Source organism: Sorangium sp. So ce176 (assembly GCF_051519835.1).
Taxonomy (GTDB): Bacteria; Myxococcota_A; Polyangia; order Polyangiales; family Polyangiaceae; genus Sorangium; species Sorangium cellulosum_G.
In genome coordinates, this window is the sequence record NZ_CP150371.1 from 5,862,810 (window position 1) to 5,978,152 (window position 115,343).

Consider the following 115,343-nt stretch of genomic DNA (forward strand, 5'->3'; position numbering starts at 1 on the left):
GCCGATCGGCAGCCCCGCGACGACGGGGACGCCCAGCGGGAGCAGCCTGTCGCGGAGGACCTCGTCCACCGTGACGCCGTCGGGGCCCGGGTCGCATTGCTCGAAATCGCCGAGGACCACGGCCGCGGCCGGGGCGAGGTGGCCGCCGACCTCGAGCGTCGAGAGCATGCGATCGATGCGGTAGGGCCGCTCGGTGACGTCCTCGAGCAGGAGGACGCACCCCTCCGGCACCCGGAGGCGGCCGGCCGCGGCGCAGGCGTGGAGCAGGGCCAGGTTGCCGCCGAAGAGCGGCCCCTGGGCGGCGCCGGCGCGCAGCGTCGTCAGGCCGCCGAAGCTGCGCTCGCCGAGCGGATCCTCGAGGGCGCGGATCAGCGCGGCGCGGGCGCGAGTGTCGCCGCGGCCGAGCGCGGTGACGTGGGCGCCGTGGAGCGACGCGACGCCGGCGCGCGCGGCCTCGACGTGGAGGGCGGTGATGTCGGAGAAGCCGACGATCCAGCGGGGGTGCCTGGCGAGGACTGTCCAGTCCAGCCGGTGGACGAACCGGTTTGCGCCGTAGCCGCCGCGGGCCGCAAAGATGGCGCGCACGTCGGGATGCGAGAGCGCGTGGACGAGCTCGTCCCTCCTGCGCGCGTCGTTGCCGGCCAGATAGCCCGTCCGCGCGAACAGCCCACGGCTGGAAGGCGCCGACAGCGACGGCGCCCCGCCGCCGCGGGAGTCGCCGGCGAGCGGAGGACCGCCGCCCGTGTCGAAGAGCACGCGGTAGCGCTGGGCGAGCCAGCCGAGCCCGACCCACGCCAGGACAGGCTCGAACGGGCTGGAAGGCGCGATGACGGCGATGGTGTCGCCCGGGCGGAGCGCCGGGGGGAGGATCAGAGAGGGCATGTCTCCTCCGTGCCTCCGCGACCCACGATCTCCCCGGCGCGCGGCGTCTCCGCCGGGTCGATGCGACTAGGGAGCACCGGGTTCGTCGTCGAGGAACTCCACCTCTTCCGCGTCGACGTCGACCTCGTCGGAGAGAGGCAGCGGCGGCACCTCAGGCGGGTTGGCCGTCGGCGAAAGCGCGAAGTCCCCGGCAACTGCCTGCTGCGGCGCGTGGCCATCGAGGTCCGACGGCTGCGCGGGGGCGTCCTCCTCACCGGCGAGCTCGGCCGGCGCGACGAGCCCGGCGCCGTCGGGAGCGAGCTCCTGCCCGGATTCCAGCGCCACGCCGACAGCGCCGACGCTCGCGTCGATCCCGCTCGCGTCGACCCCGCTCGCGTCGACCCCGCTCGCGTCGACCCCGGCGGCCTCGTACGACGCATCGCCGTGGGTTGCCTCGGCCTGCTGCGGATCGAGCTGCGGAGCCTGCGCCTCGGTGAGCCCGGCGGGCTCCTCCGGCAGCGCCTCGGCGGCGTGGATCCCGGGGTCCACGTGGCCGTTCGCCGCCACGGCGACAGCGGCCCCAGCGGCCGCCGTCACGGCGGCCTCGGCGCCGATCGACTCGAGGTTGGGCACCCGGGGCGCGAGCGGCGGCTCGGTCAGCGACGGGCCCGGCGGCCTGGTCGGCAGCACCGGCGGCGGCGGGGTGCGCTTGAGGTTGCCGGACTTCGCCCGCTCGAGCCCCGCGGTCGCGTCCGGATCCCCCGCCTTCACGCGGAGGACGCGGCGCCAGGCGTCCGCCGCCTCGCGCGCCTCGCCGAGCTCCTCCTCCCAGATGCGCGCCACCTTGCGCGCGAGCTCCGCCCGCTGCGCCGGATCGCGGCCGCGCAGGATCTGGTCCTCGTAGAGCTGGATCATGCCGCGGTGATCGCCGAGCTCCAGCAGGAGGCTGGAGAGCTCGTTCATCACGTCCTGGTCCGACGGCGACAGATCGTGGAGCTTCTTCAGATCCACCGCGGCGCCCTGCCGGTCGCCGAGCACGTCGCGCCGCAGCCTGGACCGTCGCTGGAGGAGCTTGCGCACGAGCGGGCCGTCGAACACCTCGTCCAGCGCGCGGTTCAACGTCGCGCCCACGCGGTGCGGATCGCCCACCTCGCGCCCGAGGGCCTCGAGCGCGTCGAGCGACGCGTCGTCCACGTGCGCGAGCACGGCGTCCCCGAGCCAGCTGAAGGCGCGGTCGACGTCGCCGAGATCCTGGTGGACGATCGTGGCCGCGCGGCGGAGCAGCGCCGCCCGGGTGCGGCCGCCGTCGCGCGAGCCGTGGCCGCCGGCCGCGAGCGCCTCGGCGAGGATCGAGCGCAGCGCGGTCGACCGGGATCGCTCGTCGCCGTCCCTCGCCACCCGCTCGAGGATGGCGATCGTGTCCTCCTGGACGCCGCCGCCGAGCGCCTGCTCGAAGAAGCTCCGCGCCCTGTCGATGGCGCCGCGCTCGCAGGCGATCTCGGCGGCGCGGGCGAGCGCCGCGAGGCGATCGGCCGGGGTGCGGCACCGGCCCACCTGGCGCTCGAACAGGTCGATGATGAGGCTCGGGGCGTCGGCCAGCGCCGCGAGGCGCACGAGCAGCGGCTCGACCTCGGCGGTCGGCACGCTCGCCAGCGCGCCCTCGCCGTGGTGGACGGCCTCCAGGGCATCGGCGCCCATGGAGACCCGAACCTCGGCCTGCCGCACGAGCTCGACAGCGCGCGCCGGGCCCGTGAGATCCCGCGCGAGGAGGTCGTGCGCGACGGAGAGGGCCTCGCGGTCCTGGAGCTCCACCGCGATCGCCTCGAGCTTCTCCCCGAGGGCGGCGTCGGCGGTGCGCGAGCGCGCGAGCTCCATCGCGACGCGCGCCGCGTCGCGGTGGTGGCCGACCTCCACGAAGCGCTCGAACGCGCCGCGCAGGGCGACGTCGCGCCCGGCGCGCGCGATCGACTCGTTCCAGGCGACCAGCTTGGTCGCGACGACGCCCTTCCAGCCGAGCCGGTCGCCGAGCGCGACGTACGCTTCCCGGCACGCCTCGTCGCCCTGATCGGCGAGCTTCTCCAGGAGGGCCATCGCCTCGTCGCTCCTGCCGAGCGCCTGGTCCAGGATCTCGGCGAGGCGGCGGGTCATCGTCGACGCCTCGTCCTCGTCGCCCTCCACCTCGATCAGGAGCGCCATGAGGCGCGCGACCTTCGGCCAGTCGTTCAGGCGCTCGGCGAGCCGCTCGAGCCGGGCGACCGCGTCGAGATCGTCGGGCTCGGCGGCGTGGACGACCTCGAGCGCCCTGACGGCGCCGTGCGGGTCGTCGAGCGGCCCCTCGTAGAGCCCCGCGAGCCGCTGCGCGATGTCGAGCTGCTCGGGGCCTTCCACGAGCGCGAGCTCGCGCTCGAGCGCGCCGGCGGCGCCCCTCAGGTTGCCGCGCTGCTCCTCGAGCGCGGCGATCGCCCGGAGCGCGTTCCGGTTCTGCGGATCGAGGTCGGCCACGATCGCCTCGTAGCGGGCGATCGCCGCGTCGATGTCGCCGGAGCCCTCCGCGAGCATGCGCGCCTCGCGCATGGCGATCGAGATCTTGCCGGGGTTGCTGTCCGTGAGCGCGCTGAGCCGCCGCAGGAGCTCCGCGCCCAGCTGGTGATCGCCGCGCTCGCTGGCGTCCTCGGCGAGCCGCGTGAGCGCCTCGGCGTCGTCGCCGTCGGAGAGCAGGAGCGAGAGCGTCGCGCGCTCGCCGTCGCGATCGCCGAGCTCGCGCTGCACCGCGGCCGCCGCCCGCCGCGCCGCGACGCGCTCCGCGCGGTCGCCGAGCAGCTCGGCGCGGGCCAGCAGGAACCGCGCGAGCTCGGGCAGCCGGTGGGTGCGCCGGTAGAGCTCCTCGATCGCGGGGGCGGCGGCGTCGCCCGCCGGATCGAGCTCGATCGCGCGCGCGACCCGGTCGAGCGCGCCCTCGACGTCGCCCGTGCTGAGGAGCAGCTCCGCGGCCTGGACGAAGAGCGCAGGGCGCGCCTTGCGGTCCACGAGCAGCGCCCGCTCGCAGAGCGCCCTCGCCGCCTCGACGAGCCGCCCCGCGGCGACGTAGGCGTTTTCCGCGAGCTCCCACAGCTTCGGCTGCCGCACGAGCTCTGCCACCTGGCTGAACGCGTCGCCCGCGGCGCCCGGCTCGCCGAGCCGCATCCGGAGCTCGCCGAGCTTCTGGAGGAGCGGCGCACGGGTGAGATTGTCCTGGAAGCGAGAGGCCGCGTCGGCGAGGACCTGCGCCGCGAGATCGAACCGCTCGCCCCGCTCGAAGAGCTTGACGGCGGCCTGGATCGCCGTGCCGTCCTCGGGCGACAGGCCCGCGACGCGGACCCACGCCTCCGCGGCCGCGATCGGATCGCGGCGCTGCTGCTCGTGGAGCGAGACGAGCTTCTTCTCGATCTCGATCTTCTGCGCGACGTCGGGCGTGGCCACGGCCTCCTGCTCGAGCAGCGCGGCGAGATCGTCCCAGCGCGCGCTCCGCTCGAGCAGCCGCCGCAGCTCGGCCTGGGCCTGCGCGTCGGCGGGATCGAGCTCGGAGAGCAGCCTCCAGGCCTGCACCGCCGTGTCGACGTCGCGGAGCTGCGACTCGCACAGCCCGGCGACGTCGCGGAGCTGCGCCATCCTGCGCTCGACGGGCGCCGTGGGGACGCGCGCGGCCGCGAGCAGGACGTCCCGCAGCTCGGCGAAGCTGCGCTTCTGGCGGAGCTGCTCCTCGACCTGCGCGAGCGCGTCCGGGTTGGCCGGATCGGCCTTGAGCATCTCGCGGAGCCTCGCGAGCGGCTGCGGACGGCGGAGCTCGGCCTGCTGCTCCTCGTTCAGGGGCTGGGGAGCGTCTGCCAGGGCCGAGCCGCCGAGGGCCCCGGGGGCCGGCGTGGAGCCGGGCGCGCCCGGCGCCGGGCGGGAGCTCGGCGCTGCGGCGCTGGAGAGCGGCGCGGGCGCGGCCGGCGTGGAGGCGAGCGGCGCGACCGGCGTGGGGGCGAGCGGCGCGGCCGGCGCGAATGCGGCGATCGCCGGCTCCGCGGCGATCGCGGCGGCCACCGGCGCGGGGTCGCCGGAGGGCGGCGACGGCGGGTAAGAAGGCGCCGCGGCCGCGGCGGGCGGCGCCGACGGCGCGCGCGACGACCCGGCGTTCGCGCTGACGGGCGGCGGCACCGACGGTAGCCGCGGCGGCGGCGGCAGCACGGACGCCCGCTTGCGCGCCTCGACGGCCATGAACCCGTTCGGGTTGACCTGGAGGTAGGCGACGTAGCGCGGGCGGAGCTCGGCGGTGCGGCCGAGCTGCTTCGCGTAGTGGTCGGCGAGCTGCATCGCGCGATCGTGCCCGGGCGCAGCGCGGAGCGCGTACACCGAGTACGAGTAGCCGTACTCCCCGTCGTACGTCTCCGCGAGCGCGACGAAGAGCTCCGCGGCCTCGTCGCGCTCCGGCTGCGGCACCGGCTCGCCGGCCTCGATGCGATCGACGATGGCGACGCCGAGCGCCTGGATCAGCCCGACGTCGTGCGGCAGGAACGCGCGCGCGTTCCGCAGCGCCACCGTGGAGCCCGCGAGATCGCCGGCGCGGCGCCGGATGTCGGCCTCGTCGCGCAGCAGGGCGAGCCGCCGCTCCGGGTCGTCGACGAGCGCCTGCTCCATCGCGAAGTAAGGGATCGCCTCGGCGTACTGCTGCTGCGCCTTCAGCATCTCGCGCGCGGCGTAGATGGCGTAGACGTTGTGCGGATCGAGCTCCGCGAGGCGGCGCCAGTTCTCGAGGGAGCGCTCCGGCCGAGAGAGCGGCGGCTCGCTCCACAGCCTGCCGAGCTCCTCGTGCAGGGTCGTGAGCTGCGCGCGCACCTCGGGCCTCTCGAAGAGCAGCGGCGTGAGCGCCTTCACGAGCCGCTCCAGCAGCGCGGCGAGCGCCTTTTGATCGCCCTTGTCGCGGTAGAGCTGCGCCAGCCGCTCCGCGGCCGTCCGCTGCGTCGGGTCCTTGTCGATGGCGATCATGAGCGTGCGCGCGGCGTGGTGCGCGTCGCCGATCGTGGTCGACCACACGTTGGCGGCCTCGCTGAGCCAGTGCGCCGCGTACGACGGATCTGCGGTGGAGCTGCCGACGCGCTCGAGCAGCATCGCGTACGATCGTGGGTCCTGCTCCCCGGCTCGATGCGCATAGGCCAGGGCTTCCCCGTCATGCGGATTCGTGACGAGGCGCTGGATGAGCGATTCCATCTCCCGGGGATCCATCGGTGCGCGGCGAAGTTACACGTTCGTCTCTGCTTCGTACAGCGACTCTCGGCGCAATTCGCGATCGGTCGCCGCCGTTCTTTTCGCGGCGAGCGTCGCGGGAGAGCGGGCCTCCGGCGCTCGCGTGCGGCGCGCAGCGAGGCTGCGCGCGTGCGCCATCAGTCGAATTTCACGTAGGGCTTGCGCGACTGCGGCGGCTTTCGCTTCGGCGTCGGCGCGGAGGCGGCGCCCGTCGGCTCGGCGGCGCTGGTCGCGATCGCGGGGCTCGGCGATACGGGCGGCGGCGTTACCGCCGCGGGCGGCGGCGGGAACGCCGCGGGCGGCGGCGCCGGCGCCGCGGGCTCCACGGCGCGCGGCGGGGCGTCGCTCGCGACCGCGACCGCGAGCGCCCGCGCCTCGTGCGCCACGCCCTTCTCGAGCCTGCGCACGCCGTCGCCGGCAGGGCGGCGGAGCTCGCGCACGGCGAACGCCGTCACGATCAGGGACAGCGCGACCGTCCCGACGACCACGCGCGAGGTGCGCCGCCGCGGCGCGGGGCGCAGCGTGCTCGGCGTGTGCGAGGCGTCCGCGCCGTCGCCCACGACCGCGAGCAGCTCGCTCGTCCCGCCGACCTCGGCCGGCGGAGGGCGGCTCGATCGCTCGCGGCTCAGGCTCGGCCTCGCCTCATCCATCGCGCGATCGAGCTCCGCGATGAACTCCTGCGCGCTCCGCGGCCGGTCCTCGGGTCGCTTGGCGAGCGCGCGCTGGAGGAGCAGCGACAGCGACGGCGGGATCCCGGCTTCCGGCGCCGCCTCGATCGCCGGCACGGGCGCCGTCTTGATGTGCCTCGCCATCACGACGACGGCGTCGTCGTCGATGAACGGCGGCCGCCCGGAGAGCATCTGATAGAGCAGCACGCCGAGCGAGTAGAGATCGCTCCGCGCGTCGAGCGGCCTGCCCTGCGCCTGCTCAGGCGACATGTACCGCGGCGTACCGAACACGGTGCCGGCCTGGGTCTCGAGGGCGTCGACAGGCCGCTCTGCGCCGGTCATCACCTTCGCGATGCCGAAGTCGAGCACCTTGCAGATCTCCTCGTGCTCGCCCGCCGGCGGCCTGGCCAGGAACAGGTTGTCCGGCTTCAGGTCCCGGTGGATGATCCCCTTGTCGTGCGCCTCCGCCAGCGACAGGAGCGCGTGGCGCGCGAAGCGGACGGCGTCGCCGACGCGCAGCCGCCGCAGCCGCTTGATCCGCTGCCCGAGCGACTCGCCCTCGAGGAGCTCCATCGCGAGGTAGAGCGAGCCGCTGCTCCACGTCGCCCCGTCGGGCGAGCTCTGCTCCGCGGAGCGACCGCGGCCGAAGGTCGGGTCCGACGAGTCGTCCACGATCTCGCCGAAGTCGAAGACGGTGACCGTGTGCGGCGAGCGGAGGAGGCTCATCGCGCGCGCCTCGCGCGTGAACCGCGCCTTGGCCTGCGCGTCGAAGGCCCGGTCCGATCGCAGGATCTTGATGGCGACGTCGCGGCCCATCGCCTCCTGTCGCGCGCGGTAGACCGTGCCCATCGAGCCGGCGCCGAGCTTGCCGACGATCACGAACCGGTCCGCGATCGTGAGCCCGAGGAACGGATCTCCCTCGGTCTCGGCGAGCACCTCGCGGCTCACGAGGGCCAGCCCGTCGTGAGGGCAGCGCGGCAGCCTCGCGCCCGCGCCGGCCCGGGAGCCGCCCTCGCTGGCGGGGGGCGGCGGCAGGCCGGACGAGCTCCTCGCGCCCAGGGCGACCGACGCAAGGTGGTGACATCGCGGGCAAATCAGCGCCATGGCCCGGCTGGGCTCGCCCGGCGACCCGGGTGCGCTGGCTGGGAACTGGCCGTCCGCTGTAGGAGCTACCACCGCGATGGGGGAGATCGTCCGTCACTTGGGCTCACACCGCAAGGCCCACGACGAATCGGTCCGGTGAGGGCGACATCCGAAGCGCGCGATGTCGCCGCACGACGCCCCCCCGCAGCAGACATCGCTACAGAATCCCTGACTTTCTCCAGGGTCCTTGACGCAAATGCCGCCACGACACGCATCATCCGTGGCGCACGGAACGCCGACGGCCGAGATGCTGTGTTCGTCGAGCAGCTTGGTGCAGGCCCGGACGGTCGAGCCTTCGCGGATCTCGACCTCGGCGCAGCCGACGATCTGCGTCACGTTGCCGGGCGACGCCGGGCACATGTCCGATGCGCAGCACGGGATCGTGCACCGGTCGCCGATGCCCTCCATCGCGGCGCAGAGCCCAGAGGAGCAGTCTGCGTGCGCCTCGCACTCCTCGAAGTAGCCCAGGCTGCCCGGATCGCGCAGCCGGCACGCCCAGGCCGGTCCGGCCGAGACGAGGCCTGTCGTCAGGCGGCATACAGCTGGCGCCGCGCAGTTGGTGTCCGAGCAGCAGGTGTCGACGCAGATGCTGTCGATGCACATGCCTGAACGGCAGTCACCAGGCGCGGCGCACGCGTCGCCGGTGCGCCCCGTGCCCACCTCGGGCCGGTCGACGTCCCGGCCGACGCGGCAGAGACCGCCGCCGCCCTGGTCGGGGACCCAGCAGACTGCGTCGCGGACGGGATCGCAGTCGCTGGCGTTGCAGCACGCGCGCGCGCAGACGCTCGGCCCGTCGTCGCCGAACCTGGTGGGATCGAGGCAGAAATCGAGCGCTCCGCACTCGCTGTGCGCGGTGCAGGGCGCGCCCAGCGCGCGCTCGGGGAGCATCTCGACGCAGGCGCCGTCCCGGCAGAGGGCGCGCTCGGGGCACGCCGGGGGCCCGATGGCGCCCTCCGCGGAGCAGCGCACCGCGTCCAGCTCGCCGTCGACGAGGATCTCGCACCCGACGCCGAGCGCGGCGAGCGCGGCGAGCACCGCGAGCATCCGGTGAAGCCGCCGCCCCGCGGCGCCGGGGCGCATCAGAACTGCACCAGGAGCCGGGCTCCGTCGGCGCCCAGCGACAAGCTGACCTCCGGCGCCGCCTCCCCTGGGCGCGCGCCGCGCGACGGCGGGACCTCGCCGCGGCCCGGGACGGGGGAGAGCGCACGAGCGGCCGAGGCCGGGCGAGAGGCGCCCGGGCGCGCCGCGGGGGCGCGCGTCGAGAGGTACAGGTAGAGCGCCGCGGCCCCGGAGAGCCCGGCGGCCAGCAGGGCCACGTCCGCGACGACGGCGAAGCGGTGGGCGGCGCTCGCGTCGGCCTGCAGATCGGCGACGGAGAGGCCGTCGCCCGTGCGCTCGCGGGGGCTGGGATCGCGCGCCACGGCGAGCGCGGCGAACACGCCGCCGACGACGAGCGACCCGGCGGCGATGCCGCCGCTGACGAAGAGCCAGGGCGTGGGAGGCCTCGGGTTCGCCGCCACGACGGAGCGCCGCGGCAGCAGCGGCAGGAGCGACACGCGCGGCAGCAGCGGCAGCGGCGCGGCGGTCCCGGCGGCGGACGGGGGCGCAGCGGGCGACGGCTTCGCGCTGGAGAGCTCCCGCTTCGCCCCCTTCAGCCGCTTGAGGACCGCCATGACCTGCTCGCGCTCCTTCGGGAGCGTCTCCATCGCGAGGTAGCGAACGTAATAGTGCTCGGCCCTGTCGATCTCGCCCAACCTCTCATGGATCACCGCCAGGTTGTAGATGAGCTCTTTCCCCTCGGGATCGAGCTCCACCGCGGCCTGGAGCTTCGCGATCGCCGCGCGGTACTCGCCGTGCTGGTAGAGCCCCTGCGCCTGGTCGTGCAGCGCGGTGGCGCGCTCGATGCGGCTCCGCTTCTCCTCCGCCTCGGGCGACAGGGCGGGGTTCGGCGCTTTGCCCTGCGATGCCGGCGCGGCGCCGGGCGACGCGGGCGCGTCGAGCGGCGCCTGCGCGGCCGACGCCGGCGATGTCCAGAGCGCGGCCGCCGCGAGCACGCACGCGGCGCGCGCGGCGGCGCGCCGGGCGTCGGGGCCGCTCGAGCGAGGCAGGCGCGCTTCCGGGTTCGTCACGGCCGCCCACCATAGCGTAACTTCCGCGCGGAAAGGCCCTGCCACGTCGCGCGATCCTGCGCGCGATCCGCGCGGCAGCGGCAGCGGTGTGCCTCGATCCGGTCGCCATCTGCCGGGGGCCGATCGCCGTCCACCTCGGCCGGCGGCGCGGCGCGCCGCGCCCGGCGGCCCTCGGCGGCGGGGCGCCCCGCCCTCGCCGATCACCGGAGCTTGCAGCGGTACTCGCCGGCGAGCACGAACGCCCGCTCGCACCTGACGTCCACCGTGCGCTTCGCCGTGGTGAACTCGAACGTCTGTCCGAACGGCGTCCGCTCCAGGCGGGTCATCTGCGCTCTGCAGCCGTCGCTCGCGCGGCGCCCTTCCGGCGCGCCCGCGGCGGCGTCCTCGCCGCACGCCACGAGCGCGGCCGTGCGCTCGACGGCGGCGTTGTCGGAGAAGACGTTGTAGGCCGCCGAGGCGCTGAACGCGACACAGAGGGCGAAGAGGGCGAGCTGGACGAAGCGCTTCACAGGCCGAGCTTACCCTGTTCAGCGCGCGGAGGGCCGGGCGGCGCGCGCGAGGCCGGTCAGAGCCGCATGCCCGAGCCGGGCAGCGGCTGCCACGGCTGGCGGCGGGTCGTGTACTGGCCTCGCACGAACGCCCCGAGCACGGGCGCGATGTTGCGCGCGATGTCGTCGTCCCACTCGCCGCCGTTGATCCCGTCCTGCGGCGTGAGATCGGGCGAGAGCAGGAAGAAGCCGGGGTAGAGCCGCCGCGGCATCTTGATCTGATCGAGGTCCTCCTTGAAGACATCGATGTCCACGCGCACGAGCCGCACGCTCCGGAGCGCGGTCTGCATCAGCGGGTCGCTGAGCGAACGATCGACCCCGCGGCACGGCTCGCAAGGATCGCTCGTCGTCATCACGAGGACCTTCTCGCCGCGGGCGTGCGCCTCCGCGCGCTGCTTGGCGAGCTCCTCGCTGAGCGTGGAGACGTCGACGCCGATGTCGACGATGGAGAGCCCTCCGACGCGCCGCTGGATCGTGTGCTGGGGGACGCTGCCGCCGGGCTGCGCCGCCGCCGGAGGAGGCACGTCCGGCAGCGGCGCCGCCGGGGACGCGGCGCTCGCCGGCTCCGGCGAGGTCTCCCCCTCGCCGACCGCCGAGGCGATCTCGCCGCCGCTGTACGTCGTCCACATCCACACGCCGAAGCCGATCGCGGAGCTCCAGCACAGCGTGAGGAGCACGCCGAGCGAGAGCCCCACGCTGGCGAGCGCATATCCCCTGCGGGCGTCGGGGGCGCGCTCGATCTCGCGGCGGGCCGCCCAGCCGAAGACGATCGCGGCGACGGCCCCGAGCGGGCCGAAGAGCGCCGCCACGACCGAGCTCACCGCCAGCGTCGAGAGCTGCCGCCGCTCCGGCGGGAGCGGCGGGGCGAGGTAGGGGTCCTGGATGAACGGGAGCTGCGCGGGAGCGCCGCCCGACGACGGCTGCGCGGGAGCGCCGCCCCACGGCGCCGCAGCGGGCGCGACAGCAGCGGGCGCCGCCTGGTCGCAGGAGGGTGCGCCGACAGGCAGCTCGCCTTCGCAGGGCAGGAAGTCCGCCCGCGCATCTCGGAGCGCCTCTGCCGGCTCGTTCGCATCGCGGTTCGGCGGTGACTGACTCGGGCCGAAAGCGTGGCTCACGTCCCTCATCCTAGCGCTGGAGCCCGCGTTACGCCCGCCATACGCGGGCCTGCCGTCGCGCCGAGCTCAGGGGATACAGGCGCGCTCGATCACCCGCAGAACTGCGCGCTTCGTGCTCACACCGGGGCTCATCACCTCCGTCCATGCGACGCCCACGCGCTCGCCGGCGATGGCCACGCTAGGAGGATCCTTGACGGGATTCACCCCATCCGACACCCGGATCCCCCGGGCAGAAGGCGCTCCGTCGGCGCCCAGCTTGACGAGGAGCGTCTGCCCCTCGGCCTTGCCGTCGTGGCCGACCCACGCGACGAGCGCCCCCTCCCTGCCCGGCGCGAGCGCGCGCCACTTGCCCTTGCCGAGCACCCAGGGCGCCCCGCGCGGCCGCGCCTCGGCGTCCAGCGCGCGGGCGATCAGCGTGGGGCCCTCGTTCCAGACCAGAATCGCCCCGGCGCCGCCGGTGGCCACGAGCCCGAGCCGCTGATCCCTGTCCGGCGTCTCCTGAGTCGCCACGGCCGAGCGGTCGCTGCCCTGGGGCTTCGCCACGAAGTGAGCGCTCCCTTCCCTCCCGGACGCGTCGAACCGCGAAGCCCGGATACTCCCGTCGTCCTCGTCGTGCCACGCGACGAGGTAGCTGCCGGACGCATCGACGGCGACCGCCGGCCAGCGCGGCTTCCTTGTGTGGCGCGTGACCCCGACCGCCTTGAGCTGCGGCTGCGCAGGATCGACAGGCGCGAACTGGAACACCCCGAGCTTGTTGCGATCGGCCCCGAAGGGCGCCGCCGCCACCAGGGCGCCGCCCGGAGCGGGCGCGAGGGCGACATGATCGCTGACGTCCCTCCCGATGGCGCCGACGCGCAGGATCTCCGCGGGCGGGTTCGTCTCCCATCGGGGCCGGGCGTACGCGAGCCCCTCGGCGTCGAACCACGTGACCGTCCACGCCTCCCCTGCGGAGAAGAGACGGAGCCCCGGCTCGCGCGTGATCGAGATCGCCCTCGCCCGGGCGATCTGCCGGGCGTCGCTGTCGAAGCCGGCAAACGCGATCTGCGCGTCCCCGCCCTTGAGGTCGACGAGCCACACGGCGCCGAACGTGCCGTCCGCGCGTCCGGCGATGCCCATCCCCTCACGCAGGATGTACGTCGCGATGTCCCCCGTCTTGACCTTACAGTCCGCGAGGGTAGCGAGGGGGACGAACTCCTGCACGCCCGTCCCGCGCGGGGGCTCGAGCTCGGCCGGCGCGGTCGCCGCCGCGGGCTCGACCGAGGCGCTCGATGCAGGGGTCGCGGCCTGGGACGTCGGTTCGCTCGAACCGGGAGCCGCCGTCGCGGCGCCCCCCGAACGGGAGGCGCTGCGATCACAGGAGACGCCGACAAAGGCAAGCAGAGAAAGAGCCACTACAGTGGCTAAAGAAGAGCAAGGCGATCGCTTGGTGCGAAGCAGAGGACTTGAACCTCCACGGGAGTTACCCCACTGGAACCTGAATCCAGCGCGTCTGCCAATTCCGCCAGCTTCGCGAGCGGGAGCGCATCACTACCTCGCTCCCTCGCGGTTCGTCAAGCTCCGCATCACGCCCCGAGCGTTTTTCTTCCCTCGCCGGCGCCCCGTCGTCCCCCTCTGTCTTCCTCTGTTCCTCGTTCCCCTCCGCTGCCGTCCTCGTCCCCGTCTTCGCCCGCCGACCCCGCAGCGTTCTCCCCGTCGCCGGCTCCCGTTGAGCCCGCAGCGGCCTCCTGGCCATCATTCTCCCTCCTGCTCGCCCTGCTGACCCGCGGCGGTGCACGGCGTGAAGCGCATGTGCTAGGGGAGCGCGCTCCCATGGCGGCAATCGGCTCCCCTCCCCCTCTCCTTCTCCTTGTCGGCGTGCGCGCCGTCGATCCGGCCCAGCAGCTCGACGAAGTGGTCGACGTCGTCATCGAGGATGGCGTCATCACCCGGGTCGGTCGCGGCGCGGCGACCGACGACCTGCGGCGCGCCGCCCGGGCCGAGCTCATCCAGGGCGACGGGCTCCTGCTCCTCCCCGCCTTCGTCGATCTCCACGCCCACCTCCGCGAGCCCGGGCAGGAGTACAAGGAGGACATCGCCTCCGGGCTTGCCGCCGCGGCCGCCGGCGGGTTCGCGCACGTGTGCGCGATGCCGAACACGCGGCCGGTCAACGACACCCGGTCCATCACCGAGGCCATGGTCGCGCGGGCCCGCGCGATCGGGGGCCCCGCGCTCCACCCGATCGGCGCGATCACGATCGGCCAGAAGGGCGCGGAGCTCACCGAGATGGCCGACCTCAAGGAGGCCGGCGCTGTCGCGGTGTCCGACGACGGGCGCTGCGTGACGTCGAGCGCGGTGATGCGCCGCGCGCTCGAGTACGCGAAGACGTTCGACCTGCCGGTCATCCAGCACGCCGAGGATCACGCGCTCACCGAGGGGGCGCAGATGCACGAGGGCGCGATCGCGACGCGGCTCGGCCTGCGGGGCTGGCCCCGCGTGGCGGAGGACATCATCGTCGCGCGCGACGTGCTGCTCGCCGAGGCCACCGGGGCGCGCTACCACGTGGCGCACATCTCGTCGCTCGGCGCGGTCCGCATCCTCCGCGAGGCGAAGTCCCGCGGCATCGCCGTCACGGCCGAGGTGACGCCGCACCACCTGACGCTCACCGACGCCGCCGTGATCGGCTACGACACGGCGTGCAAGGTCAACCCGCCCCTGCGCGAGCAGGCGGACGTCGACGCGCTCCGCGAGGCGCTCGCGGACGGCACCATCGACGCGATCGCCACCGACCACGCGCCCCACTCCACGCTCGAGAAGGACTGCGAGTTCGCCGAGGCGTCGCCCGGCCTCATCGGCCTCGAGCTCGTCGTCCCGGTCCTGCTCGACCTCGTGCGCCAGGGCGCCCTCCCCCTCGGGCGGCTCGTCGACGCGCTCACCCGCGCCCCCGCCCGCGTCGCGCGGCTCGAGGCGCCCACGATCAAGGCCGGCGCCCGCGCCGAGCTCTGCCTCGTGGACCCGAACCTGAGCTTCGTGCTCGACCCGGCGCGCCTGCGCTCGAAGAGCAAGAACACGCCGCTCCTGGGCCGACAGCTCACGGGCCGCGTCAAGATGACGCTGGCAGCGGGCCGGGTCGTCTTCGTCGACAGCGAGGAAGCAGCAACTCAATGAGCTCGCGCAAGGTCCATTTCGTCAGCCTCGGGTGCCCCAAGAACCGCGTCGACTCCGAGGTGATGCTCGGCGTCGCCCGCGCCGCAGGCTACGCGCACGTCGACGACGCGGCCGACGCCGAGGTGATCGTCGTCAACACCTGCGGCTTCATCGGCGAGGCGAAGAAGGAGTCGATCGACGCCATCTTCGAGATGGCGCACCACAAGGAGCACGGCAGCTGCAAGCGGCTGGTGGTCGCCGGCTGCCTCTCGCAGCGCCACCCCGAGGAGCTCGCCCGCGAGATGCCCGAGGTCGATCACTTCCTCGGCTCGAGCGACATGCTCAAGCTCGGACAGGTGCTCGCGGGCGACGCGGAGCGGATGCTCGTCGGCAACCCCGCGGAGTGGCTGATCCGCTCGGCCGATCCGCGCACCCTCTCGACCCCCGGCGGCAGCGCGTACGTCAAGATCGCCGAGGGCTGCAACCGCACCTGCTCGTTCTGCGTGATCCCGGATCTGCGCGGCGCGCAGCGCTCGCGGCCGATCGCGGACGTGGTGCGCGAGGTGGAGCAGCTCGCCGCGGCGGGCGTCCGCGAGATCAACCTCATCTCGCAGGACACGATCGCCTACGGCCGCGACGCCGCGGGCCGCGGGCCCGGCGAGGCGCGCTCGACGCTCGCGGAGCTCGTCCAGCGCGTCGCCGACGTGCCGGGCGTGCGCTGGGCGCGGATCTTCTACCTGTACCCCGAGACGATGACCGACGACCTCGTCGAGCTGCTCGCCGGCCACCCGCGGGTCGTGCCGTACGTGGACATGCCGCTCCAGCACGCCGCCGACGCGATGCTGCGCCGGATGCGGCGCGGCCACGGCGGCGAACGCCTCCGGCGGGTCGTCTCCACGCTGCGCGAGCGCGTGCCCGACCTCACGTTCCGCACCGCGTTCATCGTCGGCCACCCGGGCGAGACCGACGCCGAGTTCGAGGAGCTCTGCGACTTCGTGCGCTGGGCCGAGTTCGAGCGGGTCGGCGTCTTCCGCTACTCCGACGAGGAGACGAGCCGCAGCCACGCGCTCGAGGGCAAGGTCCCCGCGCGCACGGCCGAGAGCCGCTACCGCCGCCTCATGGCGCTGCAGCGGCGCATCTCCCACAAGAAGAGCGCCGCGATGATCGGCCGCGAGCTCGAGGTGCTCGTCGAGGGGACGAGCGACGAGCACGAGTACGTGCTCATGGGCCGCCACGCGGGCCAGGCGCCCGAGATCGACGGGCAGGTCTACCTCTCCGGCGGTGAGGTCCGTCCGGGAGAGATGTGTCGGGTCCGCATCACGCAGGCGAGCGACTACGATCTGGTGGGCGAGGTGCTCGACGAGGACGAGCGCGGCGCCGCGCCCCAGCCGGCGGGCGACCTCGGCGCGGTGGCGGCGAAGCGGCGCGTCGCCCTGCGCGTGCTGCAAACCGACGGGCGCGAGCGCCAACAGAATTGACGGTCGGGCCGCCGGGTGGCGCGGCCCGACGGCGAGGAACTCCGGCGCTTCGCGGCGCTCGCGGGCGGAGAGAGCGCGGCACACGGTGTGCTATCACCTCGTGCCGTGCCGACTATCCGCCGCGCTGCGCTTCACTTCGCTTTCGCCCTCGCGACCTCGCTGCTCGCCGGTGCAGCGTGCCTGAGCCCGACGTTGCCGCTGCCCCCGCCCGAGCCGGCCGACACGATGCGGCCCTCCGCGGACGTGGAGGGGGTGTGGCAGATCTCGGGCAACTGCACCCCCGGGGCGCGCGTCAGCGTCTTCAACGAGCGGACGCAGCGGGGCGTGATCGAGGACGACAGCGACGGGAACGGCCGGTACCATGTCGAGATCGAGGCCGAGCTCTGCGACACGCTCCTCGTCTGGCAGGAGCTGCAGGAAGAGGGCAGCAGCGACAAGGACAGCGAGGCGCAGCGCTTCGTCGTCGAGGAGCGCACGCCGCTCGGCGTCGTGAACGACGCCTGCCCCTGAAGGGCGCGGCGCCCGACGGCACAGCGCGCTGCGCGCGGCGGCCGCCGTGACGCGCGCGCGGGGGGTCGTGATAGTGTGCTGGCGTGATGGCGTCGATCTCGCCGAGCATCCCGCCGAACGCCACCCGGGTGCTGGTCGTCGATGACGAGCCGGGCCTGCGTCAGGTGCTCACCATCGCCTTCCGCCGCCAGGGCTACGAGGTCGCGATCGCGCCCGGCGCGCGCGCCGCCCTCGAGGCGATCCGGCAGAACCCGCAGCCATTCCCGCTGATCCTCACCGACCTCGTGATGCCCGACGGATCGGGCATCGACGTGCTGCGGGCCGCGAAGGCGCGGAGCGGCGCGACCGAGGTGATCGTGATGACCGCGCACTCCACCGTGGAGAGCGCGCTCGACGCCATGCGCCACGGCGCCTACGACTTCGTGACGAAGCCGTTCTCGCCGGCGGAGCTCACCGCGCTCGCCGCGAAGGCGCTCGAGAAGAGCTCGATCGTCGCCGAGAACCAGCGGCTGCGCGCGCAGCTCGAGCGGCTCGACCTGCCGTCGCGCGAGCCGCTCGGGACGAGCCCCGCGATGCAGCGGATCTCGGAGCTCATCGCCAAGATCGCGCCGACGCGCACGACCGTCCTGATCACGGGCGAGAGCGGGACCGGCAAGGAGCGCGTCGCCCGCGCGATCCACGACCAGAGCGACCGCGCGGCGAAGCCGTTCCTTGTCGTCAACTGCGGGGCGCTGCCCGAGGCGCTCATGGAGAGCGAGCTGTTCGGCCACGAGAAGGGCTCGTTCACGGGCGCCGGCGCGCGCTCGATCGGGTTGTTCCGGGAGGCCGACGGCGGGACGCTGCTGCTCGACGAGATCGGGGAGCTCCCGGCCGCGCTGCAGGTGAAGCTGCTCCGCGTGCTCCAGGAGCGGAAGGTGCGCCCGGTCGGCGGCGCCGCGGAGATCGCGGTCGACGTCCGGCTCCTCGCCGCGACCAACCGGAACGTCGAGGCCGAGGTCCGCGAGGGCCGGTTCCGGCAGGACCTCTACTACCGGCTCAACGTCATCCGGATCGAGCTGCCGCCGCTGCGCGAGCGCCCCGAGGACATCTCGCGGCTCGCCGAGCGCTTCCTGCGCCGCTTCGCGGCGGAGCTCGGCAAGGACGTGCGCGGCCTCACCACGGACGCCGTGCGCGCGCTCGACGCCTACGCGTTCCCGGGCAACGTGCGCGAGCTCGAGAACATGATGGAGCGCGCGGTGGCGCTCGCCGGCGGGCCCTCGATCGGCCTCGGCGACCTCCCGAGCGCCGTCGCCGGGCTCAGCGCGAGCCCGGCCCCGCTGCTCGCGGAGCTGCCGCCCGGCGGGTGCATGCTCGACGAGGTGCTCGGCGAGGTCGAGCGCCGGCTGATCCTCCAGGCGCTCGAGCGCACAGGCGGCGTCCGCAAGGCGGCCGCGAAGCTGCTCGGCGTCACGTTCCGGTCCCTGCGCTACCGCCTCGCCAAGCACGCCCTCGCCTCGGACGGCGAGAGCGACGACGAGTCGGAGGGATCCTGACGAGAATCGTCACCGCCCGATGCCCCGCAGTGACGGTTTTCGTCACCGCCGGAAACGAACACAACCACCCACCTCCATCATCTCGAGCGCCTGTCTCGAGGAAAACCGAGGCAACTCATGGGCTTTCCGCGCAAGTCGAAGAAGACTCCGGGCCGCGCTCTCCCTGGCACGTCGCCTGCTGAGAGGTCCTGGAGAATGCGGAGCGGGCAACGACAACGGCGCGCTGCGCGACGAGGGTTCACCCTGGTCGAGCTCCTCGTCGTCGTCGGGATGGTGGGTGTCCTCGCGGCGCTCGCGCTCGTCGGGTACCGCAGGTACATGGCCTCGGCGGGCACCGCCGAGCCGAAGGCGGTGATTCAGGGGATCCGCGGTGGGCAAGAGTCCTACCGGGCGGAGATGCTCGAGTACCTGAACGTCTCTCAGGGGTCGCTCGATCAGAGCCACTGGTATCCCGGCGGGACGCTCGGCGATATGAAGCGCGCCTGGGACGACACGGGCCACCCCGATTACACGAACTGGCGGATGCTCAACGTGACCACCGACGGCGCGGTCCGCTTCGGTTACGCGTCGGTGGCCGGCATCGGCAATGGCTTCACGGTGACCCCGAACAGCGGCTTCACGTGGGGCGGGCTGTCGCAGGCCCCGCTGAGCGATCCGCAGTTTTTGCCCAGAGGGCCCTGGTACGTCATCCAGGCGGTGGGCGATCGCGACATGGATGGGACGTACGCCTTGCTCCTGACGACATCGACGATGTCCGGGATCTATTGGGAGAACGACACGGAGTGACGGAGCAGGATGGTTTGCCGCGTCGCGGGCGCCGGGCGCGCCTGCTCCGCGGGAGAGGTTTTCGCACTGCGGGCAGGCCGGGCCCCGCACTGGCGTCGTGACGGTCAGTCTCGGCAACGCATCCAATTAAAGACAGCATCACGGAGGATCGACACTCATGCGTGCACTGAAGCGATACGACAGAAGAGGCTTCACGCTCGTCGAGCTCATGATCGTGGTCGCCATCATCGGCGTCCTCGCCGCGCTCGCGATCTTCGGCGTCCGCCGCTACCTCGCGAGCGCGAAGACCTCGGAGGCCAAGAACTCCGTGGGCGCGATCACCCGCGGCGCCGCCGCCGCCTTCGAGCGCGAGACGGCAGCGTCCGAGATCCTCGCGGGCGGTGTTAACTCGGACACCGCGAGCCATAGCCTGTGCGACAGCGCCAACGCGGTGCCTAACGGCGGCCCGCCGATGGGCGTCAAGTATCAGCCCAGGACGGAAGAGGGCCAGGACTTCGAGAATGGCACCTCGACGGAGGGCTGGAAGTGCCTGAGGTTCTCGATGACCCAGCCGATCTACTACCAGTACCACTACGTCCGCGGAGGTCGCGTCCCGGGCGTCACCACCGGACCCACGCCCGGCACCGGTGTTAACGGCTTCGAGGCAGGCGCGGTCGGCAACCTCGATGCGGACGCGGTCAACAGCTACTTCACCCGCGGCGGCACGGTGGACACCGCGACGGGGCAGCTCGCCCTGGCCACGCAGATCAACATCGAGAACGAGTACGAGTGACGTGTTCCCTGGTTGCCCGGCTCGCCTTGGGTCGGGCAACCAGGCTTCGTGGACCACTTCCAGCATGAGGGCACATCCGCTTCGCCCCGGATCGGGCGAGCGGGCTTCCTAGACCACATCAGCATGAGGGCGTACCGTGCGGCAGAAGGAAGCATCTCGCAGTCGCGGATTCACGCTCATCGAGCTCATGATCGTGGTCGCCATCATCGGCGTCCTCGCCGCCCTGGCCATCGTCGGGGTACGCAGCTACATCGCCACGGCGAAGACGGCTGAAGCCAAGCAGATCGTCGGCGCCATCACCCGCAGCGCCATCACCCAGTACGAGCGGGATCGCGACATCTCGCAACTCCTGCCTGCCACCGGCGTCGCCGCGGCGAACACCCATGTCCTCTGCGCCTCGGCCGCGCCGGTCCCCTTCAACTTCGCCGACGTCCAGGGGAGGAAATACCAGCCGAGCGGGGCGCTGGGCGCCGACTTCATGTCGGGCTCGAACCTCGCCGGCTGGCAGTGCCTCGGCTTCGCGACGGCCGCGCCCATCTATTTCCAGTACTCGTACCAGGTCGGCAGCGGCTACCTCAGCCAGGGCCTGCCCGGCGCCCCCATCCCCAGCGGCCCGGAGGGGTTCGAGGCGGGGGCGCGCGGGGACCTGGACGGCGACGGCCTGACGTGCACGCTGGTCCGCACCGGCGAGGTGCGCGCCGGCGAGATCGTGACCAGCGCCGTGATCTTCACGAACAACGACCCAGACTGACGCGGGCGGCGCGCCGCGCTGGCGCTTGTTCCATCACCCGAGGGTGAGTAGAGAGGAGCCATGAACTGGCGCTCCTGGAGCGCGCTGGAGCTCAGCGCGGCCTTCGCGGTCGGCGGCAGCGTCCTCGCCGTCGCCGTTCCGGCGTTCTTCCGGAATCTCAGCGCGTCCAAGCTGAGCGAGCCGATCGAGGGGCTCGACCGGCTGGTGACCAGCGCGGTCGCCTACGCCGAGTCGAGACCGCAGGAGATCAGCTTCCCGCCGTCGGCCCCGCTGACCCCGGCCCAGGTGCCGCGCGGCGTGCGAGCCGTCGATCCGCCGCACTCGTGGGAGCACCTCACGTGGAAGTCGCTCGACTTCGGCTTCGAGGGGCCGCACGCGTTCGCCTTCCAGTTCACGAGCGAGCTCGACGCGTCGAAGACCATGCGCTTCGTCGCGACGGCGCACGGGGACCTCGACGGCGACGGCGCGCTGTCCACGTTCGAGGTGCGCGGCGAGCGGATCCCCGGGGAGCCGGCCCGCGTGCTCCCGGGCATGTTCGTGGACCGCGAGGTGGAATGATGGGGGCTCCCCCGGCGCCCGGGACAGCGGACCGTCCGGCAGCCCGCCCTCTCCTCTCCCGCGCCGGGCGCGCGCGCGACGCGCTCGTCACGGCCGCCCTCGCGGCCGTCGCCGCCGTCGCGATCGGGAGCGTGCGCGCGCCGGCCACGGACCTGGAGAAGCGCGTCGCCGAGACCTCCGACGTGTACGTCCTGCCGCCGCCGGACGAGGTGGTCACCTTGTCGCTCGGCTACCGCTCCGCGCTGGCCGATCTGCTCTGGTCGCACGTGCTCGTGTCCCAGGGGCTGCACACGTTCGAGCGCCGCCGGTTCGAGAACCTCACCCTGCTGCTCGACGCGATCAACGCGCTCGATCCGACCTTTCGCGACCCCTACCTGTTCGCGGACGCGCTCATCACGTTCCAGACGAGCACGACTCCTCGCGAGGAGGTCCTCAAGGCGCGCGAGATCATGGAGCGCGGGGTGCAGCACCGCCCGCTCGACGGCGAGCTGTGGCTCGCGCTCGGCCAGTTCGTCGCCTTCATCGCGCCGGCCTCGTACCTGACCGACCCCGCGGAGAAGACGCAGTGGCGCCTGGAGGGCGCCCGGATGCTCGCGCGCGCCGCGGAGCTGGGCGGTGGCGACGCGAGCATCAGCTGGCAGGCCCTCGGCGGCGCGGGCATCCTGGGGCGCGCGGGCGAGCGCGAGGCGCAGATCCGGTTCCTCCAGCGCACCCTCGCCGTCACGGACGACGAGGAGCTCCGGCAGCAGGTCCGCGCGCAGCTCGACAAGCTCCTCGGCGAGCGCGCCGCGGAGGGGTACCGCCGGCGACTCGACGGCTTCAGCGAGATCTGGCGGCGCGATCTGCCGTTCGTCAGCAAGACGACGATGCTCGTGCTGGGCCCCCCGCGCGACCCCGCGTACTGCGCGGGGGGCGCGCACGCCGACGAGCCGCGCTGCGCGACGACGTGGCGCGCGTGGGCGGAGCGGGTCGAGCAGGACAGGTGAGCAGCGTCCGGCGCTCGATCTCGTTGGTGAGGATCATCAGTCAGATGGAAGTCGTCGAGCGGCGTCTGCTCCTTCTCGGCAAATGCGATGCGCTCCGGCAATGCGTCGATGAGGCAGCCGAGGCGCAAGCGCTTGAGCGCGCTCGTGAGCTCGGGGCTGATGACCTTCGTCGCCATCACGCCTCTCGCTTCTGCGCGCCGCGGCGGTTAATGGTAACGAACCCGGAGGATCGCGAGCGAACCGGCCCGCCGGCAGCCGCCCCCCGGGTCGTCTTCGACCTGCTGCGCCTCTTTGAGCGTGCGCTCGCTCCGAGGAACATCGATGGCGTCGAAGCCGAGCCCGCGAGCGCACGGGGCCTCAGCACGTGCCGCACCGTAGCATTCGCACAGTCGAAGCAGGCCCCAGGCTCGACGCATCCTGGTCCACGGCAGCGCGCCCGCGAACATGCGCTCGGCGTAGACGCTTGCACGAAGGTCGGCCATACGAAGGTGTAGCGGATCATCGTCAACACGACGACGAGCACGAGTAGCCGGTGCCGGTGCCCCTCGTTGTCGCTCACGTAGCTGACCTGTCCGAAGTCGACCTGCGCCTCCTCACCACGCGGCGGCTCGTCCACGCGCACGCTGCCCACCCGCTCGCGCCAGCCGAGCTCCTGGTGCGCGTAGCGGCGCAGCGTCGTGTAACCGACCTTGACGCCTTCCGCCCTCGCGCTCGACGATCTCATGGACGCGAACGAGCAGCAGCGGATCATCTGCGCCGTGAGCCACGCCTCGACGCGGCCACGATTCGCCTCCAAGCTGCGCCACTCCGCCGACAGCTGCGGCGGCTGCCGGCTCTGTATCCGCCTCGACACCTCCGCGACGAGCTCGTCACTCAGGTCCGTCGCCCTCGCGACGCCGCGTTCCTCCGCGGTCGCGATGCATCGCTCTGCCGTCTTGCGATCGGCCGCGCCGTCGCGCTTCATCTGCCGCGCGCTCTACCCCGCCTGCCAGCGGCGAAGCAGCTCATTGACTTCGATCATGCTCAACTCCCGAGAGCTCATCGGCGCCTCCCGACGGCGACCCGCTCCGTCGTCGGGAGGCCCCCCACCTTGCGCTGGCGGTTGTCAAGCCCAGAGTAACCGTGCCGGATCAACGTGGCCCCATGACGCTGACGATGCAAGGTCGTGCCACCGGGCGGGCGGCTTCATGACCTTGGCGATGAGGTGGACCCAATGAAGGTGGCGTTAGCACCACAATGTGGCCCCATGAGCCTGGCGATTGCCAGCCTGTACCGCGGGTGCCCCATCGCGTTGCTGCTCGACGAGAACCGGAGCCACAAGGCACATTTCTCGCAACGCCTGACCGCCATCCTGGACCTCACGCTGTTCTGGCTTCCGATGCGATGCACAGAACTGAGTCCCATGGATCACCTGTGGCGTGCCGTGAAGGAGGAGCTCTGCGCGAGCCATCAGGACGTGAAGATCGACGTGTAGACCACGCGCGCCCTTCGCTACCCGCGCCGCCTACCTTGACGCGCCGTCCTGCAAGGCCGGCGTACTCTCGCGGCGCGTCTGACTTCACGATGTACTGCAAAAATTCTTGCACAAGACCAATTTGTTGGGCCCGCCGTCGGATGGCAGGCGCCTACCTGCTCAAGAAGCAGAACGAACGTGTCGCTGTCATACCCGCGTGCCCCACGCACGCCCCACGTATGCAGTACGACCAGGAGATGGCGTGTACGTGACGCGAACATATGTTGCCCAGATCACTTGCTTCATATAAGCATGAACCGCCGTCTCGTCGCTTCTTATTCAACCAAAGAGAGGTTCATGTGAACAAGGTATTGGGATCGATGTCTCTGCTGTGCACCACCGTGGCGCTCGTGGCATGTGGAGGAGAGCAAGACGCGGAGCCCTCTGAACAGATCGCGTCGAGCCAGGAGCTTCTGAGCGTCGCCACGTCGCTCGCGGCCTACAGCGCTCATGCCTGTGCTGCGCTGGCCGACGGAACGGCGTACTGCTGGGGCCACAATTCAAACGGCGAGCTCGGAGACGGGACGACCACGAACCGAAGCAGCCCGGTGCAGGTGTCGGGGCTGTCGGGCGTCGTCGACGTGGCGACAGGGTACGCCCACTCCTGCGCCGTGGATACCGGCGGGTCCGCCTACTGCTGGGGGCTCAACGGCTATGGGAGGCTCGGCGACGGGACCCGTACAGCCCGTCAGGTGCCAACGGCAGTTTCGAGCCTATCGGGAGCTGTCGACGTCGCTGCGGCATACGACCATAGCTGCGCGTTGCTCTCCGGGGGCTCCGTCAAGTGCTGGGGAGGGGACGGGCACGAGCAGCTCGGGGATGCGGCCAGCGCCACCGATCGGCTCACGCCCGTGACGGTCGCCGGTATCACGGATGCAGTGGCCATCGACGCTGAGGGGTACTTCACCTGTGCCCTCCACAGCACGGGAGCCGTCTCGTGCTGGGGGGACAACTACCTCGGAAAACTCGGCGACGGCACCCAGACGACCAGGAATACGCCTGTGAGCGTGACCGGCATCTCGACAGCCGTCGCCGTGGTTACCGGCGGCCATCACGCCTGCGCCCTCCTGTCCGATGGGACCGTGAAGTGCTGGGGGAGTAACGGCTCAGGTCAGCTCGGGATAGGCTCGATGTCGCCCGTATACAGCACCACCCCCGTGACGGTCACCGGGATCAGCGATGCTGTGGCGATCGACGCCGGTGGTAGCGATACCTGCGTGGTTCACGCCGGCGGGGGCGCATCCTGCTGGGGCTTGAACGGCAACCGCCAGCTGGGGGACAACACCACGACGAACAGGTCGTCGCCGGTCTCCGTCGGGAGCCTCAGCAATGCGGTGCTGATCTCTGCCGGGAACATCTCGACGTGCGCGGCCATCTCGGGCGGCGGCGTCAAGTGCTGGGGCAGCGACGTCACGGGGCAGCTCGGCGACGGCGGCTCCTTCTACGGCCCCGGGAGCGGCACGCCCGTCGACGCCTTGCTGCCGTGAGCGCTTTGCCCGGTTGAGCACGGACTGTTGGGAGAGCGCGCGCGACGCGCCGCGCTCATGTTGTCGAGCACGAGCCGATGCACCACACCGCCGAAGAACTGCGACGCCGCTTCCAGCCCTCGCACCATACCGCGAGCGCCTGCGCGAAGCGCGACCACACGAACATGTAGCGGCTTATCGTCAACCCGACGACCAGCACGATCCTGCTCAACTCCCGGTAGCGCATCGGCACCTCCCGACGGCGATCCGCGCCGTCGTCGGTCGGCACCCTGGGTTTGCTGCCGGTTGTCAAGCGCAGATCATCGGCGCCGCATCAGGGTGGATCCATGGCCCTGGCGACGGGGTGGACTCATGACCCTGGCGACGCCGGGTGACACCAACTGGCGGGGACCCATGACCCTAGCGATCGGGTGGACCCAAGACGATGACGGTAACACCGAAATGCGGCCCCATGAGCATGGCGATTGGCACTGCCGGGTGGCGCCGGAACGGGCGTACCGAGACAGCTGGGGGCAGGAGGAGCTTCGCCCGTGAGCTGAGCGCTGCGGACGACGGTGTCGGGTCAGTCGAACTTGACGGCCGCCGTCTTGGTCTCTCCGGCCTTCACCGAGACGGTGACCGACTTCTTGCCAAGCTCCGGATGGATGAACATCACCGTGTGGGACCCCGCGGGGACGCTGACGCCGACCTTGGGCGTGCTCCCCAGCGGCCGGCCGTCGAGGACCACCTTCGAGACAGGGATCGAGTTGATGTTGAGCGTCGCCGCGCCTGCGGCAGCCGCGGGCGCGGCGGCCTGGGCCTCGGCCTTCGGCGCCGCGGCGGGAGCCTCGGGCCTCGGCGCGGCCGCGACCGCCTCCGCCTTCGGCGCCGGAGCGGGCGCCGCGGAGGCCGGCTCGGGCTTGCTCACCTCGGCGAGCGCGATCTGGATCGTCTTCTCGGCTTGCCCGTCCTCGAACGAGATCGGCTGAGAGAAGTCCTCGTATCCCCTCTTCGTCGCGACGACCTTCCACCCCTCCGACGGATTGACATCCACCTTGACCGGCGGCTTCTTCCAGGCCGAATCCGGCAGCTTCTTCTCCGTGCCCTTCGCGTTCACGAGCTTGACCGACGCCCCCGACGTGGCGAGATCGAGCGTGAGCTGCCCCTTCACCACCTTGAGCGCGACCGTCCCGAGGTCCTTCGCCTCGCCCTGGCCGACCTCCACCGTCTTCTCCAGCGGCTCGTAGCGCTCACCGCCGTCGAAGCGGATCTTGTGCTCCCCCGGCGGCACGCTGACCTCGACGGGCAGCGTGCCCTTCTCCACGCCGTCGACGAGCACCTTCACGCCGGGCGTGCCCGCGATCTTGAGGCCGGTCGCGGCGGACCGCGTCGGGCCAGCGCTGTCGAGCGTGATCACGACGACCTTCTCCTTGCCGCCCTCGACGACCTCGACCGCGTCGCGCGGCGGGAAATCGGGGGCGAGGATCTTCACCGCCTTCGAGCCGGGATCGAGATCGCGCACGATGCACGGCACCGTGTCGCAGCGCTTCTGGCCGTCGATGAAGATCTCGGCCCTGGCGACCGACGCGCCGCCCAGCGTCTTCAGGTCGATGGAGAGCGCGCCCTTCTTCGGCACCAGCAGGACCACGGCCAGGATGAGCACCGCCACGAGCGCGAGCCCGCCGAGGATGACGCCCGCCTTGCCGGCCCCCTGCTGCGTCGCCGGGCGCGGGCGGATCGCCGTGGGCTCGTCGTTGCGCGACAGCGCGCGGTGGCCCATCTCCGGGATCGGCGGCGCGCTCGGGATCGGCGGCGGCGTCGGGATCGGCGTGCGCGCCCGCGCGGCCGGCGCCGCGCCGCCGGAGCTCGCGAGCAGCGCCGCGGCCGCCTTCGGGATCGTGGGCGAGCCCGCGTTCGGCAGCGGGGTCGTCCGCCCCGGCATCTTGTCGTTACCCTCCCTGTCGTAGACGTGGGTCGACTCCTCGTCGTCGTCCCAGTCCATGTCGACCGCAGCGCCCTTCGCGCGGCGAGGCTTCGCCTCGTCAGCCGCCTTCTGCGGCGGCTTGATCGACGGCAACCGCACCGGAGGAGGGATCGCCGGCGGCAGCGAGCCGGGCGCGGCGCTGGTCGGCGCCGGGGGCAGCGGGCTCGCCGACGGGATCGGCGGGGCGGAGATCGCGGGCAGAGACGGCTGTCGCGAGGGGGGCGGCACCACGGACGGCAGCGTGCCCGGCTTGCCCGAAGGGGGCATCGGCGGCGGCAGCGAGCCGGGACTGGTCCCCTTCGTCGTCGCCGGCGGCGGCAGCGAGCCGGGCGGCAACGAGCCAGGGCTGGTCCCCTTCGTCGTCAACGGCGGCGGCAGCGAGCCAGGGCTGGTCCCCTTCGTCGTCAACGGCGGCGGCAGCGACGCGGGCGGCAGCGACGCGGGCGGCAGCGAGCCGGGACTGGTCCCCTTCGTCGGCACCGGCGGCGGCAGCGACCCAGGACTCGTCCCCTTCGTCGTCAACGGCGGCGGCAGCGGAGAGGCGATTCCCCCGGGGAGCTTCGTCCCTTGGTTCGGCGCCGGCGGCAGCGAGCTGACGCCTCCGGTCAGGGTGCGCTGCCGGGTCGGCGGCGAGGGAGGCACGAGCGCGGGGTTCGCTGTGCGCGACGACTTCTTCGCGAGCCCCTCGAAGACATCTAGATCGCTGCCGCCCTTGGTATCGGCCATGTTCGGGAACTCCTCAGGACATGCGGCGCCGTTCGCCGCGGCTTCCGAGAAACGATCGCGCCTGCTCCGCGCGACGAGGATGATGTGCGTGATGTGGACGAGCAGGCCCCCGTCGCGGGCTAGCTCGGAGCGCGCTGCGTGAACCCGATCCACTGCAGCGTACCGCTGCTCCGGTAACGGCGCGAGCGCCAACAGGACGAGCGCGGCGACGCCACGGCCGCACGCGCGGCGCGATCTCGCGCGGATCCAGCGCGCCGCCCGCGACCCTCCGTCGCGTCCGTCGCGAGACGCCCGCGATGCGCGCGCCCCCGGACAGGCGCTCGCGCGCCGTCATCTCCGGCAAACCTCCGCTCGGCGCGACGCCGCCAGATCGCGCGTCGACCGCGCCCCGCTCACCCAGCGAGCCAGCGCCGCCCCGCGCCGAGATGTCGCAAGCTCCAGAGGACTGCAAACGGTGCACCGGCCGCCTTTTTCTAATCCCTCGGGCCGCCGACGCACAAGCGCCTACTGCACCCCAGGCGGGATTCCAGGCGCCCCCAGGCTCAATGATCGCCGTCCGCGCTTTCCTCTTTCTTCGGCTTTTTGAAGTACCGAACGCGCTTCTGCTGCAGCGGATACCAGACGCTGTGCGGGACGATCGGTGTGGATTCGAACATCCGGCCTGCGCCGGCCGCCTCGGCGCGCGTGAGCCGGACGGCGCGCGGGCCGGACGGCGGGTGAACCGCCGCGCCGGAAAGGTCCGTATCGCCGCCGAGGGCCACCGCGAGCGGCCGGTGGAGGTAGATCCGCGAGGAGCAGCCGAGCCCCGCGAGGAAATCCTGGAACAGCTTCGCGTCCCTCGGATCCACGGGCGCGGCGGGCGGCGCCGAGGCGTCCGGCGACAGCGCGGCGTCCGGGGCGCCGGACGGCCCGGCCGCCGCCCGCTCGACGTAGATCAGCATCCCGTCCTCGTCGTTGACGCCCAGCGCGGCCACGGCCCGCGCGCTGCTGGCGTGGCCTGTCGCGATCCGGACCGCGCCGCGCACCGGGGAGGTCGGCGAGGCGGAGAACGCCCCCGCCGAGTGCCAGATGCTCGCGAGCTCGCCCTGGCCGGCGCCGGGCGCCGCGGCGCCGTCGGCGAGCACCGCCACGGTCGCGCCCGTCCCGGCCGGCGGTGCCGACGCGGGCTCGCTCAGCGGCGCGGCCAGGACGGTCCTCGGGTCCACCTTGAGCACCCGCAGCCGCACGTCGGGTCGCGCCCGATCGGGGCGGATCTCGGTCGTCGCGAGCGCGTACGGGAAGCCGTGCTGCGGGAGCCCCTGGGTGCGCCAGACGCCCTCCCCCGCCTCGGCCGGCGCCGCGCGCGTCGCGAGCGCCGGCCCCGGCAGCAGGTGCCGCAGCGTCATGTAGAAGAAGTCGCGCGCCTCCCGCCGGATGTAGCGGGGGAAGTTCATGAGGCCCATCCCGCGGATGAGCCGGCGACCGCGGAAGCGGTAGCCCGAGAGCCCCGAGACCTCGCCCTCGGCCTCCCACTCCCCCTGGAGCGGGCGCCCCAGCGGCGGCAGCGCGCCGCTGGGCGCCACCTGGTAGAACTCCAGCCCGCTGTGGCCCGCGTTCATGTCGAGCGCGATGCCGAAGGCGCAGCGGGCCTGGATCATCGCCTGGGCCAGGGCCTCGGGGCTGACGTCGGCGCCGTAGAAGTACGCGACGAAGCGCTCCCGGGTCAGGCAGATGCCGGTCCTGACCGTGTGCGTCTTGTCGGCCCAGCCGGGCGGCGTGCCCCCCCACCACGTGCGCCCGAAGGGATTCCACTTCTCGTCCTGGACCATGACGGTCATGTTCTGGCGGAACGAGAGCATCCAGTCAGGGATGGTCTCGTCCTCCGACCAGGTCCCGAAGACGGTGCTGCCGTCGCGCCGGACGGCCACGGTCGCGGCGTAGGGCTTCGGCGGCAGGTACACGACCCCGTCGGCCATCATGCCGAACTCGCCGTGCATCGCCTGGAACCCCGCGTTCGACGCGGCGACCACGCGCTTCATCACCTCGGGCGTGCGCGGGATGAGCCCCGGCCCCGCCTCGCCCGTCGCGCCCTTCGGCTCCACCGTGCCCGCCATCATGTGGAGCTCCACCTGGCGCGGATCCCACAGCGCGATGTAGACGCGCGTCGCCTTGCGCGAGCGATCCGCCCGGATGAACGTGGTCATGAACGCCGGCGGGAGCCCCTCGAGCTTGCGCACGAAGGCGTCGCCGCCCTGCGGGTTCCACTGCCCCTCTCCGGGCAGCGCCGGCGTCACCCACGGCTCGATCGGCGACGGCGGCCAGCCGATCTCGGGGTCGATCGGGGCCTGACGGACGGGCGGATCCAGCGTGCTCTTGCCGAGATCCGAGGCGATGTCCTCGGCGCCCGTGTCGCCCGTCACCGCCTCCTTGTTGCGGAGGACGAAGTCGAGCGCCGTGAACGCGACGGCCTTGACCGTCTGCATCGCGGCGTCGCCGATCACGAGCCGCACCCGGTCGACCGCCCACGTGACGAGGTTCCCCGGCCGCGCGACCTCGAACGACTCGGCGCGGATCCACGGGGGCAGCGGCGCGTCCACGCCGTGCAGCGGCAGGCGCGCTTCGCGGCCGCTCGCGCGCACGACCACCGCGGTGTCGTCCTCGAGGGCGATCGCGACGTCGCCCGCGTTCGCGGGGGGGCGGCTCCCGCCGTCGGGCTCACCTTCCGCGGGCTCGCCCTCGCCAGGCTCGCCGTGGCCGGTCTCGTCGATCGGGGCGGGGTCGATCGCGAACGTCCGCCGGCCGATTCCGCGCAGCCGGCCGGTCGCCTGCCAGTTCGTGAGGGCGTGCTGCATCCGCTCGATCGCGGTCCAGCCGTCGCTGGCCGGCACGCGCTGCCCGTCGAGGTCGAGCACGTGCACGGTGGGCGACGCGGCCTCGATCAGCGGGCGCGTGATGTACGCCAGCGCGTCGCCGCGGAGCACGGGCCTCGACTCGTCCGCGCCGCTCGTCTCCGTGAGGTTGTGGACGCCCGAGACGTCGAGCAGGACGCCCTCCGGCGAGAGCCTCGTGTCGACGAGGTACAGGTCGGTGGGCTCGCCCCGGACGGCGCCGCGGGCGACCGCGCGCGAGCGCACGCCGAGCGGGCTGAACGCGCCGCGCGGCGGGTCCACCCACACCACGTCGCCCGGCGCCGCGGTGATGCCCCGCGCCGCGAGCTCCGCGGCGAGCGCGGCCGAGCGGCCGCGGGCGCCTCCCCCCACGGCGGGCGACATCGCCACGGCCGCGGAAGCGCAGAGGACGATGATGCCGATGCGCTCGCGGCGCAGAGAGGGCGGTTTCGAGGGCTGCATTCGCCAGCAACGCGCAGGGGGTCGGGGCTTCTGCCCGAGGAGCCGAGGGCGGCCAGGCGCGCGGGAGTCCGGCGTTATCACCGTTTGCGCACCGCGGCCAGATTCGGGGGCGCGCGGCGGGCCGCGGCAGGCCGCGCCAGGCCCACCAAGCGCTGGCGTCCGCGGAACGGGCGGTGCTACATCCGGCGCTCGCCATGTCGAACGCTGACTCGCCCCCTCTCCGCCGCGACGAGGCGCTGACGATAGCGCGCCTCGCCCACCTCGACCTCTCCGCTGAGGAAATGGAGCGCCTCACCGGTGATCTCGGCAACATCCTCAGCTACGTCCGGCAGCTCGAGGAGCTCGACGTCTCGGCGGTGCCGCCGACGGCGCACGTGCAGATCGAGCGGCTGCCGCTCCGCGCCGACGACGAGGCGCCGAGCCTGCCGCGCGAGGCGGCGCTGCGCGAGGCGCCGCGGGTCGAGGACGACGGGTTCGCCGTGCCGGCGTTCGTGGACGAGGGGTGACGCCGATGGACACAGCGATCCTCGATCGATCCATCCCGGATCTCGCCGCGCTCGTGCACCGCGGCGAGGTCAGCGCCGAGGAGGTCGCCAGGGCGGCGCTCGCGCGCATCGAGCAGCGCGACGGCGCGCTCGGCGCCTTCCTCACGGTGCAAGGAGAGCAGTCCATCGATGCGGCGCGCGCGCTCGACGCGCGGCGCGCGCGGGGCGAGGCGCTCGGCCCGCTCGCCGGCGTCCCGATCGGGCTCAAGGACGCGCTCTGCACCGAGGGCGCCCCGACGACCGCCGGCTCGAAGATCCTCACGCGCGCGGCCGCGGGCGGCTCATGCGGTTCGTCGAACGCGCCCGATCCGGCGCGCGGGTATCGCCCGCCGTACGACGCCACGGTCGTCGCGCGCCTGCGCGCCGCCGGCGCGATCCTGCCGGGCAAGTGCAACATGGACGAGTTCGCGATGGGCTCGTCGAACGAGAACAGCGCGTTCGGCCCGGTGAAGAACCCGTGGGACCTGACGCGCATCCCCGGCGGATCGTCCGGCGGCAGCGCTGTCGCTGTCGCGGCGGGGATGACGCCCGGCTCGCTCGGCTCGGACACGGGGGGCTCCATCCGGCAGCCGGCGAGCCTCACCGGCGTCGTCGGCGTCAAGCCGACGTACGGCCGCGTCTCCCGCTACGGCCTCATCGCGTTCGCCTCGAGCCTCGACCAGATCGGCCCGTTCGCGCAGGACGTGAGGGGCGCGGCGCGCCTGCTCGAGGTGATCTCGGGCCGCGATCCGCGCGACGCGACGAGCCTCGACGCGCCGGTGGGCGAGTACGAGGCCGCGTGCGGCCGCGACGTCGCGGGGCTGCGCATCGGCGTGCCCGAGGAGTACTTCGCGAAGGGGATCGACAGGCAGGTCGAGGCGAAGGTGCGGGAGGCCATCGAGGGCCTGCGCGGGCTCGGCTGCGAGATCCGGCCCGTGCACCTGCCGCACACGCGGTACGCCGTCGCGGCCTACTACATCGTCGCGACAGCGGAGGCGTCGTCCAACCTGGCGCGCTTCGACGGCGTGCGCTTCGGGCTGCGCGTGGAGGGCGAGCGCGGCGGGAAGGCGGATCTCCAGGGCCTCTACGGGGCCACGCGCGGCGAGGGGTTCGGCCGCGAGGTGAAGCGCCGCATCCTGCTCGGCACGTACGTGCTCTCGGCGGGCTACTACGACGCGTACTACCTGCGCGCGCAGAAGGTCAGGACGCTGATCCGGCGCGACTTCGACGAGGCGTTCCGCGAGGTCGACGTCATCGCGGCGCCTGTCTCGCCGACGGTCGCGTTCCGGCTCGGAGAGCGGGTGGACGACCCGCTGTCGATGTACCTGGCCGACGTCTACACGCTGCCCGCCAGCATGGCCGGGCTGCCCGCGATCAGCGTCCCGTGCGCGACAGCGCCGGCGCCGGACGGCGGGCCGCCGCTGCCCGTCGGCCTGCAGCTCATCGGCCCCGCGCTGGAGGAGGCGCGGCTCTTCAGGGCAGCCCACGCCTGGGAGCAGATCTCGCCGGTCCGCGGGCTGCGGGCGCCGGTCGCGTGAAGGCGGCGGGAGGAGCGCCCCGATGAGCGAATCGATCACGGTGGCGGCGGCCGGCCCGGAGCACCTGGCCGGGCTCGAGGCGCTCTTCGAGGCCGCCGGCACGCCCTGTTACTGCCGGTACTACCACTTCGGGGGCACCAACAACGAGTGGCTCGCGCGGTGCTCGGACGGCCAGGGGGAGAACCGCCGGGAGTTCGCCGAGGCGCTCGCCGCGGGCAGCGACGAGGCGCGCGGCCTCGTGGCGCTCGCGCCGGACGCGGCGCACGTTGTCGGGTGGCTCAAGGTCGCGCCCGCCGCCGCCGTGACGAAGGCCTACGAGCGCCGGCTGTACAAGGGGCTGCCGTGCTTCGCGGGCGATCGCGCCGGCGTCTTCTTGATCGGCTGCGCCGTCGTGCACCCGGCGCACCGCCGGCGGGGCGTCGCGACGGCGCTCGTCGCGGGCGCGGTGGAGCTCGCGCCCGCCTGGGGCGCGCGCGCCCTCGAGGCCCTGCCGCGCCGCCCGAGGGAGCCGGTGAGCGACGAGGAGCTGTGGACCGGCCCGGCCTCGGCGTTCACGAAGAACGGATTCGTCGAGGTGCACGCGTTCGAGCCGTACCCTGTCCTTCGCCGGGCGCTGTGACGCCGCCGCCGCGCGCCGGCCGGCCCTGAGCCCACGCCGGCCGCGCGGCGATCGCGCTGCGCTTGCGCGCGCCGGCCGACCAGCTAGTGTCGCGCCCGCGCGCATGGCTTCCCTGTCCGGGCCCCCCGACGCTCCGACCCACGACGCTGCCGAGCAGCGCCCCGCCGCCGGCGTGGGCCGCGCTGCGCTTGCCCTCGAGGCGGGCGCGGCGACCAGCAGCCCGGGCGACCCTGCGGCGCCCGCGGCGGAGGCCTCGCCGGGGAGCCGGCGCGCCTCGTCCAGCCCGAGGGGCCGGGTCGTCGCGCTCACGGGCGCCGCTTCGTTCCTCGGGCGCAACCTCATCGGCATCCTCGAGGAGGACCCCCGCATCGCCCGCGTGGTGGCGATCGACATCAAGCCGCCGGACACGGGCGGCTCCAAGCTGCAGCTCCACGCGATCGACCTCACGGCGCCCGCGTCCGAGGAGCGCATCGCCGAGGTGCTCGCGGCCGAGCAGGTGGACACGCTCGTCCACCTCTGCTTCCTCTCGTCGCCGACCCCGGCCACCGCCTGGGCCCACGAGCTCGAGTCGGTCGGCACGATGCACCTGCTCCACGGCGCGCGCCAGGCGGGCCTGCGCAAGCTGATCCTCTGGAGCCAGACGATCCTCTACGGCGCGCACCCGACCAACCCCAACTTCCTCACGGAGAAGCATCCGCTGCGCGCCGATCCGGAGGAGCGCTTCTTCGCGGACAAGATGGCCGCCGAGCGGGAGTTCAACGCGTTCGGCGCGCGGACCAAGGGCACGACCGTCACCATCCTCCGGACCGCGCCGATCCTCGGCCCCACCGTCCAGAACTACATCACCCGGTTCCTGGCGCGGCGGCTGGTCATGACCATGCTCGGCTTCGACCCGCTCTGGCAGTTCATCCACGAGGTCGACGCGATCGCCGCCTTCAAGCTCGCGATCGACAGCGATTTCCCGGGCACGTTCAACATCGTGGGCGACGGCGTGCTCCCGCTCTCCACGATCGTGCGCCTCGCGGGCCGGACGCCGTTCCCGGTGCTGCACAGCGCCGCTGGCCCGCTCGTCTCGGCCCTCTGGGCTGCGCACGCGGCGATCGCGCCGCCCAGCTTTCTCCAGTACCTGCGCTATGTCTGCGTGGCGGACGGCGAGAAGGCGGCGCGGGTCATGGGGTTCCGGCCGGTCTACACCACGCGAGAGGCGCTGCTCGATTACATGAACGCGCAGCGGCTGCGGGACGTACGGCTCCTGCAGGAGACACCCGCGTGAGGCGAGTCGGGGGGTAGAGGGATGGGCACTGAACACGATCGAGAGCGCAAGGGAGCAGTGAACGGGCCGCCCGCGTCGACGCGCGGGAGGTCCGATCGGCCGGGGTCCACGCTGGTCGTGCCGAGCATCGACGTCGAGGACGAGGAGACCCGGTACCTCGCGCCGATCGGCCCGACGGAGCCCTCGGACGGGCGGAAGACGCAGTCCTCCGAGGCGCACGCGCCGGTCGTGCCGGTGACGACCGAGGAGCTGCAGCGCCAGATCCGGGAGCTCGAGGCGCGGCTCAAGAGCATGCTCGCCGGGGCCTCGCCGAAGGCCGCGGGCGGCGCGGCGCCGGGCGGGCCCGAGACGGAGCGGAGCCCCCGCGAGGGCGACGCGACCGCCGCGGCCGACGAGCCGCCGCTGTCCGAGCCCGGGACGGCGCGGGACGTCCTGTCGACGGACTTCTACCTGCGGCAGTGGGGTCGCGCCGGCCTGCGCAGCCGCACGGAGGAGGTCGACGAGTTCGGCTTCGATCCCAAGTCCGAGGCGCGGTACAGGCCGCTCTTCGACTTCCTGTACAGGCATTACTTCCGGATCGATCTCGAGGGCGTCGAGCACATCCCGAGCGAGGGGCGGTGCCTCGTTGTGTCCAACCACTCGGGCGGGCCCATCCCGTATGACGGGCTGATGCTGCGGGCCGCGGTGCGGCGGGAGCACCCGGCGCAGCGCGAGCTCCGCTGGCTGGCGGACGACTTCGTGTACTACCTGCCGTTCGCCGGCACGCTCATGAACCGGCTCGGGGCCGTGCGGGCCTGCCAGGAGAACGCCGAGCGGCTGCTCGCGGGCGAGCGGCTCATCGCCGTGTTCCCGGAGGGCGCCAAGGGCAGCGGGAAGCTCTTCAAGGACCGGTACCGGCTCCAGCGGTTCGGCCGCGGCGGGTTCATCCGGCTCTGCCTGCGCACGCGCACGCCGCTCATCCCCTGCGCCATCGTGGGCGCCGAGGAGACGAACCCGCTCCTCTACCGGGTCGAGCACGTCACGCGCGCGCTCGGCATCCCCTACCTGCCGATCACGCCGACGTTCCCCGCGCTCGGGCCCCTCGGCCTCGTGCCCGCGCCAACGAAGTGGAAGATCCGCCTGGCCGAGCCGGTGCGGTTCGACGCCTACGGCCCCGAGGCGGCGGACGACGAGATCCTGGTGCGGCGCCTCGCCGAGCGGGTGCGCGCGACGATCCAGGGGCTCATCGACGACACGCTGGCCACCCGGAAATCGGTCTGGTTCGGATGAAGCGGGCTGCGCAGGCGGATCCTCCACCCATGCCCGAGCCCACTGCAGAAGCGGAATCGGCGCCGCGACCCGGGCCCGAGCGGACGGCCGGCGGGCGGCCTCGGCCGGAAGGCGTGCTGGTCATCGACAAGCCGCGGGGCCCGACGAGCCACGACGTCGTGGCCAGGCTGCGGCGCGCCCTCGGCGTGAAGCGCATCGGGCACGCCGGGACGCTCGACCCGATGGCGTCCGGCGTCCTCGTTGTGCTCGTCGGCGAGGCCACGAAGCTCGCCCCCTACCTGACCGCGCAGGACAAGCGCTACACGGCGCGCGTCGTCCTCGGCGTCGGGACCGACACCCTCGACGCGGACGGGGACGTCACGGCGACGCAGCCCCTGCCCGCGTGGCTCGACGGGGAGCTCGGCGCGCTCGCGGCGGCCGGCGTCCCGGCCGGGGCCGAGGCCCTCGCCGCCGCGGCGCCGCGCATCGCCGCGGCGCTCGACGCGGAGCGGGCGCGCCGGGCCCAGACGCCGCCGGCGTACTCGGCCATCAAGGTCGCCGGGCAGCGCAGCTACGCCCTCGCGCGCGCCGGCCAGGCCGTGGACCTGTCGGCCCGGCCCGTCGAGGTCCGGTCGCTCGCGCTCGCCGGCGCCAGGCGCGGCGAGCCCGGCCCGCTCGGAGGCGTGCCGGCCGCGGACGCTGCGCCGGCCGCGGACGCTGTGCCGGCCCCGGACGCTGCGCCGGCCGCGGACGCTGTGCCGGCCGCGGACGCTGCGCTCGATCTCGAGCTCGACGTGAGCAAGGGCTACTACGTGCGTTCGCTGGCGCGCGACGTCGGCGCGCACCTCGACGTCCCCGCGCACCTGTCGGCGCTCCGCCGCACCGCGAGCGGCGCCTTCACGTTGGAGCAGGCGGTGCCCCTCGACGCCGGCGCCGAGGCGCTGCGCGCCGCGATCCGCCCGCTCGCCGAGGCGGCCGCGTCCAGCCTGCCCGTCGCTCGCCTGACCGATCACGGCGTCCGGCGCGCGCGCCTCGGGCAGACGCTCACCGAATCCGACTTTTCCGCAGCTCCTGCGCAATCCGGGGCCGCCGTATGGCTGGATCCGGAGGGACACGTCGTCGCGCTGGGCGCCCCCGAGGTCGCCGACGACGCCGGCGCCCACAGCTCATCCACGCCGCCTGAGGCTCGTTTTTCCGTCCTGCGTGGCTTTTCCGGGTCGGCAGACGTCCGTGAAAAGCCTGCTGTGTGATAGAAAACCACACGATTCAGCAAAATCCTGGACTTCAGTAAACCCACGGATCATTTCACTGGCCGCACTCGATCGCACCGGTCGAGCCTGGGAGTCCGTCTTGCAAAGAGTCCGGGGAGCTCGCGTGGATCCAGCATCTCCTGAGATTTCGCGCCCCGGTCCGGTTGCGCTCCCCTCGCCTGTTCCGTTACGATTCGTCCGTTAGGAGCCTCGGTTTGAGTCCCGATCTCGTTCCATTGCCAGCGCTTGCCGCTGCCGTTCTCTCCGCTGTACTTGGCTCGCTGTTCGTCGGCGCCGACACCGCACTGACGACGCTGAGCGCCACCCGGCTCGGCGCGCTGATCGAGCAGTCGACGGGCCCCACGAAGGCCGCTTACGAGCGGATTCGTCAAGAAGACGCCAAGCTTCGCTCTCGTTACCTGCTCGGCTGGGTCGTGTCGACCAGCCTGACCGCCGCCTGCTTCGACCTGTTCTTCCGGCGGAGCGTCCCCGGCGCTGCGCTGTATCTCGGGCTGGCGACCACCATCGTCGTGAGCGGTGCCCTCTACGAGGTCAGCTCCACGCTGGGCCGCAAGCACGCCGATCGGGCAGCCTCGATGGCGGTCCGCTTCTTGCGCCCCCTCGAGATCGCGATGCTTCCGCTCGCGGTGCCGCTCGGCTGGATCGGCTCCCGGCTGGGGACCAAGAACGGCGAGCAGCCGTCCGACCCGCGGGTGGCGGAGGCCGAGGTCGAGATCCTCGTCGATGAGGTCGAGCGCTCTGGCCTGTTCGGGCGAGAACCAGCGGAGATGATCCGGAATGTGCTCGAGTTCGCCGACCTCACGGCGCGGGACGTGATGGTGCCGCGGTCCAAGGTCGAGGCGATCGAGATCTCCACGCCGCTCGAGAAGGTGCTGGAGATCGTCACGGAGAGCGGGCACTCCAGGTATCCGGTCTACAAGGATCAAATCGACAACATCGCTGGTCTCCTCTACGCGAAGGACATGTTCAAGGTCCTCGAGGAGCGCCGGCTCAAGAACACGACGCTCCGGGAGATCACGCGGAGCCCTGCCAATTTCGTGGCGGAGTCGCAGCCGCTCTCGTCGCTGCTCCGGGAGATGAAGAGCCGGAGACAGCACCTCGCGATCGTTGTCGACGAGTTTGGTGGGATGTCGGGGATCGTCACCCTGGAAGACGTGCTCGAGGAGATCGTCGGCGACATCCGGGACGAGCACGACGAGACGGACGAGGGGGCGGCCATCCAGGACCTCGGCGACGGCCGGCTGGTCGCCGATGCGGCCGTATCGATGAGCGATCTCTCGGCCTACCTGGGCGCGGAGCTCGACCGGGAGGGGAAGTACGACTCGCTCGGTGGGATGCTCACGCAGCATGTCGGCAAGGTGCCCGAGGTGGGCACGGCCGTGAGCAAGTTCGGGCTGCGGTTCATCGTGCGGGACAGCGACGAGCGGCAGATCGGCAAGGTGGAGATCGTCCGGCCCCGCGCCATGGGCGCCGGCGGCGCTGCCTGAAGCGGCGGCGCGGCTCCCTTCCCTGAGGTCGCGCCGAGCTGCCCGGCCCGAGGCGACCGGGCCCGGCCGTGCGACGCGCCTCGATCAAATGCCATGACGGCCGTCCGGCACGCGGACGGCCAAGAAGCGCCGTTCCCCCGCACAGGAGACGGGCCCAGATCGGCGTTTTCGGCGCGCAGGCGCACTCCTGTGCGCCGAGCACCGAAAACGTCGAGGTGGGCCCGTATCCGAAGCGGGTGAGCGCCGCTCAGCGGGCGAGGGAGATCTTGTGGAGCTCGTTCGCGAGATCGTCGCCTTCCTTGATGAGGCCGGCTGTCTCGGCGGCGGGATTCTCTTTGTTGCCGGCGAGGAGCTGGCGGACATCGATCATCGCGCTGCGGAGCTTGAAGACGATCTGCTCGCTCGTGAAGGCGGCCACGGACTGGGGGTCCACCGGAAGCGCCTGCAGGTCGCCGCCCGCGATGTCGCCCTTGGTCCAGCGGGCGGCCTCCTTCTCGGCCGGCTTCAGGCCCTGCTGCGTGCGCTCGAGGCGGGTCACCGTGTACTTGGCCGGCCAGTCCTTGCCGAACGGGAACGGAGCCTTGTTGGGGACCAGCTCGGCCAGCGTCTTGTCGCCGTCGCGGCGGAAGACGACCGAGAAGTTCACCACCGGCTCGTCCTGCTCCTTCCACGACTTCTCGACGGTGCCCTGCGCCGCGGCGAGCAGGTTCTTGAGGCTGTCCTTGGTCTTGTTGAGGTCCTGGACCGAGGTGGTGTAGCTGAGGAGCTGGCGCATCACCCTGCCCGGAAGACTGCCGATCTGCTTGTTCTCCAGGTTGGTGGCATCGAACGGGACGTTGATGGCGCCGAGCTCGGTCGTGAACTGCGTGGGGAAGCTCTTCTTCGAGAGCTGCTCCGCGGCGGCGCCGAGCTTGTCGTTCAGCTCCTGCATCTTCTCGTTCGCGGCCCGCACGTCCTTCTCGAGCGCCGCGGCGCCCTCGACGGCGAGCTTGCCGCGATCGCCGCGCTCCTTCTGAGCGCCCGCGGCGAAGCCGAGGCCGATGCCGAGGAGCGCGGTGAGGCCCGCGTACAGCGCCGTCCGCTTCGAGGCCTTCCGGCGCTCCTGCTCGACCTCCTCGCCGACCTCGACCTTGATGGTCTGCGCGGCCGCCGTGGGCTTGGGCGGCGGCGTATGGATCACGGGACGCGGCTGCGGCGCGAACGGAGGCATCGGGATGCCTGGCGAGATGCCCGGCGGGGGCGCGATGCCGCCCACGGAGGGCATGGGGGGACGCGCGCTCGGATGCGGCGAGGGCATGCCGCCCGGGATCGGGCTCCCGTCGGGAGGCGGCCCCGATCCAGGCTGCGAGCCGGGCACGGGGAGGGGGACGGCCGCTCCCGGTGCCCCGCCTACCGCCGTTTTGCCCAGCCGAGCCTTCAGATCGATCTTGCTCTTCTTCTTTTCTTCAGCCATCGGCTCCTCGGGGACGGGATCGCTGCACCACTTCGCCCAGAAACTCCACGCCCGCCCGAGGCGATCGGTCCACCACGGCCCGAACCGGAGCTGCCCCTGCGCGAGCGGCAACAGGAGACGACATGGGCCGGCGTCCAGCGGACCGAGACGAGGGCGGGGACGAAAAGATCAGCAACACAACGGGAGCGTCGGGCGAGCGGACGACCCGCCGGGCACGTTAGCGGCGCGCCGCGTGGAATGTCAACGCGATGGCGATCGCAGCGCAGGATGTGTTTCGGCACGCGATCGCGACGCCGCGCGGCCACCCCGTCCAGCCGCCGCGACATCGCCGGAGGGTGAGGCCGCCCCCGACCCGCACGCAGGCCGCCGCCGGCAGCATGGCCGTCGATGGAGGGACCGGGTAGGAAGCAGGGGCACATGGCGTGGTTCAAGTTCGGCGGGGGTCGACCTCCGCCGCCGTCTTCATCCGGCGAGGGTCGGCCTCCGCCGCCGTCTTCATCCGGCGAGGGTCGGCCTCCGCCACCCTCTTCTTCGTCCGGCGGGGGTCGGTCTCCGCCCTCGCGGCGTTCGTCGCTCCGGATGGAAACGCGTCGGGTTGCGAGCTTTGATGGAACCGACATCGCGTACCGCGTGACGCCGCCGCCGTTCGACGGGGCAAAGACGGTGGTCCTGGTCAACGGCCTCGGCGGGTCGTACCTCGCGTGGCGGGCGCAGCTCGAGTACCTGTCCGACCAGTACCGCTTCATCACCTGGGACTACCGCGGGACGTACGCGTCGAAGCGCCCGTCGCAGGACGTCCCGGGCGCCTATGCGGTCGCGAACCATGTCCGCGATCTGGAGGCGATCCTCGCTGTCGAGGGGGTCCGGCACGGCTCGCTCATGGCCTGGAGCATGGGCGTCCAGGTCGCGCTGGAGGCGTTCCGCCAGCTCCCGGGGTTCGCCGCGAACCTGGTCCTGCTGAACGGCACCTACCGCCGGCCGCTCGAGACGATGGGGCCGCTGCCAGGGCTCGGGCGGCTATTCCCGCCCCTCGTGAACCTCGCGGCGCGCGCTCACACGGCCGCCACCCGGGTGACGCGTCGCTCCGTCGGCCAGCCCGACGCGGTGATCTGGCTGCAGCGGATGGGGCTGCTCGGGAGGGCGCTCGACCGCGGGGCGTTCGCCGAGCTCCTGGAGCCGCTCGGCCAGCTCGACATGGAGGCGTTCCTCAGGAACCTCCGCGCGCTGGGCACGCACGACGCCGAGGACGTCCTCGAGCAGATCGACGTCCCGACGCTGCTCATCGCGGGCGACAGCGACACGTTCACCCCCCGGGCGCTGACGCAATCGATGGCGCGCCGGATCGCGATGTCCGAGATCCTCGTGGTCCGCGGCGGGACTCACACAACCGCGCTCGAGTTCCCCGAGCTCGTGTCGCTCAGGATCGAGCGCTTCTTCGCAGACCACGACTTCTAGGCCGTGCCCCGGGGCGCTGGACCACGCGCCCCGGGGCGGCGCTCACGTCACTTGCGCAGCAGGTCCGCGAACGGGTTGTTGCGGAAGCCGCCCCCCGAGCTGCCCTGCCCCTTCCCTTGCCCCTGGGCCGGTCGGCCGCCGCTGCGATCGTTGCGCGGGCGCCCGTCGCCGCCCGCGGGCGGGCCGCCGGCCTGGGGACGCGCGCCGGCGGGAGCGCCGCCCTTCTTCGCCGTGAGCGCGATGCGCTTGCGCACGAGGTCGACCTCCAGCACGCGCACCTTGATCTTCTCGCCGACCTTCGCGACCTCGTTCGGATCCTTCACGAAGCGGTCCGCGAGCTGCGAGACGTGCACGAGGCCGTCCTGGTGGACGCCGATGTCCACGAAGGCGCCGAACGCCGTCACGTTGGTCACCACGCCCTCGAGCTCCATGCCCGGCTTGAGATCCTCCATCGTCCGCACGTCGTCGCGGAACTTCGGCGGCTCGAAGGTGGCGCGCGGGTCGCGGCCGGGCTTCTTCAGCTCGCTGAGGATGTCGTTCAGCGTGAACGAGCCGACGTCGCCGGCCTCGTACTTCTTCGCGTCGATCCGCGCGATCGCGGCCGTGTCGCCGATGAGCGACCCGACCGGAACGCCGAGATCCGTCGCGATGCGCTCGACAAGGCCGTAGCGCTCCGGGTGCACGGCGCTCGCGTCGAGCGGGTGCTCGCCCCCCCGGACCCGCAAGAAGCCCGCCGCTTGCTCGAACGTCCGCGGGCCGACGCCGGGCACGTCGAGCAGCCCCTTGCGGCTCTTGAACGCGCCGTTCAGGTCGCGGTGGGCGACGATCTTCTTCGCGAGGCTCGGGCCGATGCCGGCGACGCGCGCGAGCAGCGGGGCGCTCGCCGTGTTGAGCTCGACGCCGACCAGGTTCACGCAGCTCTCGACCACCTCGTCGAGCTTCCGCGCGAGCAGGCCCTGGTAGACGTCGTGCTGGTACTGCCCGACGCCGATGCTCTTCGGGTCGACCTTCACGAGCTCCGCGAGCGGGTCCTGCAGGCGCCGGGCGATGCTGATCGCGCCGCGCACCGTGAGGTCGAGGTCGGGGAACTCCTCGCGCGCGACATCGCTCGCCGAGTAGACGCTCGCGCCCGCCTCGCTCACCGGGACGCAGTACATCGTCTCTGACGTGGGTCGGGGCTCGGCGCTCGCCGTCTCCTTCAGCCCCTCCGACGCGAGCACGTCCTTCACGAACGCCTCGGTCTCGCGGCCGTGCGTGCCGTTGCCCACGGCGACCGCGCGGAGCGGGTACTTGCGGCAGATGCGGCGCAGGTCCTGCCGCGCGCGCTCGAGCGCGTCGCTGCTGCCGACCAGGTAGATCGTCGTGTGCTCGAGCAGCTTGCCCGTCTCGTCGACGACGGCGCACTTGCAGCCGGTGCGCTGGCCCGGGTCGATGCCGAGCACCGCCTTCGTGCCGAACGGCGCGGCGAGGAGCAGCTCGCGGAGGTTCTGGGCGAAGACCTCGACCGCGGCGCGATCGGCCTGCATCTTGAGGTCGACGCGCACGTCGCTCTGCACCGCCGGGAGCAAGAGCCGCTTCACGGCGTCCTCCGCGGCCTTCGTGAGCTCGCCGGCCCACGGCGACCTCGGCTTCAGCCCGATCGCGGCGTGGATGGGCGGGACGAGCGGCTCGGGCGCGAGCTCGATCGCGGCGCGGAGCACGCCCTCGGCCTCGCCGCGGCGGATCGCGAGGTAGCGGTGCGACGGGATGTTCGCGACGGGCTCCTCGAAGCTCGCGTACATGTCGAACTTCGTCTGCTTGCCCTCGTGCTCCTCGTTCTTCTGGACCTTGATGACGCCTTCCTTGACGTAGGCCTCGCGGACGAGCTTGCGCACGTCGGCGTGCTCGGCGATGCGCTCGGCGCAGATGTCGCGGGCGCCGGCGAGGGCGGCGGACGTGTCCGGGACCTCCTTCTCGGCGCTGACGAAGGCGCGGGCCTCCTCCTCGGGGTTGCCGTCCTCCGGCTGCGACCAGAGGCGATCCGCGAGCGGCTCGAGGCCGCGCTCCTTCGCGATGATCGCCCGCGTGCGGCGCTTCGGCTTGAAGGGGAGGTAGAGGTCCTCGAGCTCGGCCTTGGTGCGGCAGGCGCGGATCTTCGAGGAGAGCGCGTCGGTCAGCTTGCCCTGCTTCTGGATCTCGCCGAGCACCGTGGCGCGGCGCTCCTCGAGCTCGAGGATGTAGGCGCGGCGCTCCTCGATCGCGCGGATCTGCACCTCGTCGAGCCCGCCGGTCGCCTCCTTGCGGTAACGGGCGATGAACGGCACCGTCGCCCCCTCGGCGAGCAGCTTGGCCACCGCCGACACCCCCTGACGCGGGAGGTTCAGCTCCTCGGCGAGCAGCGGGACCGGATCAAACGAGCTGTCCGTGCGGCCAGGGACAGCGACAGGGCTCTGCGTGTCACTCATGCGCGCGGCATACGCGCAGGGTGTACGCGCGTCCAGGCTTGACTTGCTGGCCGCCTCAGCCGCCAGCGGCGATGACCTGGCCGTCGCGCAGCACGGCCTGCGCGCGCGGCGCGCCCCAGGGCTGCACGATCGCGTTCTCGTGCGGCAGGTCCCAGACGACGAGGTCGGCGCGGAGCCCCGGCCGCACCGCGCCGCACACCTCGCCGAGGCCGAGCGCGCGCGCCGCCTCGCGCGTCGCGCCCAGGATCGCCTCGGCGACGGTGAGCCCGTAGAGCCGCACCGCGAGCGCGAGCGCGAGCGGCAGGCTCTCGGTGGGCGCCGTCCCGGGGTTCGCGTCGCTGCCCACGACGAGCGGGACGCCGGCGGCCCGGAGCGCGGCGACGGGCGGCGGCTCCTGCCGGAGCGTGAAGCTCGCGACCGGCAGGAGCGCTGCCGCGACGCCGGCCCGGGCGAGCGCGGCGATGCCCTCGGGCGCGACGCGCTCGAGGTGGTCGGCCGACGCGGCCCCGAGCGCGGCCGCGAGCTCGGCGCCGCCCACGTCGGCGAACTGCCCGACGTGGACGCGCACGCCGAGCCCCAGCGCGCGCGCCCGCTCGAGCGCCGGCCGCGCCTCATCCACCGAGAACGCGCTCCTGTCGATGTACGCGTCGACGTAGCGCGCGAGGCCGGCCGCGGCGATCGCGGGCAGCCAGGAGCGCGCGACGGTCGCGGCGTAGGCCGCGCGGTCGCCCCCGGCCTCCGGCGGGAGCGCATGCAGCGCGAGGTACGTCGGCACGACGCGGGGCAGGCGCGCGTCCCTCCCCGCCTCGGCGACCGCCTCGAGCTGCTTGCGCTCCGAGGCCTCGTCGAGCCCGTAGCCGCTCTTCGCCTCCACGGCGGTCACGCCGAGCGCGGCCATCCGGCGGAGGCGCGCGCGGAGCGCGCCCGCGAGCTCGTCGGCTGTCGCGGCGCGCACCGCGCGCATGCTGGCGACGATGCCGCCGCCGGCCGCGGCGATCGCCTCGTAGTCGCCGCCCGCCATGCGGACAGCGTACTCCGCGTCCCGCGAGCCGACCCAGGGCGCGTGCGTGTGGCAGTCGACGAGCCCCGGCGTCACGACCCCCGCGGCCTCCACCTCGACCGCGAGGCCCGACCCGGGGCGCAGGATCTCCTGCCGGCGCCCGACCGCCTCGATCGCGCCGCCCCGCACGACGATCGCGGCGTCCTCGATCACGCCGAGCGGATCGCCGGCCGAGGCGCGCGACGGGTCGCACGTGACGAGCCGGCGCGCGGCCAGGACGAACGGGCGGTCGGGGTGCGCCGCGGGCTCCGCTCGCCCGGCCCCCGGCGGCGCGATCACGTCACCGCCCCCGCGGCGAGCGCGGCGCGCGCCCGCTCGATGTCCTCGAGCACGGCCCGAGACGCCGGCCCGCCGACGACCTCGGCGAGCTCCGCCGGCGACGCGGCCGGCCGCGGCGGGCGCAGGCGGCGCTGCTCCAGGCCGCGCGCGGCCGCCTCGACGCAGCGCTCGCGGAAGCGCGGATCGCGCTCGGCCCTGCGCACGAGCGCCTCGTGCGCGCGGTCCTGCAGGTCCTCGTCCTTGCAGATGAGCAGCGCGTCGCAGCCCGCCCAGATCGCCGCGGTGGCGGCCTCCTCGACGGGGTAGTGCGCCGCGATCGCGGCCATCTCGAGGTCGTCCGAGAAGAGCACCCCCTCGAAGCCGATCTCGTCGCGCAGGAGGCCCGTGCAGATGGCGCGGGAGAGCGTCGCCGGGACGCCCGGGTCGAGCGCCTCGACGACGATGTGCGCCGTCATCAGCGACGCGACGCCCGCCCGGGAGGCCGCGCGGAACGGCGGCAGCTCGATCTCGTCGAGGCGGCCGCGGCCGTGGGCGATGGTCGGCAGCGCGAGGTGGCTGTCGAGCGCGGTGTCGCCGTGCCCCGGGAAATGCTTGCCGCAGGCGAGCACGCCCTCCTCCTGGAGCCCCTCGAGGAAGGCGACGGCGGCCCTCGTGACCGTGCGCGGATCGCGGCCGAACGCGCGATCGCCGATGATCGGGTTCTCGGGGTTCGAGTCGACGTCGAGCACCGGGGCGAAGTTCAGGTTGATGCCGACGGCCCGCAGCTCGGACGCGACGGCGCGGGCCGCGCGGCGCAGCAGCGGGATGTCCATGAGCTCGCCGAGCGAGCGCATCGGGGGCAGCGCCAGGAACGGCGCGCGCAGGCGCGTGACGCGGCCGCCCTCCTGATCGATCCCGATGAACGGGGGCCGTTCGGGGCCGCCCGCCGCGGCGAGCGCCTGACAGAGCCGCGCCGTGGCGTCGAGGTCAGGGACGTTGCGCCGGAACAGGATCGCGCCGCCCCGCCGCCCCTCGGCGAGCGCCCGGAGATACCGGGCGGGCGGCTCCGCGCCGTCGAATCCGCCCACGATGAGCTGGCCACACAGGACCTCTGTCTCCAGATCGCGCTGCATCGTCCACCACCTCTCGCGCGGCGCAGGCGAGCGCGCCGGCCGCGGAATCCATGCGTCACGACTCGTAGACGACCTGGGCCGGCGAGGCCACTTCCGAGCGGACCGCGCCGGAGCGCCGGGCGGACGCCGCGCCCGGCCCGGTCCGTCTCAGAACCGGAGCGCGATCTTCCCGAAGTGCCCGCCGCTCGCCATGTGGTCGAGCGCCTGGCGCACCTCGCCGAAGGGGAACACGCGGTCGACGACCGGCCGCAGGCCGCCCGCCGCGATCGCGCGGTTCATGTCCTCGAACATCGCCCGTGAGCCCACGAAGACGCCCTGCGCGACGATCTGCTTCATCAGGAACGGGAACAGGCTGAGCTCGGGCGCGCCGCCCGAGAGCACGCCGATGACGCTCACGCGCCCGCCGGTCCGCACCGCGCGGAGCGAACGGGCGAGCGTGCCCGCGCCGCCGACCTCGACGACGTGATCCACGCCCGCGCCGCGGGTGAGCGAGAGCGCCTGCGTGTCCCAGTCGGGCGTCGCGCGGTAGTTGATCGTCTCCGACGCGCCGAGCGACCGCGCGCGCTCGAGCTTCTCGTCGCTGCTCGACGTGACGATGACGCGCGCGCCCGCGAGCCGGGCGAGCTGCAGCGCGAAGATCGAGACGCCGCCCGTGCCCTGCACGAGCACCGTGTCGCCCGCCTTGAGGTGGCTCGCCGCGAACAGCGCGTTCCAGGCCGTCACCGCGGCGCACGGCAGCGACGCGGCCTCCTCGTCCGTGAGGTGCGCCGGGGCCGCGACCACCCCCTCCTCGCTGACGAGCACCTGCTCGGAGAGCACGCCGGGCAGCTCGCCGCCGAGCGCTCCCCTCGCCTTCGACGCGGTGAGCTCCCCGTCGATCCAGCGCTGGTTGAAGATCGGGCACACGCGATCGCCGACCTTCACCCGCGTCACCCCCTCCCCGACGACGATCACCTCCCCGACGCCATCGGAGAACGGGACGAGCGGCAGCCGGAACTTCGGATTGTAAAGACCTTTTACGACGAGCACGTCGCGGTAGTTCAGCGACGCCGCCTTCATCCTGAGGACGACCTGCCCGGGCCCCGGCGTCGGCTCGGGGAGATCGACCAGGCGGAGCGCGTCGAGTCCGAACGAACCCTGGATAGCGAACGCTTTCATGCAGATCCTCCTTGAGCGGAGGTGCGCTATCTCATGTGAGGTGGACCCGGTCAACGCGTCGATCGACGCGCCGGCCGCCGCGCGTCGCGCAGCGCCTGGGAGGCGAGCCAGAGGCCGGCCGCCATCACCAGCGTCGCCCCGAGGACCTGGCGCGCCGAGGGGACGTCGCCGAGCCAGGCGGCGGCGAGCACGTGCGACAGGGCGACCCCGACATAACCGATCGCGCCGATGCGCGCCGCGTTGTCGAGCGCGTAGGCGCGCGTCATCGCGAGCTGCGCGAGGCCGCCGGCGAGGCCCGTCCCGATCAGCAGCGCGACGCCGACGGCGTCGGGCGTCCGCCAGACCGGGATCGACAGCGCGATCATCGCGGCGCTCGCCACGAGCGAGAAGTGCAGCGCGACCGACTCGGGGCTCGCGCGCGTCCCGCTGGCGCCGATCCGGCGCAGCCAGATCATGGCGAACGCCGAGAAGACGGCGCCCAGCGTGGCGACGAGCGCCGTCTCGCCCGCGATCGCGAGCCGCGGCGCGGCGATCAGCGCGACGCCCGCGAAGGCGAGCAAGATCGCGACCCAGAGGCCGCGGCTGCTCCGCTCGCCGAGCATCCGCGGCGCGAGGATCGCGACGAAGATCGGGCTCGTCGCGCCGAGCGTGACAGCGTCGCCGAGCGCGATCTGCGGCGAGCCCAGCGTGTAGAAGACGCAGAGCATCGCGCCGGTGCCGCAGAGCGAGCGCGCCCACGTGAGGCGCCGATCGCTGCGCTCCATGGAGAGCGGCGCGCGGCGGACGAGCGCGACGCCGAGGGCGGTGGCCGCGCCCACCAGCGCGCGCGACGCGGCGACCTCGGGCCACGGGGCGCTCTCCGACGACAGCCGCGAGAGGACGTTCATCACGGCGAACAGCGCCTGGGCGAGGACCATCCACAGGACGCCCGCGGTCGGCCGCGCCGCGCGCCCCTCGCGCTCCGCGGCGAGGACGATCGCGGAGGCCCCGGGCGGGTGCGCGGCGACCGCGCCCTGTGACGACGAGGAGGTGCTCACGTGGCGCATCGCTTACCACCTCGGCGCCGCGCACGCCGCCGCGCGGCGTGCGCGGCGCCGGCGCTGCCCGGGTGCGCGCGCGACACCGAGGCGCTACCGTCGCGCCGATGCGCGGGATCACGAGAGGCACACGAGGGAGGACAGGAGCGATGGACGACCGGCGGAGGCGCTGGCCCGGGGCGCCGTGGCTCGGGTTCATCGCCGCGAGCGCCCACGCGCTCGGGTGCGGCGCGGGCGCCGGCAAGGAGCCGGCGGGAGGGCCGCCAGCGGCCTTCGCCGCGGAGGGCGCGAACGAGGACCGCGCGCGCGGCGACGAGGGCGAGGCGCGCGGCGAGGAAGCCGGCGGCGAGGCGCAGGCCGCCGCGGCGCCGCCCGCGCCGGGCCGGGGGATGACGCGCACGGAGGCAGGGCGGTACGTGCTCGCGCTGGTGAACCGCGATCGGGCGGCGCACAAGCTGCCCCCTGTCACGTGGGACGAGACAGCGGCGCGCGCGGGGCGGCGGCACGCCGAGGACATGGTGCGCGTCGGCTACACCGGCCACTGGGGCAGCGACGGATCGGTCCCGGAGGAGCGCTACACCGCGGCGGGCGGCGACGGGTTCGTGATGGAGAACGCCGGCTGCTTCGCCGACGCGATCCCGCGCGAGCTCGACCCGGATCCGCGCTTCTCCGCGGAGAGCCTCGAGCGGGTGCACAACGCCTTCATGAACGAGAAGCCCCCGGCCGACGGGCACCGGCGCAACGTGCTCACAGCGCCGCACACATCGCTCGGGGTCGGCCTGGCCAAGGCGAAGGGGCTCGACATCGCCTGCATGGCGCAGGAGTTCGTCGACGATTACGGAGCGTACCAGCCGCTCCCCGGGCGCGCGCAGGTCGGCGAGGTGATCCGGGTGGCCGGCGAGCTCAGGGCGCCGGCGAAGATCGCGGGCGTCGGGATCTCGCGGGTCGAGGCGGGCAAGCCGATCCCGCCGGAGAGGCTGCTCAAGATGGGCGGTTACCCGATCCCGCCCCCCTACGCGACGTTCTTCCCGAAAGGCTTCAAGACGCCTATTCCTCTTCAGGTGACCGGCAATCGATTCGACATCCAGATCCCGCTGGACGACCGCAAGCGGCCCGGCCTCTACGGCGTCAGCGTCTGGGCGACGTTCCCTCCCTCGAACGAGCTCAAGATGGTCTCGCTCCGCACCGTCGAGGTCGGCGGCAAGAAAGGGGCGCGGTGAGCTTCAGCCGTCCCCCCGCGTCGTCCGAGGACCTCGATGCGGTCAAGATGCTCGATCACCTGGTCCGCCGCGCGGTCTCCATGGGCGCGAGCGACATCCACGTCGAGCCGAAGCGCGACAGCATCCGCGTGCGGTACCGCGTCGACGGCGTGATGGTGGCGCAGGGGCAGATCCCCCTCGAGCTCGCGCCGTCGCTCGCCTCGCGCGTGAAGGTGCTGGCGCGCATGGACATGACCGAGCGGCGGCTGCCGCAGGACGGCCAGTTCAGCCTGGAGCTGCACGGCCACCCGCTCATCCACCTGCGCGCCTCGACGTTCCCCGCGATCCACGGCGAGACGGTCGTGCTGCGCGTGCTGCTCAGCCACCAGCTCATCGCGCTCGAGAAGCTCGGGCTACCCGAGGTCGACTTGCCGCGGGTCGAGCGGCTCGCGGACCGCCCGTCGGGGCTCATCCTCGTGTGCGGGCCGACCGGGTCGGGGAAGACATCGACGCTCTACTCGCTGCTCAAGGTGATGAAGACCAGCGAGCTCAGCATCGTGACGCTCGAAGATCCCATCGAGGTCGAGTTCGGGGACATCACGCAGGGCCAGACCAACCCGCGGCAGGGATTCACCTTCGCCACCGGCCTTCGCGCCATCCTGCGGCAGGACCCGGACGTGATCATGGTCGGCGAGATGCGCGACCCCGAGACGGCGCAGATCGCGCTGCAGGCGAGCCTCACGGGGCACCTCGTGCTGTCGACGCTGCACACCTCGGACGCTGTCGACACCGTCGCGCGCCTCGTGGACCTCGGCGCCGAGTCGTGGATCGTCGCCAACGCCCTGCTCGCCGTGATCGCGCAGCGGCTCGTGCGGCGGCTCTGCGCCGAGTGCGCGGAGACGTACGAGGTCGAGAGCGACGTGACCGGCGAGGAGGATCGGGTCCTCATCGAGAAGGGCACCGAGCTGAAGCGCGCCGTCGGATGCCAGACGTGCCACATGACCGGCTACCGGGGCCGGGTCGGGCTGTTCGAGATGCTCGAGCTCGACGACGACCTGCGCGACCTCGTGAAGGCGCGCGCCGGCAAGCGCGCGTACCGGGACGCCGCGCGCAAGGTCGGCCTCGTACCGCTCCGCGAGGCCGGGCTCGCCCGGGTGAAGGAGGGCGTCACGTCCCTCGACGAGGTGCTCCGCGTGACGTGACGGCGCGGGAGGAGGCCTCGCCGAGCTGCCCGGCCCGGCGAAGCCGCGGCGCGCCGCGCGGTCCGCGGCGCGCCGCGCGCACGTCGGTCAAGTGGCCTGCGAGGCGCCGTCGTCGACGGCGTTGGCGGCGATGACGCCCTTGTACCAGAGCGCGCTGTCCTTCGGGGTGCGCCGCTGCGTCTCGTAGTCCACCCAGACGATGCCGAACCGCTGCGAGTAGCCGCGATCCCACTCGTAGTTGTCCATCAGCGACCACACGAAGTACCCGGCGAGCGGCACGCCCGCGTCGATCGCCTGCCGCGCAGCGATGAAGTGGTCGCGCAGGAACTTGAGCCGGCGCTCGTCCGGGATGCGCCCGCTCTTGTCGGGCCCCTCCGAGTAGGCCGCGCCGTTCTCCGTCACGTAGATCTTCGGCACCCCGTACTCAACGTGCAGCCGCAGGAGCAGGCGCCGCAGCCCTTCCGGGTACACCTCCCAGTTCATCTCGGTCTGCTCCGAGACGGGCGCCACGTGCACCGTCCGCGGCAGGTTCTGCTCCTCGGGCACCTTGGTGCTCCGCAGGACCGCCCGGGAGTAGTAGTTCAGGCCGAGGAAGTCGCACTGGGTCGCGATGATGTCGAGATCGCCCGGCTTGCACACCGTCAGCCCCTCCGGCGGGAGGTAGCCCAGCTTGATGTAGTCCGCGATCATGTCCGCCGGGTAATGCCGGCCGTACAGCGGGTCGAGGAACCACCGGGTGAAGTACCCATCGTAGTGGCGGGCCGCGTCGTGGTCCGCGGCGCTCGGCGACGCGGGCATCGCGTAGTTCGAGTTCAGCGTGATGCCCACCTCGGCGCCGGGGCAGTTGCTGCGCACCACGGGCACCGCGAGGCCGTGCGACAGCAAGAGGTGGTGGCTCACCGTGAGCGCCTTGCCGAAATCGCGCATGCCCGGCGCGTGGATCCCCTTCTCGTAACTGAGGAACGCCGTGCACCACGGCTCGTTGTGGGTGATCCACTTCTTCACGCGGTCGCCGAGCTTCCGGGTGATCGCGTCGGTGAACTCCACGAACGCCTCCGCGGTGGAGCGGTGGAGCCAGCCCCCGACCTCGTCCTGGAGCACCTGGGGCAGATCCCAGTGGAAGAGCGTCGCGTACGGCTCGATCCCGGCCTCGAGCAGGCCGTCCACCAGCCGGCTGTAGAAGTCGAGCCCCTTCGGGTTCACCGCGCCCCGGCCGTTCGGCAGGACGCGCGGCCACGCGATCGAGAACCTGTAGGCCATCATGCCCAGGCTCTTCATGAGCGCGATGTCTTCAGGCCACCGGTGGTAGTGGTCGCACGCGATGTCGCCGTTGGTCCCGTCGGTGATCTGGCCGGGCGTCTTCGCGAAGCGGTCCCAGATGGACTCGCTCCGGCCATCCTCGCTCGTCGCGCCCTCGATCTGATAGGACGACGTCGCGACGCCCCAAACGAACTTGTCGGGAAATCTCAGAGACGGCATGTGGCTTCGTGGTTCTCCTCAGACGGGCATGGTCCCGACGGGGGCCGGCACCGTGGCCTGGAAGGGCGCGGCCGCCGCGGCCATCCCGGGCGAGTAGAGGTGGCAGCGGACCCAGTGCCCCGAGCCGACGTCGACGGGCCCGGGCATCTGCTCGCGGCACGCGTTCATCACGCTCGGGCAGCGGTCGGCGAACGGGCACCCCGGCGGCGGGTTGACGAGCTTCGGCGCGCCGGAGCGGGCCGGCAGCTCGCCGCGGATCGAGCCGTTCGGGTCCGGCACCGCCGACAGCAGGAGCTTCGTGTACGGGTGCGCCGGCTGCTGCATCAGCTCCTCGCTGGGCGCGCCCTCCACGATGTGGCCGGCGTACATCACCATCGTACGATCCGCGACGTAGCGCGCGCTCGCGATGTCGTGCGTGATGTAGAGGTACGAGATGCCGCGCTCTTCCTTGAGGCGCTCCATCAGGTTCAGGACGCCCATGCGGATCGAGACGTCGAGCATCGAGATCGGCTCGTCCGCGAGGATCACGCTGGGATCCACCGCCAGCGCGCGCGCGATCGCCACGCGCTGCCGCTGGCCGCCCGAGAGCTGGTACGGGAACTTGGCCGCGACCTCCGTCGGGGGGGTGAGATCGACCGTCGTGAGCAGCGCGTGCACCTTCTCCTTGAGGATCGCGGCGTTCGGCGCCTTGTTGTGGAGCAGCAGCGGCCGCTCCAGGTGGTAGCCGATCGTGTGCACCGGGTTCAGCGAGCCGAACGGATCCTGGAAGATCATCTGCACCTGCCCGCGGTACGCGAGCGAGGCGCGGTTCGGCTCCTCCTTGAGCACGTCGCGACCCTTGAACAGGATCTGCCCGCTGCTCGGGGGCATCAGCCGCGCGAGCAGCCGGGCGATCGTGCTCTTGCCGCTGCCCGACTCCCCGACCAGCGCGATGACCTCGCGCTCCGCGAGCGTGAACGAGGCGTCGTTCAGCGCCCGGAGCTGCTGCGCGCGGATCCCGCCGCCGACAGGGAAGTACTTGCCGAGGCGCACCACGTCGAGGACAGGTGAAGCGTACGGTTGCGTCGTCGTCATGGTCAGTAGAGGTGGCAGGCGCCGCGGTGCTCGGGCGCGATTTCACGGAGGACCGGCAGTTCGTTCTGGCAGGTCGCGAAGGCCTGGGGGCATCGGGGGTGGAAGCGGCAGCCGGACGGCGGGTTGCGCATGTCGGGCGGCGAGCCCGGGATGCCCTGCAGCCTGCGGCGGGGCCCACGGACCGAGGGGAACGACCCGAGCAGCCCCTGCGTGTACGGGTGCTTCGGATCGCTGAACAGGTCCTTGGCGCGGGCGGTCTCCGCGAGCTTGCCCGCGTAGAGGATGGCGATGCGCGTGGAGAACTCGGCGATGAGCGAGAGGTCGTGCGTGATGAAGAGGATCGAGAAGCCGAGGCGCTCCTTGAGCTCGGCGATCTGCTGCAGGATCTCCCGCTGCACGACCACGTCGAGCGCCGTCGTGGGCTCATCCATGATGAGGAACGGCGGCTTGAGCGCCATGGCGATCGCGATCACGACGCGCTGGCGCATGCCGCCCGAGAGCTGGTGCGGGTAGCTGGTCAGGCGCGACGGGTCGATGTTGACGAGCTTGAGCAGCGCTGCCGCGCGCTCCATCGCCTGCGCCTGCGTCACGCCGTCGTGCGCGATGATCGGATCGGCGATCTGCTCGCCGATCGTCAGCACCGGGTTGAGCGCGGTCATCGCGCTCTGGAACACCAGCGCCATCTTGCGCCAGCGGAACGCGCGGAGCTGCTCCTCCGTCATCGACAGGACGTCCTGCCCGGCGAAGAGCACGCGCCCGCCCGTGATGATCGCCGGCGGGCGCAGCAGCCGCATGATGGCCATCGCCACCGTGGACTTGCCGCTCCCCGACTCGCCCGCGAGGCCGAGCACCTCGCCCGGGGCGATGTCGAAGGAGACGTTGTCGACCGCGCACACCGGGCCGGTCGGCGTGATGAACTCGACCCGGAGATCCTGAACTGAGAGAAGCGGACTAGGCGCCATGAGCCCTCACTACCGGCGTTGACGGACCAACCGCGACCTTGCGGCTCTTGATCAGACGCGACCAGGCCCCCTCCGCGCGGAGCCGCGGATTCGAGATCTCGTCGATCGCATAGTTGATCAGCGTGAGCGCGAACCCGACGAGCGCGACACACACGCCGGTGGGCACGATGGTCCACCAGGCGCCCGTGAGGAGCGCGGCGTTGTTGCTCGCCCAGTACAGGTTCGTCCCCCAGGTCACGGCGCTGAGGTCGCCGAGCCCGAGGAACTCCAGGCCGACCTGCGCGCCGATGGCGTAGATCGTCGCGCCGATGAAGCCGGACATGAGGAGCGACGTCATGTTCGGCAGGATCTCGCGGAAGATGATGCGCGCGCTGCCCTCGCCGCTCACCAGGGCCGCGGACACGAAGTCCTTGTCGCGCAGCGCGAGCACCTGCGACCGGAGCACGCGCGCGTTCCACGCCCAGCCGGTGATGATGAGGACGAGCAGGATCGTCATCGGCCCCGCCGGCAGGTAGGCCGCGATGACGACGGCCATCGGCAGGCCGGGGATGATCAGGAAGACGTTCGTGAGGAGCGACAGCACGCTGTCGATCCAGCCGCCGAAGTAGCCGCCGGCCATGCCGATCACCGCGCCGATCGCCATCACGGCGAACCCCGCCGCGAAGCCGACGGCCAGCGAGGTCCGCGCGCCGACGATCGTCTGCGCGAGCACGTCCTGCCCCTGGCCCGTCGTGCCGAAGAGGTGCTCGGCCGAGGGCGCCTCGTGCGGCATGCCCACGAACGCGTGCGGGTCCTGGCCGACGATCGTGGGGCCGAGCACCGAGATCAGCAGGAAGAAGAGCACGATCAGCGTGCCCACCATCGCCTTGCGATTCGAGAGGAGCCGGCGGATCCACCCCGCCTCACGGGTTGCATTGCCCCCGCTGTTGCCTTGTTGCGCAGCCATCGCTTCTCCTGGACCCAGCCCTCAGCGCCCGCGGGCGCGAGGATCAAGAAACACGTAGATGACGTCGACCAGGAAGTTCGCGCCCAGCACGGCGAACGTGATGGTGAGGAAGATCCCCTGCATGAGCGGGTAATCCTGGTTACGAACAGCCTGGATGAGCAGGTAGCCCTGACCCGGATACGAGAAGACGATCTCGGTGAGCAGCGACCCGGCGAGCACGAACCCGAGCGCCATGCCGAAGCCGGTGACGTTGGGCAGGAGCGCGTTCCGCGCGGCGTAGGTGAACATGACCCGCCACTGGGAGAGCCCCTTGGCCTGGGCCATCGTGATGTACTCCTCGGACAGCACCGTGACCATCGCGCTGCGCATGCCGAGCATCCAGCCGCCGATGGTGGCGATGACGATCGACAGGGCGGGCAGGACCATGTGCGATATCACGCTTCCGATGAACTCGAAGTTCCATTCGGGCGTGAGCGTGTCGCTGTAGGCGTGGCGCAGCGGGAAGGCCCCCATCACGAACCCGAGGATGTACAGCGACACCATCGCGAGCCAGAAGTAGGGGAACGCGCCGAGGAACATCAGGACGGGCGGCACGATCGAGTCGAGCAGGCCGCCGCGCTTCCACGTCGCGATGATCCCGAGCAGCGTCCCGAGGCCGAAGCTGAGGATCACGGCGGCGCCCGACAGGAGCAGCGTCCAGCCGAGCCCCGTCGCGATCACGTCCGTCACCTTCGCGGGGAAGTGAGCGACCGACAGGCCGAGATCGCCCGTCAGCGTGTGGCTCAGGTAGGTGATGTATTGCTTGTAGAGCGGCTCACCCGTGAACCCGAACGCCTTCCGCAGCGCGTCGATCGCCTCCGGCTGGAGCTGGCCGCGGAAGCGCACGAACATCGCCGAGGCGGGGTCGCCCGGCATGAGCCGCGGGATGAGGAAGTTCAGGGTGAGCGACGCCCACGCCGCGATAAAGTACAAGCCTAGCTGTCGAAGGAGGTAACGCACAGAAGCTCTCTCTTCTAACCTGCTCTCCGGATCAGATCACGCCAACATCACTTCGGCTTGAGCTCGGTGAGGACGAGCAGGTACTCGGGCGGGTTGTTGGGCGACAGCTTCGCGTACGGGTTCTCCTTGCTCGGGAACCCCGTGAAGCGGCGGGTGTTGTACTCGCCCCAGGACGGCCCGGGGAACAGCGGGATCGAGGGCGCCGTCTCGGAGAAGATCTCCTGGAGCTGCTCGAGGAGCTTCTTCTGCTCCGCCTGATCCGTCGCGGCCTCGAACCCCTCGAAGAGGCTGTCCGCCTGCTTCGCGCCGAAGCGGTGCCAGTTGCGCGCCGACGCCTCTCCGACCGGCTTCACTGTCGCGGTGCCCACGAGGTCGCGGTAGAAGTTGTACGGCGTCGGCTCCTCGTTCGACCAGCCCATCGACAGGTCGAAGGTGCCCTTCTGGAGGGCCTCGAAGAACGCGCTGAAGTCGTACGTCTTCAGCGTCGCCTCGACGCCGATCTGCTTCACCTGCTGCGTGACGATCTGCGCCGCGCGCACCCAGTCGGACCAGCCCGTGACGACGTTGAGGTCGAAGCGCAGCGGCTTCCCGTCCTTGACGCGGAGGCCGTCCGGGCCCTTGGCGTAGCCCGCCTCGTCGAGGATCTGGTTCGCCTTGGCCACGTTGAACTTCACCCAGTCGCCGCTCTCGACGACCTTCTGGCTGCGCCAGCGCTCGTGCGCGTCGCTGAGCGCCGTCGCGTCCGCCGGTCGCGTGTAGTTGTTCATGGCGACCTTGACGATCTGCTCGCGATCGAGCGCCATGCTGAGCGCCTTGCGCACCCGCACGTCGTCGAGGGGCTTCTTGGTCGTGTTCGTGTAGACGAACACGGTGCTGCCCACGAGCGGGAACCAGTAGTGGTGGTTCGCCGGGTCCTTGCCCACGTAGACCTTCTCGATCTCGGGGACGAAGTTGCCGGCCCAGTCGACCTCGCCGTTCAGGAGCGCCAGGTTCGCCTGGTCGTTGCCCGGGTAGGCCGGGAAGCGGAGGCCCTTGACCGCGGGCTTGCCCTGCTGCCAGTAGTGCGGGTTCCGGCCGAGCTCGTAGATCTGGTTCTGGAAGGTCTTCACCTCGGTGAACGGCCCCGTCGCGACCGGGTTCTCGTTCGTGTACGTGACCGGATCCGCCACGTCCTTCCACTTGTGCTCCGGCACGATCGGCTGGTGCCCGAGGAACACGAGCCCGGGGACGTACGGCCGCGCGAGCGAGAACTCGATCGTGGAGTCACTCTTGGCCTCCACCGCGGTCAGCCACTTCCAGACGCCCTGCAGGTCGAGGGCGGCGTGCTTCTTCAGGAGGGCGAAGGTGAAGGCCACGTCCTTCGCCGTGAAGGGCTGGCCGTCGGACCACTTGACGCCGGGCCGCGTGGTGAAGGTGAGCGTCTTGTTCCCGTTGCTCCACTCGTACTTCGACGCGAGCCACGGGGTGAACTCGCCCTTCATCGTGTTGTAAACGAGGAGCGGTTCGTAAATGCCAGCGACGGTGGGCCAGCGAACGTTACCTGCCGCGAGCAGAGGATTGAAGTTGCGTACCCACGACGCTTGCTGCTCGATCGAGACGGTGAGGAAGGTGTCCGCGTTGGTGGCCTTGCCTTGCGCGCCCGGCGCAGCGCCCACGGGCTTCAAGGGGTCCTGCTGAACATCGGATTTCCCGCAGCCCGATGTAACGCCGACCGAAAGAAGCAGCGCCGACAGAACGAACGTCCGACGGGGCAAGAACCGATTCCTCATGAGAATGCTCCTCGCGGGGCCCTCGTGAGCACACCCGAGCGCCCACCGTCCCTATCCCACTTCATTGATCTTCCGGGGAGCCGCCACGCGACAGAGCGGCCTGCTGGAGCTCGACGCGCGCAACGCAGCGCACCATACCGGCATCCAGACGTCGGGACTGTAGCCGTCTTCGCACATCAGTGTCAACGGGGATTCGAGGTCGTTGTCAAGTTCTCTCGTTGCTCATTCAGGCGCGTTTCAGCGGAGATGTCGTGGCGCGTCAAGCCTCATCGCCGCAACGCGATCTCGTGCTGTCATCACGCGTCATGATGGGAGGACGGACCCAACACTGACACTGTTATTTTCTGCGACCATCGTAAGAAAGCAGGGCGCCGCCGACGCGGCGTTCCAGGTTCGGCCGGGGGACGTCTATAACAGAGACCCGCGAGCGGTGACAAGACCAGAAATTTCAACCTTCGCGCCGGCGATCGAGGACGCGTCGTCTCGAGGGGCGAGACCTGGACACGCTCCGTGCTGGTGTGAGCTGATCGAGTCCGGAAGGCGCGGCGCGGTGGGGTCCGCCACGGCCCCCGTGAGGAAGCGCGGTGGGCTCAGGATCGAATCGCGGGCTGGCGACTGGGCGCCTGGGCCCCGGATCCCCGCTGCCGTCTCCCCTGAATACCACGTACCGCGGGAGTTTCCATTCGATGTCTTCACGGTTTCGCGCGAGGACTCGAAGCGAGCAGCCGGGCTCGCGCCTCACCAGAGCGGGGGCGCGGATGCAGGCACCGGGAGCTCGGCCCCGAAGAGCTCGTCCGCCGCGATGTTGTCGGTGAACACGCTCTCCTTGCCGCTGTCGAGCGCGGGCGAGCCCTGCACGACCAGCCCGAAGAGGTTGTCCGAGACGTGCACCCTGGAGAGGCGACCCGAGCTCCTGTCGAACAGGATGCCGGCCCGCGCGCAGCCGGCGACCCGCACGTCGGCGACGGTGGCAGTGGATCCGGCGAGCGCCAGGATGCCGTCGGCCACGAGATCGTCGCTGCTCGCGCCGTCTCCGGCGCGCGCGTCGGCGGCCACCCCGTCGACGATCGTCCTGGAGACGTGGGCGTCGGCGCCGAACAGCGCCACGCCGGCCGTGCGGCTGGCGCGGATGACGGCCGAGTCGAGCCGGAGCTCGTAGCGCGCGGCCGCGACGCCGATGCCGGCGCTGGCGCCGTCGCTGCCATCCCCGTCGCCGAAGGTGTCCTGGATGAGGTCACCCGTCATCTCGACCTTGCCGCCCGGGATCTCCGAGCCGACGAGGACGCCGACGGAGCGGTTGCGGCTGACGACGTTGCCCGCGAGCACCGCGCTGGCGCCGCGGTAGACGACGATCCCCCGCCCGACCGGCGAGCGGCGGTCCGGCGCGACGTGCCCCTCGACGAGGTTGCCTGTCACGGTCGCCTCGGTCCCGGGATACCCGATCAACAGGCCGGTCCCCTCGTTGGCGCGGACCGCGTTCGACGCGAGCGTGGCGCGACCCTCCATCACGATCACCCCGGCGCCGTCGCCCCAGCTCCCCTCGGCGAGGGTGCCCTCGACGAGGTTGCGCTCCGCGATCAGCTCGGCGGACAGATCGGCCACGTGAACCCCGGCCGCGCGGTTCCGGAAGATCGCGCTGTCGTGGAGGCGCATCGCCGCGCCGCGGGCGACCGCCACGCCGAACCCGGCGAGCGGCGACTCCGGCACGGCCGCCACCGTGCCCGCGACAAGGCTCCGCGCCATCGTCGCCGCGGCGCCCTCGCCGATGACGGCGACGCCGATCTCCGCGTTGCCGACGACCGCGCTCGAGTCGATCGCGACGCGCGACCGCTCCGCCGCGAACACGCCGATGCCGAAATTCAGATCGTGGAGCCCGGGGAGCGTCCCCTCGACGAGCACGCCCGAGAGGGTCGCCGAGGCGCCCGTCATGGTGAAGATCCCCGACAGCCGGTTTCCCACCACGGCCGAGGCCTCTATCGACGCCTCGGCGCCGTCGCGGACGACGATCCCCTGGCCATCCCGGTGGACCTCGGACGCCAGCGTCCCCTCGACGAGGCTGCCCACCACGGCCGCCGTGGCGCCCGCCTGGTGCGCCGCCACGCCCGCGCCGTGGTTGCCCGTGACGGCGCTCTCCTTCACGGACAGCGCGCCGCCGTCCCTCGCGAGGGCGCCCGTGCCGTCCCCCTCGATCCCGGAGCGCGTCCCCTCGATCCAGCTCCGCGCCACCGAGATCCGCGCGCCTCGGCCCGACAGGACGCCGACGTGGGCGGCGCCCCGGATGTGAACGCGCTCGAGCGTCACGGCGCTCGCGCCCGTCGCCACGACGCCGGCGCCGTCCCCGCCGATCTCGATCCCCTGCAGCGTCACCTCCCCCGCGTCGAGCACGGCCACGATCGCGGGAGGGTGGCTGAGCTGGCTGACCCCCCGGATCCGCACGCGCGAGGCGCACGCGCCGGCGATCGCGAGCGACCTCGTCGCGACGATCGGCTCGTCGTAGGTGCCCTCCGCGAGCGCGATCGTCCCGCCCTCGGCGGCGAGCTCCAGCGCGGCCGCGAGCGTCGTGACCGGCCTCGCCTCCGAACCGTCGCTGTCCGCGCCGGAGTAGCTCGGGTCGACATACAGGGTCCCGGGCGCGCGAGGGAGGCTCCCCCACCGCCCCGGCCCGCAGCCGTCGGGGCCGTCGATCGGCACGCACCCCGCTTCCGGCGTGGCGAAGGTGCCAGTCGGACACTTCGCCATGGTCGGCCTGCAGAGCCCGTCGTCGCCCTCGAGCTCCTTGGCGCAGCGCGGGATGCCCACGGGAATGCAGCCCTCATCGAACTTCGGTATCGTCCCCGCCGGGCATTTCGCCATCGAGGGGTGGCAGAGGCCGTCGTCCTCCATGAACAGCGCGGCGCACCCCTGGATGCCCACCGGCATGCACGCGCCGCCAGGGCCGAGGACGTGCCCGCGCGCGCAGCGCACCGGGACGATCTCGCCCTCGAGCGGCGCCTCGGAGCGGAGCGAGGGATCGCTGCACGCCGCGACGAGCAGCGACAGGACAGCAATGCAGACGGCCAGCCAAGATGAACCCGGGCGCGTCGCGCAGCGGCGCATGCGATTCCCCTCCTCAGAAAGAGCGCTGCCTCGGATCGCGCGTCGCGGGCCCCGCCCCCGGGCGAGCGGCGCCGCGGCGCGCCCGCAGCAGCGCGAAGACAGCGCGAAGACAGCGCGTGTCCTGCATGAACCGGCGCTTCGAGCGCCAGAGATCGTCGTGAGCCCGCGGCAGGGTGACGAGGACAGCGCCTGAGCGGCGCCGCGCGAGCTCCCTTGGCGTAATGAGTCTTACAACAGGAGACAGGCTCCTGCCAGGAAGAGGCGCCGCGATCGCGACGACTTTCCCGGCGACGCCGAGGACGTCTGCGTCCCGCTGGACGCTCCGCGGAGGAGGCCGCTCTCGCTGCCTTGCGAACGGCCGTCGTCCGCCGCCGACGCCAGCGGCGGCGCCGTCGTTCCGGACGACGACGGCGACAGCGCGCAGCGCGGCGCGCGCCATCGAGGAGGCTGCCGCACGAGGAGCGACGCGCGGGGACCTTATCGGCTGAAGTGGGCTGCGCATGGCGTGACCAGCGCGCGGGGTCGTGTGCGCGGACGCGCGGGCGTCGCGGCCGGGGAGCGATGATGTCGAGTCACCGCGACCCTCGATTGCAGAGATCGACCAGGTCTTCGGAAATGCGGTTTGCGAGGGCCCGATAAAGCAGCAAGTCGGGCCGCTCTCACGCCGTCCGGCCGCGCGCCGCGCCACGCGCGCGCGACGACATTTGCCTTTCTCCAGCGCCCGAGCGCATCCCACATCGGCGCTGCGCGGCGCTGTCGATACGCGCCGGCGCGGCGGCGCTCGGGCGCGGTGAAACGGGGCAGAACTCCGCGCCGGCGCGGATTCAGACAATGCACTTTCGCCCGTCGCGGGCCGGCAGCGACAGAGGGCGACGCGGCAGGCTCTGCACACGCGCTCTCGGGCACGCAGCCTGCTCTCCACGCCGCTCAACATGACACCGCGGGCCTGAAGGCCGTCGCGGGGCATGGAAGGAGGACGGATGGTTAGCTCAATCGATATGAAGATGGCGCAAGCGGCGATGCTCTTTTCCGTGTTCATGACCGGGTGCGCGGTCGACGCGGTGACACCGGAAGAGGCCGACTTGGAGCAGGCCGACGTCGACGTGGCGTCGAGCGTTCAAGCGCTGGAGGAGGAAGAGCAGGAGGAGACGCGCGGCGGCCTGATCCCCGGCAAGGGCGATATCGGCGGCCAGGTCCCGATCGGCAAGGGCGGGCCGCTCGGCCCGGGCCTCGGCGCGCCGCCCATCGGCAAGGGCGGGCCGATCCAGGGCCCCGGCGGGCCGATCGCGGGTCCCATCGACAAGGGCGGCCCCATCGGTCAGGGCCCCGGGCAGGTCGGCCAGGTGCCGTTCCCTGTCGGGCAGGCCGGCGGGTCGCCCTTCGGTGGGTCGCCCTTCGGTGGGTCGCCCTTCGGTGGGTCGCCCTACGGCGGGTCGCCCTACGGCGGGTCGCCCTACGGCGGCCTTCCGTTCGGGGGCGGCTTCGGGGGTGCGCCGGGCGGCTTCGGGTGGGGGGCCCCCGGCCTCGGCGGCCTCGGCGGCGGCCTCGGCGGCCTCGGCGGTGGTCTCGGCGGCTTCCCCGGTGGCATCGGCGGCCTCGGCGGTGGTCTCGGCGGCCTCGGCGGTGGTCTCGGCGGCCTCGGCGGTGGTCTCGGCGGCCTCGGCGGTGGTCTCGGCGGCCTCGGCGGTGGTCTCGGCGGCTTCCCCGGTGGCATCGGCGGTCTCGGCGGCTTCCCCGGTGGTGGCTTCCCGGCCGGAGCGTTCGCCCCCGGCATGTTCCCCTGAGATCGCTCGCTGAGCGCGTCGGCCACGCTGCCGGCAAGAAACAGCGGTGATCGACCCGACGGGCCGCCGGATCTTCCGCGGAGAGCCGCACCAGCTCTCCGCCGCGAGGCCGGCGGCCCGCCCGTCGCGCGCTCGAGCGGTCGAGCGGCGCGCGGGGACCGGCGCGAAACGTTGGACCCCCGCCGCGCGGTCGAGGCAGCATACGGCGATGGAAGACGTCCCCCTGCTAGAGCGCGAGCCGGAGACCAACATCTTCGGCGAATCCATGGTGGTGTTTCACACGGCCGCGGACCTCATCGGCCTGGCGCCCCGCATCCGGCTGGAGCTCGAGCAGCCCGACTACGAGCACATCTTCTACGTCACAACGCAGCTCCAGGACCGCCTCGTCCCCTTCCGCGGCGAGGCGGCCGCGGCGTACGAGCGGCTCCCTGCGTCGGTGATCCCGAACCGCGCCGCCATCACCCCGCTCTTCAACGGCAAGCTCATCCTCCGCCCCGAGGCGCTGCGGAGCGGCTCGATCCACGTGCAGGACGGCGTGATCCGCCTCGGCGACCAGGGGCTTTACCGGATCCAGCCCGGCGAGTTCGCCCGCTTCAAGGCGTACCGGGTCCAGCACAACCAGGCGAGAGGGCCCTACAAGGGCGGGCTGCGCTTCCACAAGGCCGTGTCGCTCGATCTGTTCAACGCGCTCGCCGCCGAGATGACGTGGAAGACAGCGATCGCCGATGTCCCGTTCGGCGGCGCCAAGGGGGGCATTCGCATGGATCCGCGCGAGCACAGCAAGGAGGAGCTCGAGTCGATCTCGCTCCGGTACATGTACCGGCTCAAGCAGCTCATCGGTCCCAACGTCGACATCCCGGCGCCCGACGTGGGCACCAACGCCGAGGTGATGGCGTGGCTCCTCCGCCAGTACAGCGACGGCGAGCGCGAGCGGCACAACCATCGCGGCATTGTCACGGGCAAGGACGTGCGCATCGGCGGCTCCGAGGGGCGCGCCAAGGCGACCGGGCAGGGGCTCGCCTACTGCATCGAGGAGTGGTACGCGCAGCGCGGCCTCCCCCTCGCGGGGGCGCGCTTCATCGTGCAGGGCTTCGGCAACGTCGGCTCCGCCGCCACCGAGATCCTGTGCCGGATGGGCGCGCGGTGCGTCGCGGTGCAGGACGCGGACGGCGCGATCCACGACCCGAACGGCATCGAGGTCGGCGCGCTCATGGCCTACGTCAACGACAACCCGGCGAACCTCCGGCGATCGGTCGCGGGCTACGGCGGCGCCCAGGTGATCGCGCGCGACGACTTCTGGGGCGTCGACGCGGACATCTGCATCCCGGCCGCGCTCGGCGACGCCATCACCGGCGAGGTGGCCGAGCGGATCAAGGCGAAGCTCGTCGCCGAGGGCGCCAACCGCCCGACCACGACCGAGGGGGACAACGTGCTCGCGGAGCGAGGGATCAGCGTCATCCCCGACATCATCGGCAACGCGGGCGGCGTGACGGTCTCCTATTACGAGTGGATCCAGAACAAGCGCATGGAGCACTGGACCGAGGGCGAGGTGAACACGCGGCTGGAGCGCGCCATCAAGAGCAACTACCGCCTGATCTGCGACATCGCGGAGAACCGGCCGCGCCGCACCGAAGATCACGACTCGACAAGGCTCGTTGTGGGCAAGCGCCTGCCGATGCGGCTCGCCGCGATGGTGCTCGCGCTCAAGCGCATCGAGGCGCACTACATGCTCGAAGGGTTCTCGCAGTAGCGGGCGCCTCCGGCGGGCAGGCGCCTCCGGCGGGCGGGCGCCTCCGGCGGGCGGCGCCTCCTCGGACGGCTAACGGGCGACGCCGTAGCCGAGCTTCTTGATGCCGTAGACCTTGATCTTGTGCTGGAGCGTCCGGAGCGGCAGCTCCAGGAGTCGCGCCGCGTCCGTCTGGTTCCAGTCGGACGCGCGCAGCGCCTGGAGCAAGAGGTCGGCCTCGATCTGCTCCAGGCGTGTCTTGAGGCCGCCCGTCATCGGGCTCCCCGACGAGCCCGGCCCGGGCGCGACGGGGAGGTCGGACGCGCGCTGGGACACGACAGCGGCCATGCCGGGGTCGGACGCGCGCGAGCCCGCGGGGGGCGCGCTGGACGAGGTCACCGCCACGCGGACGCGCTCCGGGAGATCGCGCGCCATGATCGCCTCGCCCTCCGCGATCACCACCGCGCGCTCGATCGCGTTGCGGAGCTCGCGCACGTTGCCGGGCCACGAGTAGCTCTTCAGGAGCGCCAGCGCCTCGGGCGCGATCGACTGGACCCGGCTCGGGTCCTCGGCGTTCGCCTGGCGCAGGAAGCCCGCCGCGAGCGCCGGGATGTCGTCGCGGCGCGCGCGGAGCGGCGGGATGTTCAGCGTCATCGCGTTCATCCGGTAGAGCAGGTCGAGCCGGAACGTGCCCGCCTCGCACATCGCGTCGAGATCGCGGTGCGTCGCGGCGATCACGCGGACGTCGACCTCGATCTCCCTGGTCGCGCCGACGCGCGTCACCCGCTTGGTCTCGAGCACGCGCAGGAGCGCGGCCTGCGCCGCCGCGGGCAGCTCGCCGATCTCGTCGAGCAGGACCGTGCCGCCGCCGGCCGCCTCGAAGACGCCCTTCTGCTGCTGGCTCGCGCCGGTGAAGGCGCCGCGCTCGTGCCCGAAGAGGGTGCTCTCGATGAGCAGCGCGGGGATCGCCCCGCAGTTCACGCAGATGAGCGGCTCGCCGCGGCGCGGGCTGCGGTCGTGGATGAACCGCGCGAGCACCTCCTTGCCGGTCCCGGTCTCGCCGCGCAGGAGCACGGGGATCGACGAGCGCGCGGCGCGCAGCGCCACCTCGACGAGCGAGCGCATGAGCGGGCTCTTGGTCGCGAGGACGTGGCCGTCGGCCTCCCACGGGCTCTCCGGCGCGTCCGGGGCGCCCTCCTCCTCGGGCGGCCGGGCGCCCTCGGCCTTCGGCGCGACGAAGAGCAGCGCGCCCTCGGGGGCGGCGAGGCGCACCGGCTCCGCGGGGGTCGCGCTCCGCGACGCCTCGTGGCTGACCTCGATGAGCTTGTCGATGGTTGTCGCGGCGTCGGGGAACACGGCCACCCCGGACACCAGCGTGGGCTCGCCCTCGCGGCGCGTGACGATCGCCTTCGCGAGCTCCTCCGCGAGCTCGGGCGTGACCTCGGGGAGCAGGATCTCGAGGGTGTCGGGGCTGTAGAAGGCGACGCGATCGACGGGCCTGAGCGCCTCGCGGACGCGCAGCCCCCAGTGGCGGAGGTGGCCCGCCTGCTCGCCGAGCGAGCGGACCACGACGAGCGCGAACTTGCGGCTGAAGAACCTGGATCGCACGATCTCGGCCTGCAGGGCGACGCGGAGCGCGTCGGACCCCTCGAGGCCGAACGGCGGCAGCTCACCGCCGGCGAGCACGTGGACCGACGCGACGATGCCGCCGAGCAGCACCTCGTCCCCGGCCTTGACCACGCCGCTCTCGACCCGCTGCCCGGAGATGCGCGTCCCGTTGCGGGAATTGAGGTCCTCGACCACGACCTCTCCGCCGATCAGCGTGAAGCGCGCGTGCCTGCGCGAGATGCTCCTGTCGCGGATCACCACGTCCGCGGGGGGCTCCCTGCCGACGACAACGCCGACGCCGGGGCTCATCGGGGCCATCTCGACGCCATCATGGTGATAGACGAGCAGGAGCACGCGCCGCTTCTCCGAGCGCGCCCCCTGGAGGATCTCCCCTGTCTTGAACGACAAGGGGGCTGTCGTGGCCATGGGACCGGTTCTGTGACCGCTCACACTGCCCAACTACGCCTCATTCCTTCCAACGGCAACCGAGAAGCGGCGGCGCCGGTCCTCGCCGGAGGCGCGCGGGGCGGCGCCGGCGCGCGCGCAGCGCGGACGTCGGCGCCGGCGCCATGCGCGCTGCAACATGTCGCCCTGCGCCTCGCGCCGGGCTTCAGCATGATAAGGTGGTCGCATGCTCCGCCTCAACGCCGAATGGACACAGGTGCTCCGCCGGTACAAGGAAGACCACCAGGACCCGCGCAACCAGGCGTGTCACAAGGTCGGCATACCGCTGATCGTCGCGAGCTTCCCCGTGGGCGCGACCCTCATCGGCCTCCCGCTCGCGGCCGCTATGTTCGCGACGGGATGGGGCTTCCAGTTCGCAGGTCACTACTTCGAAGGCAAAAAGCCGTCGTTCGTGGACGACAAGCGCAGCTTGGTCATCGGCGTGCTCTGGTGTCTCGAGAAATACGGCCTGCGCGTCTTCGAGGAGTCGCCCGAGTCATAACGCAACGCGTTATACGCTCTCCGCGACTACCGTCCATGCGCTGTTCGCCGGGCAGACAGCCCGGGAGCCTGTCACCAGCGAGGCCTGGAAATTCAGGACATGGACATTGATGTAGCTCAGCACACCGGCTCAGGCGGGCGAGCTCACGATGCAGCCGTGTCGCGGGCTGGAACGACTCGTTTTATCTGAGTGTCTGAGCCTCGGGCTCTCGGACGCCGGGATCACCGCAGCCCCCGCTTCTTGAGCTCCGCCGCGAGCGAGGACTGCACGCGCTCGACCTCTCGAGCGATGGCTTGCACCGCCTCCGTCGCGCTCTCGATCGTCCCGGCGCGCGCCTCCCGATCGAGCCGCGCGCAGAGCTCCTTCAGGGTGAGCGCCGCGAGCTTGTCGGCGCTCTCGTAGAGCGCCCACGCGAGCCGATCGAGCTCGCCGAGCGCCCCGCGCGCCGCGGCCTCGCGCATCGAGGCCACCCGCGTCGGCGCCTCGGTGAGGAAGAGCTCGATCACCTCGGTGACGACGTCGGGCTCGGCCGCGCGCAGCCCGCCCCGCGGCCTCGACGGGGCGGCGGGGGGGACGCGCCGCGTGGTCGGCGGCGGCGAGGGCGTGACCAGGGTCGGCGGCGGCAGCTCCACGCTCGGCGGCGGCGCGTCGTGCTGCACGGCCTCGTACGCGCCGGACCGCGACGCCGCGCAGAAGGTCCGCAGGACGTTGTCGATCTCGTCCTGCTTCAGCGGCTTCGACACCGCGTCGTCCAGCCCCGCCGCGAGGCACCTCTCCCGCGCGCCGCTCCCGGCGTCGTCCGTCATCGCGATGATCGGCGTCCGCCGGTCGGCCCGCTCGGCGCGGCGGAGCTCCGCGGCCACCGCGCGGCCGTCGTCGCCCGCCGCCGCGCGGCAGTCCATCAGCACAGCGGCGTGGCCCCCGCGACGCGCCGACTCGACGGCCGCGCCGCTGCCCACCGCCTCCACGCGGTAGCCGCGCTTCTCGATCATGAACGCCGCGACCTTCCGGCTCACGGCGCTGTCGTCGATCACGAGGATCTTCGAGCGCGCCGAGCTGCGCCCGTCGGACACCGGCGCCCCCCGCCGCGACCTCGGCGCGTGCGCGCGCACCCCGGCGGCCACGTGCTCCGGCGGGAGCCCCACGAGCAGGCGCAGGCTCGAGTGGAGCTGCGCGCGCCGGATCGGCTTGTTCAGCACGGCGTCGACCTCGGCGCGGCTGGGCGCGTCCCGGCCGGGGTAGGTCATGAGGACGCTGCGCACCGGCGCGATCGCCGCGTCCGCCTTGATCCGCTGGAGCAGCCGCAGGCCGTCGAGATCGGCCAGCTCGAGGTCGATCAGCACCATGTCGTAGGGCGCCCCGGCGCCCGCCGCCTCGCGCAGCGCGGCGAGGGCCGCGGCGCCGTCGGCCGCGGCGCCGCACGCGAGCCCGAGCTCCTCGACCAGCCGCCGCACGACGCGCCGCACCGCGCCGCTGTCGTCGACCACCAGCACCCGCTTGCCGGGCAGATCGATGCGCGGGATGAGCGCGCGCTCCGAGCCGCGCCCGCGCCGCTCGAACGGCAGCGCGAACGCGATCCGGCGGCGGCGCACGCCGGGCTCCTCGAGGACGCGGAGCTCGCCGCCCATCGCGCCGACGAGGCGCCGCGCGACGGCGATGCCGGGCGCCACGCCGAGGTCGCGCTCGTACGCGGGCAGCGCGCCCCCGCCCGGCGCGCCCCCTGCCCCCTGCCCCGCCGCGCCGGCCGCGAGCCCTGCCCCGCCCGCGAAGCGCACGTCGAAGCGCACCCGGACGCCAGCGCCCTCACGCGCGCCTTCGAGCCCGGCCGGCGCCTCGCCGTCGTCGCCCTCGAGCGCGGCGCGCAGCAGCACCTCGCCCCGGGGCGCCGCGCCGATCGCGAGGGTGCCGACGTGCAGCAGCACCTGCCGCAGCCGCGCCGCGTCGCCGCGCACGGCGCCCGGCACGCAGGGATCGACGTCGAGCACGAGCTCGGTCCGGTCGTCGTGCGCGCGGTCGCCGAGCAGCTCGGCCGCGTCCTCGACGGCCCGGCGCAGGTCGAAGTCGACGCGGTCGACGTCCAGCCCGCGGCCGCCCGGCTGGCCCGCGTCGAGGAGATCGTCGATCATCGAGAGCGCTGCGTCCCCGCTGCTCCGGATGCGGCGGGCCCAGGCGCGCTGCTCCGGGTCGAGCTCGGTGTCGAGCAGCAGGCCGCTGACGCCGATGATCCCGCCGAGCAGCGTCCGGATCTCGCGCCGCATCTGCGCGAGGGCGTCCGCCTCCACGCCCTCGTCGGCGGGCGTCGCCGCGCGCGCCTCCGGCTCCTGCGGCGCGCGCGCGCGCTCCGCGGACTCGCTGCTCCTCGTGCCGGGGCGGCTCCCTGGGCCGCTCCGGCGCTGCTCCTTGCCTGCCATCCACGCCCCGAGACGCCCTGGCGCCCGCCCCGCGCGAGCCCACGACGCCCGCACCCCGAGTGTACTCCGGACAACACGCAGAAGAAAAGTTTACCGTAACGCTTGACGATGGACCGCCGCCATCTCCCGCTCGGGGTCGAGCGGCGCGCTCGATGGCGCATGGCGCGCGTCGCGCGGGCCGCGCGCGCGCCATGCGTCATCGAGCGCCGTCACGACGACGCGCTCGCGGTCGACGGCTGCCTCCGCCGAGAGGACGCTGACGGCGGAGGGGTCGTCCGACGCCGCGAGCGCGCGCCGGCTGTGCCCGAAGAGGCGGAGCAGCAGCTCCGGCGGGGCGAAGTCGAGGTCGCTCTCGTGGACGAAGAGGCGCCCGAGGTGCTCGGCGTAGGCGCCCGCGAGCGCGCGGAACGGGATCCTGTCGAAGGCGAGCGCGCGCCGGCGGCTCGCGGCCGCGGAGCCGAGCAGCGCCGCGAACAGCGTCGTGTAGATGGCGCGCAGCCTGACGCGCATCGACGGCGGGCTGCGCTTCAGCGCCTCGCGCAGGAAGTGGACGTTGAGCGGGACGTGGAACGACTCGTCGCGCGTCAGGATCGTGAGCATCTGCCGCACGGCCGGGTACCGGGCCTCCCGCAGCGCGAGGCGGTACGTCGTCGAGCCGATGGTCTCGAACATGAGGTTCGTGAGCACGATGGTCTCGACCCGCTTCGCGCGGCCGTACAGGCGGTAGAAGGTGCCGGTGACGCGGCCCATCGGCCGGACCTCGCCGCCGATGTGCGCGAGGAACTTCGTGAGCAGCTCGCGGTGCCACCCCTCCTCGTCGCCGTAGAGCCGCAGGCACTCGCCGAGCTCCGGGTCCCAGCGGCCCACCTCGTCCGCCAGGGCGTGCGCCTGCATCAGGCCGGACTCCTCGGCGCGGAACGCCGCGTTGAAGAAGGCGATCGCCGCCTGGCGCTCGGCCTCGCTCTCCCACGGGATCGGCCGGGAGAGGTCGAGCTCTTCGTCGTACATCCGCTCCGCGCGGCGGCGCAGCATGCTGAGCCACCACGACGTGGGGCGCTGGACAGGGGGCTTCCGGGAGATCGGCGAGGGCGCAGCGAAGAGCATCGAGCAAGGTGCCCGTCGTTGACGGATGAGGGGCCGCGTCGCGGCCGCTCGAGACGGTACGGGCGGGCAACATAGCGCAGTTCCGCCGCGCAGCGCACGCCGGGAGCGCGGCGCCCGCGGGCGCGCCAGGGGAAGACTGCTCGGATGACGGAGGCCGGTCGTCGGTCCGTCGTGGTCCGTCGTGGGTCCCTGATTCCCCGGCAGTGGCCCCGCCGCGCGTCCGTCAAGGTGGCGCGCTTTGTACGCCTCGCCGGCTGGGATACCATAGTCGACCCACCGTGTTCTTCGAGCAGCTCGAGCTTCCCCTCGGAGGTCTTTATCCGCAGACCGAGCCCACGCGCATCCCGCGGACCCGGCGCGTCTTCGTCAACCGCAACCTCAAGCTCACGGGGATCGACTGGGTGGGCTTCGACATGGATTACACCCTGGCGATCTACAACCAGACCGAGATGGACAACCTCTCGATCCAGGGGACCGTCACGAAGCTCGCCGCCCGCGGCTACCCCGAGGAGCTCCTGCGGCGCCTCCGCTACCCGATCCACTTCCCCATCCGCGGCCTCCTGATCGACAAGCGCTTCGGCCACGTGCTCAAGATGGACCGGTTCAAGGTGGTCCAGCGCGGCTACCACGGCCTCCGCGAGCTCACGAAGGACGAGCTCAGGGGGCTCTACCAGCACCGCAAGATCCGGCCGAACACCGCCCGCTACCACTGGATCGACACGCTGTACGCGCTGAGCGAGGCCACGCTCTACGCCGGCATCGTCGACGCCCTCGAGGAGCGCGGCGTGCCGCTCGACTACGCGCGGCTGTTCACCGACATCCGCGAGTGCATCGACGAGGCGCACCGGGACGGCACCATCCTCGACGTCGTCCTCTCCGACCTGCCGCGCTTCGTCCAGCGCGACCCGAACCTGGCGCAGACGCTCCACAAGTTCCGATCGGCGGGCAAGAAGCTCTTCCTGCTCACGAACTCGCGCTGGCCGTTCACCGAGAAGATGATGACGTACCTGCTCGGGGACGCGATGCCCGAGTACCCGAGCTTCCGGCACTACTTCGACGTCATCGTTGTCGCCGCGCAGAAGCCGGCGTTCTTCCAGGAGCGCCGCCCGCTCCTCATCCGCGACGGCGCCGAGACCCGCCCCGCGACGCCGCCGCTCGAGCGCGGCGTCGTCTACGAGGGGGGCAACCTCCTCGACTTCGAGAAGTTCCTGAACATCTCCGGCGATCGCGTCCTCTACGTGGGCGATCACATCTACGGCGACATCCTCCGCTCCAAGAAGGAGAGCGCGTGGCGCACGGCGATGATCATCCAGGAGATGGAGGCGGAGGTCGCCGCCCACGAGTCGTGCCGCCGCGAGCACATGGAGAGCGCGATGCTCGAGGGCCGCCGCGAGGAGCTCGAGGACCAGCTCCGCTTCTACCAGCAGCGCTACAAGGACCTCACCCGCAAGATCGAGGACGAGCAGCAGAAGAAGAACGGCGCGGGCAACGGCAACGGCAGCGGCAGCGGCAACGGCAGCGCGCTGCTCGCGGATGCGATCGGCGCGGAGCTCCACATCGCCTACGCGACGTCGTTCTACGAGGCCGAGCGGGGCCGCACGAAGCGCGCCGTCGAGCGCATCCGCGGCCAGCTCCGGGCCGTCGACGCCGAGGTCGGCAAGCTGGAGCGCGAGATCGCTCGCCGCTTCCACCCCTACTGGGGCTCGCTGCTCAAGGAGGCGAACGAGACATCGAGCTTCGGCGATCAGGTCGAGGAGTACGCCTGCATCTACACGTCGCGGGTCTCCAACCTGCTCGCCTACTCTCCGTTGCAGTACTACCGGAGCCCGCGCGACCTGATGCCGCACGAGCTCTGATCGCCAGGGCCCCGGGCGCCCGCGCGCGGGCGCAGCTTCAGGAGATCGACATGAGCAACGCCCACCTCGGCTCGCTGGTCCTCGCGCTCGCCGCCCTGCTCGCATCCGGCTGCGGCAAGCGGGCCTGCTTCCACTGGACCGAGCTCGAAGGCGCGTGCCCGTCCAGCGAGGAGGCGCTCGTGTTCTTCGAGAACCCCGGCTGCCTGAGCGAGATCGATTCGATCGACGGCGAGGGCGACTTCGACGGCGAGCTCTGCTGCTACGACGTCACCACGGTCGACACCGGCGACGAGGAGTGCGTGCCGGCGCAGATGCCGGTGCCGGGCGGCGGCGGCGTCGGCGGCGTGCCCAGGCCCAGGTAGCGGCGCCGCGCGCCGCGCGGGCCGCGTCGGCCGCAGCAGCGGCATCCGGTCGCGCGGCCGTGGCGCGCGCGCCGCCGGGCACCGCCTGCCGCGCGCGCGTTTCGCCGCTGGACGCGCGGAAGATTTCGGTCACCCTGGCGCTCCCATGACCATCACCGCCCCGTCCGCGGCGGACCTCGCGGCAGCGGGCTCGCCCGGCGACCTCCCCGCGGCCGTGCTCCGGAGCTCGCCCGCGGACTTCGTCGTCGAGGAGCTCCCCGCCTACGCGCCGAGCGGCCGCGGCGAGCACGTGTTCGTCACCTTCCGCAAGACGGGGCGCAACACGCCCGACGCGGTGCGCGCCATCGCCCTCGCGCTCGGCGCCGACCCGGGCAGCACCGGCTTCGCCGGCATGAAGGACCGGCACGCGATCACCACGCAGACCGCCTCGATCCAGCTCCCGCTGGCGCGCGATCCCGCGCCGCTGCTCGCGCAGGCCGAGCTGCCGGGGATCGAGATCCTCGCCGTCGCCCGCCACGACAACAAGCTCAAGCCGGGGCACCTCGTCGGCAACCGGTTCCAGATCACGCTCCGGGGCATCGATCCGTCGGCGCTCCCGCTCGCCGAGCGCCGCCTCGCCGAGATCGGCCGCGCCGGCGTGCCGAACGCCTTCGGTCCACAGCGGTTCGGGAGGGACGGCGGCAATCCGGAGCGCGCGCTCGCGTGGATCGCCGGCCGGGAGCGCGGTCCCCGCGACAAGCGCGAGCAGCGCCTCCTGTTCTCGGCGCTGCAGTCGCGCTGGTTCAACGAGGTGCTCGCGCGCCGCGAGGCGGACGGCACCTGGAGCGCCGTGCTCCCCGGCGATCTCGCCAAGAAGCGCGACAGCGGCGGCCTCTTCCTCGTGCCGCTCGAGGGCCCGGACCTCGCGGACGCCGAGGCGCGCGCCGCCGCGCTCGCGATCTCGCCCACAGGCCCGATGTTCGGCCGGAAGATGCGCTGGCCCGAGGGCGCTCCCGGCGCGCTGGAGCTGGAGGTGCTCACGGCGGCGATCGGCGACCCCCGCCGGCTCGACGCGTTCGCCCACGCCGGGGAAGGCACGCGGCGCCCGCTCCGGCTGGAGGTCGACGGCCTGGAGGTGTGCGCCGCGGGGCCGAGCGCCGGGGAGGCCGACGCGCCCGGCGCGGGCGATCCGGCCGCAGGGCAAGGAATCGTCGTCTCGTTTGTGCTACCGAAGGGCGGCTACGCAACGACCGTCCTTGGGCGAGTCTTTCGGCTCGTCGACGCCTCCGCCCCCCAGCCGTCCACCGGCAGGCCGGGGGCGACGGGCGCCCCCGCTCCAGAGGAGGAGGACGCCGTCGACGAAGGGCAGCCCGGCGCCGGCCCCTAGACCCCTGGAAGCGCGGCTCCCACCCCACCACCCCCATCGGGAAAGGCACCAAGGAAGAAGATGAACCTCGTCGAGTGGCTGCAGCGCATCATGGTCGGATTCGGGGCCGCCTGGGTCATGTGGTTGATGATCGGCCTCAGCGTCATCTCGGTCGCCATCATCCTGGAGCGCGCCTGGTTCTTCTGGTCGCTCCGCGACGATCTCGCCGTCCTCGCGCGGGACCTCCGGACGTCCCTCGACGACTCGATCGAGGCGGCGCGGCGGCGGATGGACGCCTCGCCCTCGGCCGAGGCCGCGGTCGTCTCGGCCGGCCTCGCGGTGGCGCACCAGGGCCCCGAGGCGGCCGAGGAGGCCATGGCCGGCGCGGCGGCGCTGCAGCGCATGAAGCTGGAGCGGCGCCTCGCCTACCTGGGCACGCTCGGCAACAACGCGCCGTTCATCGGGCTGTTCGGCACCGTCATCGGCGTCGTCGGCGCCTTCGACGCGCTCGGCCAGGCGGCGAAGACGCCGGTCGCGCAGGCCGCGTCGCAGGCCATGGCGCCGCAGGCGGTCATGTCGAGCATCGCCGAGGCGCTCGTCGCGACCGCCGTCGGCCTCGCCGTCGCCATCCCGGCGGTCGCCGCGAACAACTTCTTCCAGCGCATGATCAAGTCGACGCTGGCCAACACCGAGGCGCTGACGCGCGTCCTGCTCGCGCACCTCAAGATCGATCCGGCCTTCGCCGGGGCCGCGCCCGCCGTCGCCGCCGAGCCGCGCGGCAAGGTCGCGCGCGCGTCGCGGCAGGACGACCCCAAGAAGGGCGGCGCGGGCGAGGAGGAGCGCTGATGGCCGCCTCGAGCCGCAACGACGATGACGATCTGATCAGCGGCATCAACGTCACGCCGCTCGTGGACATCACCCTGGTGCTCCTCATCATCTTCATGGTGACGGCGAAGATCATCGTCTCGCAGTCGCTCCCGCTCGACCTGCCGAAGGCGGCGCAGGGGCAGGAGGTGCAGCTCGTCTTCGGGCTCGAGCTGCACGCGAACGGCGAGACGTTCGCCGACGGCAAGAAGCTCGCGGGCGAGGACGCCATCCTGCCGATCGCGCGCGAGGCCCAGGCGAAGAACCCGGAGCTCCGCGCGGTGATCCGCGCCGACACGACGGTCCCGCACGGGCGCGTGATCCGCGCGCTCGATCTGCTCAAGCAGGCGGGCGTGTCCAAGATCGCGTTCGGCGTGACGCCGATCGCGCCCGAGCCCGGCGCGGCGCCGGGTTCAGCGCCCGGCGCGCCTGCCGCGCCGCCCCCGGCCGCCCCCGCGCCGGCAACACCGAGCCCCGCGCCCTGAGCGCGCCGAGCGAGACGCCATGAGCCAGGCCACGAGCGATCGCGCCGCGGGGGCGCTCCACGATGGGCGCCGCCGGGACAGGCGCGGCGGCGCTGACCCTGGGGGCTCCCCCGAGCCCTCGACCTCGCGCGCTGCCCCGGCCGCGGGCCGCGCGGGCGCCGGCCGGCGCGCCAGGGATCCGCTCGCCGCGGTGCTCGCGCTCGGCGACCGGGCCTCGCGGGTGGGCGCCTTCCTCGGGGTCACCCTGGCGCTCACCACCCACAGCGCGGCCTCGGCCCGGGCCATCGTCTCGGGGTCGCTCCGCGACATGCGGCAGGTTGTCGACGAGATGCGCGCCGGCATCCACGAGTACCTCTGGGCTGTCTACGAGGTCGACGTCACGCCGCCGAAGGTCGAGCAGCCCAAGCCGCCGGAGCCGGAGCCGGAGCCCGAGCCGGAGCCCGAGCCCAAGGTCGCGCCGCCCCCGAAGGCGAACACCCCGGCGCCCAAGGACGATCCGTACGAGCCGCCCCCCGCCGCCGCCGCGGCGGCGAAGGTCCTCACGCGCGAGCCGGATCCGGACGAGGTCCTCGACATGACCGATCGCGGCATCGCGAGCGGCGAGGGGCAGGGCGTCGGCTATGGCCAGGTCGCCGGCGCCGGCACGGCGAAGGCCCCCACGTTCAACCCGAACGCCAAGGTCGGCGGCGTCGTCGGCGGCAAGGGTACGGGCGATCCGGTGCCGCCCCCGCCCCCCGCCGGGCCGGATCGCTCGGCCCCGGCCGGCCTGATCGGCGGCAGCAGCTGGAACTGCCCTTTCCCTCCCGAGGCCGACGTCGACCAGATCGACCAGGCGAAGGTCGTGCTGATGATCACCGTGCGGCCCGACGGGAGTCCGCTGTCGGTCAAGGTCGTCAGTGATCCCGGACACGGTTTCGGGCGCGCGGCGCGCATGTGCGCGCTCAGCCGGCGGTACAGCCCCGCCAGGGATCGCTCGGGCACCCCGATCACCACCACGACGCCGCCCATCACGGTGAACTTCACGCGGTAGGTCGCGCCGCGAGCGCCCTGAAAATTCGCTACGCGGCCGGCGCCTCGGCTATTCTCCGCGGCAGCTTGTGATCGTCCCCGAACGGATCGAGCAGCTCTCGAAGGTCCCCCTGTTCAAGGGCCTCACTCCGGCCGCGCTCGAGCTCATCTCGCGCGTCGCGAGCGAGGAAACGCACGCCCTCGGCACCAAGATCTTCCAGCACGGAGATCCGGGCGACAAGCTCTACATCCTGCTCGAGGGCAAGGTGCGGATCAGCCGCGAGATCGCCGGGATCGGCGAGGAGGCGCTCGCTGTGCTCGGGCCCGGCGCGGTGTTCGGCGAGATGGCGCTGCTCGACGAGGCCCCCCGCTCCGCCGACGCGCGCGTCCACGAGCGTTGCCGTCTGCTCACCGTGTCGAAGGACGCGTTCGAGGACCTGCTCTTCCTCCACAAAGAGCTCGCGTACGAGGTCCTCTGGAACGTCGTCCGGATGCTCGTCCAGCGGCTCCGCGAGACGAACAACAAGCTCACGTTCCTCTCTGTCTCGGGCAAATTCGAGTAAACTGCGGGCTTGATCGCCCAGCGAATGCTCGCAGGCGCGCGCCCCAGGCGGCGCGCCCTGCTGCGCGGAGAGCGGCGATCCGCTCAGGCATTGACGATCGTTTGGAGGAGTATGGCAGCCAGGATGAAGCACGCAGCGCTCGCCCTCGCGCTCTGGATGGGCGCCTTCGCAGGAGCATGTGGCTCCACCACGCCGCCGCCCGAGACGGCGGCCGACAAGGACGACTTCGACGGGGAGTCGAGCCCGGGCGACGACGCGACCGCCGGATCGGAGAGCGCGAAGGCGCAGAAGCCGTCGAAGTCGGAGAAGACCGCGGCGGCGGACGAGGGCGAGGGGGACGAGGCGCCCGCCAAGTCGACGCCGATCCAGGCGACCAAATTCGAGGCGGATCTGAAGAAGATCGGGATCAACCTCAAGAAGATCCCCGAGCTCGAGAAGCTCTCGACCGCGCAGAAGAAGAAGGTGATGCCGCTGCTCCAGAAGGCGCTCGGCTACGACACATGCCAGGGCTGCCACGCCGAAGGCGACTTCAAGAAAGAGACGCGCGACATGAAGGTCGCGCGCGAGATGTGGCGTCACTTCGTTGTGCCGCTCCGGAGCGAGAGCGGCGGCACCCTCTTCTGCGATAGCTGCCACGCAGGGAACGAGCACGTCCTGAACCGCAAGGACAAGAAGGCCGTCCAGGCGTTCATGGAAGAGGAGTACCAATACAAGCTCGCGCGGGCGGACAAGGAGGACATGGAGTGCGGCACGTGCCACGGCGACGCCATGGAAACCAAGATCATCGAGAAACTCTGGAACATCCCGAAATAAAGGGAGCCGCCCGGGCCTCTCGCCCCGAGATCCTCGTCCCGCCGCGGAATAACGCGGGATCCCGCGACCCTGGCGCGCCGCGCCCGGCGGGAATTCGTTAGTATTCTTACATATCCAACGGGTCGGCCTGGGGGCCTGCCGCGCGCGCGGGCCGAGCGCCGGCGTCCGCCGTCCATCTGCGCCGGCGCTCGGCCGCCTCATCCTGAGAACAGATCGCCATGACGGTGGGTCATGCCCCGTTTTCGTACTAGATAGGCTGCATGTGCGGTGTGTTCGGAATCTTTGGCCACCCCGAGGCGGCCAACATGGCCTACCTCGGGTTGCACGCGCTCCAGCATCGAGGACAGGAATCTGCGGGCATCGTCAGCAGCGACGGGGAGCGCCTCTTCGGCCACCGCGCCATGGGTCGCGTGCAGTCCGGCTTCTCTCCGGCCGATCTCGCGGCGCTGCCGGGCGATCGCGCCATCGGCCACGTCCGCTACTCGACCGCGGGCGGCTCGCACCTGAAGAACGCGCAGCCGATCGGCGTCGACTACGCGCGCGGCTCGCTCGCTGTCGCGCACAACGGCAACCTCACCAACCATGAGGCGCTGCGCGAGCAGCTCGAGGAGCGCGGCTCGATCTACCAGACCGCGAGCGACACCGAGTCGATCGTCCACCTCATCGCGATGAGCAAGAAGGAGTCGCTGCGCGAGCGCATCGCCGAGGCGCTGAAGCAGGTGGAGGGCGCCTACTCGCTGCTGTTCCTGACGGAGCGCGAGCTCATCGCCGTGCGCGACCCGCGCGCGATCCGGCCGCTCTGCCTGGGCGAGATGCCGGGCGGGAGCGGCGTCGCCCACGTGGTCGCGAGCGAGTCGACGGCGTTCGATCTCATCGGCGCGCGCAAGGTGCGCGACGTCGCGCCGGGCGAGATGGTGATCATCAGCGCGGAGGGGGTCCGCTCCGAGTTCCCCTTCGCGCCCGAGCCGCGCAAGCTCTGCATCTTCGAGCACGTCTACTTCGCCCGCCCCGACTCGACGATCCAGGGCGTGAGCGTCTACGAGGTTCGCAAGGCGTTCGGCCGGCGCCTCGCGATCGAGCAGCCGGTCGAGCCCGGGGACGATCTCGTCGTGATCCCCGTGCCCGACTCGGGCGTCCCGGCGGCGATCGGCTTCGCCGACCGCGCGCGCGCGCCGTTCGAGATGGGGCTCATCCGCAGCCACTACGTCGGCCGCACGTTCATCGAGCCGCAGCAGTCGATCCGGCACTTCGGCGTCCGGCTCAAGCTGAACCCGAACCGGGCGGTGATCGAGGGCAAGCGGGTCGTCGTCGTCGACGACTCGATCGTGCGCGGGACGACGAGCCGCAAGATCGTGAAGATGATCCGCGACGCCGGCGCCCGCGAGGTGCACATGCGCATCTCGAGCCCGCCCACGCGGTGGCCCTGTTACTACGGCGTCGACACGCCGACGCGCTCGGAGCTCATCGCCGCGAGCCACTCCGTGGACGAGATCCGGAGCTACCTGACGGCCGACAGCGTGGGCTACCTGTCGCTCGAGGGCCTCGTCGAGGGCGTGCGGTCGATCGAGGCGCGCGAGGGCGACGCCGCGACGCCGCGGCCGTCGGCGGACAGCTACTGCCACGCGTGCTTCTCGGGGAGCTACCCGATCCCCTTCACGCCGGCCGCGCCGAACAGGCAGCTCCGGATGGTGACCGGTTGACGCTGCCCCGCTCTGGCGATGAGGGTCTGCCGATGACCGAGGGCACCGCCGAGCACGCCAGCGCGGACCGCGCCACACCTGCGCCGCCGCCGCCGCTCTTCGCGCGCGTCGCCGACGAGGTCTCGATCTACGAGGTGAGCCCGCGGGACGGGCTCCAGAACGAGGCGGCGATGATCCCGATCGAGGGCAAGCGGCGGCTCATCGCCGCGCTTGTCGCCGCCGGCCTCCGCCGGATCGAGATCACGAGCTTCGTCTCGCCGAAGTGGGTCCCGCAGCTCTCCGACGCCGAGGAGCTCGCGAGGACGCTCCCCCAGGAGCAGGGCGTGACCTTCAGCGCCCTGTGCCCGAACGCGCGCGGCCTCGAGCGGGCGCTCGCGGTGGGCCTGCGCGAGATCGCGGTCTTCCTGAGCGCGAGCGAGGCGCACAACCGCGCGAACATCAACAAGTCGATCGACGACACGCTCTCGGTGTTCTCGGAGATCGTGCCGCCGGCGCGCGAGGCGGGCCTCGCGGTGCGCGCCTACGTGTCGACGGTGTGGGGCTGTCCGTACGAGGGCGACGTCGATCCCGCCCGCGTCGTGCGCATCGCGGAGCGGCTCATCGAGCTCGGCTGCTACCAGGTCTCGCTCGGCGACACGATCGGCATCGGCACCCCGCGGCAGACGCACGACATCGTCCGCCGCTTCCTGGACGCGATGCCGCCCGAGCGGTTCGCGCTGCACCTGCACGACACGCGGGGCACGGCGCTCGCCAACATCCTGATCGGCCTGGAGCTCGGCGTGCGCGATCTCGACGCGTCGGTGGCGGGCGTGGGCGGCTGTCCGTATGCGCCGGGCGCGGCCGGCAACATGGCGACCGAGGATCTCGTGTTCATGCTCCACGGGATGGGCGTCCGGACCGGCGTCGATCTCGACAAGCTCATCGAGGCGGGCAACATCGCCGAGCAGGTCATCGGCCGCCCGCTCCCGGGCAAGGTCCATCGCGCCGGCCCCTTCCGGCTGCGCCGCCAGCCGACCCGGAGCTGAGCCGAACGCGGCGCGCTCGGCCGCGGGCAGCCGACGCGCTCGGCCGCGGGCAGCCGACGCGCTCGGCCGCGGGCAGCCGACGCGCTCGGCCGCGGGCAGCCGACGCGCTCGGCCGCGGGCAGCCGACGCGCTCGGCCGCGGGGCTGTCAGTCGCCTGCGATGCAGCCGAGCCGGGTGAAGAACACGTGGTGCTCGCCCCCCTCGCGATCGTCGCGGAAGAGGATGCCCACGTCGCCCTCCGGCCCGAACGTGGCGATCGGGCCGATGCTGTCGCGGGGCGCGAACGTGAGCCGCTGCTCGACGCTGAGCGGCACGAGGTCCGCGCTCACGGTGACCGCGTAGAGCTCGTAGCCGTCGTTCTGATCGCGGTCGTCCGAGTAGATCGCGAGCACCCGATCGCCGAGCGCGCGCAGGTACGGATACCGCGAGCGGAACGGGCCAGGGCTCGAGATGGCCCTCGGCTCCGCGAGGATCGTGCCGTCCTCCGAGACCGTGGCCGCGTAGATGGCCTTGGGGTTCGCCGATTTGTCGAACCACGCGACGACGTAGCGATCGCGGTTCCAGACCACCGTCGGATAGACAGCGTCGGTCTGGCCGTTCGTCAGCGTGACGATGTCCGAGATCGGGTCGAGCTCGGCGGAGAACGTCCGGAACTGGATGAAGTGGGTGGTCGCGTCGCCCGTGGCCCACGCGACGCCGATCCCGCTCTGGCCCGCCGCGGCGGCGGGCGCCTCGTTGCCGAAGCCGCCCGAGGCATCGGTGAGCTGGACGTTCTCGCCGATCAGGTTGCCGTCGATGTCGATGCGCTGCGCGAACAGGTCGAAGATGCCGTTGCGCTCGTCCTGCCAGACGGGGATGAACTCCGTGCCGTTCCACGTGAGCGCCACGTTGACCGAGAAGCCGAACGCCTCGGAGAGCCGTCGATCGCCGCCCTGGACCTTCTGGCCGTCGGCGTCGAGCAGGGAGAAGTACACCTCGTAGTCGCCGTCGCGCCGATCCTGCCAGGCGGCGCCGTACCGGTCGCCGACCCACACGATGGGCCCGCCGGAGGCGTCGCCGTTCTTCGGCGTGATGATCTCCTCGCCAGGCGGGAGCGGCTCCCCTTCGGCGCTGATCATCGAGCGGTACAGGTTGAAGCCCTGCGTGGTCCCCGTGTAGAGCGCCGCGTAGGACGTGCCGCTCCAGGCGAGGCCGCCGGCGCCGGCCGGCGCGATGTCGCCCGAGATGCGCGTCGCGTCGGCGTCGAGCGGCACGAAGCGCGCCCCGTTGTCGACCGTGCCGTCGCAGTCGTTGTCGACGCCGTCGCAGATCTCGCGCCCGCCGGGGAAGGCCGCGGCGCTCGCGTCGTCGCAGTCGTCGCCGCACGCGAGCGGATCGCCGGGGATCGTGCCGGGCAGCGCCGCGCGGAAGCCGTCGCCGTCGGTGTCGAGCGTCGACGGCCCGTAGCTGCACGTGCCGGTCGCGCTCTCGCAGCTGTCGCGGGTGCACGGGTCGCCGTCGTCGCAGTCGACCGGCGCGAGCTCGACGCACGTGCCGCCGCGCCGCGGCGCCTCGCCGCCCGGCACGCCGTCGGGCGACGGCGCCGCGCCGGCGTCGGGCTGCTCCGCCGCGAAGAGCTGGCAGAACACCGGCTTGCAGAGATCATCGGCGCCGGGGCAGTCCGCGTCCACCTCGCACTCCGGCGCGGGCGGCGGGATGTTCAGCCCGGTCCGCGCGCCGCACCCGCCCGAGAGCGCGCCGCCGGAGGCGGCGATCCCGAGCAGGATCAGCGCCAGCGCCGTCTTCCGATGTGCATGACGAGCCACCGAGCGCTTCGTCACAAGCATCCGCCCATCCCCGCGACGTCGATCGGCTCGCACACGAGCCCCGGACTGCAGCGGCCGTCGCCGCTGAGCTGGCAGAGCTGCACGCACTGCGTGCCCGAGCCGGTCACGACGCAGGCGAACCCGGCGCCGCACTGGCCGCCGCCGCTGCACGGATCGCCCTGCCCACCCGGGCCAGCCGGCGCGCAGAAGGCGCCGTAGATCTCCTGCCCGCACGGCTCGGCCGGATACTGCACGTAGATGAAGCACCCGTCTCCGGGGGCGCAAAAGCCGCTCGACTGATCGTAGGGATCGCACGCGAAGTCGGTGATCGGCTCCACGTCGGGACAGCCGGGATCGTCGTACTCTTCGAGCGGGACCGTCCCCGCGTCCTCGCCGCCCTCGCCGTTCTGGACGGGCGGCGCGCCGGCCTCACCGCCGCCGCCGCCAGCGGAAGGATCGTCCACGATGACTGTCTGGCCGCAACCGGCAGCGAGGCCGAGCCCCGGGAGCGGTACGCAGAGAAGTGTCAGGAGGAGCGAGAAGCACCGTCTCATGGCGCCATGCTATCGATTCCTCACGCGCCCGCCATGCATTTGGCGGCGCGGGCACCGTCCTGACGCGAACGCAAGCGGGTGGATCGTTTCCCCCAGGCTGCAATCCCACTTGCCTGTTGGCCGGCGCTCTGATGTATCTCTCACCAATGCACAAGCGCAACCTGCTCAGTATCGCACTCCTCGCTGCTTCCCCCTTGGCGTTCACCCACCTCATGGCTTGCGGCGGTGACGATCCGGCCGGCGCAGGCGGGGCGAGCTCATCGAGCACCACGTCGAGCACCACCGGAGAGGGCGGCGGCGGCGGCGGCGGCGGTGAGACCGGCGGTGGCGGCGCGGGCGGCGACGGCGGCGCGGGCGGCGCGGGCGGCGGCGGCGAGGTCAGCGGTGAGCCCGCCGGCCACCTGCTGATCTCGGAGATCGTCGTCGCGCCGGGAGCGGCCGAGTTCATCGAGATCTGGAACCCGACCGAGAGTGACGTCGACCTGACGAACTACTACCTTTCGGACAACACCGTTTATTACCTCATCGCCGCGGGCGTTGCCTGGGAGCCGAGCGGCAGCGCAGGTACGGACTTCCTCGTCCAGTTCCCTGCCGGGACCGTGATCGAGGCAGGGAAGCACCTCGTGCTGGCGACCCACGACGGCTTCGAGCTCGAGTACGATCGATGCGCCGACTTCGCGCTTGACTCGGCGCCCATCCCCTGCGGGGGGGAAGACGTGCCGGCCATGGTCGCGCCCACGAACGGCGCGCTCGGCGCGCAGTCCGGCGGGCTGCTCACGGGCGACGGCGAGATGGTGGTCCTCTTCGAGTGGGACGGCACGGAGGGCGCCCCGGTCAAGGACGTCGACTACGTCATCTGGGGCGCGGAGCTCGGGAACTCGGAGATGGCGTACAAGACAGGGAAGAGCGGTTACGCCGATGACACCTCGCGCAACAGCCAGCGGGCGGCTGCGGTCGCCGGCGACCGGCAGAGCATCACCCGCTGCAGCGATCGCGAGGCCGGCGAGCTGCTGACCGAGGGCAACGGCATCACCGGGCATGACGAGACGAGCGAGTGGCTCGACGTCAGCTTCACCGTGGCGACCACGCCCTCGCCCGGCGAGGCGAGCGACTGCGAGTAGCCGGCGCGCATCCGCGATCTCCGGCGCGCGGCGTCGCGCGCCGGGACGGCGCTACTGCCGGGTGATCGTCACCTTCTTGATCACGGGCGGGCTCACCGGCCGCTCGCCCTTGGTCTCGACGCTCGCCAGCTTGTGGACGAGCTCCTCGGGCCCGCACTCGCCGAAGATGGTGTAGCCGTTGTCGAGGTGGAACGCCGCCGCGTCGGTGATGAAGAACTGCGCGGAGTTCGTGTTCTTGCCGCGGTTCGCCATGCACAGGAGGCCCGGGCGGTCGTGGCTGCCGTCTTCCCAGACCTCGTCGGGGATCACGTAGCCGGCCTCGCCGGTGCCGTTCTTCTTCGCGTCGCCGCCCTGGATCATGAATCCCTTGATGATGCGGTGGAAGATCGTCCCGTCGTAGGCGGGCTTCTTCTCCCAGGCGCCATCGGGCGTCTTCCAGGGCCTGATCCCGCGCGCCAGGCCGACGAAGTTGGCCACCGTGATCGGCGCCTTGTCGTCGAACAGCTTGCACGACAGCGTGCCGAGATCGGTCTCGATCGACGCGATCAGCGTCTTGCCCGGCGGGAGGCCCTTCGTGGCGTCGTCGAGGGTCCACTTGCCCTTCACCGGGTCGTCCTCGCTGGGCTTGACCTCGGCGACCGGCTTCGCGCTGACCTTGCGTCGCTGCGGCTGCGGGCGCTCCTTTTTCTCCTCTGCCTTGTCCCCGGCCTGCCCCGACGCGGGCGCTCCCGTCGACGCGGGCGTCGTCTTCGACGTCGGCTTCGGCGCTTCTTCGGCCGTGGGCTCCGGGGTCTTCGAACATCCGGCGAGGACCGCCAGCGCGGCGAGCGTGGCGATGGACTGGGTGGCGAGGGCTCGGACAATCATCGTGCGAGGATTTCGCGCGTCGCGGTCCAGCGGTCAAGGACGAGCCTCACCGTGGTAGGAAGCGGCATGAGCTCGCGCTGCGCCCCCGCGACCTGTCTGTCCACGCTCGCCTCGCTCGTCCCGCTCGCCTCGCTCGCGCCCGCCCTGGGCGCGCTGCTGTTCGGGGCCGCCCTGGGCGCGTGCGAGCGCCGCGTCGACGAGCCGACCCCGCACGCGCCCCGCGCCGACACGCCCGACCGGCCCGCCCCGCAGGTCGCGCCGCCCGAGCCCGCCGCGACGCCGAACGACGGGCGCTGCATCGAGCCGACCCCGGCGACGCCGGAGCGGCCGCCGCCGAGCCGCGTCGGCCCGGATCCCGCGTGCCCCGACGACCCGACCGGCCCGTTCCAGCTCGCGACAGGCAAGGTGATCTTCCTCGACGCGAAGGCGCCCGACGTCACGGTCGAGGTCGCTCGGAGGGAGAAGGAGCGCGCACGCGGGCTCATGTACCGGAAGACCATGCCGGAGAACCGCGGGATGATCTTCGCCTTCGAGCAGCGGACCAACCACTCGTTCTGGATGCACAACACGTGCATCCCGCTCGACATGCTGTTCATCGACAGCGATGGAACGATCGTCGGTATCGAGGAGAACACCCCGACGCTCAACGACTCGACCTTCGACGTCGGCTGCCCCTCGACGTACGTCCTCGAGGTGAACGCCGGCTGGACGCGGCGCCACGGCGTCGTGGCGGGCCAGAAGGTGCGGCTCGAGGGCATCTGACGCTCGGCCCGGCGCGCGACCGGGCGGCGCGGGCGGCGCTCTACATCGCCGCGAACAGATCGAGCTGGCGCGGCGGCGCGAGCGGGGCGCGCGCCGCGCCGGGGGGCGGGGCCGCGTCGAGGACCAGCGGCCCGCGCGGCGGCGCGGCGAGCAGGCGCGCGCGCTTGCCGGCGAGCGCGTCGCGGGCGGCGTCGAGCGCGAGCTCCGGGCGGTTGTTGTTCTCGGAGAGGTGCATCAGCGCGACCGTGTGCGTGCCGCCGGGGAGCGCCGCGAGCAGCGCGCACGCCTGCGCGTTCGACAGGTGGCCGCGCGCCGAGCGGATCCTGCGCTTGAGGTGCTGCGGGTACGGGCCGGCGTCGAGCATGTCCTCGTCGTAGTTCGACTCGAGCATCAGCACATCGCAGCCGGCGACGTGCTCCAGGAGGCCCGGGGGGATCTCCCCGAGATCGGTCGCGAGCGCGGCCCGCCGCGCGCCGTCGTCGACGACGAGCGCGACCTGCGCCGCGTCGTGCGGCAGCGGCTTCGGAGAGAACGTGAGCGCGCCGATCGCGAACGGCTCGCGCGACGAGAAGAGCCGGACACGCTCGGGGTCGCCGAGCGCGGCGGCGCGCGCGGTGGCCTCCGAGGCGTAGACCGGGATCTTGTGCTTCTTGTTGTACTTTGCCGCCACGCCGACGTGGTCGGCGTGCGCGTGCGTGACGACGATCGCGTCGGGCGCCCAGCCGAGCGCGCCGCCCGCGCCGGCCGCCGCGAGGCACTGCGCGAGCACCCGCGGCCCGACGCCAGCGTCCACGAGGACACGCGTGCCGCGGGATGCGAACAGGGTGGCGTTGCCCCCGCTCCCGCTCGCGATGATGGTGATCTGCATGCCGGGCTCCGCGGAACGGGTGGCTCCTGAGCCGTAGCGCAGGCGAGGGTCTGTCCGCAAGCGCGCTGAGCCGCGCGAAGCGCTCGCGAGCGCGCGCGAACGACGCTAGAGGGATTCCTCCCCGTGGCGCACTCCTCCCGCCCCGCTCCCTTCCCCTCCCCCGACCCCGGCCCGGAGGCGCCGCCCGGCGGTGCCGCCGGCGGCGGTAACCCCGCCGACAGCAGCGGCGCGCGGCGCGGCAAGCGGCGCCGTCGCGCCGCGATCGCGGCGATCGTCGTCGCCGCCGTCCTCGCGGCGGCGGTCGCCGCGCTCCTCGTGCTCGGTCCGCCCGCGGTCCGCCGGCACGTCATCGCCGAGGCCCGCGCGCGCGGCGTCGCGCTGGATCCGGGCGCGATCGACCTCGGCCTCGGCGCCGTCCGCCTGCGCGGCGCGCGCTTCTCGCTCGTCGGGGTGCGCGGGCTCTCGGGCACTGTCGCGCGCGCCACGATCGAGCTGCGCGGCCTCTCGCCCGCGCGGATCGCGACCGACGGCGTCGAGCTCACCCTCGCGGGGATCGACGCGCTGGAGGGCCTGCCGGCGTGGGCCGCCCAGCACGGCCAGCGCGCCGCCGCGCTGCCGCTCACCACGAGCGGCTTCCGCATCGCCTTCCGGGATCGCGACGGCGGACCGGAGGTCTTCGCGCTGGCCGACGGCTCGCTCCAGGGCCGCGCGGCCGGCGCGCCCCCGGGCGCCGCCGCGCCGCCGCCTGCAGCGCCGCGGCCCGAGGCCGGCGTGCTGAAGCAGGCGCGCGTGCTGTGGGCCGGCAAGGAGATCGCGCGCACCGACGTCGCCTGGTCGATCGGAGGAGACGCCATCTCGCTGGGCTTCGGCGGCGAGGACGCCCTCACCGCGCCGCTGCGGGCCGAGCTCCGGCCGCGGCCCTCCCCGAGCGCCGCGATCGCGCTCGCGCCGACGCCGCTCTCCGCCGTCGGCGCGCTCCTCGGCGTCGACGTCGGCGCCTCGAAGATGGTCGTCTCCGGCACGATCGAGCTGCGGCTCGCGGAGGGGGCGGACCGGGCGGCGCTGTCCGAGGCGCCGCTCGAGGGCCCGATCGCGCTCACCGTGAAGGGCTTCACCCTGCCCCACCCGAAGGAGCTCGACGGGCTCCTCTTCGGCGACACCACCACCGTCAAGGCCGACGCGCGCGTCTCGGCGGATCGCCAGCGCGTCGCGCTCGGCGGGGTCGAGGTCGCCGCCGGCGCGCTGAAGCTCGGGGGAACGGGCACGATCCAGCGCGACGGCGCGGACGCCACGATCGGGATGGATCTCTCCGGATCCATCCCGTGCTCGCTCCTGGGGGGCTCCGCCGCGATGTCACACCTGACCGGCGCCGTGGGTCTGCTCGCGCGCGACCTGGTGAGCCGCACGCTCGCGGGCACGGTGGACGTCAGGGCCCGCGTCGACGCGCGCGCGAGCCGGCTGACCGCCGCGCGCGTCACCCCGAGCGCGATCCTGCGCTGCAAGCTCCGCCTCTAGCGCGAGGCGCGGGCGCGCCCGGGACAGCGATCCGATCGAGAAGACCGCCAGGGACGCTGAAGGGCGCCGGGAGCGCTTGTAATTTTCTTCTCCTGGTGTCCTTGGCATCCAGGACGAAGGTCGATGTTGGTGACGAATTGACGCGACGAACCACGCTGCGAAAGCGGACAACGCGGCGCGCTCGCTCGACGGGAGACCTCGGCCCTGGCACCCTGATCGATGAGGAGCCCGCAATGCGCCCTGGAGCTCTCCCGTTCGCGCTCGCCGCTCGGATCGCCTCGCTTCTCGGTCTCGTGTCGCTCTTCAGCGCTGCCTGCAACGGAGATCTCGGTCTCGGCGTCGGCACGGACGACGCCTCGGGCGGCGGCGGGGCAGCGGCGACGTCCTCCACCACCTCGGTCGCCGCCGCGACATCGTCGGGCAGCGGCAGCGCAGGCGACGTCGGCGGCGCGGGCGGCGCGGGCGGCGCGGGCGGAGGCGCGGGCGGCGCAGGGGGGGGAGGCAGCGGCGGGATCCAGGAAGAAGACTTCCCCCTCGACACGCAGCCCGAGGGGCCGTGCCCGCGCGACATGGTCGAGGTCGATGGATACTGCATCGATCGCTTCGAGGCGCCGAACGAAGAGGGCGCCCTGCCGCTCGTGATGGAGAGCGCTGTCTCGGCGCACGCCTGGTGCGAGGCGCGCGGCAAACGCCTCTGCACGGAGCACGAGTGGGACACGGCGTGCCAGGGGCCCGAGGGGTTCGTCTATCCGTACGGGAACACCCATGAAGCGGAGCGCTGCAACGACAACAAGACGTGGAGAGCGCCCGACGAGCGAGCGCTCAACACCTGGCCTTCCGAGCTGGCCTCGGCCGAGGTCGCGGCCCTGTACCAGGCCGAGCCGAGCGGCTCGCGGCCGGGGTGCGTGAGCGCCTTCGGGGTCCACGACATGACAGGCAACGTCGAGGAGTGGGTGGTGCGAACCAAGTACCACGTCAACGAGTATCCCCACGTCCTCAAGGGGTGTTACTGGTCCGGCTGCTTCGGCAGCGCGAAGCCGCGGTGCGGCTCGACGAACCCGGCGCACGCGGACGGGTTCCGCTTCTACGAGACCAGCTTCCGCTGCTGCCGCGACGTGCAGTGATCGGCGCCCGCGCCGCGCCCGCCCGGCGCGACGAGGCGGCGCGCGCCGGGCGACGGGCGCTCTCCAGGATCCGCTTCCCCTCGGTCGCGCCGCAGGCTAGGGCACCGGGAACGGTGCTGACCCAACCGAGAGAGCCGCGCCCCGGCCTCGACCTCCTGAAGGACGCGATCGCCGCGTTCTCCGCCAAAGCGCGCGAGCGCGCCCGCCCCGACGACCTCGACGCGCGCGACCCGGCGTTCATCGCCCGCGTGCTCCCGCTGCTAGGCCTGCTCTACGACGACTACTTCCGCTGCGAGACCGAGTTTGAAGAGGAGCTGCCCGACGGGCCGTTCCTCGCCGTCAGCAACCACAACGCGATGACGGGAATGCCGGACATGTACTGCCACATGACGGCGTACTGGCGCCGTTATGGGCCCTCGCGCCTGTCGTACGGGCTGATGCACGACCTCCCGTTCAACGTGCCGAAGGCCGGCCCCTGGCTCAACGCCTGCGGCGCCGTCGCCGCGAGCCCGGAGAACGCGCGGCGGGCGCTCGCCCGCGGCGCGGCGGTGCTGGTCTTCCCCGGCGGCGATCTCGACGCGTGCAAGCCCACCTCGGCGCAGTACACGATCCGCTTCGGCCGGCGCCGCGGCTTCGTCCGGCTCGCCATCCGCGAGGGCGTGCCGATCGTGCCGATCGTGAGCGTGGGCGCGCACCAGTCGCTCTACATCGCCACGGACGGGAGCAGGCTCGCCGAGCGGCTCCGCCTCCCGCAGCTCGCGCGCTCGAACGTCGCGCCGCTCGGCCTCGCGCTGCCGTGGGGGCTCATCGTCGGCATCCCGATCCCCCATGTCCCCCTTCCGGTGAAGATCCACACACGCGTGCTCCGCCCGCTGCACCTCGGGCTGCCGCGAGAGGCCGCGAGCGACCCGGACGAGGTCGAGCGCGCGTTCACGCGGGTCGTCGCGCGGATGCAGGCGGGCATGGACGAGCTCCGCGCGGCGGGCAGGCACGGGCTCTTCCCACGCGGTTGACGGGCAAACCACGGGACGATGGCCACGCGATGGCGCCCCCCGCGCACGATAAAGGGCGATGGGTCTCGCGCGGCTCTCGGAAAACCGGGTCCGTTCATGTAGGCTTGAGCGCCAGCCGTGACCCCCGACCGCACCGCGCAGCTCCTCGCACCGGTGGCCCAGCCCGGCGAGCTCATTGCGGCCAAGTACCGCGTCGAGCGGGTCGTGGCGATCGGGGGAATGGGCGTCGTGCTCGCGGCGCGCAACGAGGATCTCGACCAGAAGGTCGCCATCAAGATCCTGCGCCAGGACGCCCTCGCGAACCAGGAGGCCGTGGCGCGCTTCCTGCGCGAGGCGCGCACCGCGGCGCGCCTCCAGGGCGAGCACGTCGCGCGCGTGTTCGACGTCGGCACCACCGAGAGCGGCGTGCCCTTCATGGTGATGGAGTTCCTGACCGGGCTCGATCTCCAGCAGGTCATCGACACCCACGGCCCGCTGCCGATCCAGGACGCTGTCGACTACGTGTTGCAGGCGCTCGAGGCGGTGGCCGAGGCGCACGCGGCCGGCGTCGTGCACCGGGACATCAAGCCTTCGAATCTGTTCCTGGCCGAGCACGCGGACGGGACACGGCACATCAAGGTCCTCGATTTCGGCATCTCGAAGGGGCAAGGGCTCGACTCGCCCGCGGAGCCGGGGCTCACATCGACGAAGCAGGTGATGGGCTCGCCCGGGTACATGTCGCCCGAGCAGATGATGGCGCCGAGGACCGTCGACGGGCGCGCCGACGTGTGGTCGTTCGGTGTGCTGCTGTACACGCTCGTGACGGGAGAGCCGCCGTTCCAGGGCGAGACGGTCGCCGCGGTGATGGCGAACATCCTGCACCAGCCCGTGCCGCGGCTGCGCGACAAGCGCAGCGACGCGCCCGCCTCGCTGGAGCGGATCGTCGCGCGCTGCCTGGAGCGCGAGGTGGGCGCGCGCTACGCGAACGTCGCCAAGCTCGCGCAGGCGCTCGAGCCGATCGGGTCGAGCTTCGCGAAGCTCTCGACCTCGCGCATCCAGAGCGCGATCGGCGCGGCGTCGCCGGCCGGACAGACGCTGCTCAACTCGAAGGCGGCCGAGGACAGCGACAGGCTGTCCGGCGCGTCGTGGACGCACACGAGCTCCCGCCGCAGGTCGCGGCGCCGGCTGCTCGTGGCCGCCGGCGCGGCCGCGTTGCTCGCCAGCGCGGTCGGCGCGGGCGTGTGGCTGGTCGCGAGCGCGCGCGTGGCGTCGGAGGCGCCGACCGCCGCGGCCGCGCCCGAGCGCGATCCCGCCGGCGGCGCCGGCAGCGGCGCGCTCGCCGCGGCGCCGACCGCGCCTGCGGCGCCGACCGCCGCGGCCCTGGCCTCCGGCGCGACGGCCCCCGCCGCGGCGAGCCCCGCGGCGCCGCCGAGCGCTGCGCCGAGCGCTGCACCGAGCGCTGCGCCGAGCGCGTCGCCGGCCGGCGACGCGGCGCCCAGCGCCCGCCCGAAGGCCACGGCGTCCGGAGCGCCGCTCAAGCCAGCCCCCCCGCCGAAACCGCCGACGTCGACCAGCGAGGACGATATGCTGAGGAGCCGACATTGAGACCGTCACGAGCGCGACACGCGGGCGCATGGCTCGCGCTGCTCTCCGGGATGAGCCTGACCTCGCCGCTCTGGGCCCAGGCGACCCCGGCGGACAAGGCGCTTGCCGAGGGGTTGTTCCAGGACGGCAAGAAGCTCATGGAGGAGGGCAAGCTCCAGGAAGCGTGCCCCAAGCTCGCCGAGAGCCAGCGCGTGGACCCCACGGTGGGGACGCTGCTCAACCTGGCCGTCTGCCACGAGAAGGAGGGCAAGACGGCGAGCGCGTGGGCCGAGTTCAAGGAGGCTTCCGCGCTCGCGGCGAGCGCGGGTCAGCAGGATCGCTCCCAGTTCGCCGCCAAGCGCGGATCCGAGCTGGAGGCCCGCCTGACGCGCCTCGTGCTGGAGGTGGCGCAGGCGGCGCCGGGAATGGCGATCACGCTGAACGGCAAGGACCTCAGCGCGACCGCGGCCACGGGCTCGGGCATCCCGGTCGATCCGGGCACGGCGACGATCGAGGCCAGGGCGCCGGGCAAGCAGCCCTGGTCGCAGCAGGTGACGCTCGAGCCCGGGCCGAGGACGACGCGGGTGACCATCCCCCCGCTCGCCGACGTCGCCGCCCCGGAGCCGGCGAAGGTGGCCCCCCCTGCCCCGCCGCAGCCTGCGCCGCAGGCTCGCCCGGGGGCCGCGAGCTCCGGGTCGAGCGGCGCGGGCGGCGGCGCGATGCGCACGCTGGGCTTCGTCGCCGGCGGCGTCGGGCTCGCCGGGATCGGCGTGGGCGCGGTGTTCGGGGTCCTGACGATGCAGAAGGCCAGCGACGTCGAGGCGGGCTGCAGCGGCAACTTCCGCTGCAGCCGGGCGGACGTCGATCTGAACGAGAGCGCCCAGACGACCGCGATGGTGTCGAACATCGCGATCGGCGCAGGGCTGGCGTGCGTCGGGGCCGGCGTCGCGATGGTGCTGATGTCCCGGTCGCCGGAGAAGGCGGCCGCGGGCGAGCGCGTGTGGGTCGCGCCCAGCGTCGCTTCGGACGGGGGGCGCCTGATGCTCGGAGGCCAGTGGTGATGCGAAGCTCGAAGGGTTCTGCCGTGACGCTCGCGCTCGCGCTCTCCGGACTTGCGCCGGGCCTCCAGGGCTGCGCGCAGATCGCGGGGGTCGAGGACCGCGAGGTCACCCCGCTGATCAGGATCGCCGAGGGGCAGGCGGGGCCGCGCGCGATCGCGCTCGACGAGGAGGCGATCTACTGGGCCAACGAGCGGAGCGACGGGGCCCAGGGGAGCGCCACGGGCGGCGCGCTCCGGATGCAGATCAAGGATGACCGGGCGGTCATCGACCTGCTTGATCCGTCCATCGAGTCGCCCGAGGCCATCGCGGTGGACGCGACGCACATCTACTGGTCGAGCACCGACAGCAGCCGTGCCGACGAGAGCTGCGAGGGCAAGATGACCGACCGTGACAAGCTGCTGAAGATGCCGAAGGACGCGAAGCTCCCCGTCGCGCCGGTCACCGACGAGACGACCCTCTGGGTGGGCTGCGGCAGGATAAGCGCCATCGCGCTCGGTGACGCCCGGGTCTATGGCGTGCGGACCAGGGGCCATCGCATCACCTGGGTAAGGAAGGACGACACCGACAAAGACAATTACCCGACGGGGGTCTCGAGCCCGACCGGGGCGCCCGCAGGCGTCGCTGCGGACGGGGACATCGTCTATTTCACCGACCAGAGCACGGGAGAGATCTTCTTCGACGACACGGGCACTGAGGAGAAAGAGACGGTCCTCCTCGATGGACTCACGATGCCGGGCCTGATCGTGGTGGACGAGGCCAACCTTTACTGGCTCACGCCGGACGGCGTCCTGAGGTATCCGCGGAGCGCCTCGACGGGAGAAGCGCCGGTGGCCCTCCTCGGAGAGCTGTCGAGCGCTCCCACCGGGATCGCCGCCCACGGAGACTTCGTCTACGTCACGGTCAGGGAGGCGGGGAAAGTCTACCGGATCCGCAAGGACGGGACCGCCAAGCCGGAGGAGATCGCGTCGGCCCAGGGAGGCCCGACGGGCATCGCCGCGGACAGGTCGGGCGTCTACTGGACGAACAGCGATTCCGGACAAATCGTCCGGTTCAACGACGAGTGACGCGCAGCGGCTCGCCCGACAGCGCCTAATCGATCTGCAGGTGGTAGTGGGGCGGCCGCGACTCCTCGAGCGCGAGCACGCCGCCGACCTCCTCGACACCATCGAGAAAGGCGCGCTTCTCGGCCGGCGTCATGTCCCGGTTCCGGACGTCGACCGCGCCCTCGCGCAGGTGCGCCGAGATGAACACGCCGCGGTCGATCTGGGCGCGGATCACGTGCTCGAGCGCCTCGATCAGCGCCTCGGGAGGCTGGTCGGCCGACAGGCCCTCCTCGTAGGCGCTCTTGATCTCGCGCGCCGCCGCCTTGTCCTTGTAGAGGCCGAGGACGTCGGCGCCGTGCCGGAAGAGCTCGTGCATCGCCTCGGCCTGTCGCTCCGGGTCCCGCGTGCCGCTCGTAACAACGAGCTCTTTCCCGGTCCGCCGGAAGTAGGCGTCGGCGATCTCCGCGACCTTCTCCTCCACGACGGGCGCGAGGGCGACGCCGGGCAGGAGCACGTAGCGGCGCTCCTCGTCCGGATCCGCCGACGTCGCGCGCCGCGAGGCAGCGGTCGCCGGCGGGGCGTCCTCGGCCGGCTCGCCCTCGTCGCTCTCCGGGACCTGCAGCGAGAGCACCCTCGCCGCGGGGCCGTCGGGCACCCAGAAGTTGAGCCCCACCTGCTCGCCGGAAGCGCGGGCGACCGCAGGCGCGCGTCGCGGCCCGGTGAGCCCGGGCTCCGGGGCGACGCGGGAGACGCAACCTCCCGCGACGAGCGCGAGGACGAGGACGGCGGCGCGGCGGGCGCGCCGGTGGACGGCAGGGCGCGAGCGGAGCTTGCAGACCACGGGCGTCTCCTACTTCGTGATCGTGAACGAGGCGCGCGCGAGCTCCTTGCCCGCGGCGTCGCTGACCACAACCGACCAGAGCCCCGGCGCGCGCGCCTTGCGCGTGGCCGCCCACGTGCGGAAGCGCCGCTGCGCGCCGACAGCGAGGGGGATGCGCAGCGGAGCGCTGCCGTCGGGCGGCGCGAAGGTGACGCTGATCTCCGAGGAGGCGCGGTCCTTGTTCGCGAGCTCGACGAAGGCGTAGATGCGGTCGATCTCCGCGCTGGCGAACGAGCTCGCCGGCTCGAGCGGCTCGCGGCCGGCGATGCCCTTCGAGACGACGAGCCGCACCACGTGGAGCTCGGGCGCCGCGGCGGCGTGCTCTTCAGCGTCGCCGCCCTGCGCCGCCCGGCCCGCGCCGTCCGCCACCGACGCGCCGACCGCGGCCGACCCCGACCGGCGGCGCCGCTCCCGCGCCGCGCCGCGGGCCGACGGCGACGCGCCCGCCTCGAGGCGGCCTGAGTCGCTGCGGCCCTGCTCCGCCGCCTCCGGCGAGGCGCCCCGGGGCGCGGCCGCGGTCGCCTGCCCCTCGGTGTCGCCGCCCGGCCCCGCCTGGGCCACGCGGCTCAGCGCGGGGGGCTCTTCCCGGGCGATCCGCTCGATGGCGTCGCGTGGGTCGCTGCAGCCGAGCCAACCGAGCGCCCCGCCGCCGAGAGCGGCAGCCGCGAGCGCCAGGACCATGGTTTTCCGCGTCGTTCCCCGGGTGTCCACACCGACGAGGTGCCACGATTCAGCGGAGGGGGCGAAAAAACGGCAACCCGGCAGCCGACGCGCATGCCGCCCGCGCTGGCCTCACGGCGCGTCGTGCTCGCGCTGGCCGCACTGTACGTGTCGCGCGCGATCGTCGCGCGGCGGGGGTCAAGCGCTTGTCGGCGCGAAGCGGGCTCGGCGCGGGGAGCCGGGCAGAACCCGGGCTGCGACGCCTCTTGTCAACGCTTCGGACGGGACCGGCGCGGGCTGTTTACCAGCTCACTTTCTTTTGCAGGACCGAAGTTCGTGATCGCGCTGTCCTCGATCATCAGGATGAGCAGCCCTCCGCTCGCGCCTCGTGCCGTCGTCGCCCGGGATGCCTGGCTTGTCTCCCGTGGCGCGTGGTACGAGCTCTCCGCTGCGATCTGCTTCATCTCGGGCTCCTTGCAACACTTCAGTCCGGCTGTCACGCCCCGGCTGGCTGGCTAGCCTGCACTTCCGTGCACCCTGCCCGGGGTCGAAAACTGGCCAGGGCGCGAATGCACCGATGTTCGCAGAATAGTCACGGCTTCGACTGAAAATCATCAGGAAAGCAAGTTTACTTGACGATTTTCTGTCCGGCGCCGGCTTTACCGCTTCCGGCGGGTGTCCGCCATGCGTGAACGCGCGTGAGCGGAGCGCTTCAGCGGCGGCCGAAGCCGGAGAGCTGGCGGGCTGCGGCCACCACCTCATCGCAGTCGATGCAACGCAGGGTGCCGTCGACCAGCTCCATGCTGCCCAGGCTGCCGCACTCGGGACAGCGGTTGGCGAGCTGGTGCTTGCTCTCCTCGCAGCGCCGGTGGTTCTCCGCCTCGGCCTCCGCCTCGGTGCGGAATATCTCGGCCGGCGTGCGCACGTCGCGCTTTCGGTCGTCCATGGCGCGCAACGTACCACGGGCGCGGAGCCCGCAGCGAGCGGCCCGGCGCGGCGACGCGCGCGACGCGCGCGACGTGACCGTTGACCGGGGCGCGCTTGCGCAACCCACGAGGCAGCGCTGGCGCGGCCGCGCGACCCTCTACCGGACCGACTCGAGCAGACGCTGGAACGCCGAGCGCGCCGACTGCAGCGTCTCGTCCGGACCGACAGCCCTGAAGAACCAGTTCCCGCGATCGGGCGTCCTCACGGCCGCGCCGAGGAGACGGTAGCCGTCCTTCACCATCTCCACGGGGGCGCGCCTGCCGGCCCCCGCCTTCGGCCCGAGCGCGATCGTGTAGGTGCCGACGACCTCGACCGTCTCGACCCGCATGCCGCGGACCTCGAACGACGCTCGCCTGGCCTTCGCCCCGACGTCCCCGTCGAACTGCGCGAACCACTCCTTGAAGTTCGCCTCGACGTCTCCGTCGCTCCCCAGGCCAGACCAGAGGACCTGCACCTCGGCGTCCTCCTTGTCGTTCGCCACCCGCGGCACCTTGTAGAGGGCCTTGCGCGGGCCGGCGCGCGGCACCTCGAGCGCCGACCAGGACGCCGGGACATCCCACGCGAGCGGCGCGACGACCGGCCCGCCGGAGACCGCTGGCGGCGGCTCGGGCTCCGGCTCCGCCACGGTCCGCGAGCAGGCCGGGACCACGAGCGCCAGGATCGCTGCCAGAGCGAGCGAGGCTGAACGTGGGAGCATGGTCCCGGTTCTACCACCGCGCCGCTCCATCGACGCGCAGCAATTCGAGGGTGTAAGCCCTGGGCCCGGGTCGCGCGTAGAAGAGACGCCCCGGTCGGGGAGAGGAGACGGCGCGCATGGAGCAGATCGGCGAGTACCTCGTTCGACGCCTCGTCGGCGAGGGGGGGATGGGCAAGGTCTACGAGGGCGAGGAGCGCCTGTCGCGCCGGCGCGTCGCGCTGAAGGTGCTCCGCCCGGAGCTCGCCCGGAGCGAGCAGGGACGGCGGCTCTTCCTGAACGAGATGCAGATCCTCGCGCACCTCGAGCACCCGAACATCGTCCGGAGCCTCGCCAGCATCGAGGCCTCCGGCGAGCTCGTGATGGTGCTCGAGTACCTCGACGGCCAGACGCTGCGCGCGGTGCTCGGCGCCGCCGGCCGCCTGCCCTGGCCGGACGCGGTGCGGATCGCGGCCAGCGTGGCGAGCGCGCTCGCCGCGGCCCACGGGCAAGAGCCGCCGGTGATCCACCGCGATCTGAAGCCCGAGAACATCATGGTGCAGAAGGACGGCGGCGTGAAGGTGATGGACTTCGGGATCGCCAAGGTCGTGGAGGCGATGAACCAGACCAACACGCAGAGCGTCGGCACCCTGCAGTACATGAGCCCGGAGCAGATCGACGCGCGGTCCATCGATCACCGATCGGACCTCTACTGCCTCGGGCTCATCCTGTACGAGGCGCTCTCGGGGCGCCCGCCGTTCCAGTCGGCCTCGCCGCGGGAGCTGCTCAACCTGCAGTGCACGGCAGAGCCCCCGCCGCTCGATGACGACGTGCGGCGCGGGCTGCCCCGCGGCGTCGAGCAGCTGCTCTTCCAGTTGCTCGAGAAGGCGCCCGAGGATCGGCCGTACCTCGCGCAGGACATCGTGGACCGGCTGGAGCCGTTCCAGACGGCCGCGAGCGCGCCGCGCCCCGCGACGAGCGGCGAGCACGCGACGACGGCGGGCGCGCCGCAGCGCACCGGAGACCAGGGTCGCGCGAGCGCGCCGCAGCGCACCGGAGACCAGGGTCGCGCGAGCGCGCCGGGACGCGCGAGCGCGCCGGGAGCAGCGCGCGACGCGGACGGGACGGGCGCGCCGCGCGCCGATACGATCGCGCTCGTCGAGCAGATCGACAGGACGCGCGACGTCCCGTCCGGGCTCGCGATCGCGATCGTCGTGGCGCTGTCGGCGCTCGCGGGCCTCGGGACCTACGCGCTGCGCTCCGCGAACGGCGCGCCGGAGCCGCCCGACAGCGTGGCGACGCCGGCCCCGCCGGCGGGGGCGCGGTGAGACGCGCGTCGCCGGAGCAGGCGGGCTACACGGAAGGCGCGCCCCTGCCGGCCATCGGGCGCGCCGCGCGATGGCGCTGCGGCGCAGCAGAGGAGCTGTGGCGGCTCGGCGGGGCGGACCAGGGCGGCCCGGCAGGGCCGGAGCGCGAGGCCGTCGCGGCGCGCCTCCTGTCGCTCGGCGGCGCGGGCATCGGCGGCTTCATCGACGGCGGCGTCGACGCGGCAGCCGAGGGCGAGGGCGCCGCGGCGGCGCGCCCGGACGGCGCGCCCGTCTGGCTGGTGCGCAGGCTCGCGGGCGCCTCCCTGTCGGATCGGATGCGCGCGCGGCGCGGGCCCTTTCCGTTCGAGGAGGCGCTACGGCTCGCCATCGCGATCGGCCGCGCGCTGGCCGCCTGCGAGCGCGCCAGCCTGTTCCCCGGGCCGCTCTCGCCCGACGCGATCCTCGTGGACGACGCTGGCCAGGTGACGCTGCCCGCGGACGCGCTCGTCGCGGCGCTCGTCGGGGGACAGGCGGGCCGCGGCGCCGCCCCGGAGCCGCGCCCCGAGGGAGCGCGCGTTTCGTCGGCGATCCCGCCGCTCTGGACGCCGCCCGCGCAGGCCGACGGCGCGCTGTGGGACAGCGCCGCGAACCGCTACGCGCTCGGCCTCGTGCTCTACCGCCTGCTCGCGGGAGAGCACCCGTTCGCGGGCGCCGGCCTGCGGCACGCGCTCGGCGAGGCCGCGCACCGCGAGCCCCCGCCGTTCGTCGAGGGCGTCGCGGCCTCGCTCCCCGCCGGCCTGCAGGGCTACGCCCTGCGGCTGCTCCACCCGGATCCCGCGCGGCGGCCGTCGCGCGCCGAGGCGATCGTCGACACGCTGGGGGGGTTCCTCGAGGAGCCCCCGCCGGCGCGGGCGACGCACGGCGCGCGGGCTTCCCGGCGCGCCGCCACGTCGACCGAGGACGGGTCTGCCGCCGCGCCGGCGGAGGCCAGGACCGCCGCGCCGGCGGAGGCCAGCAGGACCGCCGCCGCGCCGCGCGGGCGCGAGCCCGGGGTCGAGGCGCGCGCTCGCCGCCCGTCCCGCGGACGCCACGAGCGCGGCGGCGCGGCGGCGCGGCTGTGGCCGCTCGCGCCGGTCGGGGCCGGCGCGCTCGTCGCGGCGGCAGCGCTCGCGCTCACGCGGGGCGCCCCCGAGCGGGCGGCGCCGCGGACGGTCGCCGTGGCGCCTGTCGCGCCGCTCGCGCAGCAGGAGACGGCGGCGGAGGACTGCGCCGCGTGCCACGGCCGCCAGGCCGCGGAGTGGCGCCGCTCGGTGATGGCGCACTCGGTGAAGAGCCCGCTCTTCAACGCGCTGGAGAGCCTCATCGAGGAGCAGGTAGGGCGCGACGCCGACTGCCCGCACGGCGCGGGCATCCTCCGCAAGGTCGATCCGGCGCGCGCGTGCCGCGACAGGGGCAGCGGCGTCGCGGTGACCGGCTCGGGCGGCGAGCACTGGTGCGTCAACTGCCACAGCCCGGCGGAGAACCTCGACGCCGCGATGCCCGCGTGGGACGGCCGCCCCGGCGGCGATCCCCGCGCGCGCCTGCCGGTGCGCGACCTGCTCACGCGCCGCGGCCTGGAGGGGATCTCCTGCGGCTTCTGCCATCAGGTGCACGGCCCCGTCGGCCCGCGCGGGCGTCTCGGCTACCAGGGCAACCCGACGTGGACGTCCTTCGTGACCGGCGCCGTCTTCCCGGCGCGCCCCGAGGACGCGCGCGGCCTGCTCGGCATCGCGAACAGCGGCTACGACCTGCGCCCGGAGGAGCTCCTGCTCACCGCGGGCCAGCGCCCGGACGGGCGCGCCGGGCGGCCGTCGGCGGGATCGGCGGGCGGCGACGACCCCATCGTGCACGGGAGGCCGTCGGCGAGCGCGAAGGCCTACCTGCGATCGAGCGAGTTCTGCGGCGCGTGCCACGACGTGCGCCTCTTCGGCACCGACAGCCTCGCCGCGGCGCGGGGCGAGCACTTCAAGCGCCTGCGCAACGCCTACACCGAGTGGTCGGACTGGGCGCGATCCGAGGAGCGCGCGGGCCGCCGCGCGGCCACCTGCCAGGACTGCCACATGAGCACCTACCCGGGCGTCTGCGAGGCGGCTCCCGCGTCGGGCGCCGCGCAGCCGCCGGCGGGAGATCCCGAGTGCCCGCCCGGAACGCGCTTCTCCCCCCGCCCGCCGGGGTCGCGGCCGCGGGGGCGTGTCGCGGATCACTCCACCGCTCCGGCGGACGTCGCGACCCACTACTTCTCCGGCGTGGATGTGCCGCTGTCGGACGAGTTCCCCGAGGCGCTCGTCGATGAGCCGTCGCTCGACGTGCACGGCATCCCCGCGAGCGCCCGGCGCCGCCGCGATCTGCTCCTCCGCCACACGTTCCGCTTCGATCTCGGCGCCCCGCGGCGCGCGGGAGCGGCCGGAGAGCGCGTCGAGATCCCGATGGAAATCGAGAACATCGGCGCCGGGCACAAGGTGCCGGCCGGCTTCAGCCAGGAGCGCGAGATCTGGGTGCACCTCGTTGTCAGGGGTGGAGACGGGCGGGTGCTCTACGAGGTTGGCCGGGTCGACCGCGCCGACGAGGACCTGAGAGACAAGGTGTTCGCCCGGGTGACGACCGACCCGGACGCGAACAATCCCTTCCGGGGGGCGGGCGCGCAAGGAGGGTTGTTCGGCGCCGACGTGCGCGACGGATCGGATGCCCCTCTGTGGAATCCACCTCCACGGCTCGGCGGGACCTCGTTCCGGGGACGCGGGCTCATCAACTTCCAGAACGGGTTTCTGCGCTGCGTCCGCTGCATCGGCGTCGTGACCGCGGACGGCGCGTGCGAGCCCGGGCCCGGCCAGGGCCTGCACCACGCCGACCGGTTCGCGGACGGCGACTACGACATTGACACCGGGGCGTGCGGCTCGAACCTCACCGGCCACAACGCCTTCCTGGAGACGTACTTTCCCGTCGGCGCGCTGGACGCGAGCCGCGGAGCCGTCAAGGGGCCGGACGCGATCATCGACACGCGCTCCGTGCCGCCCGGCGTGCCGATCCGCTACACGTACGAACTCCCGGTCGGCAACCGGCGCGGCCCGCTCCGGGCCGAGGCGAGGCTGCTCTTCCGGGCGTTTCCGCCCTTCCTGATCCGCGCGTTCGCCGCCTACGAGCGCGAGCAGGCGCGGCGGGGCCTCAGGCCGACAGGCCCGCTGGTCACCGAGTCGATGCTCGCGCGCCTCGAGGTCGTCGAGCTCGCGCGGGCCGAGGTCGAGATCCCCTGAGCCGAGGAGGCCACCGCGATGGAGCGACAGGAGAGGCAGGCCTGCCGACGGGCCGGCGGACAAAAAGGGGCGAGCCCCTACCCCGGCCCGCGGGGTAAGGGCTTCGCTGGTCAGGAGCTGAAAGGCTCAGCTCGCGGTGATCGAGAAGAGCGGCCCCGGCGATCAGGGAGGGGGCGGGGGCGGCTCGGTCGGGAGCGGCGCCATCAGCTTGAACGGCCTGCCGATCCGGTAGGGCCGGTTCGACGGCGAGTAGTAGCTCGTCATCGACGACGTGACGCTCCACGTGTAGCCGAGCAGGATGCCCGTGAGCGAGTCGGTGTACACGCGGATAAAGCCCTTCCCGATGCCCGGGGTCATGGATCCGTCGCTGCAGTCCCCGCTCCAGCGGCTGTCCTTGTACGCCTCGTTGCACCCGTGCGCCGTCTCCGTCGAGTCCACGATCGGCACGGCGTACTGCTTCGTCCCCGAGTAGCGCGGGTTGACCTGCACCAGGATCTCCTTCGGCGCGCCCGTGATGATGACGGTGTGGCCGGCGTAACCCTTTGGCATGCCTGTCACTGGATCGATCACTGGCATGCCTGTCACCGGATCGATCTCGACCTTCTTGTCGATGACGAGAATATCGCCCTTCTCGATGTCGACCGCCCGCGTGACGCGGCGGAAGAAAGTCTCCCGCGCAGGAGGGGGCGCGCCGAGCGCCGGACTCGCGTTGATCTTGTCGAAGTACTCTTCCGACGTCGGGCTGTACTTTTGCCAATGCCGCTTGATGTCGTTCCGGGTGTACCCCATCGACTTCTGCAGCGTCAGCGTGAAGAGGCACGCGCCCTTGGTCATGGAGGCCCAGGCCCCCATGCCTTCCCCGGGCACGAGGCTGCCGTCGAGCGACGGGTCGGGCTCCGACTCCCAGTTCATGTAACAAGGGTCGGTCCCGGACAGGTTCTTTTCCGGCTCCGTGTGGTCGAGGAACTCGAGGGCCCAATCCGCGTGGTCCTTGGCGCTCGCGGACGCCGAACCGAGCGTGATCAAGGACGCGGCAGCCAGGGATGCAACAGCCAAACTCGTCGTGCGCCTACTCATACATCTACCTCGTTGATTTCGAATGACATTGCATGTGCACTCTGGAACAGATGCTAGTCATTTCATGCCGAACCATCAAACGAACCCTGGCGCCGAAGATGCCGAGTCTAGCAGGATGGATATTCCCTATAATCGGCTTGGGTGTCAAGGATTTTTCGGGACGTTCGTCCAATTTTTCACGCTTCTTCAGCGTCGAACGTGACGTAAGACCATGTCGTCCCACAAGATATCTGATGCGCGATGGTATGAAGCGACGGTGTCCGGCGCCATGACACGGCCTCCTCCCGCCGCTCCTGCTGACCTCGGTCCGCGGCGCGGATCGCGCGTCGATCGCGCCGCGGGACGAGGTCTACCGGCGCGGTCCTCCGCGCTCGGCGGCGGGGAGCTGCGCTGATGCCCTCATCGGACCACACGCGCGGCGACGTGCGCGGCGCGGGATCGGAACGCCCTCGCGCATGGCCGCCGGGGGTGTTCGACGCGCCGCTGCTGCGAGGGCTCGACGAGCGCGCCCGGCGCGAGATCGCCGAGGCGGGGCGGCTCCGCGCGCTGGCGCCGGACGAGGCCGCCTATCGCGCCGGCGACGCCGGCGACGCCTTCTTCGTCGTGGCGTCGGGGCGCGTCGCGCTGCGCGCGACACGCCGCGGAGATGATCGCGAAACCGAGGTGCGCACCGCCGCTGTGGGCGATGTCCTCGGCGAGGAGGCGGTCGTGGGGATGTCGCGCAGGACCACCGCAGTCGCGCTCGCCGAGAGCGTGCTCGCGGAGATCCCCGTCCACCTGTTCCGCCGCGCCGCCGGGCGCTCCGGAAAGGCCGAGATCGCCGAGAAGCTCGAGCGCGCGCTGCGAAGGAGCGCGACGCGCGACCTCCTCGGCACCCTCGCCTTCACGCGCGCGCTCGACCCGGAAGACATCGAGATCGTCCTTGACGCGGTGAGTCATCGGCGCTTCGAGCGCGGCCAATCCGTCTATCGCGCCGGCGACCCGGCGGCGGAGCTGTGGCTCATCGCCGAGGGGATGGTGCAGATCCAGACCGAGGACGGAGATCGGATTCATGTGCGCGCGTATCTCACCCGAGGTGATTTCTTCGGGGACGTCGAGCTCGACGAGGGACGGAGTCGGGCGGCGAGCGCGGTGGCGAGCGGCGCCGCGACGCTCCTTTCGGTGCCCGCGAAGACGTTCGCCTTCCTCGCGCGGAAGCACCCCGATCTCATCCCCCGACTCCGGCGCATCACCGGCGAGCAGCGCGCCGCCCAGGAGGCGATCGTCGCCGGCCAGGCGCGCAATCACACAGCGCACGTCTTCAGGGACCTCTATCGCCTGCAGGTCGCGCGGTCGCTCCTTGTCATCGACCTGGAGACGTGCGCCCGTTGCGGGCACTGCGCGTGGTCGTGCGCCGATGTGCACGGGGTCTCGCGGCTCGTGCGCCGCGGGGACAAGGTGCTCGCGCGGGTCGACGACGCGCCGCAGGCCGCGCGGCACGAGGCGCCGCGGAGCCTCCTCTTGCCGAACTCCTGCCAGCACTGCGAGAGCCCGGCGTGCATGATCGAGTGTCCCACCGGCGCCATCGGCAAGGATACCGGAGGCGAGGTGTTCATCCGGGACGCGCTCTGCACGGGCTGCGGCGCCTGCGCCAAGGCGTGCCCGTGGGAAAACATCGCCATGGCGCCGCGGCCCGCGGACGCGCCGCGCCCGGGCGGCGCGGGCTCCCCGGACATCGCCGTGAAGTGCGATCTCTGCCGCGATCACGACGGGCCGGCGTGCGTGAAGGCCTGCCCCACGGGGTCGATCTTCCGCGTCAACCCGGCGGAGGAGATCGCCGACGTGCGCGATCTGCTCGGCGGGGCGCGGCGCGAGCAGGAGCGCGCCGGCGCGGGACGGAGCGACGCGGCGCTGCTCGCCGGGAGCGCGATCGCCGCGGCGGGGCTCGGCGCGGCGGGGCTCGCGGCGCACGCGCGCGCCGATGACGCAGCGCGGCCCGGCGAGGGCGCGGCCTTGTCGGCGGGCGTCGCTGCCGCGGTGGGGATGGCGCTGCTCCTGCTCTACGCGGTTCCGAAGCGCGCCGGGAAGTGGGTGTGGATGCGGCCCAGGCGGCGCGACGCCGCGACGAAGGAGCGCGGCGACGCCGCGCCCGTGAGGAGCCGGCTGCGTCCGCACCTGTCCGGGCACCTCGCGATCGGCCTCGTCACGGCCGGCCTCGCGCTCGCGCACGCGCCGTGGCCGCGGTCCGGCCGCCCGACGCTCGGCGCGGCGCTGCACCTCGCCTTCTGGGCCGCCGCGACGGCGGGCGCGTTCACGGCGGTCGCCTACCGGCTCGCGCCGCGGCGCCTCGCCCGGATCGAGCGCACCGCGGCGCTCCCCGAGGACTTCGCCGCCGCCCGCCGCGAGCTCCTCGACCGCTTCTACCGCGGGGTGAGCGGGCGCAGCGAGCTGGTCAAGAAGCTCGTCGAGAAGATCCTCGTGCCCTACGCGCAGAGCCCCCTCGGCCCGCTCGCGCTCCTCGCCTCGGGGCGCGGCCTGCGCGAGGAGGAGCGCGCGCTGCGCGCCCGCATCGACGAGGTCCTCGAAGGGCGCGGCGCGGAGCGCCTCGCCGGCCTGGCCGAGCTCATCCGGCTCGCCGTGGAGCTGCGTGCGCTCCCGGCCCAGCGCGCGCTCCTCGCCGCGCTCCGCGGAGGGCTGCCGGCGCACATCATCACCTTCGGCGTCGCCGCCGCGCTGCTCGTGCTTCACGCGATCACGGCGGTCAGCGTGCCCCGATGAGCGCGCGCACGCCGACCCACACGACCGCAGCCGCGCCGCGCGGCGGAACACCGGCGGCGGGCCGGACTCGCTATGAAATCGTTGCGGGGCACGGCATTTCTTTGTGCGTCGCGCGCCTCGCCGACCGCGGCGCCTCGCGCGTGGGGAACCGCGCGCGGGCGCTGCGACCGTGTTTTGGGCAGCCGTCGGCTCGCCAGCGACAGGCCTGGACTTTGCCTTCTGCGCCCAGGTACAATTTTCTCGTCAGCACCCCAGTGGAAGGTAGAGAAGCCGATGGCTGGTCCCTCGACCAAGTGGATGGGAGCGCTCTCCCGATCAGGCTCCGCCGAGGCGTGGGCGCCGAGAGCGATGCTGCTCGTCACGCTGCTCACGGCGTCGGCGGTGGTCGCCGGAGCGTGCAGCGGAGACGACAGCGGCCTTCAGGGGCCCGACGACGGGGCGAGCTGGCCCGACGCGGGGACGGGCCCCGACACGGGCCAAGGCGACCCGTGCGAGGACGGCGAAGAGCTGGAGTGTCACGTCACCGTCGGTGATCACGAGGGCGTGCTGACGTGCCTGGACGGCGTCCGGCGCTGCGAGGGCGGGCGTTACGGGAGCTGCCAGGGGTCGATGACGATGCGGCGCTCTCCGTTCGGGGCGGCGCCGCGGGGGAGCGGCGAGAGCGGGTATCGCCCGTTCGCCAACTCCGAGGCTTCCGACGGGGGCCTGTGCTCTACCAACCCGTGCGACCCGACGTGCCAGTCGTTCGAGGAGCTGCCGGACGGCGGGCCCATCGACCTCTCGGGGGCCGGCGTCACGTACCCGTGGTCGGTCGGGGACATCAACGAGCTGCCCCAGACCGTGGCACGGCAGGGCACGCACCAGCCGTGCACGACCGCCGAGGACTGCCAGTTCGACCAGTACTGCGACAACCCCGCTCGCGGCGCGTGCGGCCACAGTCCGTGCGCGACCGGCTCCGCGCTGCTGTCGAGCTGCAGCGGCTGCGTCACGAAGGTCTGCGACGCGAACCCGAGCTGCTGCAAGCAGACGGTAATACCGGCGGACTGCGGGCATGACGCCTGTTATGCATACAGCGGCCCGGCGACCAACATGACGCCGACCTGCGGTGATCCATGCATCGCGAACATCTGCGCCGCCCGTCCCCAGTGCTGCGAGATCACCTGCGAGTCGGACGCGGACTGCCTGACCCTCGTGGGAGCGGACAGCTTCTGCATCGACCCGGGCGTCTGCATCGAGCCCTTCAGCGGGTGTCCCGCGGGAACGACCCGCGACTCCCTCACGGGCAGTTGCACGGGCGTATGGAACGCGACGTGCGTGGGCCTGGTCCCTGCACAATGTGGCAAGACGTGCCCCACCACGACCCCGACGTGGGGCGCCTCCTGCGTGGCCCTGGCCGAGGAGCTTTGCGGCGCCGACTGCGAGGATGCGCCCACTGCGACGTGCGCGCACGACGAGTGTTACGCCGGGCCGCCGCTGAACGCGGCGCAGTGCGGCACATGCGTCAGCGCGGTCTGCGCGAGCATGTCGAGCTGCTGCACGGCGGAGTGGACCGATCAGTGCGTGGAGCTCGCGAAGAGCCTCTGCAACAAGGACTGCCCGCAGCAGGGCCTCTGCAAGTCCTACGCGCCGAACGAGACGAACCCGGCGTGCCCCGGCGTGGACCTGACGCTCGGCGTGCCCTGCGGCGGCACGATCCCGGTCTGCAACCGCGGCAACACCCCCGCCCCCGCGGGCATCGAGATCCACAGATATCCGGCCGGCGCCGGACAGCTCCCCTCCTCGGCCCCGGGACGGATCATGGACGCGTGCAGCCCGACCGGCGGCGCCGTCGCCTGCACGACGGCCCAGCCGATCGCCCCGGGCGAGTGCATCAGCGTGGCCGGCTGCACCGGCCTCGCCGACGGCATGGAGCTCATCGTCAACCCCGACGGCGTGGTCGCCGAGTGCCAGTGCGCCAACAACGGGAGCATCCATCAATCGGCCATGTGCGAGTCGCCTGGCTGCATCGCCACGGCCAGCGTGTCGCTCATCAGGCCGGTGACCCTGTTCGTGGCGCTCGATCGATCCACCTCGATGGGCTCGCCGAGCTCCGCGCGCTGGACACCGGCGACCGACGCGCTCAAGGCGTTCTTCAGGGATCCGGCGTCTGCCGGACTCGGCATCGCCTTCAGGTTCTGGCCGCTCGACAACCCGGGCCCGTGCAACGACAACTGGTGCCCCCTCCCGGGCACGGGCGGCGGCGGCTGCGCGCTGCCGCTCGTCCCGTTCGATGGCTCCCCCGCCAACCGGCTGATGGAAGAGTCCGCGGCGATGGGGGATCAGCAGGAGCTCAAGCTCGACCAGGCGTTCATCAACTTCCCGACCCCCAACGGCGACACGCCGATGCACCCGGCGCTCGACGGCGCCACGACGTGGGCGATCAACTACAAGAACGCCCATCCCGAGGAGGAGGTCGCGGTCGTCCTCGTCACCGACGGCATCCCGTCGCACTGCAACACCGTCCCCAACGACATCGGGGAGCTGGCGCGCCGCGCCTTCCAGGACTACGGCGTCCGCGTGCACGCCGTGGGGTTCGGCAACTCCAACGCGGAGATCATCAACCTCATCGCGGCCCGGGGCGGCGGACAGGCGTACAACCTCACTACCGGATCGGCGCTCCAGGGCGGCCTCCTCAACGCGCTCGTCTCGATCCGCGGCCAGGCGCTGCCGTGCGACGTCACGGTCCCTCTCGCGGGCGTCGCGGACCCGGCGTCGGTGTCCGTCGTTCACGTGAGCGGCACCGGCGCCGAGACCACGCTCACCCGCCGGACCGGGGCGGGCAACTGCGCCGGCGGCGGCTGGTACTTCGCCGACGCGACGAACACGAGCGTGAAGCTCTGCCCCACCACCTGCTCCTCGATCCGCGAGAACCCGGGCGGGAAGGTCCGGGCCATCGTGCCGTGCGTGACGACGAGCCTCACGCCGATCACCACCGCCTGGGAGCGGTACCACGGCGTCTGCCCCCCCGGGACCAAGACCCAGTGGGGGTACCTCAGGTACAGGACGACGACCCCGGGCGACTCGAGCGTCGAGTTCCGGATGCGCACGGCGGACAACACGGCGGATCTCGGCTCGGCGTCGGAGTCGATCGTCGCGACCGCGCACGCCGTGCCGACCGACACGCAGGTGTGCGACGAGAGCTCGATGCCGATGTGCGCGATCGATCTCTTCGACGCGCTCGGGGAGCTCCCCGACGCGCGACGGGAGTACCTCGAGCTCCAGATGACGCTCAACCCGACGAGCACCGGCGGGGGCGGGGTCCAGGTGCAGGACTGGGAGATCACGTATTCATGTCCGGATTCCGAGTGAGGCGCAGCATCACGGCGGCCGCGCTGCTCTGCGCCGCGGCGGGGACGATCGCGGCGTGCGGCGACGACGACAGGCCGCGGCCGAGGCCCCCGTCGTCCTCGGGCGGCACCGGGGGAGGCGGCGAAGGCGGCGGCGGCGAGGGCGGCGGCGGCGAGGGCGGAGGCGGGGGCGCCCCCCCGGTCGCCTGCGGGGACGGCGTCGCCGAAGCGGAGGAGGCGTGCGACGAAGCCGATCTCAAGGGCGCGAGCTGCCAGAGCCTCGGGTTCGAGGGCGGCGAGCTCCAGTGCAGCGCCGCCTGCGCCGTCGATGCGTCGCGCTGCTCGAGCGCCGAAGCGTGCCAGGACGGCCAGGATAACGACCTCGACGGCCTCGCGGACTGCGGCGATCCGGCGTGCGAGGCGGCCTGCGCGGACATGTGCGCCGCGCCGGTGGCGCTCCCGGACCCCGCGGCCGCGACCGGCGACACGAGCGGCCACGCGGTCATCGACAGCGGCTGCATGGCGAGCGGCCCGGGCGTCGCGTACACGTTCACCGCGGCCGCGACGGGCTTGCTCGACGTCGTGCTGGTCCCGGAGACGGACGCCAGGCTCCTGGCCGTGCTGCGCGGCGCCTGCGCCGACGCGGCGACGACGGTCGCATGCGGCAACGTCAGCGTCGGCCCCGGGATCGACAACCGGCTCACCGTGCCGGTCCGCGAGGGCGACGCGTTCCACATCGTCGTCACCGGAGCGGACGAGGGCCAGACGGGGCCGTTCGCCCTCAGCGTGCGCAGCCGCCAGACCGTCTGCGGGGACGGCATCCAGGATTCGACGGAGGCGTGCGACAACCCCGTCGACGAGGAGGACGACGGCTGCGACGAGGACTGCCGGATCGAGCCGACCGAGGTCGAGCCCAACAACACCCTGGCCACGGCCAACACCCACGCCGCGCCGTTCTTCGGCTCCATCGATCCGGCGGGCGATCAGGACGTCGTGCGCGTCACCGTGCCGAGCGGCCCGACGGTCCTCATCGCGGAGACCACCGACGTCACGAGCAACGACTGCCTCAACCACCGGCTCGACAGCGTCATCGAGATCCTGGACGACAGCGGCGCGACCATCGTGCGGCGCGACCGCGGAGAGACCGGCCTGTGCGCCCGCGCGGTGGCGCCGTCGCTCGCGGCGGGCGACTACTACGTGCGCGTCACGGCGGGGTCCGGCGGGCCTCCGACGTTTCCCTATGGCCTCGAGGTGACGCTCGTCGAGGAAGCGTGCGGGGACGGCAATCTCACCGAAGGCGAGCAGTGCGATGACGGCAACACGGCTGCGCTCGACGGGTGCAGCCCGACGTGCCGCTTCGAGCTCGACGAGACAGAGCCGAACAGCACCCCCGCGCAGGCCAACGCCTACGCGTCCCCCTGGCTCGCGGAGATCGCCCCCGCGGGCGACGTCGACGTGATCGCCGTGCAGGTGCCGGGGCCGAGCTCGACGATCCACGTGAACGTGAGCGACAACGGCACGGGCGCGTGCATGAACGGGCTGCTCGACAGCCACGTCGAGATCCTGGGGACCGACGGGGCCACCGTGATCGTCGCCGACGACGACACGGGGGTCGGCTATTGCTCCTATGCCTCGGCCAGCGACCTCGCCGCGGGCACCTACCACGTAAGGATCCGGGCCGCGGATCTCGTCCCGAACGCGACCTTCTTCTATCGACTGAATGTCACGGTCCTCTAGCCCCGCGGGCGGGCGGGGCTCGACGCTCCCGCCGCCCGGAGGCGACCCGGAGACGGCCGGGGCGGCGCGCTCGCCCGACCCATCGAGGACGCTCTACCGCGCCGATCTCTCCGACCCGCGCCAGCGCGCCGCCCAGCCGCGGGAGGTCGTCCGGGGGCGCGCCGCGCGCCGCGCCGAGTCGACGTCGGACGTGACCCGCTTCCGGGGCGTGCTGCCGGCCGCGCTGGCGGGCGCCGTCGCGACGGGCGCCGCGGCGCTGCTCTTCCCGCCGCCGGGCGGGCACGCGGCGCCGGGGCCGCTGTCGCTCCCCCACGCGCGCGCGGGGCTCGCGTGCGCGTCGTGCCACGCGGAGCAGGCGCCCGCCGCGGCGCGCGGGCTCTCGGCAGCACCGCAGCCCGCCGCGGCGCGGGGGGATCGGAGCGCCGCGCGCTCGATGGACCAGGCCTGCACGGGGTGCCACGGCGCCCACGGATCGACCCGCAGGAGCCACGGGGCGCTGCTCGCGAGCGGCGCGCTGAGCTGCGCCACGTGCCACCCCATCCACCGCGCAGACCAGGGCGTCGTCTTCGACCCCGCGAGGCCGCCTTTGCGCTTCGCGCCGGGCGCCGAGGTGGAGCTCCCGCGGACCGCCTTCCGCCCGAGCCAGCCGGCCACGGTCGCGATCGTCGCCGCGGGGAGCTGCGCGCCGTGCCACGACCTCGCCGCGCCGCGCGACCCGGTCGCGCGCTGCCTCGTCGCGGCGCAGGCGCCGCTCGGCGACGCCCGCCCGATCACCTGCTTCGACGAGCACCGCCCTGCCCTCCCCGCGGACGCGGCGCCGGGCCGCGGCGGCGCGAGCGGCGGCGTCTGCAGCGGCCAGCACACCGAGGACCGCGCCCTCGCGTGGGACGCGGCGCGCGACGCGGCCGCGGCCTTGCCGGTCGTGACGGGCGCGGCCGGCGCCGCGGGCGGGCGCACGTACGCCGCGCGCGCGCTGCTCTGGATGGGCGCGGGCCTGGCCGCCGCCGCGCTGGCGTTCGCGGGCGCCCGCGGCGGCCGTGCGCTGCGCGAGCGGCGCGCGCGCGATGCGCGTGAGCGCGCGCGCGACGGCGTGGACCGCGCGGCGCCCGAGGCGATGCTGCGGCCCGCGGCGCGCGTGCGCCTGCCCCGGATCGACACGACCACCTGCCTCGGCTGCTACGCGTGCGTCGACGCGTGCCCGTACGACGTGCTCGCCGTCGAGCGGTACGTCGCGGTCGTGGCCCGCCCCGAGGCGTGCTGCGGCCTCACGCTGTGCGAGCAGCGCTGCCCCAACGGGTCGCTCACCATCGAGGACGGCGCGCCCATCGCCGACCGGCCGCGCCTCGACGACGACCTCGGGAGCCTCGACGTGCCGGGCCTGTACCTCGCCGGCGACGTCACCGGACTCCCGCTCATCAAGAACGCCATCCACCAGGGGGCGCACGCGGTGACGCGCATCGCGGAGGACCTGCGGCGGGCCGGCCCGGGCGGCGCGGGCGGTCAGGCGCTCGATCTGATCATCGTGGGCGCAGGCCCCGCCGGAATCAGCGCCGCGCTGCGCGCCAGGGAGCTCGGCCTCTCGTTCGAGGTGATCGAGCAGGGCAGCGTGGCGCAGAGCATCCAGAGCTTCCCGCGCGGCAAGCTCGTGTTCGATCAGCCGCTCGACCTGCCGGTCACCGGGAAGCTGTGGCTCAAGGAGTCGACCAAGGAGGAGCTCCTCTCCCACTGGCTCCGCATCGTGCGCAAGGAGCGGCTCCCCATCGTGCAGGACACCCGGATGGTGTCGGTCGAGCGCGGGGCGCACGCGGGCGCGCGATCGACAGACGCAGGCAAGCGATCGTCCGACGCGGGCGCGCGCGCCGAAAGGCAGGCCGAGGCCGGCTTCGTCGTCGTCACCGAGCCGCGCGAGGGCGGGCCGCGCGCCGAGCGCCGCGCACGACGCGTGCTGCTCGCCCTCGGCCAGCGCGGGTCGCCGCGCCGGCTTCCGTTCGAGCTGTCCGCCGAGGTGGAGGGCCGCGTGTACTACCACCTCGCCGACGCCAGGAGCCTCGCGGGCAGCCGGGTGCTCATCGTCGGGCTCGGCGACGTCGCCATGGAGGCCGCCATCGCGCTGGCGCGCCAGCCGGGCACCGAGGTCACCGTCGTGTACCGGGGCAGCGGGTTCCGCCGCGGAAAGACGCGAAATATCGAGGAAGTACGCCGACTTGCGGCCGCATCCCGCCTCTCGCTCCAGCTCGAGACCGACGTGACCGCGCTCGCCGCCGTTCCGGGCGGCGCGCTCGCGGCGACCCTCTCCTCGCCGGCGGGGACGCGGGCGCACCCGTGCGACGCCGTGCTCGTCCTGATCGGGAGCATCCCGCCCTGGAGCGCCCTCCGCGCCGCCGGCGTCCGGCCGATCGCGGAGCCGTCAGATCGTTCGAGGCCCGACGACGTACAAGAAACCACGCCCGCGGTCCCCACGCCGTGAGCCCGTGCCACGATCGGTCGTGGCGATCGGTCGTAACATCGGTCGTAAGATCGACGGGCCCGGGCCGTTCTCTGGAGGAGCCATGAAGCCGACCCATGTCGCCCTGTTCTCCGCCCTCGGCATGATGCTCACGAGCATCTCGGTGTACTCGCTGGTGCCGTCCGGGGGCCGCAGCGCCGCGTCGGCCAGCGACGTGGTCGCCGAGCTGCCCCGCGTGGTCCCGGAGGTCGCGGGCGGCGCCGTGGCGGCGGCGGCCGACGCGAGCCGCTTCACCACCGGGTCGAGGCTGATGCTGGAAGGGCGCGTCGGCCACGCCCGCCTCCCCCGCGCGGCGCGGGAGACGTTCCTGATGTTCGAGGTCCGCGGCGACGGGGCGCCCGCGAGGTCGCAGGCGCAGGGAAACCTGTCGCTGGTCATCGATCGCTCCGGATCGATGAAGGGCACCCGCCTCGCGAACGCCGTCCAGGCGGCGACGACCGCCGTGAGCCGCCTGAACGACGGCGACGTCGTGTCGGTTGTCACGTTCGACACGAGGACGAGCGTGGTCGTGCCGCCCACGACCGTCGGGCCCGCCACGCGCGGCGGCATCCTCGCGCGCGTCCGCGGCATCTCGCTCGGGGGCGACACATGCATCTCCTGCGGCATCGAGGAGGGCCTCGCGCTGCTCGGCCAGACGGGCGGCGGGGTGAACCGGATGCTCGTCCTCAGCGACGGCGACGCCAACCACGGGGTGCGCGACATCCAGGGCTTCCGCGCGATGGCGCAGCGGGCGCGCGATCGCGGCGTGAGCATCACGACCATCGGGGTCGACGTGGACTACAATGAGAAGATCCTGTCGGCGATCGCGCTGGACTCGAACGGCCGGCACTACTTCGTCGAGAACGACGCCGCGCTCGCGCGCATCTTCGAGGCGGAGGCGGAGCAGCTCACCGCGTCCGTGGCGAACGGCGCGGAGCTCGCGATCGATCTCGCGCCGGGCGTGGAGCTCGATCGGGTGTTCGATCGCCCGTTCCGGAGGGCCGGCGGCCAGGTCGTCGTGCCGCTCGGCGCGTTCGCGTCGGGGGAGGTGAAGACGGTCCTGCTCAAGGTGCGCCTCGGCGGGCTCGCGGGCGAGCAGGGCGGCGCGGCAGCCATCGCCGACGTCGGCCTCGCGTACCGCGACCTCGTCGCGGGGACCGACGCCCGCTGCCAGGGCAAGCTGGGGGTCGCGATCGCGGACCGCGACGCCGACGCGAGCGAGCTCGACGCGCTTGTCGCGGGCCGCGTGCAGCGCAGCGAGACGGCGGCGACGCTGAAGCAGGCGAACTTTCTGTTCGAGCAGGGGCGCCTCGACGAGGCGCGCAGCAAGCTCGACGCGCA

Annotated in this window: 87 protein-coding genes and 1 tRNA gene (2 of these 88 cut by a window edge); 50 read left to right on the forward strand and 38 right to left on the reverse strand. The window is 72.8% G+C overall.

What is annotated here, in order from left to right; genetic code table 11:
* The 9 genes from WMF42_RS21885 to WMF42_RS21925 form a co-directional block, all read right to left on the reverse strand.
* A protein-coding gene (locus tag WMF42_RS21885; RefSeq protein ID WP_437694036.1) for a S66 peptidase family protein crosses the window boundary here: on the reverse strand, positions 1-882 show its 5' portion. It extends 93 nt beyond the left edge of the window; 882 of the gene's 975 nt are visible here — the first part of the coding sequence; it begins with the start codon at positions 880-882; the stop codon falls past the left edge of the window.
* 66 nt (positions 883-948) lie between these two features.
* Entirely contained in the window at positions 949-6,090 is a 5,142-nt protein-coding gene (locus WMF42_RS21890; RefSeq protein ID WP_437694038.1) for a hypothetical protein, read from the reverse strand.
* Between the two features lie 173 nt (positions 6,091-6,263).
* Complete coding sequence (locus WMF42_RS21895; protein WP_437694040.1) at positions 6,264-7,898, reverse strand: serine/threonine-protein kinase; 1,635 nt, start codon at positions 7,896-7,898, stop codon at positions 6,264-6,266.
* Positions 7,899-7,991: 93 nt separating this feature from the next.
* The gene (locus WMF42_RS21900; protein WP_437694042.1) at positions 7,992-9,017 is read right to left on the reverse strand and encodes a hypothetical protein; all 1,026 of its coding nucleotides are present in this window, start codon (positions 9,015-9,017) and stop codon (positions 7,992-7,994) included.
* A complete protein-coding gene (locus WMF42_RS21905; RefSeq protein ID WP_437694044.1) occupies positions 9,017-10,066 on the reverse strand; it encodes a tetratricopeptide repeat protein in 1,050 nt (349 codons plus the stop codon). The genes WMF42_RS21900 and WMF42_RS21905 overlap by 1 nt, the downstream gene beginning before the upstream one ends.
* Before the next feature lie 200 nt (positions 10,067-10,266).
* Positions 10,267-10,575 carry a hypothetical protein gene (locus WMF42_RS21910; protein ID WP_061610256.1) on the reverse strand — a complete coding sequence of 103 codons (309 nt, stop codon included), beginning with the start codon at positions 10,573-10,575 and terminating at the stop codon, positions 10,267-10,269.
* Positions 10,576-10,631: 56 nt separating this feature from the next.
* On the reverse strand, positions 10,632-11,729 hold the full coding sequence (locus WMF42_RS21915; RefSeq protein ID WP_437694046.1) for a DUF4190 domain-containing protein: 1,098 nt from the start codon (positions 11,727-11,729) through the stop codon (positions 10,632-10,634).
* Between the two features lie 66 nt (positions 11,730-11,795).
* Positions 11,796-12,929, reverse strand: coding sequence for a hypothetical protein (locus WMF42_RS21920; RefSeq protein ID WP_061610258.1), 1,134 nt, complete (start codon positions 12,927-12,929; stop codon positions 11,796-11,798).
* Between the two features lie 224 nt (positions 12,930-13,153).
* Positions 13,154-13,240: transfer RNA gene (locus tag WMF42_RS21925), tRNA-Leu, on the reverse strand.
* A 298-nt stretch (positions 13,241-13,538) separates the two neighbouring features.
* Between WMF42_RS21925 and WMF42_RS21930 the strand changes: the two genes are divergently transcribed.
* The 9 genes from WMF42_RS21930 (at position 13,539) to WMF42_RS21970 (ending at position 22,225) form a co-directional block, all read left to right on the forward strand.
* On the forward strand, positions 13,539-14,873 hold the full coding sequence (locus WMF42_RS21930; RefSeq protein WP_437694048.1) for a dihydroorotase: 1,335 nt from the start codon (positions 13,539-13,541) through the stop codon (positions 14,871-14,873).
* Entirely contained in the window at positions 14,870-16,330 is a 1,461-nt protein-coding gene (rimO, locus tag WMF42_RS21935; RefSeq protein ID WP_437694050.1) for a 30S ribosomal protein S12 methylthiotransferase RimO, read from the forward strand. The genes WMF42_RS21930 and rimO overlap by 4 nt, the downstream gene beginning before the upstream one ends.
* Positions 16,331-16,435: 105 nt before the next feature.
* A complete protein-coding gene (locus tag WMF42_RS21940; RefSeq protein ID WP_061610261.1) occupies positions 16,436-16,840 on the forward strand; it encodes a hypothetical protein in 405 nt (134 codons plus the stop codon).
* An 86-nt stretch (positions 16,841-16,926) separates the two neighbouring features.
* The gene (locus WMF42_RS21945; protein WP_061610262.1) at positions 16,927-18,372 is read left to right on the forward strand and encodes a sigma-54-dependent transcriptional regulator; all 1,446 of its coding nucleotides are present in this window, start codon (positions 16,927-16,929) and stop codon (positions 18,370-18,372) included.
* A 195-nt stretch (positions 18,373-18,567) separates the two neighbouring features.
* Positions 18,568-19,158: a prepilin-type N-terminal cleavage/methylation domain-containing protein gene (locus WMF42_RS21950; RefSeq protein ID WP_437694052.1), complete on the forward strand. Its 591-nt coding sequence runs from the start codon at positions 18,568-18,570 to the stop codon at positions 19,156-19,158.
* Between the two features lie 157 nt (positions 19,159-19,315).
* Positions 19,316-19,930, forward strand: coding sequence for a type IV pilin protein (locus WMF42_RS21955; protein WP_437694054.1), 615 nt, complete (start codon positions 19,316-19,318; stop codon positions 19,928-19,930).
* A gap of 136 nt (positions 19,931-20,066) precedes the next feature.
* Complete coding sequence (locus WMF42_RS21960) at positions 20,067-20,681, forward strand: type IV pilin protein (RefSeq protein ID WP_437694056.1); 615 nt, start codon at positions 20,067-20,069, stop codon at positions 20,679-20,681.
* 60 nt (positions 20,682-20,741) lie between these two features.
* Entirely contained in the window at positions 20,742-21,239 is a 498-nt protein-coding gene (locus tag WMF42_RS21965; protein ID WP_434048676.1) for a hypothetical protein, read from the forward strand.
* Positions 21,236-22,225: a hypothetical protein gene (locus WMF42_RS21970; RefSeq protein WP_437694058.1), complete on the forward strand. Its 990-nt coding sequence runs from the start codon at positions 21,236-21,238 to the stop codon at positions 22,223-22,225. Before WMF42_RS21965 ends, WMF42_RS21970 begins: the two co-directional genes overlap by 4 nt.
* Before the next feature lie 175 nt (positions 22,226-22,400).
* Here the strand turns inward: WMF42_RS21970 and WMF42_RS21975 are convergent, their stop codons facing one another.
* On the reverse strand, positions 22,401-23,189 hold the full coding sequence (locus WMF42_RS21975; RefSeq protein WP_437694060.1) for a hypothetical protein: 789 nt from the start codon (positions 23,187-23,189) through the stop codon (positions 22,401-22,403).
* 282 nt (positions 23,190-23,471) lie between these two features.
* On the opposite strand from WMF42_RS21975, the gene WMF42_RS21980 reads away from it, so the two are divergent.
* Together WMF42_RS21980 and WMF42_RS21985 are read left to right on the forward strand one after the other, a co-directional pair.
* Positions 23,472-23,699, forward strand: coding sequence for a transposase (locus WMF42_RS21980; protein WP_437694062.1), 228 nt, complete (start codon positions 23,472-23,474; stop codon positions 23,697-23,699).
* A gap of 338 nt (positions 23,700-24,037) precedes the next feature.
* On the forward strand, positions 24,038-25,225 hold the full coding sequence (locus WMF42_RS21985) for an RCC1 domain-containing protein (protein WP_437694064.1): 1,188 nt from the start codon (positions 24,038-24,040) through the stop codon (positions 25,223-25,225).
* A gap of 55 nt (positions 25,226-25,280) precedes the next feature.
* On the opposite strand, the gene WMF42_RS21990 is transcribed toward WMF42_RS21985, so the two are convergent.
* The 3 genes from WMF42_RS21990 to WMF42_RS22000 all read right to left on the reverse strand — a co-directional run bounded on the left by WMF42_RS21990 (position 25,281) and on the right by WMF42_RS22000 (position 31,243).
* Entirely contained in the window at positions 25,281-25,517 is a 237-nt protein-coding gene (locus WMF42_RS21990) for a hypothetical protein (RefSeq protein WP_437694066.1), read from the reverse strand.
* Between the two features lie 270 nt (positions 25,518-25,787).
* Positions 25,788-27,914 (reverse strand): PEGA domain-containing protein, encoded by a 2,127-nt coding sequence (locus WMF42_RS21995; RefSeq protein ID WP_437694068.1) that lies wholly within the window; start codon positions 27,912-27,914, stop codon positions 25,788-25,790.
* Between the two features lie 542 nt (positions 27,915-28,456).
* A complete protein-coding gene (locus WMF42_RS22000) occupies positions 28,457-31,243 on the reverse strand; it encodes a hypothetical protein (protein ID WP_437694069.1) in 2,787 nt (928 codons plus the stop codon).
* A gap of 194 nt (positions 31,244-31,437) precedes the next feature.
* Here WMF42_RS22000 and gatC point away from each other — a divergent pair, with 194 nt between their 5' ends.
* The 7 genes from gatC to WMF42_RS22035 all read left to right on the forward strand — a co-directional run bounded on the left by gatC (position 31,438) and on the right by WMF42_RS22035 (position 39,203).
* Positions 31,438-31,749: an Asp-tRNA(Asn)/Glu-tRNA(Gln) amidotransferase subunit GatC gene (gatC, locus tag WMF42_RS22005; protein WP_061610271.1), complete on the forward strand. Its 312-nt coding sequence runs from the start codon at positions 31,438-31,440 to the stop codon at positions 31,747-31,749.
* A 5-nt stretch (positions 31,750-31,754) separates the two neighbouring features.
* Positions 31,755-33,305: an Asp-tRNA(Asn)/Glu-tRNA(Gln) amidotransferase subunit GatA gene (gene gatA / locus WMF42_RS22010; RefSeq protein WP_061610272.1), complete on the forward strand. Its 1,551-nt coding sequence runs from the start codon at positions 31,755-31,757 to the stop codon at positions 33,303-33,305.
* A gap of 22 nt (positions 33,306-33,327) precedes the next feature.
* Positions 33,328-33,924: a GNAT family N-acetyltransferase gene (locus WMF42_RS22015; protein ID WP_437694072.1), complete on the forward strand. Its 597-nt coding sequence runs from the start codon at positions 33,328-33,330 to the stop codon at positions 33,922-33,924.
* Between the two features lie 103 nt (positions 33,925-34,027).
* The gene (locus WMF42_RS22020; protein WP_061610273.1) at positions 34,028-35,197 is read left to right on the forward strand and encodes an NAD-dependent epimerase/dehydratase family protein; all 1,170 of its coding nucleotides are present in this window, start codon (positions 34,028-34,030) and stop codon (positions 35,195-35,197) included.
* A gap of 57 nt (positions 35,198-35,254) precedes the next feature.
* Positions 35,255-36,466, forward strand: coding sequence for a lysophospholipid acyltransferase family protein (locus WMF42_RS22025; RefSeq protein ID WP_437694074.1), 1,212 nt, complete (start codon positions 35,255-35,257; stop codon positions 36,464-36,466).
* A gap of 113 nt (positions 36,467-36,579) precedes the next feature.
* Positions 36,580-37,695: a tRNA pseudouridine synthase B gene (locus tag WMF42_RS22030; RefSeq protein ID WP_437694076.1), complete on the forward strand. Its 1,116-nt coding sequence runs from the start codon at positions 36,580-36,582 to the stop codon at positions 37,693-37,695.
* A 215-nt stretch (positions 37,696-37,910) separates the two neighbouring features.
* Complete coding sequence (locus tag WMF42_RS22035; RefSeq protein WP_061611916.1) at positions 37,911-39,203, forward strand: hemolysin family protein; 1,293 nt, start codon at positions 37,911-37,913, stop codon at positions 39,201-39,203.
* Positions 39,204-39,450: 247 nt separating this feature from the next.
* Here WMF42_RS22035 and WMF42_RS22040 read toward each other — a convergent pair whose 3' ends face one another.
* On the reverse strand, positions 39,451-40,767 hold the full coding sequence (locus WMF42_RS22040) for a formin (protein ID WP_233562426.1): 1,317 nt from the start codon (positions 40,765-40,767) through the stop codon (positions 39,451-39,453).
* Positions 40,768-41,235: 468 nt separating this feature from the next.
* Between WMF42_RS22040 and WMF42_RS22045 the strand changes: the two genes are divergently transcribed.
* Positions 41,236-42,111, forward strand: coding sequence for an alpha/beta fold hydrolase (locus tag WMF42_RS22045; protein ID WP_061611917.1), 876 nt, complete (start codon positions 41,236-41,238; stop codon positions 42,109-42,111).
* A 47-nt stretch (positions 42,112-42,158) separates the two neighbouring features.
* Here the strand turns inward: WMF42_RS22045 and WMF42_RS22050 are convergent, their stop codons facing one another.
* The 5 genes from WMF42_RS22050 to WMF42_RS22070 all read right to left on the reverse strand — a co-directional run bounded on the left by WMF42_RS22050 (position 42,159) and on the right by WMF42_RS22070 (position 49,210).
* The gene (locus tag WMF42_RS22050; RefSeq protein WP_437694079.1) at positions 42,159-44,555 is read right to left on the reverse strand and encodes a Tex family protein; all 2,397 of its coding nucleotides are present in this window, start codon (positions 44,553-44,555) and stop codon (positions 42,159-42,161) included.
* A 55-nt stretch (positions 44,556-44,610) separates the two neighbouring features.
* Entirely contained in the window at positions 44,611-45,894 is a 1,284-nt protein-coding gene (gene hutI / locus WMF42_RS22055; protein ID WP_437694081.1) for an imidazolonepropionase, read from the reverse strand.
* Positions 45,891-47,006, reverse strand: coding sequence for a beta-N-acetylhexosaminidase (nagZ, locus tag WMF42_RS22060; RefSeq protein ID WP_437694083.1), 1,116 nt, complete (start codon positions 47,004-47,006; stop codon positions 45,891-45,893). Before nagZ ends, hutI begins: the two co-directional genes overlap by 4 nt.
* A 147-nt stretch (positions 47,007-47,153) precedes the next feature.
* A complete protein-coding gene (locus WMF42_RS22065) occupies positions 47,154-48,164 on the reverse strand; it encodes a zinc-dependent alcohol dehydrogenase family protein (protein ID WP_437694085.1) in 1,011 nt (336 codons plus the stop codon).
* A gap of 50 nt (positions 48,165-48,214) precedes the next feature.
* A complete protein-coding gene (locus WMF42_RS22070) occupies positions 48,215-49,210 on the reverse strand; it encodes a DMT family transporter (RefSeq protein WP_081426171.1) in 996 nt (331 codons plus the stop codon).
* A gap of 140 nt (positions 49,211-49,350) precedes the next feature.
* Here WMF42_RS22070 and WMF42_RS22075 point away from each other — a divergent pair, with 140 nt between their 5' ends.
* The gene (locus WMF42_RS22075) at positions 49,351-50,421 is read left to right on the forward strand and encodes a CAP domain-containing protein (RefSeq protein WP_437694087.1); all 1,071 of its coding nucleotides are present in this window, start codon (positions 49,351-49,353) and stop codon (positions 50,419-50,421) included.
* A complete protein-coding gene (locus WMF42_RS22080) occupies positions 50,418-51,602 on the forward strand; it encodes a GspE/PulE family protein (protein WP_061606123.1) in 1,185 nt (394 codons plus the stop codon). The genes WMF42_RS22075 and WMF42_RS22080 overlap by 4 nt, the downstream gene beginning before the upstream one ends.
* An 87-nt stretch (positions 51,603-51,689) precedes the next feature.
* On the opposite strand, the gene WMF42_RS22085 is transcribed toward WMF42_RS22080, so the two are convergent.
* The 7 genes from WMF42_RS22085 to WMF42_RS22115 all read right to left on the reverse strand — a co-directional run bounded on the left by WMF42_RS22085 (position 51,690) and on the right by WMF42_RS22115 (position 61,927).
* Positions 51,690-53,081, reverse strand: coding sequence for a GH1 family beta-glucosidase (locus WMF42_RS22085; protein ID WP_061606122.1), 1,392 nt, complete (start codon positions 53,079-53,081; stop codon positions 51,690-51,692).
* Between the two features lie 18 nt (positions 53,082-53,099).
* Entirely contained in the window at positions 53,100-54,155 is a 1,056-nt protein-coding gene (locus WMF42_RS22090) for an ABC transporter ATP-binding protein (protein WP_061606121.1), read from the reverse strand.
* 2 nt (positions 54,156-54,157) lie between these two features.
* Positions 54,158-55,117 (reverse strand): ABC transporter ATP-binding protein, encoded by a 960-nt coding sequence (locus WMF42_RS22095; RefSeq protein WP_061606120.1) that lies wholly within the window; start codon positions 55,115-55,117, stop codon positions 54,158-54,160.
* Complete coding sequence (locus WMF42_RS22100) at positions 55,107-56,063, reverse strand: ABC transporter permease (protein ID WP_061606119.1); 957 nt, start codon at positions 56,061-56,063, stop codon at positions 55,107-55,109. The genes WMF42_RS22095 and WMF42_RS22100 overlap by 11 nt, the downstream gene beginning before the upstream one ends.
* A 21-nt stretch (positions 56,064-56,084) precedes the next feature.
* Positions 56,085-57,062, reverse strand: coding sequence for an ABC transporter permease (locus WMF42_RS22105; protein WP_061606118.1), 978 nt, complete (start codon positions 57,060-57,062; stop codon positions 56,085-56,087).
* Positions 57,063-57,109: 47 nt separating this feature from the next.
* Entirely contained in the window at positions 57,110-58,831 is a 1,722-nt protein-coding gene (locus WMF42_RS22110; RefSeq protein ID WP_061606117.1) for an ABC transporter substrate-binding protein, read from the reverse strand.
* A gap of 738 nt (positions 58,832-59,569) precedes the next feature.
* Entirely contained in the window at positions 59,570-61,927 is a 2,358-nt protein-coding gene (locus tag WMF42_RS22115) for a right-handed parallel beta-helix repeat-containing protein (RefSeq protein WP_437694091.1), read from the reverse strand.
* 998 nt (positions 61,928-62,925) lie between these two features.
* On the opposite strand from WMF42_RS22115, the gene WMF42_RS22120 reads away from it, so the two are divergent.
* The gene (locus WMF42_RS22120; RefSeq protein WP_437694093.1) at positions 62,926-63,711 is read left to right on the forward strand and encodes a hypothetical protein; all 786 of its coding nucleotides are present in this window, start codon (positions 62,926-62,928) and stop codon (positions 63,709-63,711) included.
* A gap of 208 nt (positions 63,712-63,919) precedes the next feature.
* Positions 63,920-65,461 carry a Glu/Leu/Phe/Val family dehydrogenase gene (locus WMF42_RS22125; protein ID WP_061609940.1) on the forward strand — a complete coding sequence of 514 codons (1,542 nt, stop codon included), beginning with the start codon at positions 63,920-63,922 and terminating at the stop codon, positions 65,459-65,461.
* A 69-nt stretch (positions 65,462-65,530) separates the two neighbouring features.
* Here the strand turns inward: WMF42_RS22125 and WMF42_RS22130 are convergent, their stop codons facing one another.
* On the reverse strand, positions 65,531-67,471 hold the full coding sequence (locus WMF42_RS22130) for a sigma 54-interacting transcriptional regulator (RefSeq protein WP_061609939.1): 1,941 nt from the start codon (positions 67,469-67,471) through the stop codon (positions 65,531-65,533).
* Positions 67,472-67,676: 205 nt separating this feature from the next.
* On the opposite strand from WMF42_RS22130, the gene WMF42_RS22135 reads away from it, so the two are divergent.
* Positions 67,677-67,991 (forward strand): Mpo1-like protein, encoded by a 315-nt coding sequence (locus WMF42_RS22135; RefSeq protein WP_061609938.1) that lies wholly within the window; start codon positions 67,677-67,679, stop codon positions 67,989-67,991.
* A gap of 221 nt (positions 67,992-68,212) precedes the next feature.
* Here the strand turns inward: WMF42_RS22135 and WMF42_RS22140 are convergent, their stop codons facing one another.
* A complete protein-coding gene (locus WMF42_RS22140; RefSeq protein WP_437694096.1) occupies positions 68,213-70,402 on the reverse strand; it encodes a response regulator in 2,190 nt (729 codons plus the stop codon).
* 90 nt (positions 70,403-70,492) lie between these two features.
* Positions 70,493-71,506 (reverse strand): ferritin-like domain-containing protein, encoded by a 1,014-nt coding sequence (locus WMF42_RS22145; RefSeq protein WP_437694098.1) that lies wholly within the window; start codon positions 71,504-71,506, stop codon positions 70,493-70,495.
* Between the two features lie 278 nt (positions 71,507-71,784).
* Between WMF42_RS22145 and WMF42_RS22150 the strand changes: the two genes are divergently transcribed.
* The 10 genes from WMF42_RS22150 to WMF42_RS22195 all read left to right on the forward strand — a co-directional run bounded on the left by WMF42_RS22150 (position 71,785) and on the right by WMF42_RS22195 (position 81,527).
* Entirely contained in the window at positions 71,785-73,362 is a 1,578-nt protein-coding gene (locus WMF42_RS22150; RefSeq protein WP_437694100.1) for an HAD-IG family 5'-nucleotidase, read from the forward strand.
* A 50-nt stretch (positions 73,363-73,412) separates the two neighbouring features.
* Positions 73,413-73,724 (forward strand): hypothetical protein, encoded by a 312-nt coding sequence (locus WMF42_RS22155; RefSeq protein ID WP_437694102.1) that lies wholly within the window; start codon positions 73,413-73,415, stop codon positions 73,722-73,724.
* A gap of 145 nt (positions 73,725-73,869) precedes the next feature.
* On the forward strand, positions 73,870-75,090 hold the full coding sequence (truD, locus tag WMF42_RS22160; protein ID WP_437694104.1) for a tRNA pseudouridine(13) synthase TruD: 1,221 nt from the start codon (positions 73,870-73,872) through the stop codon (positions 75,088-75,090).
* 60 nt (positions 75,091-75,150) lie between these two features.
* Complete coding sequence (locus tag WMF42_RS22165; RefSeq protein WP_061612802.1) at positions 75,151-75,915, forward strand: MotA/TolQ/ExbB proton channel family protein; 765 nt, start codon at positions 75,151-75,153, stop codon at positions 75,913-75,915.
* Entirely contained in the window at positions 75,915-76,418 is a 504-nt protein-coding gene (locus tag WMF42_RS22170; protein ID WP_434048708.1) for an ExbD/TolR family protein, read from the forward strand. The genes WMF42_RS22165 and WMF42_RS22170 overlap by 1 nt, the downstream gene beginning before the upstream one ends.
* Positions 76,419-76,437: 19 nt before the next feature.
* On the forward strand, positions 76,438-77,448 hold the full coding sequence (locus tag WMF42_RS22175; RefSeq protein ID WP_081427056.1) for an energy transducer TonB: 1,011 nt from the start codon (positions 76,438-76,440) through the stop codon (positions 77,446-77,448).
* A 67-nt stretch (positions 77,449-77,515) separates the two neighbouring features.
* Positions 77,516-77,989: a cyclic nucleotide-binding domain-containing protein gene (locus WMF42_RS22180; protein ID WP_012236950.1), complete on the forward strand. Its 474-nt coding sequence runs from the start codon at positions 77,516-77,518 to the stop codon at positions 77,987-77,989.
* Positions 77,990-78,112: 123 nt separating this feature from the next.
* A complete protein-coding gene (locus tag WMF42_RS22185) occupies positions 78,113-78,802 on the forward strand; it encodes a hypothetical protein (RefSeq protein ID WP_081427055.1) in 690 nt (229 codons plus the stop codon).
* Positions 78,803-79,062: 260 nt separating this feature from the next.
* Positions 79,063-80,502, forward strand: coding sequence for an amidophosphoribosyltransferase (gene purF / locus WMF42_RS22190; RefSeq protein ID WP_061612799.1), 1,440 nt, complete (start codon positions 79,063-79,065; stop codon positions 80,500-80,502).
* A 32-nt stretch (positions 80,503-80,534) separates the two neighbouring features.
* Positions 80,535-81,527, forward strand: coding sequence for a hydroxymethylglutaryl-CoA lyase (locus WMF42_RS22195; RefSeq protein WP_437694108.1), 993 nt, complete (start codon positions 80,535-80,537; stop codon positions 81,525-81,527).
* A 146-nt stretch (positions 81,528-81,673) separates the two neighbouring features.
* Here the strand turns inward: WMF42_RS22195 and WMF42_RS22200 are convergent, their stop codons facing one another.
* Positions 81,674-83,332: a MopE-related protein gene (locus tag WMF42_RS22200; RefSeq protein WP_437694110.1), complete on the reverse strand. Its 1,659-nt coding sequence runs from the start codon at positions 83,330-83,332 to the stop codon at positions 81,674-81,676.
* Between the two features lie 11 nt (positions 83,333-83,343).
* Positions 83,344-83,886 carry a hypothetical protein gene (locus WMF42_RS22205; protein ID WP_437694112.1) on the reverse strand — a complete coding sequence of 181 codons (543 nt, stop codon included), beginning with the start codon at positions 83,884-83,886 and terminating at the stop codon, positions 83,344-83,346.
* A 194-nt stretch (positions 83,887-84,080) separates the two neighbouring features.
* On the opposite strand from WMF42_RS22205, the gene WMF42_RS22210 reads away from it, so the two are divergent.
* Entirely contained in the window at positions 84,081-85,007 is a 927-nt protein-coding gene (locus WMF42_RS22210; RefSeq protein WP_437694114.1) for a lamin tail domain-containing protein, read from the forward strand.
* 51 nt (positions 85,008-85,058) lie between these two features.
* Here WMF42_RS22210 and WMF42_RS22215 read toward each other — a convergent pair whose 3' ends face one another.
* Entirely contained in the window at positions 85,059-85,874 is an 816-nt protein-coding gene (locus WMF42_RS22215) for a peptidylprolyl isomerase (protein ID WP_437694116.1), read from the reverse strand.
* Positions 85,875-85,940: 66 nt separating this feature from the next.
* Here WMF42_RS22215 and WMF42_RS22220 point away from each other — a divergent pair, with 66 nt between their 5' ends.
* The gene (locus WMF42_RS22220; protein WP_061612794.1) at positions 85,941-86,636 is read left to right on the forward strand and encodes a DUF192 domain-containing protein; all 696 of its coding nucleotides are present in this window, start codon (positions 85,941-85,943) and stop codon (positions 86,634-86,636) included.
* A gap of 40 nt (positions 86,637-86,676) precedes the next feature.
* Here the strand turns inward: WMF42_RS22220 and WMF42_RS22225 are convergent, their stop codons facing one another.
* Positions 86,677-87,504 carry an MBL fold metallo-hydrolase gene (locus tag WMF42_RS22225; RefSeq protein WP_434048716.1) on the reverse strand — a complete coding sequence of 276 codons (828 nt, stop codon included), beginning with the start codon at positions 87,502-87,504 and terminating at the stop codon, positions 86,677-86,679.
* Positions 87,505-87,627: 123 nt separating this feature from the next.
* On the opposite strand from WMF42_RS22225, the gene WMF42_RS22230 reads away from it, so the two are divergent.
* The 6 genes from WMF42_RS22230 (at position 87,628) to WMF42_RS22255 (ending at position 94,844) form a co-directional block, all read left to right on the forward strand.
* Positions 87,628-89,019: a hypothetical protein gene (locus tag WMF42_RS22230; RefSeq protein WP_437694119.1), complete on the forward strand. Its 1,392-nt coding sequence runs from the start codon at positions 87,628-87,630 to the stop codon at positions 89,017-89,019.
* Between the two features lie 233 nt (positions 89,020-89,252).
* Entirely contained in the window at positions 89,253-90,143 is an 891-nt protein-coding gene (locus WMF42_RS22235; RefSeq protein WP_437694121.1) for a formylglycine-generating enzyme family protein, read from the forward strand.
* A 113-nt stretch (positions 90,144-90,256) separates the two neighbouring features.
* Positions 90,257-91,156: a 1-acyl-sn-glycerol-3-phosphate acyltransferase gene (locus WMF42_RS22240; protein WP_061608664.1), complete on the forward strand. Its 900-nt coding sequence runs from the start codon at positions 90,257-90,259 to the stop codon at positions 91,154-91,156.
* A 117-nt stretch (positions 91,157-91,273) separates the two neighbouring features.
* Entirely contained in the window at positions 91,274-92,740 is a 1,467-nt protein-coding gene (locus WMF42_RS22245; protein WP_437694123.1) for a serine/threonine-protein kinase, read from the forward strand.
* Positions 92,737-93,780: a hypothetical protein gene (locus WMF42_RS22250; protein ID WP_437694125.1), complete on the forward strand. Its 1,044-nt coding sequence runs from the start codon at positions 92,737-92,739 to the stop codon at positions 93,778-93,780. The genes WMF42_RS22245 and WMF42_RS22250 overlap by 4 nt, the downstream gene beginning before the upstream one ends.
* The gene (locus WMF42_RS22255; RefSeq protein ID WP_437694127.1) at positions 93,780-94,844 is read left to right on the forward strand and encodes a hypothetical protein; all 1,065 of its coding nucleotides are present in this window, start codon (positions 93,780-93,782) and stop codon (positions 94,842-94,844) included. Before WMF42_RS22250 ends, WMF42_RS22255 begins: the two co-directional genes overlap by 1 nt.
* Positions 94,845-94,869: 25 nt before the next feature.
* On the opposite strand, the gene WMF42_RS22260 is transcribed toward WMF42_RS22255, so the two are convergent.
* The gene (locus WMF42_RS22260) at positions 94,870-95,664 is read right to left on the reverse strand and encodes a hypothetical protein (protein ID WP_437694129.1); all 795 of its coding nucleotides are present in this window, start codon (positions 95,662-95,664) and stop codon (positions 94,870-94,872) included.
* Positions 95,665-95,673: 9 nt separating this feature from the next.
* Positions 95,674-96,384 carry a DUF2914 domain-containing protein gene (locus WMF42_RS22265; protein ID WP_437694131.1) on the reverse strand — a complete coding sequence of 237 codons (711 nt, stop codon included), beginning with the start codon at positions 96,382-96,384 and terminating at the stop codon, positions 95,674-95,676.
* Positions 96,385-96,477: 93 nt separating this feature from the next.
* Here WMF42_RS22265 and WMF42_RS22270 point away from each other — a divergent pair, with 93 nt between their 5' ends.
* Complete coding sequence (locus WMF42_RS22270; protein ID WP_155799004.1) at positions 96,478-96,882, forward strand: hypothetical protein; 405 nt, start codon at positions 96,478-96,480, stop codon at positions 96,880-96,882.
* A gap of 193 nt (positions 96,883-97,075) precedes the next feature.
* On the opposite strand, the gene WMF42_RS22275 is transcribed toward WMF42_RS22270, so the two are convergent.
* Positions 97,076-97,309 (reverse strand): hypothetical protein, encoded by a 234-nt coding sequence (locus WMF42_RS22275; RefSeq protein WP_061612470.1) that lies wholly within the window; start codon positions 97,307-97,309, stop codon positions 97,076-97,078.
* Between the two features lie 138 nt (positions 97,310-97,447).
* Positions 97,448-98,047: a hypothetical protein gene (locus WMF42_RS22280; protein ID WP_437694134.1), complete on the reverse strand. Its 600-nt coding sequence runs from the start codon at positions 98,045-98,047 to the stop codon at positions 97,448-97,450.
* Positions 98,048-98,163: 116 nt separating this feature from the next.
* Here WMF42_RS22280 and WMF42_RS22285 point away from each other — a divergent pair, with 116 nt between their 5' ends.
* Complete coding sequence (locus WMF42_RS22285; RefSeq protein WP_437694135.1) at positions 98,164-99,351, forward strand: serine/threonine protein kinase; 1,188 nt, start codon at positions 98,164-98,166, stop codon at positions 99,349-99,351.
* The gene (locus tag WMF42_RS22290; RefSeq protein WP_437694137.1) at positions 99,348-102,620 is read left to right on the forward strand and encodes a serine/threonine protein kinase; all 3,273 of its coding nucleotides are present in this window, start codon (positions 99,348-99,350) and stop codon (positions 102,618-102,620) included. The genes WMF42_RS22285 and WMF42_RS22290 overlap by 4 nt, the downstream gene beginning before the upstream one ends.
* 162 nt (positions 102,621-102,782) lie before the next feature.
* On the opposite strand, the gene WMF42_RS22295 is transcribed toward WMF42_RS22290, so the two are convergent.
* Positions 102,783-103,646, reverse strand: a complete 864-nt coding sequence (locus tag WMF42_RS22295; protein ID WP_437694139.1) for a hypothetical protein — start codon at positions 103,644-103,646, stop codon at positions 102,783-102,785.
* A 444-nt stretch (positions 103,647-104,090) separates the two neighbouring features.
* On the opposite strand from WMF42_RS22295, the gene WMF42_RS22300 reads away from it, so the two are divergent.
* From WMF42_RS22300 to WMF42_RS22320, 5 genes are all read left to right on the forward strand, one after another.
* Positions 104,091-106,454 (forward strand): cyclic nucleotide-binding domain-containing protein, encoded by a 2,364-nt coding sequence (locus WMF42_RS22300; RefSeq protein WP_437694141.1) that lies wholly within the window; start codon positions 104,091-104,093, stop codon positions 106,452-106,454.
* A gap of 273 nt (positions 106,455-106,727) precedes the next feature.
* On the forward strand, positions 106,728-109,802 hold the full coding sequence (locus tag WMF42_RS22305) for a vWA domain-containing protein (RefSeq protein WP_437694142.1): 3,075 nt from the start codon (positions 106,728-106,730) through the stop codon (positions 109,800-109,802).
* A complete protein-coding gene (locus WMF42_RS22310) occupies positions 109,784-111,517 on the forward strand; it encodes a DUF4215 domain-containing protein (protein WP_437694144.1) in 1,734 nt (577 codons plus the stop codon). Before WMF42_RS22305 ends, WMF42_RS22310 begins: the two co-directional genes overlap by 19 nt.
* Positions 111,501-113,984 carry an NAD(P)-binding domain-containing protein gene (locus tag WMF42_RS22315; protein WP_437694146.1) on the forward strand — a complete coding sequence of 828 codons (2,484 nt, stop codon included), beginning with the start codon at positions 111,501-111,503 and terminating at the stop codon, positions 113,982-113,984. Before WMF42_RS22310 ends, WMF42_RS22315 begins: the two co-directional genes overlap by 17 nt.
* A gap of 82 nt (positions 113,985-114,066) precedes the next feature.
* Positions 114,067-115,343, forward strand: the 5' portion of a protein-coding gene (locus WMF42_RS22320; RefSeq protein WP_437694148.1) for a vWA domain-containing protein. Its footprint extends 298 nt past the window's final position; the window shows 1,277 of its 1,575 coding nt (coding positions 1-1,277); the start codon lies at positions 114,067-114,069; the stop codon falls past the right edge of the window.

Coding starts and splice junctions, on each gene's coding strand:
- WMF42_RS22125 (WP_061609940.1), top strand. CDS start 63,920: ATGGAAGACGTCCCCCTGCTAGAGCGCGAGCCGGAGACCAACATCTTC.
- WMF42_RS22215 (WP_437694116.1), bottom strand. CDS start 85,874: ATGATTGTCCGAGCCCTCGCCACCCAGTCCATCGCCACGCTCGCCGCG.
- WMF42_RS22235 (WP_437694121.1), top strand. CDS start 89,253: ATGCGCCCTGGAGCTCTCCCGTTCGCGCTCGCCGCTCGGATCGCCTCG.
- WMF42_RS21965 (WP_434048676.1), top strand. CDS start 20,742: ATGAACTGGCGCTCCTGGAGCGCGCTGGAGCTCAGCGCGGCCTTCGCG.
- WMF42_RS22205 (WP_437694112.1), bottom strand. CDS start 83,886: ATGAGACGGTGCTTCTCGCTCCTCCTGACACTTCTCTGCGTACCGCTC.
- WMF42_RS22095 (WP_061606120.1), bottom strand. CDS start 55,117: ATGGCGCCTAGTCCGCTTCTCTCAGTTCAGGATCTCCGGGTCGAGTTC.
- WMF42_RS22145 (WP_437694098.1), bottom strand. CDS start 71,506: ATGCTCTTCGCTGCGCCCTCGCCGATCTCCCGGAAGCCCCCTGTCCAG.
- WMF42_RS22265 (WP_437694131.1), bottom strand. CDS start 96,384: ATGGTCCTGGCGCTCGCGGCTGCCGCTCTCGGCGGCGGGGCGCTCGGT.
- WMF42_RS22090 (WP_061606121.1), bottom strand. CDS start 54,155: ATGACGACGACGCAACCGTACGCTTCACCTGTCCTCGACGTGGTGCGC.
- WMF42_RS22020 (WP_061610273.1), top strand. CDS start 34,028: ATGGCTTCCCTGTCCGGGCCCCCCGACGCTCCGACCCACGACGCTGCC.
- WMF42_RS22315 (WP_437694146.1), top strand. CDS start 111,501: ATGTCACGGTCCTCTAGCCCCGCGGGCGGGCGGGGCTCGACGCTCCCG.
- WMF42_RS22135 (WP_061609938.1), top strand. CDS start 67,677: ATGCTCCGCCTCAACGCCGAATGGACACAGGTGCTCCGCCGGTACAAG.
- WMF42_RS22165 (WP_061612802.1), top strand. CDS start 75,151: ATGAACCTCGTCGAGTGGCTGCAGCGCATCATGGTCGGATTCGGGGCC.
- WMF42_RS22140 (WP_437694096.1), bottom strand. CDS start 70,402: ATGGCAGGCAAGGAGCAGCGCCGGAGCGGCCCAGGGAGCCGCCCCGGC.
- WMF42_RS22280 (WP_437694134.1), bottom strand. CDS start 98,047: ATGCTCCCACGTTCAGCCTCGCTCGCTCTGGCAGCGATCCTGGCGCTC.
- WMF42_RS21895 (WP_437694040.1), bottom strand. CDS start 7,898: ATGGCGCTGATTTGCCCGCGATGTCACCACCTTGCGTCGGTCGCCCTG.
- WMF42_RS22175 (WP_081427056.1), top strand. CDS start 76,438: ATGAGCCAGGCCACGAGCGATCGCGCCGCGGGGGCGCTCCACGATGGG.
- WMF42_RS22075 (WP_437694087.1), top strand. CDS start 49,351: ATGGACGACCGGCGGAGGCGCTGGCCCGGGGCGCCGTGGCTCGGGTTC.
- WMF42_RS22120 (WP_437694093.1), top strand. CDS start 62,926: ATGAAGATGGCGCAAGCGGCGATGCTCTTTTCCGTGTTCATGACCGGG.
- WMF42_RS22185 (WP_081427055.1), top strand. CDS start 78,113: ATGAAGCACGCAGCGCTCGCCCTCGCGCTCTGGATGGGCGCCTTCGCA.
- WMF42_RS22155 (WP_437694102.1), top strand. CDS start 73,413: ATGAGCAACGCCCACCTCGGCTCGCTGGTCCTCGCGCTCGCCGCCCTG.
- WMF42_RS22015 (WP_437694072.1), top strand. CDS start 33,328: ATGAGCGAATCGATCACGGTGGCGGCGGCCGGCCCGGAGCACCTGGCC.
- WMF42_RS21945 (WP_061610262.1), top strand. CDS start 16,927: ATGGCGTCGATCTCGCCGAGCATCCCGCCGAACGCCACCCGGGTGCTG.
- WMF42_RS22065 (WP_437694085.1), bottom strand. CDS start 48,164: ATGAAAGCGTTCGCTATCCAGGGTTCGTTCGGACTCGACGCGCTCCGC.
- WMF42_RS22300 (WP_437694141.1), top strand. CDS start 104,091: ATGCCCTCATCGGACCACACGCGCGGCGACGTGCGCGGCGCGGGATCG.
- WMF42_RS22305 (WP_437694142.1), top strand. CDS start 106,728: ATGGCTGGTCCCTCGACCAAGTGGATGGGAGCGCTCTCCCGATCAGGC.
- WMF42_RS22220 (WP_061612794.1), top strand. CDS start 85,941: ATGAGCTCGCGCTGCGCCCCCGCGACCTGTCTGTCCACGCTCGCCTCG.
- WMF42_RS22110 (WP_061606117.1), bottom strand. CDS start 58,831: ATGAGGAATCGGTTCTTGCCCCGTCGGACGTTCGTTCTGTCGGCGCTG.
- WMF42_RS22170 (WP_434048708.1), top strand. CDS start 75,915: ATGGCCGCCTCGAGCCGCAACGACGATGACGATCTGATCAGCGGCATC.
- WMF42_RS21980 (WP_437694062.1), top strand. CDS start 23,472: ATGAGCCTGGCGATTGCCAGCCTGTACCGCGGGTGCCCCATCGCGTTG.
- WMF42_RS22100 (WP_061606119.1), bottom strand. CDS start 56,063: ATGGCTGCGCAACAAGGCAACAGCGGGGGCAATGCAACCCGTGAGGCG.
- WMF42_RS21930 (WP_437694048.1), top strand. CDS start 13,539: ATGGCGGCAATCGGCTCCCCTCCCCCTCTCCTTCTCCTTGTCGGCGTG.
- rimO (WP_437694050.1), top strand. CDS start 14,870: ATGAGCTCGCGCAAGGTCCATTTCGTCAGCCTCGGGTGCCCCAAGAAC.
- nagZ (WP_437694083.1), bottom strand. CDS start 47,006: ATGCAGCGCGATCTGGAGACAGAGGTCCTGTGTGGCCAGCTCATCGTG.
- WMF42_RS22275 (WP_061612470.1), bottom strand. CDS start 97,309: ATGGACGACCGAAAGCGCGACGTGCGCACGCCGGCCGAGATATTCCGC.
- gatC (WP_061610271.1), top strand. CDS start 31,438: ATGTCGAACGCTGACTCGCCCCCTCTCCGCCGCGACGAGGCGCTGACG.
- gatA (WP_061610272.1), top strand. CDS start 31,755: ATGGACACAGCGATCCTCGATCGATCCATCCCGGATCTCGCCGCGCTC.
- WMF42_RS22070 (WP_081426171.1), bottom strand. CDS start 49,210: ATGCGCCACGTGAGCACCTCCTCGTCGTCACAGGGCGCGGTCGCCGCG.
- WMF42_RS22255 (WP_437694127.1), top strand. CDS start 93,780: ATGCGAAGCTCGAAGGGTTCTGCCGTGACGCTCGCGCTCGCGCTCTCC.
- WMF42_RS22225 (WP_434048716.1), bottom strand. CDS start 87,504: ATGCAGATCACCATCATCGCGAGCGGGAGCGGGGGCAACGCCACCCTG.
- WMF42_RS22195 (WP_437694108.1), top strand. CDS start 80,535: ATGACCGAGGGCACCGCCGAGCACGCCAGCGCGGACCGCGCCACACCT.
- WMF42_RS21890 (WP_437694038.1), bottom strand. CDS start 6,090: ATGGAATCGCTCATCCAGCGCCTCGTCACGAATCCGCATGACGGGGAA.
- WMF42_RS21950 (WP_437694052.1), top strand. CDS start 18,568: ATGCGGAGCGGGCAACGACAACGGCGCGCTGCGCGACGAGGGTTCACC.
- WMF42_RS22285 (WP_437694135.1), top strand. CDS start 98,164: ATGGAGCAGATCGGCGAGTACCTCGTTCGACGCCTCGTCGGCGAGGGG.
- WMF42_RS22115 (WP_437694091.1), bottom strand. CDS start 61,927: ATGCGCCGCTGCGCGACGCGCCCGGGTTCATCTTGGCTGGCCGTCTGC.
- WMF42_RS21970 (WP_437694058.1), top strand. CDS start 21,236: ATGATGGGGGCTCCCCCGGCGCCCGGGACAGCGGACCGTCCGGCAGCC.
- WMF42_RS22310 (WP_437694144.1), top strand. CDS start 109,784: ATGTCCGGATTCCGAGTGAGGCGCAGCATCACGGCGGCCGCGCTGCTC.
- WMF42_RS21995 (WP_437694068.1), bottom strand. CDS start 27,914: ATGGCCGATACCAAGGGCGGCAGCGATCTAGATGTCTTCGAGGGGCTC.
- WMF42_RS21900 (WP_437694042.1), bottom strand. CDS start 9,017: ATGCGCCCCGGCGCCGCGGGGCGGCGGCTTCACCGGATGCTCGCGGTG.
- WMF42_RS21955 (WP_437694054.1), top strand. CDS start 19,316: ATGCGTGCACTGAAGCGATACGACAGAAGAGGCTTCACGCTCGTCGAG.
- truD (WP_437694104.1), top strand. CDS start 73,870: ATGACCATCACCGCCCCGTCCGCGGCGGACCTCGCGGCAGCGGGCTCG.
- WMF42_RS22045 (WP_061611917.1), top strand. CDS start 41,236: ATGGAAACGCGTCGGGTTGCGAGCTTTGATGGAACCGACATCGCGTAC.
- purF (WP_061612799.1), top strand. CDS start 79,063: ATGTGCGGTGTGTTCGGAATCTTTGGCCACCCCGAGGCGGCCAACATG.
- WMF42_RS22130 (WP_061609939.1), bottom strand. CDS start 67,471: ATGGCCACGACAGCCCCCTTGTCGTTCAAGACAGGGGAGATCCTCCAG.
- WMF42_RS22000 (WP_437694069.1), bottom strand. CDS start 31,243: ATGCAGCCCTCGAAACCGCCCTCTCTGCGCCGCGAGCGCATCGGCATC.
- WMF42_RS22085 (WP_061606122.1), bottom strand. CDS start 53,081: ATGCCGTCTCTGAGATTTCCCGACAAGTTCGTTTGGGGCGTCGCGACG.
- WMF42_RS22270 (WP_155799004.1), top strand. CDS start 96,478: ATGCCGCCCGCGCTGGCCTCACGGCGCGTCGTGCTCGCGCTGGCCGCA.
- WMF42_RS22050 (WP_437694079.1), bottom strand. CDS start 44,555: ATGAGTGACACGCAGAGCCCTGTCGCTGTCCCTGGCCGCACGGACAGC.
- WMF42_RS21975 (WP_437694060.1), bottom strand. CDS start 23,189: ATGAAGCGCGACGGCGCGGCCGATCGCAAGACGGCAGAGCGATGCATC.